The sequence below is a fragment of the Citrobacter sp. B72 genome (assembly GCF_016894305.1).
GTDB classification, from domain to species: domain Bacteria; phylum Pseudomonadota; class Gammaproteobacteria; order Enterobacterales; family Enterobacteriaceae; genus Citrobacter; species Citrobacter portucalensis.
The window spans coordinates 3,161,497-3,276,839 of the sequence record NZ_CP069801.1; the positions used below are offsets into that span (position 1 = coordinate 3,161,497).

Below are 115,343 nucleotides of genomic sequence, written 5' to 3' on the forward strand. Positions count from 1 at the left end.
CTTCATAAACAGAAAGTTCCAGCATTTTCGGGTCAATCATGATAAAGCGAACGTCTTCCGGCTGCGCTTTGTACAGCATGCTGAGGATCATGGCGTTCACCCCAACAGACTTACCGGAACCGGTTGTCCCTGCCACCAGCAGGTGCGGCATTTTAGCCAGATCGGCCACCACCGGTTCGCCCGCAATATCTTTGCCCAGCACCACAGTCAGCGGAGATGAGTTATCACGGAATTTAGCGTTATCCAGCACTTCTCGCAGATAGACGGTTTGACGTTTTTTGTTCGGTAACTCCAGTCCGACATACGGTTTGCCTGGAATAACCTCGACCACACGTACCGCCGCGGTCGACAATGAACGCGCCAGATCTCGTGACAGGTTAGAAATACGCGCCGCTTTAACCCCTGGAGCCAGATTAAGCTCAAAGCGGGTAATCACCGGGCCAGGAGAGTAGTTCACCACATCGGCTTTAATGCGGAAATCCGCCAGACGCGCTTCCACCAGACGTGCCATTTGTTCCAGTGCGAACGTATCTATCGGCTCAACTTCGCTCGGCGGCGGCGTGAGCAGATCTAACGATGGCAGCGGCGTGCTTGGACGGTGCGCCGGACGACTATCCCCATTACGCATTAGCAGCGGATGGATCAGACTATCCTGCGGCGGCGGTGTAACAGGCTGCGCTGGCTGCTGATAATGCTGCTGCGATGCAACTGGCTGCGCTGGTTGCTGATAATGCTGCTGTGGTGCAACTGGCTGTGTCGGTTGCTGATAGTGCTGCTGCGGTGCAACTGGCTGCGCCGGTTGCTGATAATGCTGCTGCGGTGCAACTGGCTGCGCCGGTTGCTGATAATGCTGCTGCGGCGCAACGGGTTCCTGGTACTGCGGCGCGGGCTCCGGCATTACGCCAGGCGTAAACAACGGCTCATGCGGCCCCTCATCCACCAGCGTTTTCATTGGCGAAAATTCAAAGTCATCGAGGGAGAACGGATTCGCTCCGACAGGCTGTTCACCGGAATAACGCTGCTGCTGAGAAGAAGCAAACTGGCGAGCCAGTTCCGCTTCTGCGGCTGAATCTTCGTCATCAGTCTGGTGGGTATCGTCCTGATACTCTTCGCCATAACGATGCTGCTGCGACTGAGCGAACTGACGTGCCAGCTCGTCCTGCTGCATTGCATCCATTTCATCGTCACTATACGCATCTGTATCAAGCTGCTCTTCGCGCGCTTTCTCTTCAGCCATACGCTGTGACGGCAGTTTTATGCCATATGAAGCCAGTTCACGACGAGTAGGCACGCGCACACGATTCGGACGCGGCAACTGCGGGCCAATGCCCTCTTTCACCTGCGGACGCGGCGTACCGCTGCCTGCAAGGCTAAAGACAGGTGCTGCGGCAGCGGCACCTGCCCCTAACGCGGCGCTTTTTACGCCAGCGGCCAGCGGTGCAACGGCAGCAACAGACTCAACGGGTGGTATGGATGCAGGCGTCGGCATAGATGGCGTAGACGGCTTAACACGCTCAGGCTCCTGAGCAGGTTCTGGAATCGGCTGATACCATGCGGCCAGTTGCTCACGCTCACGCGCACGTTTCTCTTCGACTTCTTCAAAGTAATAGAGCGGCGGACGAGTCGGTTTAACTTCTTCAACCACCGGCTCAGGTTCCACCACTGTTGGTTGTTCAACCACAGGCTGCTGGAACGTAGTGCTCTGTTGAAAAGTTGGATCCTGCTGATAAACAGGTTGCTGCACAGGCTCCGGCTGATAACCAGGCTGCTGGAATGCGGTGTTCTGTTGAGAGGTCGGATCCTGTTGATAGACAGGTTGCAGCACGGGCTCCGGCTGATAAACAGGTTCCGGCTGCGGCGCGACAGGCTGCGTATAAACAGGTTCAACGGGCTGCTGTGCGTAATATTGCGGCTGCGGACTCTGCTCCACAACCGGTTGTTGCCATGGCTCATACGGCTGCTGCACCGGAGGTTGCGCGTACTGGGCTGGCTGCGGATAACCTTCAGGCGCTGGTGCAATCGCGGCATCACCGGTTTGCGGGCCAGGCACGGGTTGCCAGGCCACAGTTGGGACCGGTTGCTCCATAACAGTGTTGGTCACGGGTGACGTTTGCAGTAACGGATCGACCGGTGCGCTCCAGGCCTGAGCGGCTGTTGTAGCTGCAGCTGCTGCAGCCACAGGCTCGGTCACCGAGTGGCCGTTAAGCAGTGGATCAAGTTCGTCATATTCAGGCAGCGTCGCGCGATTACCGGAAAACAGCACATCATTAGGATCGGCAACCACGCCACGGGCGCTGTATTCAATTTCGTCTTCATCATCCATGCGTTTGCCGGAGAACAGCGCCGCATCGGTATGACGACCAAGCGGGTTGGTAAATTTCTCCGCCAGACGTTTACGGCGCGCTAACGCACCGCGCAGGATACGAGCTCGGCGCGATTCATGGGGTTTGCCATCAGCGGCGTCGACAGACTCTTCTTCGTCTTCATACTCTTCGTCATCGACCCAGGTATCGTCGCGGCGGGTACGGTTGCTGGCAAACGTCAGGATATTGAGTAACCAGCCGCCCAGTTTTTCCGCAATGCTCACCCATGACCAACCGGTGAACAACGTTAATCCCGCTGCCCAAATGCACAACAACGTCAGCGTGCCGCCGCTGCTGTGCAGCAATGGTTGTAGCGTGGTGCTGAGCAGACTGCCGATCACGCCGCCAGAGGCGAAATACCAGATGTCATCGGCGTTAATTGCGGCCAGCCCGCAGGAAGTGAGAATCAGCGCCAGAACGCCAATAATGCGTAGCGAGACGGCAAAATAATCGACGTATTCGTCGCTGGCCTGATGTCGCCAGGCAAACCAGCAGCCACCGACAATGATGACGGGGATTGTGTAGGCCATGACGCCAAAAATAAAGAACAGCGTGTCCGCCAGCCATGCTCCAGGTATTCCACCCAGATTATGGATAGGCTCATGCCACGCGGTTTGCGACCAACTGGGATCCGAAGGGTTAAAGCTGAGTAAGGCAGCCATCAACCAGACGGCAAAAAGGGCAATAAGGATCAGTAGCGCTTCCAGAAGTCGGCGCCCGCTGCTTAACTTCGTCAATGTGACGTCTTTGTCTTCAGTGTATTCCTGGCTCAAAAACGGCTCTCCAGGTTTCGGGCTTTTCCTGCCCGATGCTAAAACGGACAACAGCACCGGGTTGCCCCGGCACTGTTGCTGTATGGATTAACAGGAGTGTAATCAAACTGCGTCGATTTTGCACCTGTTCCGTGTTAGCGCGTCTTAATTACCAGACGATTGCTCTGTTTGACTTCTTCCATTACTACATAAGTACGTGTGTCATTCACGCCAGGCAGACGCAGCAGGGTTTCCCCCAACAGCTTACGGTATGCCGACATATCCGGTACGCGTGTTTTCAGCAAATAGTCGAAATCACCGGAAACCAAATGACACTCTTGAATTTCTTCAAGTTTTTGTACTGCAGAGTTAAATTGTTCAAACACATCCGGGGCGCCACGATTCAGAGTAATCTCAACAAAAACCAGAAGTGATGCATCCAGATAATGCGGGTTTAACAGCGCTGTATAGCCCTGAATAAAACCCTGTCTTTCCAACCGACGCACACGCTCAAGGCAGGGCGTTGGTGAAAGTCCCACACGTTTAGAAAGCTCGACGTTAGAAATACGCCCATCCTTTTGCAGCTCATTAAGAATGTTACGATCGATACGGTCGAGATCTTTGCCAGGGCGCTTCTTACTATCTACCATTATTATTGTCTCTCTGTATTCCTTCCCTACTCCTGCCTGACTCTACCAACATCACTGTTCAGAGTCGCTACCCATCAAAATAAACCGCAACCCAGAGGGATTTTCGGTTCGCAATGTCTGGGTTTATGGTGAGAAGACCGTTGCCTGTCGGCGGCTATCGACATCACGAATGGCATCTGTCCACACCATGCGTAGATTTCGCTAACACGGTAAACATGGTATCTACATGCATGATTATGCAGCACATACATGACACAGTTTTTTTCTTCCTTGAATGTTTTCGCAAAACAGCAGGGGATTGTCAAAGCAAAACATCGATTTTTAGTACAACATGCCAGTTATTCATTCGCAGTGATGGAAAATCGTCATTTTATCACCTTATAACTGACCGATTTTAAGTAGAAATCGTTATAGTATTACGACTAATTCTGCCGTTCATCGGTTCCCGCTATTACACATATTGTTAACAAAATCGCCATACTCTTTTTTTACGCCTGTAAATTCCCTACAATCCTGCTCATTGCCTGCTAACAACTATGGGGATCTCATGGGCGCAACCAAACACAGTAAACTTCTTATTCTGGGCTCTGGCCCTGCGGGGTATACCGCTGCGGTCTACGCTGCACGCGCGAACCTGCAACCGGTACTGATTACCGGTATGGAAAAAGGTGGTCAGTTGACCACAACAACAGAAGTGGAGAACTGGCCTGGCGATCCGCACGATCTCACAGGCCCATTGCTGATGGAACGCATGCACGAACATGCGACCAAATTTGAAACTGAAATTATTTTTGATCATATCAGCAAAGTTGATCTGCAAAACCGCCCTTTCCGTCTGACCGGCGACAGCGGTGAATACACCTGTGACGCACTGATCATCGCCACCGGTGCGTCAGCACGCTACCTGGGTCTGCCTTCAGAAGAAGCCTTCAAAGGCCGTGGCGTTTCCGCCTGCGCGACCTGCGACGGTTTCTTCTACCGTAACCAAAAAGTTGCGGTGATCGGCGGCGGCAACACCGCTGTTGAAGAAGCGCTGTACCTGGCGAATATCGCATCTGAAGTGCATTTGATTCACCGTCGCGACAGCTTCCGCGCCGAGAAAATCCTGATCAAGCGTTTGATGGATAAAGTCGAAAACGGCAACATCGTGCTGCATACCCACCGCACACTGGAAGAAGTGACCGGCGATCAAATGGGCGTAACCGGACTGCGCCTGCGCGATACGCAAAACACTGACAACGTCGAGTCACTTGACGTTGCAGGGTTGTTTGTCGCTATCGGCCACAGCCCGAATACCGCCATTTTTGACGGTCAGCTTGAACTGGAAAATGGCTACATCAAAGTTCAGTCCGGTATTCATGGTAACGCCACCCAAACCAGCATTCCGGGTGTATTCGCCGCCGGTGATGTGATGGACCATATTTATCGCCAGGCGATCACTTCAGCAGGCACCGGTTGTATGGCTGCGCTTGACGCAGAGCGTTATCTCGACGGTCTGGCAGACGCTTGCAAATAAGTTTTACAAATCAGTAACAAAAGTAAAAAAGGCGACTATAAGTCGCCTTTATTTTTGCCTCGTTGTAACATTGTCCTGCCCAAAAATTCCAATAACTCACCTGCTAAGCGTGCAATGAATAAAACCCGTCAAAAAGAGCTGACCCGCTGGTTAAAACAGCAAAGTGTAATTTCCCAACGATGGCTGAACATTTCACGCCTGTTGGGGTTCGTGAGCGGCCTGTTAATTGTCGCTCAGGCCTGGCTCATGGCCCGAATTCTCGACCATATGATCATGGACAATATCCCCAGAGAGGCGCTTCTGCTCCCTTTCATTGTGCTGGTATTGATTTTCATCCTGCGGGCATGGGTCGTCTGGTTACGCGAACGCGTCGGGTTTCATGCTGGCCAACATATCCGCTTTGAGATTCGCCGCCAGGTGCTTGACCGTCTGCAACAAGCAGGTCCCGCCTGGATACAAGGCAAACCAGCCGGGACCTGGGCTACGCTAATCCTGGAACAGATTGATGACATGCATGATTACTATGCACGTTATCTGCCGCAAATGGCGCTGGCCGTATGCGTCCCCTTATTGATCGTGGCGGCGGTATTCCCGTCAAACTGGGTAGCCGCCCTTATTCTGCTTGGAACTGCCCCGCTGATCCCGTTGTTTATGGCGATGGTTGGTATGGGTGCAGCCGATGCTAACCGCCGCAACTTTCAGGCTCTTGCCCGCCTCAGCGGCCATTTTCTCGATCGCCTGCGGGGCATGGAGACGCTAAGAATCTTTGGCCGCGGTGAAGCCGAAACAGAAAGCATCCGCGCAGCGTCACAGGATTTCCGCCAGCGCACCATGGAAGTCCTGCGCCTGGCGTTTCTGTCATCCGGTGTCCTTGAGTTCTTTACCTCCCTGTCCATCGCACTGGTCGCGGTTTACTTCGGTTTTTCCTACCTCGGTGAACTCGATTTTGGCCACTACGGGACGGGCGTCACATTGGCGGCTGGCTTCCTGGCGCTCATTCTGGCGCCGGAATTTTTCCAGCCCCTGCGCGATCTGGGTACGTTCTATCACGCCAAAGCACAAGCCGTTGGTGCTGCAGACAGTCTGAAAACCTTCATGGAAACCCCGCTTGCACATCCTGAGCGTGGCGATATTGAGCTGACAACAAAAGACGCAGTTACAATTGAAGCAGAAGATCTGGTCATCACCTCGCCGGAAGGTAAAGTGCTTGCAGGTCCGCTCAACTTTACCCTGCCAGTGGGCCAACGCGCGGTGCTGGTTGGCCGCAGCGGCTCCGGCAAAAGTTCGTTGCTCAATGTCCTGTCCGGTTTTCTCTCTTATCAGGGTTCGCTGCGGATTAACGGCTTTGAGCTGCGCGACCTGTCGCCTGATTGCTGGCGCAAACAGCTGTCCTGGGTTGGACAAAACCCGCAGCTCCCTGCCGCCACGTTACGCGATAACGTGCTGCTCGCTCGCCCCGATGCCAGCGAAGAACAGCTGCAAGCCGCACTCGACAGCGCCTGGGTCAGTGAGTTTTTACCACTTCTGCCACAGGGTGTGGATACACCAGTAGGCGATCAGGCTGCTCGACTTTCTGTCGGACAAGCGCAACGCGTTGCCGTGGCTCGCGCCTTACTCAATCCATGTCAGTTGTTGTTGCTTGACGAGCCCGCCGCCAGCCTTGATGCACACAGCGAACAACGCGTGATGCAGGCGTTGAAAGCAGCGTCACGCCGCCAGACCACGCTGATGGTGACACACCAACTTGAAGATCTTGCCGACTGGGACGTTATCTGGGTGATGCAGGACGGACAGATCGTTGAACAAGGCACTTATGCCGAACTTAGCGCAGCCAACGGGGCGTTTGCGACATTACTGGCTCATCGTCAGGAGGACATTTAAATGCGCGCTTTGCTACCTTATCTGACGCTGTATAAACGTCACAAATGGATGTTAACCCTGGGGATCGTTCTGGCGATCGTCACACTGCTGGCAAGTATTGGTTTGCTGACGCTTTCCGGCTGGTTCCTGTCGGCTTCTGCTGTGGTGGGTGTCACCGGGATTTACAGTTTTAACTATATGCTCCCTGCTGCCGGGGTGCGCGGTGCGGCAATCACCCGAACCGCGGGCCGCTATTTCGAGCGATTGGTCAGCCACGACGCGACGTTCCGCGTGCTGCAACATTTGCGTATTTATACCTTCAGCAAACTGCTGCCGCTCTCCCCTGCTGGCCTGTCCCGTTATGGACAAGGTGAATTGCTTAACCGCGTGGTGGCGGATGTCGACACGCTCGATCATCTCTATTTGCGCGTGCTCTCCCCGCTTGTGGGCGCTTTTGTCGTCATCATGGTGGTCACGCTGGGGCTAAGCGTTCTCGATTTCACGCTGGCTATCACTCTCGGCGGTATTATGCTGCTGACCTTATTTATCCTGCCCCCACTCTTTTATCAGGCAGGTAAAAGCACCGGGCAAAGTTTGACGCATTTACGTGGGCAGTATCGTCAGCAGTTAACATCCTGGCTGCAGGGCCAGGCTGAACTGACCATCTTTGGCGCCAGTGAACGTTACCGCGCCCAAATGGAAGCCACCGAGTTGCAGTGGCATGAAGCCCAACGACGTCAGTCTGAATTAACGGCGCTATCACAGGCGGTCATGCTGTTAGTCGGCGCACTGGCAGTGGTTGTGATGTTATGGATGGCCTCCGGCGGCGTGGGTGGCAATACCCAGCCTGGCGCGCTGATCGCGCTGTTTGTCTTCTGTGCGCTGGCCGCGTTTGAAGCTTTGGCCCCCGTCACCGGGGCATTTCAGCATCTCGGACAGGTTATTGCCTCTGCGCTGCGCATCACCGAACTGACCGAACAGCAGCCAGAAGTCACCTTCCCGGATGCCGGTTCTCCAGTTTCTGAGCAGGTCACTCTCACGCTACGCGATGTTTCATTCAGCTATCCGGGGCAAACACAAAAAGCGCTCGACACCCTTTCGCTGCAGGCTCAGCCCGGTGAACACATTGCGATTCTCGGTCGCACTGGCTGCGGTAAGTCAACGTTACTACAATTGCTGACCCGCGCATGGGATCCGCAGCATGGCGAAATTCTGATTAATGAGCAGCCGATTTCAGCCCTCAGTGAAGCCGCGCTGCGCCAGAGCATCAGCGTCGTGCCACAGCGCGTGCACCTGTTCAGCGCGACGCTTCGCGATAACCTGCTGCTGGCAGCACCGCACACCAGTGATGACACATTATCCGCAATGCTGTGCCGCGTCGGTCTGGACAAACTGCTAGAGGGTGATGGACTCAATGCCTGGTTAGGCGAAGGCGGTCGTCAGCTTTCTGGCGGCGAACTCCGTCGTCTGGCTATCGCTCGCGCCTTATTGCACGATGCCCCACTGATGCTGCTGGATGAACCGACCGAAGGGCTTGATGCCACAACAGAAAGCCAAATGCTTGAATTAATTGGCGATGTCATGCGCGATAAAACCGTACTGATGGTGACACATCGTCTGCGCGGCTTGTCACGTTTTGATCAAATAATAGTGATGGACAACGGACACATTATTGAGCAAGGTAATCACGCAGATTTGTTAGCCCGGCAGGGGCGTTATTACCAGTTTAAGCAACGTCTGTAAGCTATTATTGAACGATCAAACTCGCGTAGTGGAGTTTCGCTGTCATGCGCCTGGTGCAATTGTCCCGCCATTCTATAGCCTTCCCTTCACCGGAAGGCGCTTTACGCGAGCCTAACGGTTTGTTGGCGCTTGGCGGCGATCTCAGTCCAGCCCGACTGTTAATGGCCTACCAGCGCGGAATTTTCCCGTGGTTTTCACCTGGCGACCCCATCCTTTGGTGGTCGCCCGATCCACGCGCCATTCTTTGGCCCGAGAAATTTCATCTCAGCCGCAGCATGAAACGTTTTCATAAAACCTCGCCTTATCGCGTGACGCTCAATTACGCGTTCGGTCAGGTGATTGAAGGCTGCGCCAATGACCGGGAAGAAGGCACCTGGATAACGCATGATGTAGTGGACGCCTACCATCGCCTGCACGAGCTGGGCCATGCGCACTCCATTGAAGTATGGCGACAAAATGAATTAGTGGGCGGTATGTATGGCGTGGCGCAAGGTACGCTATTTTGTGGCGAATCAATGTTCAGCCGTCAGGAAAATGCGTCCAAAACCGCACTGCTTGTTTTTTGCGCTGAATTTATCCGTCAGGGCGGAAAATTAATCGATTGCCAGGTATTAAATAGCCACACAGCTTCGCTGGGCGCCGTCGAAACCCCACGTCGGGAGTACCTTGAACACCTGAGCAGACTGCGCCAGCAGCGGCTACCGAGCCATTTCTGGGTTCCCAGGACGTTATTTTCGCCTCAGGGGTGAATGTTTTCGGCACATTTTTTGTCGGGGTGTTATAATTGTCGCGCAGAGTTGGTTTAGCCCATTACCCCGCCGCCGTTAAGGAACAGTTCGCGTCAGGCAACGCCTATCGTTTATCTCCTCGTTCCCTTACACGTTGCGCTTTAAGTGCGGCTTTGCCGTGTGTGGTTAGAGTAATGCGCCAAACCCGATTTGCTGTGTTTTAAACGCACAAATCTTTACTTATTAAAAGAACTTCGGCATTATCTTGCCGGTTCAAATTACGGTAGTGATACCCCAGAGGATTAGATGGCCAAAGAAGACAATATTGAAATGCAGGGTACCGTTCTCGATACGTTACCTAATACCATGTTCCGCGTAGAGTTAGAAAACGGTCACGTGGTTACTGCACACATCTCCGGTAAAATGCGTAAAAACTATATCCGCATCCTGACGGGCGACAAAGTGACTGTTGAGCTGACCCCGTACGACCTGAGCAAAGGCCGCATTGTCTTCCGTAGTCGCTGATTGTTTTTAACGCCCGAATGGCGTCCAGATAATAAAAGGTCGGTTTAACCGGCCTTTTTTGTGGGCCAAGGTCAGGTATTTAATCCTCAATCATCCGCGCATATTCTTCCGTTAAGAAATCCACTAATGTGCGTACTGACGGCAATAATCCCCTGCGTGATGGAAAGACTGCGTGAATTATTTCTCGCTTCGGTTCCCAGCCGTCGAGCAATGCCACCAGTTCACCCGCGGCTACTTGATCTTTTACCATCAGCTGTGGAAGTTGAACTACCCCAACACCGGCAACTGCGGCTTCACGTAACGCCAGCATATCGGTGGTGATCATACGCGGCGTGAAATGCACCTCCGCACGTGCGCCCTGCGGCCCGAATAACTCCCAACGATGCACATGTTTACCCGTCGCCAGACTCAGGCCCGGCCAACGCGTCAACTCCGCCGGAGAATGTAGCGTTCCCATTTGCTCTATTAACTGCGGGCTGGCATACAAACGATGTCCCCTGTCCGCCAGCACACGCATCACCAGGTCGCTATCCTCAAATGGTCGGGGCCTGACGCGAATCGCCACGTCCAGGCCCTCTCCAACAACGTCCACGCGGCGGTTAGTGGCCTCCAGTTGCACTGATACGTCAGGATAACGCGCCATAAAACGGGCAAGCATTGGCCCGATATGCACATGCAGCAGCGTGACCGGACACGTCAACTTCACCACGCCACGCGGTTCAACCTGTAACGCGGCAATCGCATCCTGCGCTGCCTGCGCTTCCACCAGCATCGCCTTACAGTGCTCGTAAAAGGTTTGCCCAACTTCCGTCACGTTAAACTGGCGGGTGGTTCGCTGAATCAGTCGAACTCCCAGCGTCTCTTCCAGTTGCGCTATCCGTCGGCTTAGTTTTGATTTCGGTTCATCAAGCGCCCGACCCGCCGCCGCGAATCCCCCTTCCTCTACAACATGTACAAACCATGCAAAATCATTGAGATCCGGCTTTGTCATCTAATTGTCCTATTTATGAGACAGTGAGAACTATTTTAGCTACTACTCAGCTCGCTGTCATGAATATAAGCTTATTCACATCAAGATAACGCCACAGAGGAGACACATATGAAACAAGTAACAGGCGTCTACACCGCACCTCGCCCACACTGGGTTGGCGATGGATTTCCGGTTCGCTCGATGTTTTCTTACCAGTCTCATGCTGAGCAACTAAGTCCGTTCCTGCTGCTGGATTACGCCGGCCCACATACGTTTACGCCGGGTAACGAAAAACGCGGCGTAGGCGAACACCCTCACCGTGGTTTTGAGACGGTGACCATCGTTTACAGCGGCGAAGTTGAACACCGTGATTCAACCGGTCGCGGCGGCATTATCGGCCCCGGCGACGTGCAGTGGATGACCGCAGGAGCAGGAATATTACACGAAGAGTTCCATTCACCTGAATTTACCCGTCAGGGTGGCGAACTGGAAATGGTACAGCTGTGGGTCAATCTGCCAGCAAAAGACAAAATGGCCGTTCCGGGTTACCAGGGCATCAGCAGCGATGTGATCCCCACTGTCGCCCTGCCTGATGAAGCAGGGAGCGTTCGTGTGATTGCGGGCAGCTATCAGGATACAAAAGGCCCGGCACATACCTTCTCGCCGCTGAACGTCTGGGATATGCGTTTGCAACGTAATCATCAGCTCACGTTGTCCCAGCCGGAAGGATGGAGTACTGCCCTGGTGGTATTGAAAGGGAATATCACCGTAAACGGCACTACGTCTGCCAGCGAAGCGCAACTGGTGGTGCTGAGCCAGCAGGGGAAAACGCTGCATATTGAAGCCTCCAGCGACGCCAGCGTGCTGCTGCTTTCTGGAGAACCGTTGAACGAGCCGATTGTAGGTTACGGTCCGTTTGTAATGAACACGAAACAAGAAATCGCTGAAGCCGTACGCGATTTTAACTCCGGCCGCTTTGGCCAAATCTGAATCGAAGGAGAAGAATATGTCCAGTCCTGCAAACTTTAATGGTTCACGTCCGGTCATCGATGTGAATGATTCCGTCATGCTGCTTATCGATCATCAGAGCGGGCTGTTCCAGACCGTCGGTGACATGCCAATGCCAGAACTGCGTGCGCGTGCCGCCGCGCTGGCTAAAATGGCGACTCTGGCGAAGATGCCGGTGATTACCACGGCATCCGTACCGCAGGGACCTAACGGCCCGCTGATCCCTGAGATCCACGCCAATGCGCCGCATGCCCAATACGTGGCGCGTAAAGGCGAAATCAACGCCTGGGATAACGAAGATTTCGTGAAAGCGGTCAAAGCAACGGGTCGTAAAACGCTGATTATCGCCGGTACGATTACCAGCGTGTGCATGGCTTTCCCGGCTATCAGCGCGGTTGCGGAAGGCTATAAGGTTTTCGCTGTGATCGACGCTTCCGGCACTTACAGCAAAATGGCGCAGGAAATCACCCTGGCTCGTGTTGTTCAGGCTGGCGTCGTGCCGATGGATACCGCCGCAGTCGCTTCTGAAATTCAGGGCACTTGGAACCGTGAAGACGCCGCCGAATGGGCGGAAGTGTATACCAAAGTCTTCCCGGCTTATCAGTTGCTGATCGAAAGCTACAGCAAAGCTCAGGAAGTCGTGACCAGCGGCGAAAAACTGGACTCTCAGCGCTAATCCTTTCCTCCGCGCCTGCCTGGGCGGAGGAATATGTATATTGCGTAACCAAACGAGAGTTAACACGTAAATTCTGCTTGACCGTTTTAGCGCAACTCCCTATAGTAGCGCCCCGTTGCCCCCCAAGCGGTCAGGCAGCAATACAATATGGTGAGGTGTCCGAGTGGCTGAAGGAGCACGCCTGGAAAGTGTGTATACGGCAACGTATCGGGGGTTCGAATCCCCCCCTCACCGCCATATTTTAAGAAGAGCTCGTGCGAAAGTACGGGCTTTTTTTTCGCATGTTGCAGATCTGCGGGGGGATGAGAAGCCCCGACCGGGGTTCGACTACTGGCGCAGCCAGTTGGACAGACCGGGAGCGCAGCGAACGGGCTGCCCCGCAGGGGCGAGCAAAGCGAGTCAATCCCCCCCTCACCGCCATATTTTAAGAAGAGCTCGTACGCAAGTACGGGCTTTATTTTCGCATGTTGCACGCCAGTGGGGGATGTAAATCCCCCACTGTGTGATGAACGCTTTCAGATATACACGGAGTACTTTTATTACGTACTTAGCTTATTTTAATATCATCCCAATCGATATCTTCCTCTTCTTGATCATTATTTATAATTACATCCCGAGGAACATCTTTTTTGATAACGGCATAGACAGTAGCCGTGACAAATATATTAACTATCAATGCCATAATACCGGCCATTGGATGTGACATTGTAGGAATCATCAAAACACCACCAAAAGGTACTGTTGCATCTGCGCCATAAACCATGGTGATTGCACCACCACAAGCACCGCCGATTGCTGCAGCAGCAATACCACGAACGATATCATTCATAACTATGGGTATAGATCCTTCAACAATATTCACCACCCCCATAGGAACAGCCGATTTTAACATTTCGATTTCTTCGTTATTATAAATATTTTTGCGAAGAAGTTTGGCAATAAAGAATGCAAGCCCAAAACCGATAGGTGTTGCCGTGTTAACTAACTGCAGGGCCGTAATTGGTTCATTTATACCCTGCGCCTGGAGTGTTAAGACAAATGCAAAACACGTTTTATTTATCGGACCGCCAAAGTCAACGATACACAACGCTCCTATAACAGCACCTAATAGTAAATTAGATGAAGTTCCCATACTTCTCAGGAACGATGTAAGAGCGTCTGTAAAAATACCAATAGGCGTACCGATGATATAAACCATAATCAGGGCACTGAGAACGGATGCAAAAAATGGCACAACCAATGTGGGCATTAACCCCCTAGCCCAGTCAGGCACCTTCATATTTTTAATAATAACAAGAGCAATATACCCAGAAATGTAGCCGCCGATCATGCCACCAATGAAGCCCGCACCAATAGCATTAGCCGCCAGACCAACGACAAAACCAGGGGCTATACCGGGCTTACCTGCGATAGAACCGGAAATCCCGATAGCTATAACGACGGGTAATAGTCCAAGCGCCTTGGCCCCCATAGTAGCGAAGGCCTGCCACAGATCAAATTGACCCGGTACTAAAGTGTCCTGAACCGTCCCCCCAAGACCCATACCAATTGCAATAATAAATCCAGCACCACAAACAATGGGAATCAAGAATGAGATGGCAGTAAGCAGATGACCCTTAGGGTTTGCTGCTTTCCATACTTCTTTAATATTCATAAATTACGCCCTTTAATTTATATAGGATACGCATAGGTAAAAGTTATGAATTTACTAATTCACTGAGTTTTTCAATAAGCTTATTGGGAGATTTAACTGCCATTTCAGTTGGCACTCTGACTACTTTCTTTCCAGCGAACCTTTCTTCACCAGAAACCTTAACATCGGCGGCTAACAGTACAATGTCGGCTTGTATGATCTCATCAGCGGTTAAGGCATTCTCGATACCTATAGTGCCTTGTGTTTCAATTTTGACATTATGCCCTGCTTTTTTCGCAGCTATTTCAATTTTCTTTTGCGCAATATATGTATGTGCAATACCTACAGTACAGGCTGTAACGCCAACAATATTCATAACTATTCTCCAGGATTTAATTATTTGCTATGCTATGGCAGAGGTGTTGATTAAATTAAGCGTTAATGCCTTCATCTTCAGGGATCAAAAGTTCGATGATTTTCTGAGGATCATTTTCTTTCAGCAATTTTTCTATTATTTCTTCATCTGCTAATGAGCCAGAGACTTGTGATAGTAAACGGATATGAGTTGCATTTTGATCCACTAGACAAACAGCAAATAAAATAATACAACGAACATCACTACCATCCATTGTTTCCCAGGGTATTTGATGCTGGGTTCGTCCAATAGCCAATGCAGTACGGGCCACGCCTGAGGATTTCCCATGTGGGATCGCAACATGATTCTCGAACCCAGTGGAGCCTTGTTCCTCGCGTAGCCAGACATCTTTTAGAAAATCATTTTTACTGATGACAACTCCATCAAGCACTAATAAGTCGGTTAATTCTTCAATGGCTTCTTCTTTTGTTTTAGCCATCATATTTAGCTTAATGTTCTTTGCATTAAGCACATCCGAAATATTCATAACTCACCTTCATTAATATAATAGGGTTACAGCGCCCTCAACCGAATAAATCAAGAGCGAGAGTAAAGAGACAGATCGGTTAAATAGACTCTTTACCCTAAGTAATGGCTTAATACGGTTGAGTACGCTGTAATTTTAGGCAGCGACTTCGCGCTGATAGATATCGACCATTTTATCCCAGGCATCACTGACATTATCCGCCAGGGAGAACAGGCCCGAGGTTCCCACAATAAAGACGTCAACGCCGGACCGGGAGATCACATTAAAGGTTTTCTCGTTGCAGGATCCATCAATCTCGGTCAAGTAGTGGTAGCCTTTATTTTCACGCATCGCAATCAGTTCTTTGATTTTGGTGAGTGATTCCGGAATAAACTTCTGCCCTGCGTAGCCGGGGTCAACCGACATAACGGTCACTTTATCCAGCAGATGTGCGTACTCTTTAATAGCATCCGCTGGAGTTGCCGGATTCAACACCACGCCACACCGGCGACCAGCATCTTTAATCTGGTTCAGCAGGCGGAATATTTTGTTATTCGCCGTTTCCGGATGGAAACTGATAATATCGGCTCCCGCATCAATACACATTGGGTAATGACTCCAACTTATTGATAGTGTTTTATGTTCAGATAATGCCCGATGACTTTGTCATGCAGCTCCACCGATTTTGAGAACGACAGCGACTTCCGTCCCAGCCGTGCCAGGTGCTGCCTCAGATTCAGGTTATGCCGCTCAATTCGCTGCGTATATCGCTTGCTGATTACGTGCAGCTTTCCCTTCAGGCGGGATTCATACAGCGGCCAGCCATCCGTCATCCATATCACCACGTCAAAGGGTGACAGCAGGCTCATAAGACGCCCCAGCGTCGCCATAGTGCGTTCACCGAATACGTGCGCAACAACCGTCTTCCGGAGCCTGTCATACGCGTAAAACAGCCAGCGCTGGCGCGATTTAGCCCCGACGTATCCCCACTGTTCGTCCATTTCCGCGCAGACGATGACGTCACTGCCCGGCTGTATGCGCGAGGTTACCGACTGCGGCCTGAGTTTTTTAAATGGCGGAAAATCGTGTTGAGGCCAACGCCCATAATGCGGGCGGTTGCCCGGCATCCAACGCCATTCATGGCCATATCAATGATTTTCTGGTGCGTACCGGGTTGAGAAGCGGTGTAAGTGAACTGCAGTTGCCATGTTTTACGGCAGTGAGAGCAGAGATAGCGCTGATGTCCGGCGGTGCTTTTGCCGTTACGCACCACCCCGTCAGTAGCTGAACAGGAGGGACAGCTGATAGAAACAGAAGCCACTGGAGCACCTCAAAAACACCATCATACACTAAATCAGTAAGTTGGCAGCATCACCTACACATTGGAATAATATCTTCCGGGTGATTCACCATCAAATGCACATCAATTGGTACATCGGTAATTTTCTTCAGGTTTTCGGTAATGACTCCAACTTATTGATAGTGTTTTATGTTCAGATAATGCCCGATGACTTTGTCATGCAGCTCCACCGATTTTGAGAACGACAGCGACTTCCGTCCCAGCCGTGCCAGGTGCTGCCTCAGATTCAGGTTATGCCGCTCAATTCGCTGCGTATATCGCTTGCTGATTACGTGCAGCTTTCCCTTCAGGCGGGATTCATACAGCGGCCAGCCATCCGTCATCCATATCACCACGTCAAAGGGTGACAGCAGGCTCATAAGACGCCCCAGCGTCGCCATAGTGCGTTCACCGAATACGTGCGCAACAACCGTCTTCCGGAGCCTGTCATACGCGTAAAACAGCCAGCGCTGGCGCGATTTAGCCCCGACGTATCCCCACTGTTCGTCCATTTCCGCGCAGACGATGACGTCACTGCCCGGCTGTATGCGCGAGGTTACCGACTGCGGCCTGAGTTTTTTAAATGGCGGAAAATCGTGTTGAGGCCAACGCCCATAATGCGGGCGGTTGCCCGGCATCCAACGCCATTCATGGCCATATCAATGATTTTCTGGTGCGTACCGGGTTGAGAAGCGGTGTAAGTGAACTGCAGTTGCCATGTTTTACGGCAGTGAGAGCAGAGATAGCGCTGATGTCCGGCGGTGCTTTTGCCGTTACGCACCACCCCGTCAGTAGCTGAACAGGAGGGACAGCTGATAGAAACAGAAGCCACTGGAGCACCTCAAAAACACCATCATACACTAAATCAGTAAGTTGGCAGCATCACCCAGGTTTTCGATAAAGAATGGTGACAGCGTAATGTTCTTCACATAGCTACCGTCCATAATATCGACGTGATAAAAATCAGCTCGGCCGTTCATTGCCGTAATTTGTTCTCTGAACCGCGTTAAATCCATACACATTAACGACGGCGAAAATTTAGCTGCCATACCTTACCTCCATAAGAATCAACTAGTTAAATAATGAAACGACATGCCCAAGTATGATGCCAACAACGCCGAAGTCCGCATCACCAAAGGTGGTGGATGCAAAACCAAGGTCGCCCATTAGAGGCAGCAAGATTGCAGGCAAAAACGAAATCAGCAGACCGTGAGCGAAGGCCCCCACCACCGCACCTCGGCGACCGCCGCAGATGTTGCCGTAGACGCCCGCCGTCGCGCCGCAGAAGAAGTGCGGTACCAAACCCGGAACAATGACGCTTAAATCAAACAGAGGGCATAGGAACATGCTCACCAGACCCGCGGCAAAACTTGATAGAAAACCGACGATTACGGCATTCGGGGCGAACGGAAAGACGGTTGGGCAGTCGAGCGCCGGTTTGGCGTCTTTCACCAACTTGTCGGCGATACCTTTAAAGGCTGGAACAATTTCGGCAATAATCATGCGTACACCCGCAAGGATGATCCACACGCCTGCCGCAAAGGTCAGCGACTGGATAACGGCGAAGATGATAAAGTTCTGACCACCACTGACGCTGCTCTCAACAAATTCCTTACCTGCAACCAGCGCCAGAATTACAAACAGGATCATCATCGTCAGAGAGATAGCAACCGAGGAGTCCCGCAGGAAATTCAGTGATTTCGGTACCTGCATTTCTTCAATTGACGGGCTACCTTTACCGACCGCTTTTCCCACCAGCGCCGACAGCAGATAGCCAGTTGAACCAAAATGACCTAGTGCCAGATCATCAGTACCGGTTATTTTGCGAGTGAACGGCTGCAGAATGGCCGGAGAGACCACCATCATGATGCCGAGGATCACCGCCCCGACCAGTATCACCCAAAATGGTGACAGGCCGCCGACGGAGAGAATGACAGCCAGCATCGCCGCCATATACAGCGTGTGGTGCCCCGTCAGAAAGATGTATTTCAGCGGTGTAATGCGGGCAAGAACAATGTTAAACAGCATCCCCAGCACCATGATCATTGCCGTCGCGGTACCGTAGTTTTTCTGCGCCAACGCCGCCATGGCGTCAGTATTTGGCACAACACCCTGAATATGGAATGAGTACTCAAACAACTGGCTAAACGTTGTTAACGTAGTGGCAACAATCGCCGCACCGGATGTTAGTATTACAAAACCCATTATAGTTTTAAGAGTTCCGGAAATAACCTCGGAGACTGCTTTTTTTTGCAATAATAAACCGATCATGGAAAACAGACCGACCAGTATTGCTGGTGTACCCAATACATCATGAATAATAAACTGCAGCATAGAATGACTCCGTAGGGCCGCAAAAAATTAGTCAGAGATTCTCGGAAAGAATTTCTTTGATTTTATTGTTATCCAGTAAATTAGATAAGCCAAAGACCTGTGCAGCATGGCTGGATAGATGTTCAGCAATATCTTTAGCACTAAGAATAATATCTGCAGTTTCACTTTTTGCCGACGCCAGATCAGTATGAGAAACAATTGCTTCTTTATTTAGCTCTTTAATAATTTTTTTCACGTTCATTTCAACGATAAAACTGCTGCCTAAACCGTTACCACACACAATCAGAATTTTTTTCATCTTTACCTCACTATCCGTTGATAACGGATTGAATTTTCTCCAATGAGGATGCTTTTAACAATGCTGAAAGTCTTTCATCATCGCTAAAAATATCCGCAAGGGATGTGATCATATTAATGTGTTCATCTCCCGAAATCGCACATAACATAATCACCACATAAATAGGATCATTGTCTTCCGAGTCAAAAGAAATGCCTTGTTTAATATGCAAAAGCGATAAGCCATTTTTAATCCCACCCTGTTCCGGACGAGCATGGGGCATCGCCAGACCAGGTGCTAAAATATAATAAGGACCGAGTTCCTGATGGCTATTTAAAATGGCTTTAATATAAGCCTGAGTTATCGACTCTTTATCCAATAAAGGTTGTGCCGCTAACGTAATGGCCTGTTTCCAGTCACAGACTGAATCCACAATTTGGATATTTTCCGTAGGTAACCAGGTCGTAATCATAAATACCCCGATAGCGTTGAAATTGAGCCTACTATAGAGGAATGCCTTCACGCCTTACCGTGATCTTCCTCGCAAAGTTAGCGCTAACACGATGGTGATGTTAAAATTCTTGTTACCGCTAACTTCATTAACCATACTTATTATTACTTTGCAGTTGGGCAATGCGCAAAACGCTAAACATCATTTACAATAGGAGCCCAGACAGGCTAAAGGAGGACATCAGTGCAGACGTTACAAGCGGACGATAGCGCGCGAGAAAAACGCAGGAAAAACACTGGCAAAATTACGCTCGCCGAAGTGGCAAAACTTGTCGGCGTTAGCACGATGACCGTGTCGCGCGCATTACGTATGCCTGAAAAAGTGAATCCTGAACTACGCACCCGCATCGAAGCAGCGGTGAACGAGTTGGGCTATGTGCCAAACCTGCAGGCCCGCAGCCTCGCCTCTGCTGACTCCAGTCTCGTAATGGGTGTGGTGCCTTCTTTTTCCTCCCCTGGATTTCTTGCCGTCTCCGAAACGCTACAGACGGTGATCGCGACCCAGGGCTACAGCATGATGTTTATCGAGTCCGGCCAGGGTGGACAAAGCGAAGAAAAAGCCTTTGCACAAATGCTCGCCTATAATCCGGCGGCGATTGTTCAGTTCAATATTGATAACATCAGCAGTTGTTCGCAGATGATAAGTAATACCGGCGTGCCGGTGGTTGAGATTGGTGCTATTAATCGCGATGCTAGCTGGGTCAGTATCGGCGTTGACTACGCTGCGGCCATTAAAAAGCTGGTCACCTCCCTTGCGCAGAGCGGATATAAAAATATCGGCTTGCTCTGCACCGCCTCCAATAACATTATGTTTCGCCAGGTGCTGAGCGGCTGGAACAGCGCCATGCTCTCGGTTAACCACTCCCCACATCGCGTGGTGACCTCTCACCTACCAGCAGGCATAACGACCGGTTTAAACCTGCTGGGAGATATTCGTATCACCTGGCCAGAGCTGGATGCGCTGATTTGTACATCTGATGAAATTGCCTGCGGCTGCATTATGGCCTGCCATGGTGCAGGACAAAAAGTGCCCAACTCCCTGGCATTGGCAAGCTTGAGTGGTGGTACTCTTGCCGCAGTTTGCTCACCTTCTCTGACTGCTGTCGAGTTCCCGTGGAGTGAAACAGGAACTCGCGCAGGAAAAACGTTACTTGATCTCCTTGCTGGCAATTCGACGGATAAATTCATTGAATTACCATCAACGTTACAAGTTCGCGCGAGCACCAGAAAAATGTAATGCGTTAATATATTTATTGATTTGTCATCCTGCCTACAGCCCTGCATATCTCTGTAGGCCTGATAAGCGAAGCGCCATCAGGCATGGCAGTTATTGTCGGCTGAGTAGCGTTAGCACTTCATAGTGCGCGGTGTGTGGGAACATATCGAAAAGTTGGACGCGTTCAATGCGATACCCGGGCAACTCACGAATATCCTTCGCCATGGTTTGCGCATTACAGCTGGAATAAACAATAAAACGCGGTGCCATGCGGGAAAGAAAATCGCACAACGGTTTTCCAATCCCGCGACGCGGCGGATTCACCAGCACCAGGTCAGGTACTTCGCCCTGAGCGGTAGCAAACTGGGTTGAATCCAGCGCCTGAAAATGCAGATTCTGCAACCCAAGCTCCTGCGCTGACTGCTTCGCGCAGGTAATCGCCTCTGGCGCGATTTCAATCCCTGTCAGTTTCATTTGCGGTGTAGCACAGTGCAGACCAAAGCCCCCTACGCCGCAAAACAGATCCCACATATGATTAACCGGAAGCTGACGCACCCAGTCACGCGCCGTGGCATATAACTGCCCCGCCACTACCGGATTGGTCTGGAAGAAGCTCTGCGGGCGGATCCACAACGGCACATCGTTAAAGCGTTCCGCCAGCGCCTGTTGTTCCGTCAGGAAGATTTCTGTCTCCCCTTCCATAATCGCCATATGCACCGGCTGAATATTGGCAGTGATCACTTTTAACTGTGGGAGTTGTGCCTGCAACCAGGGTAGCGCCGCGCGCAGCTGTGCCAGTTTTGCGTCAGAACGCAGGACAAAACGCAGCATCATACCGCCGTCGTATCGGCTTTCCGTTAACAGCAGATATTTCAGCTCCCCACGTTTGCGCGCCACGTTATAGGGCGTCAGCCCCGCCCGAGCGATAAACGGCTTAAGCGCGGCAAATACGGGTGCAAAAGACTCAGGATAGAGCGGACAGTCGCACAAGTCCTCAGGCGTACCGTCACGATGCAGCATTCCCAGCAGCGGTTTTTCCACGCTGCCGCTGACTACCATTTTGGCTTTATTACGAAACGCGCTTTCCGGACCACTGACCGGCGCGCACCATTCTCCGACCGGATACTCGGCCAGCAGATTCTGCAGATCGGCTGTTTTTTCGAAGAGTTGATCGGCGACAGGCTGTGTTATCCACTGACAGGAGCGACAGCGTTCGGCGTCATATAGTGCGCACTGCATACAAAGACCTACAAATTAACCGGGGGCCAAGATTATACACGTTATTGCAAACGGAAGAACCGCCTGCTGGACGCAGGAACAAACAGCAGCAGCAATACCAGCATATCCGGTAGTTTTTGCATCACCAGCGTATGCAGGATTTCGCGTCTGGACTCCCCCGCAATGCTGAACAGTTCTGGATATCCGTAGCCCAACGAAGCAGCCCACAGATAGACGCTGGCGATAATCTGGGTCAACAGATAGATCCAGCGTGCCCAGTTCCGTCCTTTTACCAGCGAAAATGCGCAGTAAATTTCGATAAATAGCAGCACCAGACTGCCCAGAAACACCAGCGTCAAATTCCAGGTCTGCACACTGCGATGAATAAACTCACTGGTTCCACGAAACCCAAGCGTATTAAAAATCATCAACAGATCGAGACAGCGGATCATGATAATAGCCAGCGCCGCCACCTGCACCAAAGCAGGGACGTTTAAGCGAGCATGTGATGTGGATGATTTCTTAAAAAATCCCAACGCGTCGTCTTCCATGAAAACGGCGCAGCCACCACAGCTGCGCCGTATAGACAGGTTGGCAGATTTTAGTTTTTTCAGCCGCGTCTTGCACGTTGGATATCGCGGATCCGTTGTTTTTCTGTTCGCGCCATCAGATACCACGCGATAAATCCGATAATTCCTACCACACCAAGGATCAGCGTTGCCAGGGCGTTGATCTCCGGGTTCACCCCCATACGTACGCTGGAGAACACCAACATCGGTAACGTTGTGGCGCCAGGACCAGAGACAAAGCTGGCAATAACCAGATCATCGAGTGACAGCGTAAAGGCTAATAACCAACCGGAAATCACGGCCGGCATAATCATCGGCAGGGTGATGACGAAAAAGACCTTCAGCGGCGTGGCGCCGAGATCCATCGCCGCTTCCTCAATGGAGTGATCCAGTTCGCGCAAACGTGAAGAAATCACCACCGCCACATATGCCGTACAGAAAGTGACGTGCGCCAGCCATATGGTCAACATACCGCGATCCGCTGGCCAGCCGATGGCGTGAGCCAACGCTACAAACAGCAGCAGCAGCGACAAACCGGTAATGACATCTGGCATAACCAGCGGCGCGGTGATCATAAAAGCGAAACCATTCGAACCACGAAAACGACCAAAGCGCACCATTACCACGGCGGCGATGGTGCCAAGGATTGCCGCCATCGTCGCAGCACCCGCAGCAATCGTTAAACTCATGCCGACGGCGCTTATCATCGCGCTATCGTGAAAAAGCTCGCCATACCAACGTGTTGACCACCCCGCCCAGACCGTCACCAGTTTCGAGCTGTTAAACGAATAGATAACCAACATCAGCATCGGCGCGTACAGGAAGGTAAAGCCCACTACCAGGATAAAAATACGCCACGGCGAGCGAACGACCGGTAAGTTATTCATCCGTGTTCCCCCACGCTTTTTTGCTGATATTTGTGGAACCACATGATCGGCACAATCAGTAGCAGCAGCATAATAATGGCGACAGCAGAAGCCACCGGCCAGTCGCGGTTATTGAAAAATTCCTGCCACAGCACGCGACCAATCATGATGCTATCCGGGCCACCCAACAGTTCCGGGATCACAAACTCGCCAACAGCCGGAATAAATACCAGCATTGACCCGGCGATAATCCCACCCTTGGTCAACGGCACAATCACGCTAAAGAAGGTCTTAAGCGGCCGGGCACCTAAATCCAGCGCCGCTTCCACCAGCGAGTAATCGATACGGGTCAGCGCGGTATAAATCGGCAGCACCATAAAGGGCAAATAGGCGTAAACAATACCGATGTAGACCGCCAGATTGGTGTGCAAAATCGTCAACGGTTGGTCGATGACGCCCAACCACATCAGGAAGTTGTTCAGCACGCCGTTGTTTTTTAGGATCCCCATCCAGGCATATACGCGAATTAAAAACGAGGTCCAGGACGGCAGGATCACCAGCAACAGCAGAATATTACGCGTTGAGGGTTTACTGTGCGCGACGGCCCATGCCAGCGGGTATCCCAGCAGCAGGCAACAGATTGTCGAAATTCCCGCCACCTGTAACGATTGCAGGTAGGCATCGAAATAGAGCGGATCGTCCGTTAACTGCAGGAAGTTGGCTAAGTTGAGCGTGATGGATAGCTGATCGTCAGCCCATGAAACGAGGTCCGTATAGGGAGGAATAGCGCGCGCCATTTCAGCCAAACTGATTTTGAAGACGATCAGAAAAGGCAGCAGAAACAGGAGCAGCAGCCACACATACGGCAGCGCGATCACCAGCTTGCGCCCGTGCTTCATTTGCAGCCGCGACATAAACAGCGTGAATCGCCCTGCTTTATCCACGCGTGCCGGAGGTTCAAGTGTACTCATCTTCGCTCCTTAAACCGTCAACACCACACAGCTGTCCGCATCCCAACATAAACGGACTTCGTCACCCCAGGTTGGTAATCCCTTGCGATAACGATGCTCATTTTGTAGCTGGGCGCTCAACATCTGGCCGCTTTTCAAACGTACGTGGTACACCGACAAATCGCCCAAATAGGCAATGTGTACCACTTCGCCTACCGCGAAGTTATAACCCTCTGGCGGAGGGGCTTCGCAGAGCATGATTTTCTCCGGGCGCAGCGCAACGTATACCGGGACGTTATCGACAATAGACGCATCGGCGTCCACTTTCAGCGGATGCACCAGTCCAGGAGACTCAATCACCAGACCATCTTCCTGGCGTTCTTTTAGCAGTCCCTCAAAAACGTTTACCGAACCGATAAACTCTGCGCTGTAGCGCGTAGTCGGATGCTCGTAGATCTCTTCCGGCTCGCCGATCTGGACAAATTTGCCACGGTTCATGATCGCGATACGGCCCGCCATCGTCATGGCTTCTTCCTGATCGTGTGTCACCATCACGCAGGTAACCCCGACGCGTTCAAGGATATCCACCACTTCCAGTTGCATGCGGTCTCGGAGTTTTTTATCCAGCGCTCCCATCGGCTCATCCAGCAGCAGCAGTTTTGGCCGTTTCGCCAGACTACGCGCCAGTGCCACACGCTGACGCTGACCGCCGGAAAGCTGGTGCGGTTTGCGTTTGGCGAACTCCTGCATATGCACGAGTCCCAGCATCTCATTCACCCGACTGGCGATTTCAGCCTTCGGCAGCTTGTCCTGCTTGAGGCCAAAGGCAATGTTCTGCTCCACCGTCATGTGCGGAAACAGGGCATAGGACTGAAACATCATATTAATCGGACGCAGATAAGGCGGGACATGCGCTAAATCGACGCCATCCAGCATGATTTGCCCGGTAGTCGGCAGTTCAAATCCCGCCAGCATCCGTAGCAGAGTCGATTTGCCACAGCCGGACGCGCCGAGCAGAGCAAATATTTCACCTTTGTAGATAGTAAGATTGACGTCATCAACGGCGTGCTGACCGTCAAATGACTTGGTCAGATTGCGAATTTCAAGCAGCGGGGTCAGCGCCTTGCGGATTTTCGCTTGTGGGCGTGGGGTTGCATCATTCACTCAGGTGCTCTCCGGCATAAAACAAAGAAACGGTGCAAATAACGCACCATAACGGTGCGTATTGCCGGGTTATATGTGTCCGGGTTCAACGCTGCCCGGCAGGCAAAAATCCTGCCGGGTCATGTCCCAAACATCGGTTTATTTCCCGCTTTTTACCTTCGTCCATGCGCGGGTACGTACACGATCGATCTTCGGATCCTGTACTTTCAGTGTGAACAGCTTGGCGCGAACATCTGCAGGCGGGTAGATACCCGGGTTGTCACGAACTTCAGGGCTGACCAGAGCCGTCGCTTCTTTGTTGGCATTGGCATAAAACACGTGGTCGGAGATATGCGCAATCACATCAGGGCGCAGCAGGTAATTGAGGAACTGATAGGCTTCATCTTTGTTTTTCGCATCGGCAGGCATCGCGAATACGTCAAAGAACGCCATTGCACCTTCTTTAGGAATTGAGAAGGAGATATTGACGCCATTTTTCGCTTCTTTCGCACGGTTTGCCGCTTGCCATACGTCCCCTGCCCAGCCAATCGCGACGCAGGTATCACCGTTTGCCAGGTCGTTAATATATTGCGAGGAGTGGAAGTAGCGAATATTTGGGCGCAGCTTCAACAGCAGGTCAGTTGCCGGTCCGGTGTAATCATCCGCTTTGGTACTGTTTGGGTCTTTACCCAAATAGTTCAGCACCGTGGCAAACACCTCTTCGGGCGCATCGAGGAAAGAGACGCCGCAGCTTTTGAGTTTTTCCAGATTTTCCGGTTTGAGGATCAAATCCCAGCTGTTAACCGGCGCATCCGGCCCCAGCACCGCTTTGACTTTATCCACGTTATAGCCAATACCGGTCGTAGCCCACATATACGGCATCGCGAACTTGTTGTCCGGATCGTGTTTACCCACCAGCTTCAGCAGTTCAGGATCAAGATTTTTCCAGCCCGGCAATTTGCTCTTATCCAGCGGCTGGAATACGCCCGCAGTCAGTTGACGCTCAAGGAAGCTGGCAGAAGGAACGACAAGATCAAAGCCGGTGCTGCCAGCCATGAGCTTACCTTCCAGTACTTCATTGGAATCAAATACGTCATAGATAACTTTAATTCCGGTCTCTTTTTCAAAATTAGCCACCGTGTCCGGGGCGATATAATCAGACCAGTTATATATATGCAGCGTTTTTTGTTCAGCAGCGAGCGTGCCGGCAGAGATGGCCATCAGAGCACCCGCAACCAGGCCTGATAACCATTTTTTATTTAAGGCGGTCATAATCTCTTTCCTTCTGAAAGTTCGTTAACAAACGAACAAAAATGTCACACTCTAATGATATGCAAGAAACGTGCATATTCTTTCATGCGGCACCGATGAAAAGAGAGACCTCTCCTCATGCCGCTGTTGCTCGCTGGCATCCGCCGATGCATTCAACACACATTGTGGCCACAGGTCAGGTCACAAGGGGTTGTTTAAATGATGACGTTGGTAAGCTTCGCAAGAATAACTTTAGCCAGGAATTGTGGATATAGCCCAGATTAAAAAACGTCTTTTATCAATTTTTTATGCAGGAATTGTCTATGACATAAAGCGGAAGGCGCTGAATCGAGGTGAATAATTCTTTAATGAAAGGTTAAATGCAGAATAAAAACAGGCAATACGCAACCGCTCTGGCAGCGGCTGCGCAATATATGTCCAGATTCAGGAAGAATTAATGGAGGAAATGAATTTCAGCGGTGCTGTTTTGCGCATCTTCTTCAGCATTAAATAACAGCTGATGCGCTCCGGCTTCGAGGATCACCATCGATATTTGCTCTTCGCTCTGGCGAACAAAACATTCAAACTGCTCAAACGTTACGCCCGGCGTAACGGATAAAGACTGGCAAACCACCAGCTTTGGCAGATTATCATCCTGCATATCCAGAAAAGCTTTCACAGTCAGTGAACTGGCATTGATCGCAGACAGATCGGCTGCCAGTGGCAGCAATGCAGAAGGTCTGACTTCCGCCATCGCAGAAAACAGAATGACGTTATCGACCAAATCAACTTTTGCATCAAAGATGCCGTCAAAATTCTGCATGTGTGGCAAGTGCAGCGCCTGACAGGTATCGCATTCAAAAAAACTCATGCCCAGGTCGTCGAGCCATTGACGCAACGTATCCAGAGTGGGAACGACCAGTGATGTCATAATAATGTGCGACCTCTATTGATGAAAAAAATACCGGCACAGCTTACGCAAAAAGAGCGTGTCATACCACGATCGCAATCGATATTGTGTTTAGCCGCCGATTTTAAGACAAAATTCAGGCGTAGCATGGCGCTCGATCCACTGGATCATCTTGCCGGCAATGTCTATCCCGGTGGTTTTCTCGACCCCTTCCAGACCCGGAGAAGCGTTAACCTCCATGACCAGCGGCCCACGTTCTGCACGCAGAATATCAACACCTGCAACATCCAGCCCCATGGTCTGAGCGGCTTTGAGCGCAATTTTTCTTTCGCGCGGCGTGATATTCGCAATAGTCGCCACCCCGCCGCGATGGAGATTAGATCGAAAATCGCCCTCTTTAGCCCGTCGTTCAATGGCGGCCACTACTTCATCGCCCACCACGAAACAGCGGATATCCCGCCCTTGCGCTTCTTTGATATATTCCTGAACCAGGATATGGGCATTCACCCCACGAAAGGCATCTACCACGCTTTCTGCAGCCTGCCGCGTTTCCGCCAGCACCACGCCGATCCCCTGGGTGCCTTCAACCAGTTTCACCACCAACGGCGCACCGCCAACCATGTCAATCATGTCGCTGGTATCGTCCGGAGAGTGAGCAATTCCGGTGATGGGTAAATCAATTCCCTGACGCGCCAGCAGTTGTAGCGAACGCAGCTTATCGCGCGCTCGCGTAATCGCTACCGATTCATTCAACGGATAGCTACCCAGCATCTCAAACTGGCGCAGCGCCGCCGTCCCATAAAAGGTAATCGCGGAACCAATCCGCGGGATCACCGCGTCGAAATGGGGAAGCTGACGGCCCTTGTAATGAATAGAGGATGCCGCCGGGCTGATGTTCATATAGCAAGAAAGGGGATCGATAACTTCAACCAGGTGACCGCGCTGCATCGCCGCTTCACGCAGGCGTTTACAAGAATAGAGCGTTCCGTCCCGGGACAAAATGGCAATTTTCACCCTGCACCTCTCTGAATGACCTGGTAAAAGCTGGCGTATCATACACTGGGTTAAAATCTTTAGCGCGTGGCCCATCCCTGTTTATGCAAATATTCCAGGATAAAGGGGCGACTTTCTTTAATGATGGTACGGCGAATATGATCGCTCCAGGTGTCGCGACGGGTATTGCTTCCTCGGGTCAGATAGTACTGCGCGAGCTGCTCATCATATTGCGCCAAAACATCGCTGTTGAGTGGCTGGTATTGGTTTTCATGCACCACAAGCGACGCGGGCAGCCGCGGCTTGATATCCGGGTTATCCGCAGGCCAGCCGAGGCACAATCCAAAGAGCGGCAGAACATGTTGCGGAAGCTTCAGCAGTTCGGTGACCGGCTCAATATTGTTACGCAAACCGCCAATAAACACGCCGCCAAGTCCCAGCGACTCTGCCGCCGTCAATGCATTTTGCGCCATCATTGCAGTATCAACCACGCCCAGCAGCAGCTGTTCCGCCAGCCCAAGTTGCGCGTCAGGGCAAATCTGCAAATGACGGTTAAAATCAGCGCAAAACACCCAGAACTCAGCGGCCTGAGCCACATGCTTTTGGCCGCCAGATAAGGTAGCCAGTGATTCACGCAGGGATTTATCCGTTATGCGAACGATCGTCGTGCACTGTAGAAAACTGGAGCTTGACGTTCCCTGAGCGGCGGCAATAATCGCCTCACGCTGTGCATCCGAAATGGCATCATCAGTAAAATGGCGAATGGAACGGTGGCTGCGAAGTAAATCAATGGTTGGAGTCATCTCTTTTGTCTCTGTCTGAATCAGTTGAATCACCGGGTGCGCGAGACATCAGTTGCGGTGCCAGCAATTGAGCAACACGCCACATCAACGCCACCGCAGCAGGGAGCATCAGCAGTATGCCCAGAAATATCATCACCACGCAGGCTAACGGGCTGTTAAGCGGTGCGGGCAAGGTGAGGTAATCGTTAAGCGATAGCAGCGCCAGCGATAACAAAACCATCCCAATTATTTCCAGCATCAATACGCTTTTGGGTAATACACCAATTGTGCGCATACGCGGCCTCCCGGTGAAATGGCTTCCATTATAAAACGTTCCGGCTTGCCGTGTTTAACAGATATAGCTTGAGGATATCAAAGCAACAGGCTGAACCTGCTTTCCATCCGTCACAAATCGCGGCATCATAACAAGTATTGCCATCCGGCCTGATAAGTTCGAGGAGAAAGAGATGTTTGCCGTTATTTTTGGTCGCCCAGGGTGCCCGTATTGCGTGCGCGCAAAAGAATTAGCAGAAAAATTAAGCAGTGAGCATGAAGATTTTAACTTCCGCTACATTGATATCCATGCTGAAGGAATTACCAAAGCAGATCTGGAAAAGACGGTAGGTAAGCCAGTTGAAACCGTTCCGCAGATTTTTGTCGATCAAAAACACATCGGCGGCTGCACGGATTTTGAAGCTTGGGCAAAAGAGAACATGAATCTGTTCGCCTGATAGCGGTTTCTACGCCCTCACCTTGAGGGCGTCATCAGTTCTTTTTCCGCCGTTGATGCTGATTGAATAAGCTACTGATAAATAAAAAACATAATGCGCCAAGTGCGCACCAAAACACCGCACTAAACAACCACGCCAGCTCTTGCCACAATGAACGCGTCGGCATAAAAACGAACCGCATCAGTAACAGGCAGCACGGCGCCGCCAATATTGCACCAAGCAGGGGTTTGAGCACTTCCCGACGATGGGAAAAAAAGCTTGCTGCAGCACCAGGTAAGATAAAAAACAACAATCCGACCTCAGGATGCCCTGCCGCTCTGAATGCCCCTTTCACGTTCAGCGTTAATGAAAGACACACCACAATAAAGAGCACAAAGCAGCAGACCGCACTCGCCCAACTTTGCTTATGTTTCAATCGTTCCTCCTGACACATTCTCTATCGAACACTCTTTTCGCCCGCAGGCGTCCAGTCAGATAAAGTAACTCGGCATTCCATGCCAAAAACACACCCACACGATTCTTATAGCCGTTGATACGTAATGAGATTAAACTAACCGCATATATTGTTATGCTGCATTATTCGGGGCTGTGTACGATGCTATCGCCCCTTAATTTCTGGCAAAAACATTAGCGTAAATTGCCATTTCTTTCAATAGCTTACTAGTAAACAAGAAGTTAGTCTCCGTGAATATAAACGTCGCAGATTTGTTAAATGGGAATTACATCCTGTTATTATTTGTGGTCCTGGCTCTGGGCCTGTGTCTGGGCAAATTACGTCTGGGTTCAGTCCAACTCGGTAATTCCATTGGCGTTTTAGTGGTCTCCCTATTATTAGGTCAGCAGCACTTTAGTATTAACACCGATGCATTAAATCTCGGCTTTATGCTGTTTATTTTTTGCGTCGGCGTCGAAGCCGGTCCCAACTTTTTTTCGATTTTTTTTCGCGATGGGAAAAATTATCTAATGCTTGCCCTGGTGATGGTCGGTAGCGCAATGCTGATCGCGTTGGGGCTGGGTAAGCTATTTGGCTGGGACATCGGCCTGACGGCGGGTATGCTGGCTGGCTCGATGACCTCAACGCCGGTGCTGGTCGGCGCGGGTGATACCTTGCGCCATTCAGGAATGACAGGGACACAACTTTCAAGTGCTCTCGATAACCTGAGCCTGGGTTACGCCCTCACCTATTTGATTGGTCTGGTCAGCCTGATTGTTGGTGCGCGCTATTTGCCGAAACTGCAGCATCAGGATCTGCAAACCAGCGCCCAACAAATCGCGCGTGAACGAGGTCTGGACACCGACGCCAATCGTAAAGTGTACCTCCCGGTGATCCGCGCCTATCGCGTTGGCCCTGAGCTAGTGGCATGGGCTGATGGTAAAAATCTGCGCGAACTGGGTATTTATCGCCAGACCGGTTGTTACATTGAACGCATCCGTCGCAACGGCATTCTGGCCAACCCGGATGGTGATGCGGTGTTGCAAATGGGCGATGAGATAGCCCTGGTGGGTTATCCGGACGCCCATGCTCGCCTCGATCCCAGCTTCCGTAACGGTAAAGAGGTGTTCGATCGCGATCTGCTCGATATGCGCATCGTCACTGAAGAAATTGTGGTGAAAAACCACAATGCCGTTGGTCGTCGCCTGGCCCAGTTGAAACTGACCGACCATGGTTGTTTCCTGAACCGCGTGATCCGTAGCCAGATTGAAATGCCTATTGATGACAACGTCGTACTCAATAAAGGCGACGTGTTGCAGGTCAGCGGTGATGCTCGTCGCGTGAAAACCATTGCCGATCGTATCGGCTTCATTTCCATTCACAGTCAGGTGACCGATCTGCTGGCCTTCTGCGCCTTCTTTATCATCGGTCTGATGATCGGGATGATCACCTTCCAGTTCAGTAATTTCAGCTTCGGCATCGGGAATGCGGCTGGACTGCTGTTCGCTGGGATCATGCTGGGCTTCCTGCGAGCCAACCACCCCACATTTGGCTATATCCCACAGGGTGCGCTGAATATGGTGAAAGAGTTTGGCCTGATGGTATTCATGGCAGGCGTCGGTTTAAGCGCAGGCAGTGGCATTGGTAATGGCCTGGGTGCCGTCGGTGGTCAAATGTTGATTGCCGGTCTGGTAGTCAGCCTGGTTCCGGTTGTCATCTGTTTCTTGTTTGGTGCTTACGTATTGCGCATGAACCGTGCCCTGCTGTTTGGTGCCATGATGGGCGCACGTACCTGTGCTCCAGCAATGGAAATCATCAGCGACACCGCACGCAGCAACATCCCTGCGTTAGGCTATGCCGGGACTTACGCGATTGCTAACGTTCTTCTGACATTAGCGGGGACACTCATCGTCATTGTCTGGCCTGGCCTTGGTTAGCGCTGAAATTTTCCCTTAATTGAAAAATTTTTGCAGGTAAGCAGAACTTTTCTTCAAGGCGTCAGTCATAACTATTGCCACTGCTTTTCTTTGATGTCCCCAATTTGTGGAGCCCATCAACCCCGCCATTTTGGTTCAAGGTTGATGGGTTTTTTGTTGCCTGAAATTTGCGTTCATCGCCTTCCACCTCTGAAACGCCCCTCTAATTTGCAGCATGCCGGTTATGGCACATACTTTAAAACGGTGCTTTATCGGGGATGGGGGTTAGTCATGTTGCTTACTGGCAAAGTCGCAGTAATTTTTGGTGGCAGCGGGGCTATTGGTAGCGCGGTTGCGCAGGCCATGGCGCGCGAAGGAGCCCATGTGTGTCTGGGTGCTCGCAGCCAGGAAAAACTTGATCGGACGGCCAGTATTATCCGAACGGCAGGTGGTACAGTCGAAACCTTTATCACCGATGTACTCGACGAGCACAACGCATCGAAGGAAGTTACCCGCCTTGCGCAGCAAACTGGTGGAATAGATGTGGTGGTTAACGCAACGGGATTTATGCACGAACAGGGCAAACGCATTAACACATTATCCCTCTCTGAGTTTATGAGCGGCATCACCCCTTTCCTCTCGGCGCAGTTCAATATCGCTAAAGCCGTAACGCCGCACATGGGCGGCAATCGTGCGGGCGTCATTCTCAGCGTTGTTGCCCCCGCGGCCCCGATGGCGATGCCTGGTCATCTGGGTCATATTGTTGGTTGTGCAGGAACAGAGGCTTTTATTAAAGCGTTCGCCAGCGAGGTAGGACCGGCAAATATCCGGGTCGTCGGCGTGCGCTCGCATGCGATTGTGGATGCTGTTGCAGCTGGCTCCTATACCGGAGAAATTTTCTCCGCCAAAGCACAGTCAATGGGTTTAACCGTCGATCAATGGTTAGGGGGTGCGGCGCAAAGTACCATGCTCGCGCGCCTGCCTACGCTTGCACAAATCGCTGAGGTCATGACCTTTCTTGCTTCAGACCATGCCAGCGCCATGACCGCGACGGTGGTGAATATTACCGGAGGCGCTACGCACAGCTGACTGTCGCGGGTATCCCTGCAATACGCTCCACCATCAGCAAGATATCTTCTCGCTGCAGCGGTTTTTTGTCCGTGACAAAATGCAGCGTCATTCCTTCAATAAACGCATCCAGCGCCCGCGCAGTAACCGGGTCAAACCACTGCTCCAGCGTTTGTTGGCTGCGTAGCATCCAGTTCTGCATCACCGTTTTCAACGCTGGTTTACGGCTGGCAAAAGCATACAGCTGATACATGAGCTCCATATTATCAGGCGTTGTGACCTGAGAGCCGTAAATCATATCGGTAATGGCATGGCAAGCCTGCGACGCATCCTTAACGTCGGCAAAAAAGTCCTGATACTGCAACAGCATCCTGTCAGTAAAACGGCCAAATGCCTCCATCAAAAGCTCATCAATTCCCGAAAAGTAATAGGTCATAGAACCCAGTGGCACCTCGGCAATCATAGCGATTTTACGATGTGTAACCCCATGAATACCATGGGCTATTACTGCATCCAGAGTCGCCTGAACTATTTTTTCCCGCCGCTGCGGATCGTTTGCACGTCGCACTACATTTCCTCTTCTTGCATTTGTGTACAAATGTACACAGTCTTGCTAATGTTGTCTCCTTCCCTCTTTTCTTTGGCTCGAATTCATGACTGGCATCTCATCACGCAAAGCCTTAAGACGTCGCACCTGGGCGCTGTTCACGTTCTTCTTTTTACCAGGATTATTAATGGCCTCCTGGGCAACGCGTACCCCTGCCATCAGAGATATCCTCTCCATCTCCACTGCCGAAATGGGCGCGGTGTTGTTTGGGCTCTCTATTGGTTCGATGAGTGGCATACTTTGTTCGGCCTGGCTGGTGAAACGATTTGGCACGCGTAAGGTGATTCGCACCACCATGTCTTGTGCCGTCCTCGGAATGGCGATCCTCAGCGTAGCGCTCTGGCTGCATTCCGCATGGCTTTTCGCGTTTGGCCTGGGCGTATTTGGCGCCAGCTTTGGTGCGGCAGAAGTTGCCATCAACGTCGAAGGTGCAGCCGTTGAGCGCGAAATGAACAAAACCGTGCTGCCGATGATGCACGGTTTTTACAGCCTGGGAACGTTGGCAGGGGCTGGAGTTGGAATGATGCTTACCGCCTTCAGCGTCCCGGCTACCGCGCATATCATTTTGGCTGCAATGGTTGCTATCACACCTATTTTCATCGCCATCAAAGCTATTCCTGACGGCACGGGCAAAAATGCCGCTGACGGTTCTCACTCCGGTGAAAAAGGACTGCCTTTTTATCGTGATATCCAGCTATTGCTGATCGGCGTTGTAGTGCTGGCGATGGCATTTGCTGAAGGTTCCGCCAACGACTGGCTTCCACTGTTAATGGTGGACGGACATGGATTTAGCCCGACATCAGGCTCGCTGATTTATGCCGGTTTTACGCTGGGTATGACCGTTGGGCGATTTACCGGTGGCTGGTTCATCGACCGTTACAGCCGCGTTGCGGTGGTGCGCGCCAGTGCGCTGATGGGCGCTCTCGGGATTAGCCTGATTATTTTTGTCGACAGCTCCTGGGTGGCCGGTGTGTCCGTTATTCTGTGGGGACTCGGCGCATCGCTCGGTTTCCCGCTGACCATTTCAGCCGCCAGCGACACCGGCCCCGATGCACCGACCCGCGTCAGCGTCGTGGCGACCACCGGTTACCTGGCGTTCCTTGTTGGACCACCGCTGCTAGGCTATCTGGGTGAACACTATGGCCTGCGCAGCGCTATGTTGGTGGTGCTGGCGCTGGTGCTTGTCGCCGCCGTCGTCGCGAAAGCGGTAGCGAAACCGGATCTCAAAAATACTACGGTGATGGAGAACAGCTAATGAGTATCAAATTAATTGCGGTCGACATGGACGGCACATTTTTAAGCGACCAAAAAACCTATAACCGTGAGCGCTTTATGGCGCAATACCGCCAGATGAAAGAACAAGGGATCCGCTTTGTGGTCGCCAGCGGCAACCAATATTATCAGTTGATTTCCTTTTTCCCCGAACTGGCCAATGAGATCTCATTTGTCGCCGAAAACGGCGGTTGGGTGGTCAGTGAAGGAGAAGATGTCTTTAACGGCGAACTGGCTAAAGACGATTTCCATGCCATCGTAGATCATCTGCTGACCCGCGCCGATATCGACATTATTGCCTGTGGTAAAAACAGCGCCTATACGTTGAAACAGTACAGCGATGAGCATAAGAACGTTTCCGCCATGTACTATCATCGTCTCGAATTTGTAGATAATTTTGACAATCTTAACGACGTTTTCTTCAAGTTCGGGCTGAATATTTCCGACGACCGAATTCCACAGGTACAGGCCGATCTCCACGAGGCGATTGGCGATATTATGGTACCGGTGCATACCGGCTACGGCAGCATCGACTTAATAATACCCGGCGTGCATAAGGCTAACGGTCTGCGCCTGCTGCAACAACGCTGGAATATTAACGACGACGAGGTTGTTGTGTTTGGCGATGGCGGAAATGATATTGAGATGCTGCGTCAGGCGGGATTTAGTTTCGCAATGGCCAACGCTCACGAACCGGTTGTCCAGGCGGCAAAATATCGTGCAGGCTCGAACAACAAAGAGGGCGTGCTGGATGTTATCGACCGCGTGTTAAAGAATGAAGCACCGTTTACGCATTAACGGCTCAGCACAGACGGCAACAAAATGATGGCATGATCTATTCATAATCCGCCTCAAATTAACCCGCTGGATTATTACTTCCAGTGAATATTTCAGGCGAGCGGATCATGAAGAAAAGTGTACTGATGGCGACATTGTTGCTGGGCTTTGCGGGGACAACATTTGCACAGAGCGTTACCGTTGATGTCCCCAGCGGTTATAAAGTGGTGGTAGTGCCCTCTTCCGTCAGCGTCCCGCAGGCGGTCAGCGTAACGACCGCACCACAAACGGTATATGTTGCTCCAGCGCCTGCTCCGGCCCCTGTCTATCGCGCACATCCTTATGCGCGACATGTGGCAAGCGTCGGTGAAGGGATGGTTATCGAACATCAGATTGACGACCACCACTAAGTTGTCGCCAGGCCCAGACAACCGTAATACTGGTCAGTTAAGATCTTTGGTGAGCGGTAGGCCGGATAAGGCGTTTACGCCGCCATCCGGCAATTTGCTACAGGCCGCCGGATAGCGCTTCGCTTATCCGGCCTACAGGGTGATTCTATTATCAACATAATGATGAATTTATCGGCGTCATTATGCTTATCTGCGCTGGATTGCGGACAACCGGGCCTTAACCTTCCCGGGAATTCCCTACCCGTTTATCTTTCAGGAAGATAACCATCAAAATCAGCCACAGTACGCCGCTTGCCAGATTGAACAAGCTGAACAAGCCGTTCCCTCCAAGCAGATACGCGTGTTTACTCAGCTCAATACCGACGGTAAAAATCAGCATCTGCAACATACCCATTGCGGCAGAAACAGTACCTTTACTCATTTCGCTGGCAAACAGCGTCAGGCGCACCAGCCCCGCATTCGCCACGCCAATGCCAAACGCATAGATACTCAAACCTGCCGTCATCCATAGATATGCATGAGATGACACTACCGTGGCCGCAGCAGCAATAATCAGGCCAACGGCGATTGGCCAGCCGCCCATGATAATTAGCGAACGCACGGTTTTTCGCGAAGTCAGACGCGCCAGCACCAGGTTACCAGCAATCAACGCGCCAAAAATCGGCACCTGCAACAGACCATATTCGTAGCTGCTGAGATGTTCACCACTGATGATAATAATCGGGGACTGCGCAATCCACGCCAGTAACGGCAGGCTGACAAAACCCAACGCCAGTGCGCCTGCAACGAAGCGCACGTTCCTAAGCACCAGCTTATAATCCTTGCCCAACTCTTTAATGGACAGTTTTTCACCAAGCCGGGTTGCCGTTTCCGGCATCGCGCGTTGCAGACCAAAAAAGGAGATGGCCGCCAGAGCAGCAAACAGGATAAACATCCCTTCCCACGGCAGAACATGTACCCAGGCTGCGCCTACCAACGGACCCAGCAGTGGCGCAATCAGCGCCACGTTTGCCATCAGCGCGGTAATTTTTATGCAGACCGCTTCTTCAAAGGATTCCTGAATGGCGGCGTAACCCACCGCACCAATAAAGCACAGGCTTATCCCCTGTAAAAAACGCAGGAAGGTAAATTGCTCAATATTCTGTGCAAGCAGGGTTGCAAGGCAGGTAACGATGAACCAGATCACACCGGTTAACATTACCGGGCGACGACCAATACGGTCCGACAACGGTCCTAACAACCACTGCAAAAACATGCCGCCTGCCAGATAGGCGGTCATGGACGTAGGTACCCAATCTAATCCGGCGTTATATTGCGCCACCACCGCCAACATTCCGGGCTGGATCATATCGTTGCCGATATAAGTGGAGAATTCGTAAAGCACCAGACAGAGCGGGAAAAGTAATGCCTGACGCCCTAAACGAACGCCTGAAGATAAACGGTTCTGCATGCAATCTCTTAACTATAGAAAAATCGCGCAAAGTGTAATAAATGCGCCGTACTGGTGATAGTGAATTATGTGATTTGAAAGCAAAATGCGCACATTTTTACACTCATTTGCTCAAGAACATTTTGCTTTAAGGTTAATTTAAGTTGAGACCGCTATCATGTTCAATAAGTCTCATTAATTGTCTTAAAAATCGTCATTTAACAGGCAAATAAGACAAGACCGCTTTTTATCCCGTGAAAGCAATTTTATGCTCTCCCCAAATGGGTCTATTTAACGATTACACTGAGTCTGGACGTTATGCTGGAAAATCTGAACAATTCGCTTTTTTACTTGATCAATGCAACACCCGACTCTGCGCAATGGGCAATTTCGCTCGCCATTTTCATTGCCAAAGATCTGATCAGCATTGTGCCGCTGTTAGCCGTTGTGCTCTGGCTTTGGGGACCTCGTGGTCAGGTTACGCTCCAGCGCCAGTTGGTCATCAAAATGGGCATTGCGTTGGTAGTCGGTCTGACGATTTCTTGGCTGATGGGGCATCTTTTCCCCCACGATCGTCCGTTCGTTAACCACATCGGCTATAACTTCCTGCACCATGCGGCGGATGACTCTTTCCCGAGCGACCACGGTACGGTTATCTTTACCTTTGCTCTGGCCTTCCTGTTCTGGCATCGCTTGTGGACGGGTGCTCTGCTGATGGTTGTCGCCGTGGCGATTGCCTGGTCACGAGTTTACCTTGGCGTTCACTGGCCGCTGGATATGCTGGGCGGATTACTGGCCGGGTTGATCGGCTGTCTGAGCGCCCAGATGATCTGGCAACGGTTCGGCACAACCTTGTACCTCGGCCTGCAGACGTGCTATCGCACCTGCTTCGCTCTCCCCATCCGTAAAGGTTGGGTACGTGACTAACCCGCGGTAAAAAGAGTAGTATTAAGCGCGAAACTGAGCACTTATTCTATTCTCCAGGGGAACTATGGAAACTCGACGCGACGAGCGTATTGGTCAATTACTGCAGGCGCTGAAACGCAGCGATAAATTACACCTCAAAGAAGCCGCGACGTTGCTGGGCGTATCTGAGATGACCATTCGTCGCGACCTGAATAATCATGATGCTCCCGTCGTGCTGCTCGGGGGCTATATTGTTCTGGAACCCCGCAGCGCTAACCACTATTTAATCAGCGATCAAAAATCCCGTCTGGTTGATGAAAAGCGTCGCGCTGCCCAGCAGGCGGCGAGTCTCGTGCAGGCGCATCAGACCATCTTTTTCGATTGCGGTACGACCACGCCGTGGATCATTGAAGCGATCGACAATGAACTGCCCTTCACCGCAATCTGCTACTCGTTGAATACGTTTCTGGTGCTGCAGGAAAAACCGCAGTGCCGCGTCATTCTGTGTGGTGGTGAATTCCATGCCAGTAACGCGATTTTTAAACCACTCGATTTCCAGGAAACGCTGAACAACCTCTGTCCGGATATCGCCTTTTATTCTGCGGCAGGTGTTCATATCGAGAAAGGCGCGACCTGTTTTAATCTGGAAGAACTGCCGGTGAAGCACTGGGCGATGTCGATGGCGCAGCATCATGTTTTGGTGGTCGATCACAGCAAGTTTGGCAAGGTGCGACCTGCGAGAATGGGGGAATTGAAACGCTTTGATACCATCATCAGTGATAACCGCCCTGACGATGAGTTTGTTGAGTACGCTAAAGCACAACGTATCACGCTGAAGTACTAACAGATACTGCCGGACGGCGATTGCGCCATCCGGCAATAAATAAGATTACGAGAACCAACCACCAAACCACTGGTGGAATTTCATCATCACAAAGTCCCACATGCGGCTAAAGAAACCACCCTCTTCCACATCTTCCATCACCATCAACGGACGCTGCTCAATGGATTTTCCGTTCAACTGGAAGTCGATAGTGCCCACAACCTGACCTTTCTTCAGCGGTGCAGTTAGCTGTGGTTCAGTCAGGGTAAAGCTGGCCTTCAGGTTTTTGAGCTGGCCACGCGGAATGGTCACAGAACCCCCTTCTCCGGCGCCCAAATTCACTTCACTCTTATCGCCAAACCAGACGCGCTGGGTGACGAAAGTCGCATCCGGCTTGATCGGCGTAACGGTTTCAAAGAAACGGAAGCCCCAGGTCAGCAGTTTTTCTGACTCATTGAAACGAATGCGGTCGGTTTTTGCTCCCAGCACCACGGAGATCAGGCGCATATCGCCCTGGGTCGCGGAGGCCACCAGGTTGTATCCCGCCCCGGCAGTGGTCCCGGTTTTCATACCGTCCACGTTCAGGTTGGTGCTCCACAACAGACGGTTGCGGTTCGGCTGGCGGATTTTATTGAAGGTAAATTCTTTCTCTTTGTGAATAGCGTACTCTTCCGGCACATCGTGGATTAACGCCTTCCCGAGCAACGCCATATCACGTGCGGTACTGAACTGTCCTGCCGCATCCAGGCCGTGTACCGTCTGGAAAGTCGTGTTGGTCAGCCCCAGTTTTTTCGCATAGCCGTTCATCAGACCAATAAAGGATTCCTGACTGCCGGCAACGTAATCAGCGAGTGCAATACAGGCATCGTTACCTGACTGAATGATAACGCCTTTATTCAGATCGGACACCGCAACCTGATCGCCGGGCTTGAGGAACATGACCGACGAACCGCGCAGGGCTGGATTACCGGTCGCCCAGGCGTCTTTGCCCACGGTGACCATGTCGTTGAGGTTAATTTTTCCGGCCTTCAGCGCCTGCCCAACCACATAGCTGGTCATTATTTTGGTCAGACTGGCAGGATCCAGTTTCTCATCAGCATTACCTTCCGCCAGCACCTTACCACTGGCGTAATCCATCAGAATCCACGCGCGCGCGTCCACGCTCGGCGGGGCCGTCGGTTGCTCCGCCGCCTGTACGGTCGGCGCCAAAAGGATTAAGAGTGCAGAACCTGCAGCAAAGCTGCGAAGTGAAGAGAAGTATTGCGTCATAAATGCCACCCGAGTATCCATTCCAAAAAACCACGTCATACCACACCGTGTTTACACAAAACCGGCCAAGCGACCTCGACCAACCCATGCAGAAAAAGTCTGATGGATGACGTGTAAAATAAGTGCGGTGAGTAATAACGCACTAACGAGCTTAAAGAAACCGTAAGTTGGTAAAGTTTTTAAAGTTTATGCAATAACGCCGCGGTGCGCTGCTCCTGGCACGATTTTTTTAGACTTTGTTGCGTAAATATTAGGTTTACCCCACCATGTGAGCTAGTCAGATGGCATCTGCAGCCATAAAGCTGCTCAATTAATTTGCGGGGTTACTATGATTACACTGTGGGGTCGCAATAACTCGACCAACGTAAAAAAAGTATTGTGGACGCTCGAGGAACTGGAACTGCCGTATAACCAAATTCTGGCGGGCGGACAGCATGGCGGTAACCGCGATGCCGACTATCTGGCACTGAACCCGAACGGACTGGTCCCGCTGCTACGCGATGATGAAACAGACGTTGTTCTGTGGGAATCCAATACCATTGTCCGCTATCTGGCCGCTCAGTACGGACAAAAACGTTTGTGGATTGACGCCCCGGCCGCGCGCGCAGTCGGTGAAAAATGGATGGACTGGGCAAATCAGACTCTAAGCCCTGCGCATCGGGTTATCTTATTTGGTCTGGTCAGAACACCTGCCGATCAGCGCGATATGGCGGCCATTGAGGCAAGTAAGCAAGTTTGCGAGAACCTGTTTGCCATTCTGGATAACGCGCTGGCAGACCAGCCATGGTTCTCCGGCGCTGAATTTGGCACCGCGGATATCGCTGTGGCACCGTTCATCTATAACCTGTTCAACGTTGGTCTGAGCTGGACCCCGCGCCCGCATCTGGAACGCTGGTATCAACAACTGACCGAGCGCCCGGCGTTTCAAAAAATCGTGATGATCCCGGTCAGCTAACCAAATCAGGGACTCACTTTCAGTAATTCCCCGTCGGACTCGTCGGTTAACACGTACAAATAACCGTCTGGTCCGACGCGCACATCACGGATCCGCTGCCCCCTTTCCTGCAACAGACGACCATCCTCAGTGACCGTATTCCCTTTAACGCTCAGCACGATCACTTCTTTATCTTTCAACGCGCCGATGAACAACTTTTGCCGCCACTGCGGGAAGGTATCACTATTGTAAAAAGCCATTCCACTAACCGCCGGCGACTTTTCCCAATAAAAGATGGGTTGTTCCGTGCCAGCAACAATTTGACCTTTTGCTTCGGGAATTTTCAAACCACTGTAGTTAACACCCCAGGTCGCGATAGGCCAGCCGTAGTTGTTCCCTTTCTCGGGGATATTGATTTCATCGCCTCCGCGTGGACCATGCTCATTGAGCCACAACACATCACTCCACGGATTCATCGCCATACCCTGCGGGTTGCGGATGCCATACGACCAAATCTCTGCCCGCGCTCCTGCCATGTTCACAAACGGATTATCCGGCGGAATTTTTCCCTCGTCGGTCAGTCGGACTAATTTACCCTGCAATTTATCCAGGTCCTGGGCGGTAGCGCGTTGATTATTCTCCCCCAGGCCAATAAACAGATAACCGTTACCATCAAATACCAGACGTCCACCAAAATGGTTTCCGGTGGAAAGCTTTGGCTGTTGGCGAAAAACGGTCTGAAATCCTTGCAGATGTTTGAGATCGTCACTCAATCGCCCGTAGCCTACCGCAGTGCCCGCTTTGCCTTCGCGGTCGGCTTCAGCGAAGCTTAGCCATACCCGGCGAGATTGTGCAAAATCCGGTGCTAACGCCACATCAAGCAGTCCTCCCTGACCATTTGCCCAAACTTTGGGTACGCCGGTCAGCGGGTCGGAAAGCCCTTTATCAGGCTGCCAGAGTCGAAGCTGTCCACCTTTGAGCGTAATGAGCATACCGCGGTTATCGGGTAAAAAAGCCAGTGACCATGGGTGATCGAGTTTAGTTTGCAGCACTTCCACTTTTACCGCGGCGGCATAAGTTGAAAATAGCGCAAGTGGAATAGCACAGAGAAAGAGTCGACGCATAACACCTCCTTAATGGCTCTGCATAAAGCGTAGCCAGCAAGGGGAATTATCCCGCTACATTTACATAATCTTGACGAAAAGGGGGAGCGCCCTCCCCCTGATTCAGACGTGTTCCAGCGTTGGGTAAGATTGCAAACTCTGGATACTTAGCGTCAGCGTTGTCAGGCAGTTTTCCAGTTTCTCTGCGTTAACGGCGATAAACGTTGGACAATCGTGATGTCCACTCATAAGACAAACAGCGGCGGCGGCTAACGCCCCTTCAGCACGATGAAGGGCATTCCACTCTTCCTGATCAAGATGCATACCGTGAAGCTGTGATTGCTCGTGCAATTCGCGATTCAGTGCAAAAAAAACATCACGCAGGCGATCGCTCTCGCTAACTGACATGTAGCCTTTCGCTTTTCTCAACTGCAGATAAGCGGCAAGTTCGATACGGGCGTTTATCAATTTGTTGAGAAGATCGGTTCTCAGTCTGTCAACAACCATACTTTGTTCCTCCTCTTTCCAACTATGGTGCAACTTAATAGTATGGTTGTTTTTTGAACAAATAGATGTCCTACATCAATAAAGCCCAATTGATTAACATAATTTACAATGTTACAACTTCATCCGGTACGCTTATCGAAAGCGCCCAGTGTCTGACTCGCCTGACTTTTTTTGCTATACCTGATGTGGTTACTGCCATGGTGTTGATGATGAGGGGTCTATGTCGAAAGCAAATGATGCAGAAAAGATACGCACACTATCAAAAATAGATCTCAATCTGCTGACCATTTTCTGTTTGATCTATAGCGTGGGTAGCATTTCCAGAGTCGCTGACATGCTGAACATCTCACCTTCCGCCGTCAGCCAGTCATTAAGAAAACTGCGCGAAATGATGGGGGATAATCTGTTTGTCCGTAGCGGGAATGCACTGTTACCGACGGTCTATTCTGATGAACTGTATGATAATACAATCCCAATTATCGATAAGCTGTCAACGCTGATGCCGCTTTCCACGCCTGCCACCAAAAAAAGGTTAACGCTTTATACGGAATCTTTTATTTCCCCTATCGTTATTCCAGATGTCACCGCCAGAATAATCGAGACTGACGCCGATATCAGCCTCCTGCACCTTACCGCCGACCTGAATGAACAGAGTATTATTGAACTGCTGAATATGCGTCAGGCAGATGCCGTTTTTTCTACCTTTTCTGTAGAGTCAGCAAGTCTTTCATGCCAGAAAATATGCGATATGCGCCTGGTGCTGGCGGCCTCGCAGAATAATTCTTTATATGGTAACACCATCAGTGAAGCGCAATTCAGAAACGCTAACCTGGTCGGTTACAATACTAAGAATGAGAAAATCATTTATCATCGCAGTATTGTAGATAAAAAATTTAGAACCGGAGAACGCTGCCTGCTTACCTCATCGTTTACGGCGATTCTGACGATTGTGTCCAATACACATTGTTTAGGGGTAATCCCGGAAAAGGTATTTGAAACACACGCTCACCTGTATGGACTAAAAAAAATAAACACTCCGTTTCCCTTGCCGCAATTTAGCGTGTTTGCCTCATCGCGCAAAGAAAGTAATACCCACAAAATCCTCTCACCTATTCTGGCTGATTTGCAAACAGCCTCCCTGTTATGAAAACCAGAGAGGCTGAGCGTTAGAAATACTGGCTACACGCGTATTTTTGCTATGCGCCAGATATGGTCAGCATATTCCTGAACCGTTCTGTCCGACGAGAAATACCCCATGTTAGCAATATTATGCATGGTTTTTGTCGTCCACTCCCGGGGAGTACGATACAACTCGTCCACCGCATCCTGACAATCTACATAGCTGCGGTAATCTGCCAACACCTGATAGTAGTCGCCGAAGTTAATCAATGAATCCAACACCTCCCTATAACGCCCTGGCTCCTGCGGACTAAACATCCCCGTACCGATTTGCGTCAGCACCTGATGAAGTTCCTCATCCTTTTCAAAGATGTACCTCGGGTCATAGCCATCACGTCGCAGAGTTTCAACCTGATTCGCCGTATTGCCAAAGATAAAGATGTTATCTTCCCCAACGTATTCGCGCATTTCGATATTCGCACCGTCGAGCGTACCGATAGTGAGCGCACCATTCATACCGAATTTCATATTGCTGGTCCCGGAGGCTTCCGTCCCGGCCAGGGAAATTTGCTCTGACAGATCGGCTGCCGGAATAATTAGCTGAGCGAGACTGACGCTGTAATCCGGGATAAACACTACTTTCAGTTTGCCGCCAATCTGCGGATCGTTATTGACTAACTGCGCCACATCGTTAATCAAGCGAATAATTTGTTTTGCCATGTGATAAGAGGAGGCTGCTTTTCCGGCAAAGATATTCACTCGCGGTACCCAGTTGGCATCCGGCGCGGCTTTAATTCGGTTATAGCGTGTAATAACGTGGAGCACATTCATGAGTTGCCGCTTGTACTCGTGGATGCGTTTCACCTGCACATCAAACAGCGCATCAGGATTCACCACCACGCCATAGTGGGTGGCAATATGGTGCGCCAGTCGCTGCTTATTTTTACGTTTCGCACGATGCACAGCCTCATTCACCGACGGATAATCTATAAACTGCTTCAGCTCGCCCAACTGCATTAATTTAGTCCGCCAGCTGTCACCGATATTTTCGTCCAGCACTTTGGCAAGCGGTGGATTCGCCAGCGCCAGCCAACGACGCGCAGTCACACCATTGGTTACGTTGGTGAAACGCAGGGGAAAAATATTCGCAAAATCTGCAAACAGTGATTCGGTCATCAGTTTTGAATGCAATGCCGACACGCCGTTTACCTTATGACTGACAACTACCGCCAGCCAGGCCATACGCACCACACGACCATTGGACTCATCAATTAACGACACACGTTTTAGCAGATCGCTGTCATTACGATAACGTTCCTGTAAGGTCTTCAGAAAACGATCGTTAATCTCAAAAATAATCTGCAAATGGCGCGGCAAAATTCGACTTAGCATTTCTACTGGCCAGGTCTCAAGCGCCTCACTCATCAACGTATGGTTGGTATAAGAAAAAATCTGACAAGTCACGTCAAACGCGTTATCCCAACTAAACTGATGATGATCAATCAATAAACGCATCAACTCAGGGATCGCCAGTACCGGATGCGTATCATTAAGGTGAATCGCAATTTTATCGGCCAGATTGTCGAAAGTTTTGTGCAACTGATAATGACGACTCAGAATATCCTGAATCGTCGCCGAGGCCAGGAAATAGGCCTGGCGTAAACGCAATTCACGCCCCGCATCGGTGGAATCATCCGGGTACAAAACCCGCGAGATACGATCGAAGTGGTATTTGTTTTCCACTTCAGTAGCAAAGTCGTCCTGCTGATTCAGTTTGCCCGCATTAACTTCGCTATTCACCTGCACGTTCCACAAGCGCAACGTATTAGTCGTGTCCGTCGCATAACCTGGAATAATTTGATCATGCGCCACGGCCAGAATATCCTCGGTTTCAAGCCAGCGGGTTTTATTCCCCTCCTGTTGAACACGCCCGCCAAAACGTACTTTATAATGCGTATTATGACGTTTAAACTCCCAGGGATTACCGTATTCCAGCCAATAATCGAGCGACTCTTTTTGTACACCGTTAACGATATTTTGTTTGAACATACCGTAGTTATAACGAATACCGTATCCACATCCCGGCAACCCAAGCGTCGCCAGTGAATCAAGGAAGCAGGCCGCCAGACGACCGAGACCACCATTACCTAACCCGGGATCGTTTTCTTCATCAATCAGTTCTTCCAGTTCAAGCCCCATTGCCTCCAGCGCGCTTCTGACTTCGTCATAAATACCTAAAGAGAGCAATGCATTGGATAGCGTACGACCAATTAAAAATTCCATCGACAGATAATATACCTGGCGCGCATCCTGAGAGAATTGCGCCCGATTAGAACGGTGCCAGCGCTCGACCATCCGATCGCGTACCGCATATAATGTCGCATTAAGCCACTCCCGTTTCGTGGCGATTGCGGGATCTTTGCCAATTATGAATAAAAGTTTATTAGCAATATCATCTCTAAGTTTATCAACATCAGAGTCCGTGACGACCGGAAGTGGCGAAATATACATATTAACGTTACCTTTCAAATTTTGCAGGATGGTAATAGACAGGTGAATTATTTAAAGTTTGGGTACGTGAGCGTTAGCTTTTTGTCGAATATTTTCATGACTGGCTATAAACGTTAATTCTGTCATTAATACACGCCAACTTAAGCCTGTGGCAAGCGAGATATAATATAAACTCACACCATTAGCATAAAGAGTTTTAGCCATTTCAAGTTTCGACTTCAAAACAATATCTTTCAAATTTAACCTCATTAGTAACGCTCGACGAGATAAAATTTACGATAATGAGTGCCTATAGCCAAGAAGCGGCACTTAAAGCCGGAATTAGACTCACTAAACACCTTTCACTGACCGATCTACTCTTTATAGGTATCGCTCTTTATTCTCTCCGTCTTATGCCGATCAGATATAGATGTACCGTGAAGGCATCTGTATAATCCCCCGATTACGAGCAATGTACAGTATAAGAAAATGGCAAAAATTGGTTTTATATCACTAGGTTGTCCGAAAAACCTCGTCGATTCTGAGCGCATCCTGACCGAACTTCGTACCGAAGGCTATGATGTTGTGCCAAGCTACGACGACGCGGATATGGTTATCGTTAATACCTGCGGCTTTATCGACAGTGCGGTTCAGGAGTCCCTGGAAGCAATTGGCGAAGCGCTGAACGAGAACGGTAAGGTGATCGTCACCGGCTGTCTGGGCGCGAAAGTCGATCAGATCCGTGAAGTCCACCCGAAGGTGCTGGAAATCACCGGGCCGCATAGCTATGAACAGGTTCTGGAGCACGTTCACCACTATGTGCCAAAACCAAAACACAACCCGTTCCAGAGTCTGGTTCCTGAGCAGGGCGTTAAGCTGACTCCTCGCCATTACGCCTATCTGAAGATTTCCGAGGGCTGTAACCACCGCTGCACGTTCTGCATTATTCCATCCATGCGCGGTGATCTGGTGAGCCGTCCGATTGGCGACGTCCTCAGCGAAGCCAAGCGTCTGGTCGATGCGGGCGTGAAAGAGATTCTGGTAATCTCTCAGGATACCTCAGCGTACGGTGTAGATGTGAAGCATCGTACCGGTTTCCATAACGGCGAGCCGGTCAAAACCAGCATGGTTGATCTGTGCGAACAGTTATCAAAACTGGGGATCTGGACGCGCCTGCATTACGTCTACCCTTACCCGCACGTTGATGATGTGATCCCGCTGATGGCGGAAGGCAAAATCCTGCCGTATCTGGACATCCCGTTACAGCATGCCAGCCCGCGTATTCTTAAACTGATGAAACGCCCGGGCTCCGTGGACAGACAGCTGGCGCGCATCAAGCAGTGGCGTGAAATCTGCCCTGAACTGACGTTGCGATCCACTTTCATTGTTGGTTTCCCGGGTGAAACGGAAGAAGACTTCCAGATGTTGCTCGACTTCCTGAAGGAAGCGCGTCTGGATCGCGTGGGCTGCTTTAAATACAGCCCGGTAGAAGGCGCTGGCGCTAATGACCTGCCGGATCAAATCCCGGAAGAGGTGAAAGAAGAACGCTGGAACCGCTTTATGCAATTGCAGCAGCAGATCTCTGCTGAACGTTTGCAAGAGAAAGTGGGCCGCGAGATTCTGGTTATCGTTGATGAAGTTGACGAAGAAGGCGCAATTGGTCGTAGCATGGCTGATGCTCCAGAAATCGACGGCGCGGTATACCTGAATGGTGAAACCAAGGTGAAACCTGGCGATATCATCCGCGTGAAGGTCGAAAACGCAGATGAATACGATCTGTGGGGCACCCGCGTTTAATTAGCGTAACCCAACGTAGGCCGGATAAGGCATTTATGCCGCATCCGGCAATGCCTGATGGCGACGCTGAAGCGTCTTATCAGGCCTACGGTTTACCCTTTTATCTTCGGGTCCAGCGCGTCACGCAGACCATCTCCCAGTAAGTTAAACGCCAGCACAGTCAGGAATATCGCTACCGCCGGGAAAATCGCCACGTGCGGTGCGATCACCATATCAGCGCGCGCTTCATTAAGCATTGCCCCCCACTCCGGCGTCGGCGGCTGTGCGCCTAATCCCAGAAATGACAGGCTCGCGGCAGAGATGATCGACGTGCCAATTCGCATGGTAAAAAAGACCACGATCGATGAGACCGTTCCAGGCAGAATATGGTTGAAGATGATGGTCGCATCGCTGGCACCAATACTACGCGCAGACTCAATAAACGTCTGTTGCTTCAGCACCAGCGTATTCCCACGCACCAGGCGCGCGAAGGCTGGAATGGAGAAAATGGCCACGGCAATGATCACGTTAGCAATACCGCTGCCCAGCACAGCGACCACGGCTATCGCCAGCAATATTCCCGGAAAGGCGAACAGCACATCGCAGATTCGCATGATCAGTCGATCCCACCAGCCTTCGTAGTACCCCGCCAGCAGACCCAGAACCGTACCAATCGCCGCGCCAATAAATACGGCAAAGACCCCTGCCGCCAGCGAGATTTGCGCCCCAACCAGCACGCGGCTAAAGATATCCCGTCCCAGTGAGTCAACGCCAAACCAGTGCAGCATCGATGGCCCGTCATTCAGACGGTCATAATCGAAGTAATTCTCGGCATCAAATGGCGTCAGCCAGCGGGCAAAAATCGCTACCACGATCAGGAGCAATACAAACAGCCCAGCGACCATCGCCATGTGCTGTCGACGGAACCGACGCCAGAACTCATGCCACGGTGTGCGTATCTGCTCTGGCTTAACAAGGGGCATCGCATTTAAAATCGCCTGTCGGCGCCAGTTAAAAAATCGCATCCTTACTTGTACCTGATAGCCGGATTAATGGCAGCGTAGAGCACATCCACCACTAAGTTAATAAGAATAAATTCCAGAGAAAACAACAGCACCTCGGCCTGAATCACCGGGTAGTCGCGCATTTCGACGGAGTCCACCAACAGCCGCCCAAGCCCGGGCCAATTGAACACCTTCTCAACCACGATTGAACCACCAAGCAAAAAGCCAAACTGTAGTCCCATCATGGTGACCACCGGGATCATCGCATTACGCAGACCATGTTTTAACACTACCCAAGTTTCACTCACCCCTTTAGCCCGCGCGGTGCGCATATAATCTTCGCTGAGCACATCAACAAACGAGGCGCGAGTAAATCGGGCTAACACCGCAGCCACCGCCGCGCCCAGCGTAATAGACGGGAGGATGTAGTGAAGCCAGGTGTCTGCGCCCACGGTAGGCAACCAACCGAGTTCAACGGAGAATATCTGCATCAGCAGCATGCCAAGCGCAAACGCCGGGAACGAGATCCCGGTGACCGCCAGCGTCATGCTTAATCTGTCCGGCCAGCGATTGCGCCATACGGCAGCAATGATCCCCGCCGTCATACCAAACAATACCGCCCACGCCATACTGGCAATAGTCAGCCATAGTGATGGCATAAAACGACTGGCTATCTCTTCAGAAACCGGGCGACGAGAAACCATCGAGGTGCCAAAATCGCCTTGCAACACATTGGTCATGTAATGCCAGAACTGAACGTGCAGCGGCTGGTCCAGACCCAGCTGCTTGCGCACCAGTTCAATAACCTCGGCGTCAGCTTCCGGTCCGGCAATCAGCCGGGCCGGATCGCCGGGTAGCAGGTGAACAAATAAAAATACCAGCACCGCAACAATCAACAGAGTTGGAATCAACCCCAGCAGGCGCTTGAAAACATAGTTAAGCATCAGGCTCCCTTCGTCGGCCCCTGTGCTAAGGGGCCGAATGCATAGCTTATTTTAAATCCGCATCATCAAAACTAAATCCGGTATCCGGCATAATCCAGAACCCGGTCAACCGGGTACTGTGTGCCGAAATCAGTTTTTCCACCACCAGCGGGATCCACGGCGACTCTTTCCAGATAATATCCTGCGCGTCTTTGTACAGCTTCGCTTTCTGCGCCGGATCGTTAGTTTGCAACGCTGCCGCTAAATCACTGTCCACCTGCTTATTGCTGTAGAACGCCGTATTAAACAAAGTTGGCGGCCAGTTTTGTGATGCAAACAGCGGTGACAGCGCCCAGTCAGCTTCGCCCGTAGACGCCGACCAGCCGGTGTAGAACATCCGTACCCCGCTCTCTTTCTGCGCTTTCCCTTCAACTTCCGCCGCGCGCTGGCCGGCATCCATCGCTGTTACCTGAGCCTTAATGCCCACCTGCGCCAGCTGCTGCTGGGTAAATTGCAGCACTTTCTGCGCGGTACTGTGGTTATGCGAAGACCATAGCGTAGTGGTAAAACCGTTCGGATAACCTGCTTCTTTCAGCAGTTCGCGCGCTTTCGCCGGGTCGTAGGGCCACGGCGTATAGCTTTGCGCATAGGCTATCGACGGGGGGAGAACGCCGGTTGCCGGCGTCGCGTAACCAGCAAAAGCCACTTTCACCAGCGCCTGGCGGTTGATGGCATAATTCAGCGCTTCACGCACCTTCGGGTTGTCGAACGGTTTTTGCGTGACGTTCATGCTGATGTAACGCTGCATAATAGACGGACTGGCCACCAGTTCCAGGTTTTTGTTCTTCGCCAACAGCGACGCCTGCTCGTATGGGATCGGGAAGGCAAACTGCGCTTCCCCAGTTTGCAGCATGGCCGCACGCGTGTTGTTGTCGGTCACCGGACGCCAGGTAATCGTATCCAGCTTTGGCAGCCCTTGCTGCCAGTAGCCCGCGAACTTCTTAACCTTCACAAAATCCGTCTGATTCCAGGTATCAAGCTGGTACGGCCCGGTCCCTACAGGATGGAAACCGATCTCCTTACCGTATTTTTCCAGCGCGGCGGGAGAAATCATCGCCGTTGCCGGGTGCGCCAGAATATTGATAAAGGCAGAGAACGGCTGTTTCAGCGTAATCTTCACCGTCGACGGATCGACGACTTCGGTTTTATCGATATTCTTATACAGGTTGTAACGTTTCAGATGGTTTTCCGGGTTACTGGCCCGATCGAGGTTAGCTTTTACCGCATCGGCATTGAAGTCAGTTCCATCCTGAAACTTCACGCCCTGGCGCAGCTTAAGGGTATAGGTCAGCCCATCATCAGAAACCGTATAACTCTCCGCGAGCACATTTTTCAGTTTCATCTCTTTATCAAGACCAAACAGCCCCTGATAAAACGACTTCGCTACCGCCTGTGACAACGTGTCATTCGCGTCATAGGGATCGAGCGTCGTGAAATTGGATCCCACGGCCACCACTACATCTTTGGCGGCCCAGCCAGGCGATGCGGCCAGTGCAGAGGCCACTCCCACAGCAACCAGCCATTTTCGAGCAACAATTTTTGTCATGTTATTCTCCTTAAACCCTGCCTGCCTGTTATAAACGCGAAAGCGCATTTTCTGGTAGCGGACGCGCAACATAATGCCCCGGACCAACTAACTGGAGTGATACGGGGGAAATCTCTTCGCCACGTTTACGAATATTGCTGGGGATATCGTCCGACAACAGCACGCGCTGGGGACGGTGATGGGATGGATCGGCGACCGGAACTGCTGCCATCAGCTTGCGAGTGTACGGATGTTGCGGATTTTCAAACACCGCCCGTCGGGTGCCTATCTCAACGATCTGCCCCAGATACATTACCGCCACACGATGACTGATCCGTTCCACTACCGCCATATCGTGGGAAATAAACAGGTATGCGATACCCAATTCTCGCTGCAGATCGAGCATCAGATTGATGATTTGCCCGCGAATTGAAACATCCAGCGCCGAGACAGATTCATCGGCAATAATCACTTTGGGATTGAGCGCCAATGCCCGTGCAATACAGATACGTTGACGCTGACCGCCGGAAAACTCGTGCGGATAGCGCCAGGCATGCTCAGGTAGCAAGCCTACACGTTCCAACAACCATGCAACCCGTTTTGATCCCGCATCGCCCTGCAATAACCCATGTACCCGTAGCGGCTCCAGAATGGAATATCCCACGGTCTGGCGCGGATCGAGCGAGGCATACGGATCCTGGAAGATAAACTGAATATCCCGACGCAGCGGCTGCAACTTGCTGGCAGCAAGGGTATCAATACGCTGTCCGTTGAAAATGATTTCCCCACGCTGAGACTCAACCAGGCGCAGCAGCGCCCGCCCGGTGGTGGATTTCCCGCAGCCCGACTCCCCCACCAGTGAGAGCGTTTCTCCAGGCCACAGGTCAAAGCTGACGTTTTCCACTGCATGCACCTCGCGAGTCACGCGATTTAGAATGCCGCTGCGCAGAGGAAAACGCGTCACCAAATTACGTACCCGCAGAATAGGCTCGCCTTCAACCACGGTGTCCTGCTCGGTCTGCGGTTCTACATGACTGGGATCGTGCAATGAAATGAGCGGGAAACGGCGCGGAAGCTCATGCCCGTTCATCGCCCCAAGCTGCGGCACGGCTGCCAACAGCGCTTTGGTATAGGGATGCTGGGGAGCGTGAAAAATCTGTTCAACGCTGCCGGTTTCTACCGCCTCGCCCTGATACATCACCAGCACGCGGTCAGCAATATCCGCCACAACGCCCATATCGTGGGTAATGAAGATCACTCCCATCGACATATCCTGCTGCAACACTTTTATCAGTTGCAGGATCTGCGCCTGAATGGTGACATCCAGCGCGGTCGTCGGCTCATCGGCAATTAAAACCGCAGGGCGACACGACAGTGCCATGGCGATCATCACCCGCTGGCGCATACCGCCGGAAAGCTGGTGTGGATAACGCGATAAAATCGCCTTCGCCTCGGGGATACGCACCTGATCGAGCATCCGCTTCGCTTCTACCATCGCCTCTTCATGACTGGCGCCCTGGTGCAAGCGTATAGACTCGGCAATCTGCTCGCCCACGGTAAACACCGGATTGAGCGATGTCATAGGCTCCTGGAAGATCATCGCGATATCCGCACCGCGCACGTGACGCATTTGTGATGCGCTCTGTTCACCCAGCTCAATAACCTGCCGGTTGCGGCGTCGCAGCAGCATTTCATCGCAGCTTACCTCGCCGCCTGCTTGTTCAATCAGACGCATCAGCGACAAGGCCGTCACCGACTTTCCTGAACCGGACTCACCAACAATCGCCAGCGTTTCGCCACGCTTCAGGCGAAATGACAGATTACGCACTGCGCTGACACGCTGCTGCTCCTGTTCAAAGGCAATATTCAGATTTCTGACTGCCAGCACGTCGCTGGCATCAAGCTCATCACTGTGTGGCAACGCTATCTCCTTTTTCCCGATAAATACCGGTGGTTGGCGTATCGCCTGCGTATCCCCAGGCGCGGTACATGCCTTCGCTATTAAACGGCAAGGCCACGTTGCCCTCATGATCGATAGCAATTAAACCGCCACTGCCGCCAAGCGCCGGTAATTTTTCCATCACTACGCGTTCACACGCTTCGGATAAACTCAGGCCGCCATAGTCCATCAACGCCGCAATGTCATAGGCCGCCAGCGCACGAATAAAGACTTCCCCGGTTCCGGTGCAGGAGACTGCCACACTTGCGTTATTGGCATAACAGCCTGCGCCGACCAACGGACTGTCACCCACCCGCCCCGGTAATTTGTTGGTCATTCCACCGGTCGATGTTGCGGCCGCCAGATTGCCAAACATATCTAACGCGACCGCCCCCACGGTACCCATTTTGTTGTTTTCATCCAGCGGACTCGCGCTATGGTCCAGCACCGTTTCACCCACTGTTCGCGCCGCCAGTAGTTGAGCGTAGCGTTCTGGCGTCGAGAAAATATCCGCTGATACGCGCTCCATACCCTGCGCAATGGCAAAGTTTTCAGCCCCTTCACCTATCATCATGACGTGTGGGCTGTATTCCATTACCAGGCGCGCCGCGAGAATCGGATTGCGTAAATGGCTGACTCCGGCGACGGCTCCCGCATTCAGCGTGTTACCGTCCATCACGCAGGCATCCAGTTCATGGGTTTCATCACGGGTATACACCGCGCCAATTCCGGCATTAAACAACGGACACTCTTCCAGCAGGCGCACGGCTTCGGTAACGACATCCAGTGCGTTACGACCGTCCTCAAGCATCCGCTGACCGGTTTCAACGATATCCGACAGCGCCTGAATATAACGCAACTCTTGCTCCTGACTCAGCTGCGAACGGGTGATAGCCCCTGCGCCGCCGTGAATTGCAATGACTGCTTTACCCATTTTTTTCGTCCATTAGGTGGCAGGTACCGGGGTTATAAATATCAGAATTTCTGTGACTTATTGATTCGATTTTTGAATATAGAAAGATGCAGACGTCATGTAAAGGTAAAGGCCCGTACCTCACGCCCCATCCCATCAGGTTATTTAGATGAGTTAAACAGAAAGAGTATCTTCCAACATCGTTGAATATATTATTCAAGCCGATCGGCAATCTGTTTTTTTGCATAAAACACAAAGCGTTCAACAGATGGCATAGACGCAGCCCAGTTCTTTTTGGTTAACCCCAGGTATTCCGCACGTGCGGCTTGCAGCGTATCAGCATACTCATCGGGTAATTGCGGTATAAGCCAGGAAGCGGCTTCATCTTTAGCGACAATATTGCCCGTAACTACGCTGTACCAAATACGCGCCAGAGTAAGGATGATATTTCGCTCGTCACCCTCTAAATCGCCCGGTTTCTGCCACATATCAAGGATATGCCGAAACGTTTGCAAGACATCGCTAAAAGGGATGACGTTGAATAACGTCTCAGCGGGTTCACCGAACAACGCTACGCTGACGCGCCGGGCCTGGGTCAGCAGGATGGAAAGATCAGGATCCACCTGTCTCGGCTCAATAATTCCCGCGCGAATATCGTCACGCAACCATTCGCCAAATTGCATTTCTCTTGACGGTGGGAATTGCCACGGCACAAGTTGTGAATAGACCACGATGGTCACTTCCAGCGCCCGATAGCTATCAACGCTGCCAGGCGGTGCTGATATTTCCAGAAACCCCTGCATCAGATCTTTTATTTGCCGGGTATTCAGTGGCTGCCTAATGGTAACCAGTAAATCGATATCGCTTTGGGGCTTTAAGCCACCTTCAACAGCAGAGCCATACAAATGAACAGCAACCAGGTCGCCCTCGATAATCCGCGCAATCAGTGCACTGGCGGCATTCACCTGTTGTCGAATTGAATTCGGGATAGTCGCAGCCATTTAGCCTCCTGGAAAAAAGCAGAAATAATGAGTCTATACTGCATTTTTCCTGTAGTGCTATTCTCTGGCAGAAAACCTGTCTCAGATCGGATCCTAAGCCTGAGGTAGCATACTGTCTGCGTCCATTTTCTGACATAATGAGCGGATTCGATTTTGCCCCGCAGGAGTCTTCTCATGGAATTTACCGCCGGACTGATGCCGCTTGAAACGGCTCTCTCTCAGATGCTTTCGCGTATTACCCCACTCACCGCCGTCGAAACGCTGCCGTTGGTTCAATGCTTTGGCCGCATTCTGGCCACCGACGTCATCTCCCCGATTAATGTGCCGGGATTCGATAACTCGGCAATGGATGGCTATGCGGTGCGATTAGCCGATTTACAATCAGACCAGCCTCTTGCGGTGGCTGGCAAAGCCTTTGCTGGTCAACCATTCCACGGCGAGTGGCCTGCGGGAACCTGCATCCGCATTATGACCGGTGCCCCGGTGCCTGCCGGTTGTGAAGCGGTGGTGATGCAGGAGCAAACGGAACAAACTGACGACGGTGTGCGTTTTACCGCCGACGTCCGCAGCGGACAAAATATTCGTCTGCGCGGTGAAGATATCGCAAACGGCGCGGTGGTATTCCCCACCGGAACTCGTCTGACAACCGCCGAGCTTCCGGTTCTGGCCTCGCTCGGCATTGCCGAAGTACCGGTCGTTCGCAAAGTTCGCGTGGCGTTGTTTTCCACCGGTGATGAGCTGCAACTGCCGGGTCAACCGCTGGGCGACGGGCAGATTTATGATACAAACCGTCTGACCGTTCACCTGATGCTGCAGCAACTGGGCTGCGAAGTGATCAACTTAGGAATTATTCGCGACGATCCCAACGCGCTGCGGGCCGCGTTTATCGAAGCCGACAGCCAGGCCGATGTCGTCATCAGCTCTGGTGGCGTTTCGGTAGGCGAAGCGGATTACACCAAAACCATTCTGGAAGAGCTGGGAGAAATTGCCTTCTGGAAGCTGGCCATCAAACCCGGTAAACCGTTCGCGTTTGGTAAACTGAGCAACAGCTGGTTTTGCGGCCTGCCGGGTAATCCGGTTTCTGCGGCCCTCACCTTTTATCAACTGGTGCAACCGCTGCTGGCTAAACTCAGCGGAAACACCGCCTGTGGGTTACCTCCGCGCCAGCGCGTGCGCACCGCCTCACGCCTGAAGAAAACGCCAGGGCGTCTGGATTTTCAACGTGGTGTATTGCAGCGTACCGCGGAAGGCGAACTGGAAGTCACCACCACCGGACACCAGGGCTCGCATATTTTTAGCTCCTTTAGCCAGGGCAACTGCTTTATCGTGCTGGAGCGCGATCGCGGTAACGTTGAGGCCGGAGAATGGGTTGAGGTAGAGCCGTTTAACGCACTGTTTGGAGGCCTGTAATGGCAGAACTCAGCGACCAGGAGATGATGCGCTATAACCGGCAAATCATTCTGCGCGGCTTCGATTTCGAAGGTCAGGAAGCGCTCAAAGATGCGCGGGTACTGGTCGTTGGTCTGGGGGGACTGGGATGCGCAGCAACCCAGTACCTTGCGGGCGCTGGCGTCGGGCATTTAACCCTGCTCGACTTTGACACGGTCTCCGTGTCAAACCTCCAACGCCAGACGCTGCACAGCGATGCAACAGTCGGGCAACCCAAAGTGCTATCCGCCCGTGACGCGCTAGCGCGGATTAACCCTTATATCGCCATTACGCCGGTGAATGCGCTGCTTGACGATAGCGAGATTCACGCGCTTATTACCGAACACGATTTGGTGCTGGACTGTACGGATAACGTCAGCATCCGCAATCAGCTGAATGCCGGATGTTTTGCCGCCAGAGTCCCGCTGGTTTCCGGTGCAGCTATTCGCATGGAAGGACAAATTACCGTATTTACCTACCAGGACGGTGAGCCCTGCTACCGTTGCCTGAGTCGTCTGTTCGGTGAAAATGCCCTGACCTGCGTAGAAGCCGGAGTGATGGCCCCGCTGATCGGCGTGATCGGATCGTTACAGGCGATGGAAGCCATTAAGCTACTGGCAAACTACGGTAAACCGGCATCCGGAAAAATCGTCATGTACGATGCCATGACCTGCCAGTTTCGCGAAATGAAGCTGATGCGCAACCCGGGATGTGAGGTTTGTAGTCGGTAAAAAAGTCGGGTGACGGCTTCGCCTTACCCGACCTACAACGGCTCGAACGTAGGCCGGGTAAGCGTTAGCACCACCCGGCAACAGCATCAGATCGACGTGCGACCGAATGCGCTCTGCCAGTCGTGCTCAAACTTCGCGACGGCAGCATCAACCGCCGGAGAGCTAATCATCTGCTGAGCAACGTCCAGCGGTAGCGTGATGGACTCGCAGCCCGCCAGCAGACAATCCAGCGCCTGACGCGGTGTTTTAAAACTGGCCGCCAGTACTTTGGCGTGCGGGGCATGCATTTTCAGTAACGTCTGCAGGTCGGTCACCGTCTGAATGCCATCCCCTCCTTGCGCATCCACGCGGTTAACGTAAGGCGCAACGTATTCCGCACCCGCCAGAGCAGCCAATAACCCTTGAGCAGCACCGTATACCGCGGTACCCAGCGTCGGGATCCCTTCTTCTTTTAGAAGCTTAATCGCCGCCAGACCTTCTGCCGTCACTGGTACTTTGACCACGATATCCGCAATGATTGTCCGCAGTTTACGCGCATCGCTGACCATCCCTTCGGCGGTCGTCGCCATCACCTGAGCAAACAGACGGCCTTGTCCCCCCATCGCTTCCTGCAGTTGCGGCAGTAGTACTTCCAGCGTCTGGTTCCCTGCCGCCACAATGCTCGGGTTAGTGGTCACCCCTGCCAACGGAAAAATACGCGCCAGAGCTTTTACCGCATCAACATCAGACGTATCTAAATAGAGTTCCATAACCTTTCCTCAAACGAATAATTAGCATGAATAAAAGGTAGCACGGCGAAACCTCACTGTTAGTTGACGCACGTCAATATAACTTTCATTCGAAAGTAATTTAATCTTTATACGAAAGAAGAGAGGTCGCTTATGATTTTTAATATCCAGCGCTACTCCACGCATGATGGTCCCGGTATTCGTACGGTGGTGTTCCTTAAGGGATGCTCCCTGGGCTGTCGGTGGTGCCAGAATCCGGAAAGCCGCGCCCGCACGCAGGACCTGCTTTATGACGCGCGTTTGTGCCTCGACGGTTGCGATCTCTGTGCTCAGGCTGCACCCGCGGTGATTGAACGGGCGCTGGGCGGATTACTTATTCATCGCGAAAAACTGACCGATGACGCTCTCACCGTACTGACCGACTGCTGTCCGACTCAGGCGTTAACCGTCTGCGGAGAGGTAAAAAGCGTGGACGATATCATGGCGACCGTATTGCGAGATAAACCGTTTTACGACCGCAGTGGCGGAGGCCTCACCCTGTCCGGCGGTGAACCGTTTATGCAGCCAGAGCTGGCAGCTGCTTTGCTCAAAGCCAGCCACGACGCAGGCATTCATACCGCGGTGGAAACCTGTCTGCATGTCCCGTGGAAGTATATTGAACCATCATTAGCTGACGTCGATTTGTTTCTCGCCGATCTAAAACACGTGGCGGATGCGCCGTTTAAACAATGGACCGATGGGCGTGCCTCTCGCGTACTGGAAAATCTAAAAAAACTGGCTGCCGCCGGTAAAAAAATGATTATCCGCGTACCGCTGATTCAGGGATTCAACGCAGACGAAGCCGCTATTCAGGCCATTACCGATTTTGCCGCCGATGAGCTTCACGTCGGTGAGATCCATTTTTTGCCCTACCACACCCTTGGCATCAACAAATACCACTTACTCAGTCAACCCTACAACGCACCGGATAAACCGCTTGATGCGCCAGCACTGCTCGAATTTGCCCAGCAGTACGCCAGCCTTAAAGGTTTAACCGCGACCCTACGAGGATAATCGCCATGACCACTCTGAAACTGGACACACTCAGCGACCGTATCAAAGCGCATAAAACGGCCCTGATCCACATCGTGAAACCACCGGTTTGTACCGAGCGCGCCCAGCACTATACCGAGATGTATCAGCAACACCTGGATAAGCCTATCCCGGTACGTCGTGCACTGGCACTAGCTCATCATCTGGCGGAACGCACCATCTGGATCAAACATGACGAACTGATCATTGGTAACCAGGCAAGCGAAGTGCGTGCCGCGCCTATTTTCCCGGAATACACCGTCTCCTGGATTGAAAAAGAGATCGACGACCTCGCCGACAGACCGGGCGCAGGCTTTGCGGTAAGCGAAGAGAACAAACGTGTATTGCATGAGGTGTGCCCATGGTGGCGTGGTCAGACCGTGCAGGATCGCTGCTACGGGATGTTCACTGATGAGCAGAAAGGGCTGCTGGAAACCGGCATTATCAAAGCCGAAGGTAACATGACCTCCGGCGACGCACACCTGGCGGTAAACTTCCCGCTGCTGCTGGAAAAAGGTCTCGACGGCCTGCGTCACAAAGTCGATGAACGTCGCTCCCGCATCAATCTGACATGTCTGGAAGACCTCCATGGCGATCAGTTCCTGAAAGCGATTGATATCGTGCTGGAAGCCGTCAGTCTTCACATTGAGCGCTTTGCCGCGCTGGCACGCAAAATGGCATCTACGGAGACCCGCGCCAGCCGTCGCGAGGAACTGCTGACCATGGCGGAAAACTGTGATGTGATTGCTCATGAACCGCCTAAAACGTTCTGGCAGGCGCTGCAGTTGTGCTACTTCATCCAGTTGATCCTGCAAATTGAGTCGAACGGCCATTCAGTGTCGTTTGGTCGCATGGATCAGTATCTCTATCCTTTCTACCGTCGTGATGTGGAGCTGAATCAGTCGCTGGATCGCGAGCACGCCATTGAACTGTTGCACAGCTGCTGGCTGAAACTGCTGGAAGTGAACAAAATCCGTTCCGGCTCCCATTCGAAAGCCTCGGCGGGCAGTCCGCTGTATCAGAACGTGACCATTGGTGGTCAAAACCTGGTCAACGGCCAGCCGATGGATGCCGTCAACCCGCTCTCCTACGCGATTCTGGAGTCCTGTGGCCGTCTGCGTTCTACGCAGCCAAACCTGAGCGTGCGTTATCACGCGGGGATGAGTAATGACTTCCTTGATGCCTGCGTGCAGGTGATCCGCTGCGGTTTCGGGATGCCAGCCTTTAACAACGATGAAATCGTCATAGCGGAATTCATTAAGTTGGGCATTGAACCGCAGGATGCCTATGACTATGCGGCCATTGGGTGTATCGAAACCGCCGTTGGCGGCAAATGGGGCTACCGTTGCACCGGCATGAGCTTTATTAACTTTGCCCGCGTGATGCTGGCGGCACTGGAAGGTGGGCGTGATGCCACCAGTGGCAAAGTCTTTCTGCCACAGGAAAAAGCGCTCTCGGCTGGTAACTTCAACAATTTCGACGAAGTGATGGATGCCTGGGATACGCAAATCCGCTACTACACGCGTAAATCCATAGAAATTGAGTATGTCGTCGACACCATGCTGGAAGAGAACGTGCACGATATTCTGTGTTCCGCGCTGGTAGACGACTGCATTGAACGGGCGAAAAGCATTAAGCAAGGCGGCGCGAAGTATGACTGGGTATCGGGTTTGCAGGTGGGTATTGCCAACCTCGGTAATAGCCTGGCAGCAGTGAAGAAACTGGTCTTTGAACAGGGCGCTATTGGTCAACAACAACTGGCCGCCGCGCTGGCCGATGATTTTGACGGTCTGACCCATGAGCAGTTACGCCAACGACTGATCAACGGCGCGCCGAAATATGGCAACGATGACGATAGCGTTGATACGCTGCTGGCCCGCGCTTATCAGACCTATATCGATGAACTGAAACAGTATCATAATCCGCGTTACGGACGTGGCCCGGTTGGCGGCAATTACTACGCCGGGACCTCATCTATTTCGGCAAACGTGCCGTTTGGCGCAGCAACGATGGCAACGCCGGATGGCCGTAAAGCACACACTCCGCTGGCAGAAGGCGCAAGCCCGGCCTCCGGTACGGACCATCTCGGCCCAACGGCGGTAATTGGTTCGGTGGGTAAACTGCCGACCGGTTCGATTCTCGGCGGCGTGCTGTTAAATCAGAAGCTCAACCCGGCCACGCTGGAAAATGAATCCGATAAGCAAAAGCTGATGATCCTGCTGCGTACCTTCTTCGAAGAGCACAAAGGCTGGCATATTCAGTACAACATTGTCTCCCGTGAAACGCTGCTGGAAGCCAAAAAACACCCGGATCAATATCGTGACCTGGTGGTCCGTGTAGCAGGTTATTCCGCCTTTTTCACTGCGCTTTCTCCGGATGCGCAAGACGACATCATCGCGCGTACTGAACATATGCTGTAAACAATATTGTCGGCCGGATGAGATTCCACACCGCCATCCGGCACGCCACCCTCCCCATTGCCGGATACGCTGACGCTTATCCGGCCTACAACGACTCTCCCCGTAGCCGGGTAAGGCAAAGCTACCATCCGGCTTTTTACTTTCATTCGAAATTAAATTTGTGCTACAGGTCACATTGTTATTAGAATGTTTCTGGTTGCAGTAATCGCCAGGAGCCTATCTTTATGACCATCAAAGTTATCGTCACCGATATGGACGGAACTTTTCTCGACGACGCCAAGAAATACGATCGTGCACGTTTTATGGCGCAGTATCTGGAACTGAAAAAACGAAATATCGAATTTGTCGTGGCCAGCGGTAACCAGTATTACCAGCTGATCTCCTTTTTCCCGGAGCTCAAAGAGGAAATTTCTTTTGTCGCTGAGAACGGGGCTTTGGTCTTTGAACATGGCAAACAGCTGTTTCACGGCGAGCTTACCCGCCACGAATCCCGTATTGTCATTGGTGAACTACTAAAAGATAAGCAGCTCAACTTTGTGGCTTGTGGGCTGCAAAGCGCTTACGTTAGCGAAAATGCGCCGGAGTCCTTTGTCGCATTGATGTCAAAACACTACCATCGCCTGAAACCCGTAAAGGATTATCAGGATATCGATGATGTGCTGTTCAAGTTCTCGCTAAATTTACCGGACCAACAAATCCCATTGGTTATCGATCACCTGCATGCTGCGCTGGACGGCATTATGAAGCCCGTCACCAGCGGCTTCGGGTTTATCGATCTGATCATTCCGGGTCTACATAAAGCCAACGGGATCAGCCGCCTGCTTAAACGCTGGAACCTGTCACCGCAAAACGTAGTCGCCATTGGCGATAGCGGAAACGACGCGGAAATGCTGAAAATGGCGCACTACTCTTTCGCCATGGCCAACGCGGCAGAGAATATCAAAGCGATTGCTCGCTATCAGACCGACGACAATAACCATCAGGGCGCGCTGAACGTAATTCAGGCTGTGCTGGATAACACCTCCCCTTTTAACGTCTAATCCTGCCAACCGGGGTATCCCTCATCCCGGTTTTCACTCTTTTTCTATTTTGCTCACTCCATCAAGCTTTAAACTTGCGTTAACTAAATTTTAACTTATATTATCATCTGTAAGTTAGTTAAGTTTCGAATGAAAGTTAATGCGAGGTGGATATGGCTTTTACTTTTACCAGCGACACGCTGCCTGCCGATCACAAAGCGGCAATCCGGCAGATGAAACAGCAACTGCGGGCACAGCTTGGGGATGTTCAGTTAATCTTCAATCAGTTGAGCGATGCTATCGCCACCCGGGTGGCGGAAATCAACGCCCTCAAAGCGCAAGGTGCCCCGGTGTGGCCAGTGATATCTTATGCAGATATCAAAGCAGGCCACGTAAGTGCAGAGCAGCGTGAAGAAATTAAGCGTCGCGGATGCGCAGTCATTAAAGGTCATTTCCCTCGCGAACAGGCTCTCGGATGGGACAGCTCAATGCTGGACTATCTGGACCGCAACCACTTTGACGACGTCTATAAAGGACCCGGCGATAATTTCTTCGGTACTCTGAGCGCATCACGGCCTGAAATCTACCCCATCTACTGGTCCCAGGCGCAGATGCAGGCCCGCCAGAGTGAAGAAATGGCCAATGCACAGTCGTTCCTCAATCGTTTGTGGACCTTTACAAGCGAATGTAAACAATGGTTTAACCCGGATATCAGCGTTATTTACCCTGACCGTATTCGCCGTCGCCCCCCGGGAACCACGTCCAAAGGGCTGGGCGCGCATACGGATTCCGGCGCGCTGGAACGCTGGCTTCTTCCGGCATATCAGCAGGTCTTTGCTCATGTTTTCAATGGCAAGCTGGAAGATTACGATCCGTGGCAGGCGGCGCATCGCACTGAGGTAGAAGAGTACACGGTGGATAACACCACCAAATGTTCGGTATTCCGTACCTTCCAGGGCTGGACTGCACTGTCCGATATGCTGCCAGGTCAGGGATTGTTGCATGTGGTCCCGATCCCTGAAGCGATGGCGTATGTGCTGTTACGCCCATTGCTTGACGATGTGCCGGAAGATGAACTTTGCGGCGTCGCGCCCGGCCGGGTGCTGCCGATTTCCACGCAATGGCATCCTCTGCTGATTGAAGCGTTAACCAGCATTCCACAACTGGACGCCGGAGACTCCGTCTGGTGGCATTGTGATGTGATTCACTCCGTCGCACCGGTGGAAAATCAGCAGGGTTGGGGTAACGTGATGTACATTCCTGCCGCACCGATGTGCGAAAAGAATCTGGCCTACGCCCACAAAGTGAAGGCCGCGCTGGAAAAAGGTGCATCACCGGGTGATTTTCCACGGGAGGATTATGAAACTAACTGGGAAGGACGCTTCACGCTGGAGGATTTGAATATCCACGGTAAACGCGCGCTGGGGATTGTTTAATTTTATATCCCCTTATCCCTAAGTATCTCGTGTTACAGGTGCAACCATCACACCTGTAACACGAGAACGACGGGAGACTTATTCGACGCCTTTACTACGCAGGTAATCTTCGTAGTTACCGGTGAAGTCGATTACGCGTTCCGGCGTAATTTCAATCACGCGGGTTGCCAGCGAGCTGACGAACTCACGGTCATGAGAAACGAAGATCAGCGTGCCCTGGTACATTTCCAGCGCCATGTTCAGCGACTCGATAGATTCCATATCCAGGTGGTTGGTCGGTTCATCCATAACCAGGATATTCGGTTTCTGCATCATCAGCTTACCGAACAGCATGCGTCCTTTTTCACCACCGGAGAGCACTTTTGCAGGTTTCTTGATATCGTCCTGGCTGAACAGCAGACGACCAAGGAAGCTGCGTACTACCTGCTCATCATCGCCTTCCTGCTTCCACTGACTCATCCATTCGAAAACAGTCAGATCGTTTTCGAACTCGTATTCATGATCCTGCGCGTAGTAACCGACCTGGGCGTTTTCAGACCACTTAACGGTACCGTTGTCCGGCTGTAAGTCGCCAACCAACGTTTTCAGCATGGTGGATTTACCCACGCCGTTGGCACCAATGATGGCAACCTTCTCCCCTACTTCCAGCAGCAGGTTGAAGTTTTTAAACAGCGGGCCTTCATCAAAACCTTTCGCCAGCGCTTCCACTTCCAGCGCGTTACGGAACAGTTTCTTATCCTGTTCGAAGCGGATGAACGGGTTCTGACGGCTGGACGCTTTCACTTCGTCGAGCTTAATCTTATCAATCTGACGCGCACGAGAAGTCGCCTGTCGAGATTTAGACGCGTTGGCGCTAAAGCGGCTGACGAAGGATTGCAGATCGGCAATCTGTGCTTTCTTCTTGGCGTTATCGGCCAGCAGACGTTCACGCGCCTGGGTTGCCGCCGTCATGTATTCGTCGTAGTTACCCGGATAAACCCGCAGTTCGCCGTAGTCCAGATCCGCCATGTGCGTACAGACCATGTTCAGGAAGTGACGGTCGTGTGAAATGATGATCATGGTGCTGTCACGCTCGTTCAGCGTCTGCTCCAGCCAACGGATGGTGTCGATATCCAGGTTGTTCGTTGGTTCGTCGAGCAGGAGAATGTCCGGGTTAGAGAACAGCGCCTGCGCCAGAAGCACACGCAGCTTCCAGCCGGGTGCGACTTCGCTCATCGGGCCGTAATGCTGTTCTACCGGAATACCTACGCCCAGCAGCAGTTCACCCGCACGCGCTTCCGCAGAGTAGCCGTCCATTTCGCCATACTGAACTTCGAGGTCAGCAACTTTATAGCCGTCTTCTTCGCTCATCTCGGCCAGAGCGTAAATGCGATCGCGCTCCTGCTTCACTTCCCACAGTTCAGCGTGACCCATGATCACGGTGTCAAGCACGGTGAACTCTTCAAAGGCGAACTGATCCTGGCGCAGCTTACCAATACGCTCGTTAGGATCGAGGGAAACGTTGCCCAGCGTCGGTTCGAGATCGCCGCCGAGAATTTTCATAAAAGTGGATTTACCGCTACCGTTCGCGCCAATCAGGCCGTAACGGTTGCCGCCGCCAAATTTGACGGAAATATTTTCAAACAGCGGCTTACTGCCGAACTGCATGGTGACGTTGCTGGAAACTAACACTGGCGTATCCTGAAAGAGAAAGAAATATGTGACAAACCGCTTATTATGCCATAAGTCTGCAAGAAGATCGCGTCTTCATGCGGAAGGGAAAAAGTGAAACCAAAAGGAAAAAAATGTGATTTAGTACACATCCGAATTCCTTGTTGCTCAGATTGCACATATAATGCGTGCCCAACACTACATAAATCTCAACCCACTAGCCTGCCTGGCACTGAATCTCGCATACATGAATATGAATATGAAATTAACAACGCTTTTCGCGGCGGCACTCGCAATAGTTGGTTTTTGTAATACCGCTTCAGCCGTCACGTACCCGCTGCCGACTGATGGTAGCCGTTTGATTGGCCAAAACCAGGTCATTACTATTCCTGAAGGCAACACCCAACCGCTGGAGTATTTTGCGGCAGAGTATCAGATGGGTCTGTCTAACATGCTGGAAGCCAACCCGGGCGTGGATACCTTCCTGCCGAAAGGCGGCACCGTGCTGAACATTCCTCAGCAGTTGATCCTGCCGGATACCGTGCATGAAGGTATTGTTATCAACAGCGCTGAAATGCGTCTGTACTACTACCCGAAAGGCACCAACACCGTAATTGTTCTGCCGATCGGTATCGGCCAGCTGGGCAAAGACACGCCAATCAACTGGACAACCAAAGTAGAACGTAAAAAAGCGGGCCCAACCTGGACGCCAACGGCGAAAATGCATGCGGAATACCGCGCTGCGGGCGAGCCGCTGCCAGCCGTTGTTCCGGCAGGTCCGGATAACCCGATGGGACTGTACGCGCTGTATATCGGTCGCCTGTATGCCATCCACGGCACCAATGCTAACTTCGGCGTAGGCTTACGCGTCAGCCACGGTTGCGTGCGTCTGCGTAACGACGACATCAAATTCCTGTTTGAAAATGTGCCAGTCGGCACCCGTGTACAGTTTATTGATGAGCCGGTAAAAGCCACTACCGAACCAGACGGCAGCCGTTACATCGAAGTACATAACCCACTGTCTACGACTGAAGCACAGTTCGAAGGCGGAGAAATCGTACCGATTACCCTGACCAAGAGCATTACCAGCATCACCGGCCAGTCTGACGTCGATCAAGCCGTCGTTGAGCAGGCGGTACAGAACCGTTCAGGTATGCCGGTTCGTTTGAACTAATCTGCTATATATGCCCGATGGCGCTACGCTTATCGGGCCTACCAACGCAGTAGGCCGGATTAGGCGCCAGCCGCCATCCGGCACATCACATCAATTACATCAACAGCAGCAAACCATACCCCACCAGCGCCGCCCATATCAGCATCGGTACCGAATACCAATGAAAACGCCACCAGATCCGTCGGTCGTTTGCCATCCGTAACGCAATGAGATTCGCCAGCGATCCCGGCAACAGACCAAAGCCGCCCACATTAACCGCCCAGGCCAGCAGCAGCGTCGGCGGGACATAGTTCAGCAGCAAAATCGTACTGGGCACATTACTGATAAACTGCGACAGGCCAATAGCCGTTAACCAAAGTCCCGGTGCTGAGAGCGTGCCAATCTGGTGGGAAATCCCCTGCAAGGCCGGGAGCTGCGTCAGCAAATGCACATCAATGAACATCGCCATAAATACTAACAGCAACGTCCAGTCCACGCTGAGGATCACGCGACGCGCCAGTACCATGAACCCTGCCGCCACAATAGCCAGCCCCCACAGCTCTTGCTTTAACTCCAGCGCCGCCAGGAAGATGATATACAGCGCCAGACAGCTCCATACCAGGCGTGGTTGCCAGTCAGACGCGCGCGTACCGGTATGATAGTGCAACGCTTTATGCGGGAAACTGAACCAGCACAACACCACCAGCGTCAGCATCATGGCCCCCGCAAGCGGCGCCATTTGCCAGGTAAACGCGGTAAACGATAAGCCTGAGCGTCCCCACATCAGAATGTTTTGCGGATTACCTATTGGCGTGAGCAACGATCCGGCGTTTACCGCCAGCGCCTCAAAGATAATCAGGCGATTCACCGGAATGGCACATAATTTTTTCAGGGTGATGGTCAGCGGAACAACAATAAACAATGCAACGTCGTTGGTCAGAAACGTCGACAACAACGCCGCCGCCAGCACCATAAATATCGCCAGCTGGCGCTCTGTTTTGAAGCGGCGGGTCATCTTGCGACCTAACACATCGAAATAACCGCTTAGCTCCACGCCTTTAGTCAGTAACATCAGGCCGCTAAGCGTGATTATCGTGTGCCAGTCAATCGCCCCTGGCCAGGACCGGGGCGTAAATGGCGTAAACAGACTCAGTACAACCCCAACGATGATTAACAGCTGGAAAAAACGATCGCGCTGTAAGGCTCGTAATAAAGGAAAACTCATTCAGAGCCAGTTCCTTGCTGTTGCGTAAACCGGCTAAAAGCCTCCAGCGTTTCCTTACTGACGTGATGCTCCATCCCCTCCGCGTCGCGACGGGCAATTTCCGGGCTGATGCCTAACATCAACAGGAAATTTTCCACAATCTGATGACGTTCCCGGCTCTCCTGGGCCAGTCGTTCACCTTCTGCAGTTAAGAACACCCCACGCCACGGGATCATTTCAATCAATCCGACTGAAGCAAGGCGCTTAAGCATTTTAGCAACCGTCGGCTGGGAAACCCCAAGTCGCGCTGCCATATCCACCTGGCGCGCTTCACCTACCTCAATAATGAGATCGGAAATCAGCTCTACGTAGTCATCAATCAGCTCGCGGCGATGCGCCTCCCGGACCTGACGAAATCCTTCAACGTGTTCTTCGACATTCACCAATTGCGTCACTTTTTTTGTTGTTGGCATACCTGCGCGACGACTCATTCTGCTTCCTCGTTACTGTGACGCGTTAACGGCATCTGATTAGAGAGCGCTCATTGTAAACCAGAGTTGCGTGGGCACAAAAAATTAACGTTTTAGCAATAGCTATATAATATAGCCTGTGCTATATCTGTATATAATAAAGACATCCCTCAAGGACTGATGGGATCGTGAAGTCAGGAGGTTTACATGAATGAATTTAAGAGGTGTATACGCGTGTTTAGCCACTCTCCCTTTAAAGTACGGTTAATGCTGATCTCTATGCTGTGTGACATGATTAACAGCAAACCAGAGCAGGATAAACCTTCAGAAAAATAATGCGGCGTCGCGGTACGCCGCTTCATTTTCCTGCCGTCATTCGGGTACGGTGGTGGTTTTCGTCTCAATAACCCTTCTTTTTGTCAGTTTTGCCACGTCCCTCGCAAAACAATTTCTTTGTAGTAGTTGACCTTCTCTTGCGCACACTCTATCTTTTCGCAGCCCTGCGTATATTGCGGCTCGCGGATGCGGACCCTATCCCTCTTCTCGCTCTCTCAGGCAGGCAATGACCCTTAGCGCCAGGGTAAGCACATGGCGTTTTTGTAACAGTGGCATATGAATTTAACCCTCAAAGATTCAATCATTGCTCGTAGCCGAGCGATTAGTCCGTGGACTGGCCTCTATTTCTTACAGTCTTTGCTGATCAACCTTGCACTGGGCTATCCGCTTAGCCTGCTCTATAGCGTTGCTTTCACCTGCATATTGATGCTGCTGTGGCGTAGCGCGCCGCGCGCGCAGAAAGCACTGATTGGCATTTGCTCACTCATTGCAGCAATGTACTTTCCGTTCGGCCAGGCTTATGGTTCACCGAACTTCAATACCTTGCTGGCGCTGCACTCAACCAATATGGAAGAGTCAACCGAGATCCTGACCATCTTCCCCTGGTACAGTTATCTGGTAGGAGTGTTTATTTTTGCCCTTGGCGTTATCGCCGTACGCCGTAAAAAAGATGTGCAGCAGCGCAGCTGGAATAAGTTCGACAGCATTTGTTTGCTGTTTAGCGTTGTCGCATTCTTTGTTACCCCGGTACAAAACCTGGCCTGGGGCGGCGTGTTCAAGCTGAAAGACACTGGCTATCCGGTTTTCCGTTTCGCCAAGGACGTTATAGTCAATAACAACGAAGTGCTCGACGAACAAGAGCGTATGGCGAAACTGTCGAGCGTAAAAGACAGCTGGACGGTAACCGCCGTTAAACCGAAGTATCACACCTACGTCGTGGTGATCGGCGAAAGCGCCCGCCGCGATGCGTTAGGGGCGTTTGGCGGCCACTGGGATAACACCCCGTTTGCCAGCTCCGTTAACGGCTATATCTTCGCGGATTACATTGCGGCCAGCGGTTCAACGCAAAAATCGCTCGGCTTAACGCTTAATCGGGTAGTGGATAATAAACCCCAGTTCCAGGATAACTTTGTCACCCTGGCTAACCGCGCGGGCTTTCAGACATGGTGGTTTTCCAATCAGGGACAGATTGGTGAATACGATACGGCCATCGCCAGCATTGCGAAGCGCGCTGATGAGGTTCAGTTCCTCAAAAGCGGTGACTTCGAAGCGGATAAAAACACCCGTGACGAAGCGCTGTTGAAGATGACTGCCCAGGTGCTGGCAACCGAGCGCACCCAGCCACAGCTCATCGTGCTGCATTTAATGGGCTCGCATCCGCAGGCCTGTGACCGAACGCAGGGTAAATACGAGACTTTCGTCCAGTCAAAAGAGACATCTTGTTATCTGTACACCATGACGCAGACAGATGACCTACTGCGCCAGCTTTACGAGCAGTTACGTAACAGCGGTAATAGCTTCTCGATGGTCTATTTCTCCGATCATGGCCTCGCGTTTAAAGAGCGGGGAAAAGAGGTGCAGTACCTGGCGCATGACGATCAGTTCCAGCAGAATTTCCAGGTGCCTTTTATGGTGCTGTCGAGCGATGATAAAGCGCATCGGGTGATTAAAGCCCGTCGCTCCGCCAATGATTTCCTCAGCTTTTTCTCGCAGTGGACGGGGATAAGCGCAAAAGAAATCACCAACAGCTACCGCTTTATCTCAGAGAAAAAAGCCGGGCCGGTGTACATCACCAACTTCAAACTGCAGAAGGTGGACTACAACCATCTGGGTACCGATATTTTCTCAACCAAATAATACGTTGTCGGCCGGATAAGGCATTTTGCTACCGATGCCTGATGCGCTGCGCTTATCAGGCCTACAACGACATTCCTTCCTGCATTACACGCAAAAAAAATCCGCCCCAAGAGGCGGATTTTTCATATCACCGAAGTGATTAGAAGCGGTAACCCACGCCAGCAATCCAGGTGCCAACGTCAACGCTACGAATACGGCTCTGCTCGTAGGAGAAGTCCAGAGCAACGTTTTCGATCGGGTTGAACTGCAGACCAGCACCGTAAGAGAAACCGTAGTCGCTGGTGCTGTGGTTGTCAGCCGGAGATGCTGCGTTCTGGAATTTACCGTAACCAACACCCACTACACCGTAGATGCTTGCCCAGTCGTTCAGACGGTAAGCCGGACCAGCAGTGATGCCGTAGTATTGGGTTTTGTTGTAGTCGCCAGAAGCATCGGTACGATCTTTTTCAGTGTAAGTGAAGGAACCGATAACACCCAGCGGGTTGTTGTCCTGCTCGTAGCGATACTTCAGGTTGAAACCGTTCATTTTGTTCGCTGCGCCCTGAGCATCGCTCTGAGCGTAACCACCGGTAACGGTAGAAGTAGCAGCTACAGCAGTACCTGCGGAGAAAGCCAGAACAGCGGCCAGTGCTGAAAGACATGCAATTTTTTTCATAACCACCTCAAATGTGCTTCAAGTAAATCTTAAGTTTTAAATATACCAAAAATTGATGGGAAACTCTTTGCGATTCGCGATGTCTAACGGGGTCTTTCATGTAACAGAACATTTCAAAAACCCGCTATCTCTTTCAATTAACATCACTTTTTCAACTGAAAATACCATTATTGCGCGCACAATATGGCACATTCATCCAGAACATTCCTAATCACACAGATTATTAATCCATCATTTTCATGCCATTGTACGGAACTGAGCAATTTTTTTTTCAACGAATACTCAACCAGTTGAGCGTAATTCCATTACACTCGCTGTTTTACTTTTCTATACATAAAGTCATCTGCGTCGTAACAATGCTGAAGCGTGGCACAGATGGAGACGTGTAATCATCATTTGACAGGAGAAAGGATGCCGGGGTTGTCACGTAAAGCGCCAGTCTGGTTGCCTATTTTGGTTTTGCTTATTGCTATGTCCTCCATTCAAAGCGGAGCATCACTGGCAAAATCGTTGTTCCCACTCGTCGGTGCGCCGGGCGTTACCGCGCTGCGCCTTGCGCTGGGTACGCTCATTCTTATCGCTTTCTTTAAGCCCTGGCGTTTACGATTCACCAAAGAACAACGCCTGCCGCTACTGTTTTATGGCCTATCTCTGGGCGGGATGAACTACCTTTTCTACCTGTCAATCCAAACCGTCCCACTGGGAATCGCCGTGGCGCTGGAATTTACCGGCCCGCTCGCGGTAGCGCTGTTTTCATCCCGACGCCCGGTGGATTTCATTTGGGTTGCGTTGGCAGTGCTCGGGCTTTGGTTCCTGCTGCCTCTGGGTCAGGACGTTTCTCACGTAGATTTAACCGGCGCAGCGCTGGCGCTGGGGGCTGGCGCCTGCTGGGCCATCTATATTCTTACCGGGCAGCGAGCCGGGGCGGAACACGGTCCGGCAACCGTCGCGGTAGGGTCATTCATTGCAGCACTGGTATTTGTTCCAATCGGCGCACTCCAGGCCGGAGATGCCCTGTGGCACTGGTCCATTCTGCCGTTAGGTCTGGCCATTGCAGTCCTCTCTACTGCGCTTCCCTATTCGCTGGAGATGATTGCTTTGACGCGCCTGCCTACACGTACTTTCGGTACATTGATGAGCATGGAACCCGCGCTGGCAGCGGTTTCCGGAATGATCTTCCTCGGTGAAACACTGACGCTTATCCAGACGCTTGCTCTGGGCGCCATTATTGTCGCATCAATGGGCTCTACGCTTACTATTCGTAAAGAGCCACAAATAAAACAAGTCGACGTGAATTAACCACGTATTATTCTGCATGGTTTGCATAATCATGCAGAATATCCAATTGTAAATCTGCGTGATAATAATTCTAATAAATATAATTTTCTCATCCGCATATTTCATTTAATCTTAAAATTAACATAAAAATAACACAACGCAAGTAACAATACACTCATCACATTGATTTTATTTGATATTTTATATTTACCCTCTTCTTCGCTATTAAAGTGATAGGCAACACCGGAAACAAAAATCCAAATTTAGCGCTATACTTAATTCCGTTGAAGAGTTGGGACATAAATATCAAGAGGATATGAAAATATGAGTACCGCGAAACTGGTAAAAACAAAAGCATCCGCCCTCCTTTATACCCGCAACGATGTATCTGATAGCGAAAAGAAAGCGACCGTAGAACTGCTGAATCAGCAAGTAATCCAGTTCATTGACCTGTCATTGATCACCAAACAGGCTCACTGGAACATGCGCGGTGCAAACTTCATTGCAGTACATGAAATGCTGGATGGCTTCCGTACAGCTCTGACCGATCACCTCGATACCATGGCTGAACGCGCCGTACAGTTGGGCGGTGTGGCACTGGGCACAACTCAGGTTATTAACAGCAAAACGCCTCTGAAAAGTTACCCGCTGGATATCCATAGCGTACAGGACCACTTAAAAGAGCTGGCCGAACGTTATGCCGTAGTTGCAAACAGCGTACGTAAAGCTATCAGCGAAGCAAAAGACGAAGATACCGCGGATATCTTTACCGCAGCTTCTCGCGACCTCGATAAATTCCTGTGGTTTATCGAAGCCAACATTGAGTAACAGCAGACATAAGAATTACCTATATAACCCTCGCTTCGGCGGGGGTTTTGCACATCTATGGTGCATAACATTGATCATTCGTCACTCCAAAGTAAATTATTTGTAATAATCACTTCACACAATCGTTAACGAAAGATTGTTTTATCAACAATTTTTACGCTAAATAGTCATACCGTTTGCACCGTGACTGGTTCGCACCAAATGAGTGCCCCAAAACAGTGCAGATTATTCGCTATGCCCTACTTATTGTGCAGAGAAACGAGACACCCTCTTGTTAAAACAATGAGTTGCAAAATTGGCACGATTTTTTCATTAAGCCATATGTTCTCGCAGGGGATCGCCCCGTGGATATAAAAGGAAATCCTATGAAGTCTGTATTAAAAGTTTCACTGGCTGCACTTACCCTGGCTTTTGCGGTGTCTTCCCATGCCGCAGACAAGAAACTGGTTGTCGCAACCGACACCGCGTTTGTACCGTTTGAATTCAAACAGGGTGACAAATACGTTGGTTTTGATGTGGATCTGTGGGCTGCCGTGGCCAAAGAACTGAAACTGGATTATGAACTGAAACCGATGGATTTCAGCGGCATCATCCCGGCTCTGCAAACCAAAAATATCGACCTGGCACTGGCAGGTATCACCATCACCGATGAGCGTAAAAAAGCGATCGACTTCTCCGACGGCTACTACAAAAGCGGTCTGTTAGTGATGGTGAAAGCGAATAACAACGACGTCAAAAGCGTAAAAGATCTGGACGGTAAAGTCGTTGCAGTTAAGAGCGGCACCGGTTCCGTTGATTACGCGAAAGCGAATATCAAAACCAAAGACCTGCGTCAGTTCCCGAATATCGATAACGCATATATGGAACTGGGCACCAACCGCGCAGACGCTGTACTGCACGACACACCAAACATTCTTTACTTCATCAAAACAGCTGGCAATGGTCAGTTCAAAGCTGTAGGCGAATCGCTGGAAGCCCAGCAGTACGGTATCGCCTTCCCGAAAGGCAGCGACGACCTGCGTGAAAAAGTGAACGGCGCGCTGAAAACGCTGAAAGAGAACGGTACTTACAACGAAATCTACAAAAAATGGTTCGGTACTGAACCTAAATAATAACCGGCAGCGTTGCCCGGTGGCGTGATGCTTACCGGGCCTACGCCTGGATTTTTGAGACCTGTAGGCCGGATAAGCACAGCACATCCGGCAAAACGGGCATTTGAATATTTACACCACGGTAACAGGAACGACATATGCAGTTTGACTGGAGTGCCATCTGGCCCGCCATCCCGCTTTTGATTGAAGGCGCCAAAATGACCCTGTGGATCTCGGTCCTCGGTCTGGCTGGCGGTCTGATAATCGGACTTGCAGCAGGGTTTGCGCGCACTTTCGGCGGTTGGATCGCCAACCACGTAGCGCTGGTGTTTATCGAAGTCATTCGCGGTACGCCAATCGTTGTGCAGGTAATGTTTATTTACTTCGCTCTGCCAATGGCATTTAACGATTTACGCATTGACCCCTTTAGCGCCGCCGTTGTCACCATCATGATCAACTCCGGGGCCTATATTGCGGAAATCACCCGCGGTGCGGTGCTCTCAATCCATAAAGGATTCAGCGAAGCCGGACTGGCGCTTGGACTTTCACGCACAGAAACAATCCGCCACGTAATTTTACCCCTCGCACTGCGTCGTATGCTGCCGCCGCTGGGTAACCAGTGGATCATCAGCATAAAAGATACCTCGCTGTTTATTGTCATTGGCGTCGCTGAACTGACCCGTCAGGGCCAGGAAATCATTGCCGGTAACTTCCGCGCACTGGAAATCTGGAGCGCCGTTGCGGTGTTCTATCTGATCATTACGCTGGTGCTGAGCTTCATTCTGCGTCGTCTGGAAAGAAGGATGAAAATCCTGTGATTGAATTTAAAAACGTTTCTAAGCACTTTGGTCCAACCCAGGTGCTGCACAATATTGACCTGAACATTCAGCAGGGCGAAGTGGTGGTGATTATCGGTCCGTCCGGGTCCGGTAAATCTACCCTGCTGCGCTGTATTAACAAACTGGAAGAAATCACCTCCGGCGATTTGATCGTCGATGGTCTGAAAGTAAACGATCCGAAGGTAGACGAGCGGTTAATCCGCCAGGAAGCCGGGATGGTGTTTCAGCAGTTCTATCTGTTCCCGCATCTGACGGCGCTGGAAAACGTCATGTTCGGACCGCAGCGCGTACGCGGGGCGAATAAAGAGCAGGCTGAGAAACTGGCTAAAGAGCTGCTAGCGAAAGTGGGTCTGGCTGAGCGTGCGCATCACTACCCTTCTGAACTGTCCGGTGGTCAACAACAGCGTGTGGCTATCGCCCGTGCGCTGGCGGTGAAGCCGAAAATGATGCTGTTTGATGAGCCAACCTCAGCACTCGACCCGGAACTGCGTCATGAAGTTCTGAAAGTGATGCAGGATTTGGCGGAAGAAGGGATGACCATGGTGATTGTGACCCACGAAATTGGCTTTGCCGAAAAAGTGGCTTCACGCCTGATTTTCATTGATAAGGGACGAATTGCCGAAGACGGTAATCCGCAGGCCCTGATTGAAAATCCCCCCAGCCAACGCTTACAGGAATTCTTGCAGCACGTTTCCTGATAGCTCAACCTCCCTTCGCCCGAAGGGAGGTTTTTCACCAGAATCCTCTCATTTCAATTCCCTCCCGCTCTGACATCTATACTTATCCTTTTGAATTTATTTTCTCATGGGAGGAGTCATGCGCTGGATCCTGTTCATCTTTGTTTGTCTGTTGAGTCTTCCGACTCAGGCAGTGACGATACCAGGCGTCACCACGCCAACGTCAACCAACGCACAAACCGCCCCGGCAAAGGAGCCGGATGTTGAACAGAAGAAAGCGGCCTACGGCGCACTGGCTGATGTGCTGGAAAATGACACCTCACGTCAGGAACTGATCGTTCAGTTACGCAAAGTGGCAACTGCCCCCCCTGCCGAGCCGGTGCCAACCATTGTTCCACCCACATTAACAGAAGAAAAAACGGTGCTGGAAAACGTCACGGATGTCACACGGCACTACGGTGAGGCGCTCTCCAGCCGCTTTGCCCAACTTTATCGCAATATTACCGATGCACCGCACAAGACCTTTAACCCGCAAACGTTCACCAATGCCCTGACTCATTTTTTAATGCTGGCGGCGTCAGTGTTCGGGTTTTACTGGCTGATCCGCCTGTGCGCGCTGCCGCTGTATCGCAAAATGGGGCAATGGGCGCGGCGGAAAAACCGCGAACGCAGCAACTGGCTGCAGCTTCCAGCAATGATCGTTGGCGCATTCATTATTGATTTGCTTCTGCTGGCGCTGACATTGTTTGTCGGGCAGATACTGAGCGACAGAATGAACGCCGGCAGTCGCACCATCGCCTTTCAGCAAAGCCTGTTTCTCAATGCCTTTGCCCTGATTGAGTTCTTCAAAGCCATTCTGCGTCTGATATTTTGCCCAACAGTGGCCGAACTGCGTCCGTTTAACATTCAGGATGCCGGTGCGCGCTACTGGAATCGGCGTTTGAGTTCATTAAGCAGTTTGATTGGTTACGGGCTTATAGTTGCCGTTCCCATTATCTCCAATCAGGTCAATGTGCAGGTCGGCGCGATGGCCAACGTCATCATCATGCTGTGTATCACGCTATGGGCGCTGTACCTGATTTTCAGAAACAAGAAAGAGATAACGCTGCATTTACAGAATCTGGCAGAAAGATCGTTAGCTTTTTTCAGCCTGTTTATCCGCGCCTTTGCGTTGGTATGGCACTGGCTGGCCAGCGCCTACTTCATTGTGCTGTTTTTCTTTTCACTGTTTGATCCGGGCAACAGCCTGAAATTCATGATGGGCGCTACGCTGCGCAGCCTGGTAATCATTGGAATTGCCGCCTTTGTTTCCGGCATGTTTTCCCGCTGGATAGCCAAAACTATTACCCTTTCGCCACACACCCAGCGCAACTATCCGGAACTCCAAAAGCGGCTGAATGGCTGGCTGTCGACGGCGTTAAGCGTGGCCAGGATCCTGACGGTGTGCGTTGCGGTCATGCTGCTATTGAATGCCTGGGGACTGTTCGACTTCTGGAACTGGCTGCATTACGGCGCAGGAGAAAAAACGGTGGATATTCTGATCCGTATCGCGCTGATTTTATTCTTCTCCGCCATCGGCTGGACGATCCTCGCCAGCCTGATTGAAAATCGCCTGGCTTCCGATATTCATGGCCGCCCGCTACCCAGCGCTCGTACCCGAACCCTGTTGACGCTGTTTCGCAACGCGCTGGCGGTGATCATCAGCACGATCACCATCATGATTGTGCTGTCGGAAATTGGCGTTAATATCGCCCCATTGCTGGCCGGGGCCGGGGCGCTGGGGCTGGCAATCTCTTTCGGCTCGCAAACGCTGGTAAAAGATATTATTACCGGGATTTTTATTCAGTTTGAAAATGGCATGAACACCGGCGACCTAGTGACCATCGGTCCACTCACCGGTACGGTTGAACGAATGTCCATTCGTTCTGTGGGCGTGCGTCAGGACACCGGGGCGTACCATATTATTCCCTGGTCATCGATAACGACCTTCGCCAACTTTGTGCGTGGAATTGGATCGGTCGTCGCCAATTACGACGTAGACCGCCATGAGGATGCGGATAAAGCGAATCAGGCGTTGAAAGACGCGGTTGCTGCGGTGATGGAAAAAGATGATATTCGCGGGCTGATTATCGGCGAACCGTCGTTTGCCGGGATTGTAGGATTAACCAATACGGCATTCACGCTACGGGTCTCGTTTACCACCTTACCGCTGAAGCAGTGGACGGTACGTTTTGCGCTCGACAGCCAGGTGAAGAAATACTTCGATCTGGCCAAAATACGCGCCCCGGTACAGACGTATCAAGTGTTACCTGCACCAGGGAATGGTCCTGCGTCGGCGGCAAGCGAACCACTACCGCCAACCGAGCCAACGCTTTAGCGTTTACGCGCCATAAAACGACGACGCTGATCGTTATCCATAAAGGTCCAGGCAATAAAGCGACTCTGCTTTTGTCCCTGGGCCATCTCTTTCTTGACCACTTTCACCGCGCCCGCATCCGTTAATGCGTGGTACAGCGGAGGCAAGTTCTCGCCGCGAGAAACCAGTGTAGTAAACCACATCACCTGGCGACCAAAGGCCTGGCTTTCAGCAATCATTTTCTTGATGAACGCCACTTCACCGCCTTCACACCACAGCTCCTGCTGCTGTCCGCCAAAGTTCAGTGCATCGTCTTTGTCCTGTCCCAGATTACGGCGTTTGCGCTCGCTTCCGGCACGGGCTGAGGCCGCAGAATCATGGAATGGCGGGTTACACAATGTGGCTTCATACTGCTCATTTTTGTGAATGATGCCGTTGAAGATTGCCGTTGCATCTTTCTGGCGACGCAGACGAATAGCACGGGTTAATCCCGGATTGGCGTTGACGATCGCCTGAGCGCTGTTAAACGCTTCGCTACTGGTTTCACTACCCGTGAATCGCCAGCCATATTCATGCACGCCGATCAGTGGATAAATACAGTTTGCCCCCACTCCCACGTCCAGCACGCTCGCATTTGCCGGAATGGTTCCGCTGGTTTCACCCAACAGGTCGGCCAAATGGTGTATGTAGTCAGCACGACCAGGCACCGGCGGGCACAGAAAACCATCTGGAATATCCCAGTTTTTCACCGCATAAAAATGCGCCAGCAGTGCTTTATTGAGCGCCTTTACTGCCTGCGGATTCGCGAAATCAACACTCTGCTCGCCGCCGGGCGTGAGGGTGAGAAATTGCGTCAGCTCGGGCGTAACCTGGCATAAAGTCGCAAGATCATAACGGCCATTGTGGCGGTTGCGTGGGTGTATTCCCGGTTTCTGGGGGGACATAGCATTCTCCTTTTAACAGCGGCGTAAGATACCCGCATAACGCCACGCGGTAAACACACTCATCAAGGAAATTTGATTTTTTATGCCTGTTTCATGGCAAATAAATCGTTCAAAAAACAGACGACTGATCATCGATTTTTTGCGGTAAATATCATCCGCAGGCGGCCTAAACTTATCAGGCACCACCTGTTGTTTCTCAGAGGATATCACCATGAAGAAATGCCTCACATTACTTGCCGCTACCGTACTTACCGGCATGACATTTGCCTCCTTTGCTGCACAGCCATACACCAGCCCAGCTACCGGTCAGCTACAAGCTTCCGGCACCGTATCCGCTACCGGCGCCTCTAATCTGAGCGACCTGGAAGACAAGCTGGCAGAGAAAGCGAAAGAGCAAGGGGCAAAAGGCTTTGTCGTTAATTCTGCAGGCGGTAAAAATCAGATGTACGGCACCGCAACTATCTATAAGTAACCCCCTTCCATAGCCCAACTGCATTCGTCCCGGATGCAGTTTTCTGCGCGCTGTTCACTTCATTGCAGTTCAATTTGTAATCAATATGTTGGCATTTTGAATCCAATGTAAATAAATGTATTTATTTTTGAATTAATGAATGCTAAAACGTCGCACTGATTAGTAATGCTTATCAAAATCATTATCAATTACACATTCATTTCCGCGAGGCCTGCAGGGTATAACATCCATAGAGATGTCCCTTCGCGCGAGTGAAACCGTCCACTCAAAAAATAATAAGTCGCTCATTAACATGGATAAAAATCGCAACTTGCCGTCCAGTAGCTTTCACTCACTGACTTTTTTTGCCGGTCTGTGCATTGGCCTGTCCCCTATAGCTCAGGCTGTCGCTGCGGACGACCAGGATAAAAAACAAGAAGACACTCTGATCGTTGAAGCGGCCAAACCTTCGCTGTACGCCCCAACACAGTCTGCCGACCCTAAATTCTCCCGTCCGGTGGCGGATACAACCCGCACCATGACGGTGATTTCTGAGCAGGTGATTAAGGATCAAGGCGCAACAAATCTGACCGACGCGCTGAAAAACGTCCCGGGCGTTGGCGCATTTTTCGCCGGTGAGAACGGTAACTCCAGCACCGGTGACGCGGTTTACATGCGTGGTGCGGATACCTCGAACAGTATTTATATCGACGGTATCCGTGATATTGGCAGCGTCACGCGCGACACCTTCAATACCGAACAGGTGGAAGTAATCAAAGGTCCTTCCGGTACCGACTATGGACGTAGCGCACCGACTGGCTCTATCAATATGATCAGCAAGCAGCCACGCACTGACTCAGGAATCGATGCATCGGCCAGCGTCGGTAGCGCCTGGTTCCGCCGTGGTACGCTGGACATTAACCAGGTCATCGGCGAGACCACCGCCGCACGTTTAAACCTGATGGGTGAAAAAACGCATGATGCTGGTCGCGATAATGTTAAGAATGAACGTTACGGTGTGGCCCCCTCTCTCGCTTTTGGCTTAGGGACTGAGAACCGACTGTACCTGAACTATCTGCATGTCACCCAACACAACACACCGGATGGCGGCATCCCTACCATTGGCCTGCCGGGATACTCCGCACCTTCTGCGGGGACTTCTGCACTGAATCATTCAGGCAAAGTGGACACGCATAATTTCTACGGTACAAACTCGGATTACGACGATTCGACAACCGATACCGCGACGATACGTTTTGAACATGACCTGAACGACAGCACCACTATTCGCAACACCACCCGCTGGTCGCGCATTAAACAGGATTATCTGATGACGGCGGTGATGGGCGGCGCGTCTAACATCACCCAACCCACCAGCAGCGTCGACAGCTGGACCTGGTCACGCCTGGCAAATACCAAGGATGTCAGCAATAAGATCTTGACCAACCAGACCAACCTGACCTCAACGTTCTACACGGGATCCATCGGTCATGACATCAGCACCGGCGTGGAGCTGACGCGCGAAACACAAACCAACTATGGCGTGGTGCCGATCACCCCACCACCGGTGAATATCTATCACCCCGACAGCAACGTGAATATCGGCGGATTGTCTCGTAACGGCGCCAACGCTAACGGGCAAACAGACACCTTCGGTGTATATGCTTTCGATACGCTACAAATTACCCGTGAGTTCGAGCTGAACGGTGGTATTCGCCTCGACAATTACCGCACTGAATATGACAGTGCCACCGCTTGTGGCGCTTCCGGTCGCGGCGCAGTCGCGTGCCCGACAGGTGTGGCCAAAGGTTCCCCGGTCACCACTGTGGATACTGCCAAATCAGGCAATCTGGTGAACTGGAAAGCGGGCGCGCTGTATCATCTGACCGATAACGGTAACGTTTACATCAACTATGCCGTTTCTCAGCAACCGCCGGGCGGCAGCAACTTTGCTCTTGCTCAGGGCGGCAGCGGTAACAGTGCGAACCGTACCGATTTCAAACCGCAGAAAGCGAAAACCAGCGAGATCGGCACCAAATGGGAGGTGCTGGATAAGCGCCTGCTGTTAACCGCTGCAATTTTCCGCACGGATATTGAGAATGAAGTTGAGCAGAACGACGACGGTACCTATTCCCAGTATGGGGAAAAACGTGTTGAAGGCTACGAGCTCTCGGTAGCAGGCAACATCACCCCCGCATGGCAGGTTATTGGTGGCTACACCCAGCAACGCGCGACCATCCACAGCGGTAAAAATGTTGCTCAAGATGGATCCTCTTCCCTGCCATATACACCGGAACATGCATTCACGCTGTGGAACCAGTATCAGGCTACCGATGATATCTCCGTTGGCGCAGGCGCTCGCTACGTGGGCAGTATGCATCGCGGTTCCGACGGTGCGGTGGGTACGCCATCCTACACTGAAGGTTACTGGGTCGCTGACGCCAAACTGGGCTATCGCGTGAATCGCAATCTCGATTTCCAGCTAAACGTCTATAACCTGTTCGACACCGATTATGTATCTTCCATAAACAAGAGTGGATACCGCTATCATCCGGGCGAGCCAAGAACTTTCCTGCTCACCGCCAATATGCATTTCTAATCCATCGCGTGGGGCGTAAGCCCCACTTTCAGGAGAAACACTGATGATGTACCACATTCCCGGCGTTCTGTCGGCGCAGGATGTAGCCTGGTTTCGCGAACAACTGGACGCTGCCGACTGGGTTGATGGCCGCGCAACCACCGGCGCTCAGGGGGCGCAGGTTAAAAACAACCAGCAGGTGAATACGCAAAGTGAACGCTACGGCGTTTTACAACAGGCGGTACAGACTGCGGTAAATAACAGCGCGCTTTTCTTCGCCGCAGCACTACCGAAAACGCTCTCCACACCGCTGTTTAATCGCTACCAGGACAACGAGACCTACGGTTTTCACGTTGACGGTGCGGTGCGTAGCCATCCGCAAAACGGCTGGATGCGCACGGACCTTTCCGCAACTTTATTCCTGAGTAACCCGAATGATTATGAAGGGGGAGAACTGCTGGTCAATGATACTTACGGCCAGCATGCGGTGAAGCTTCCGGCAGGCGATCTGGTGCTTTACCCTTCCAGCAGCCTACATTGCGTCACGCCAGTGACCCATGGCGTTCGTGTAGCGTCTTTTATGTGGATACAGTCGATGGTCCGTGACGACAAAAATCGCGCCATGCTTTTTGAACTGGATAAAAACATTCAATCCCTGAAGGCTCGCCATGGGGAGAGCAGCCAGATCCTGTCATTACTCAATCTCTACCATAACCTGCTGCGCGAATGGTCTGAAATCTGATACTGCTGGCGCGTGGTCGTTTTTCAGCCATCACCTTCGCTATACTTAGTCTGTAGACATCAGCAGGAGATACACATGGCATCCGGATGGGCAAATGACGACGCGGTTAACGAACAGATCAACAATACTATTGAAGATGCTGTTGCCCGCGCTCGCGGTGAGTTACCGACGGGGGAAAGTCTGTATGAATGCGAAGAATGCGGCAATCCTATCCCTCAGGCCAGACGTGAGGCCGTGCCAGGGGTACGCTTGTGCATCACCTGCCAACAGGATAAAGATTCACATAGCGCATCATTTTCAGGATATAATCGCAGAGGTTCGAAAGACAGCCAGCTACGTTGACTTATCTTTACCAAAAGTTTCAGCGCATACGATTTCCTTTACGAGCACGCTTTTTTGCACCCTGTGTAGCAAAATGTGCCGTTGTCGCCTTCTCTGTAAAGCGCAATGACAAGAACTGTAAATCCCTCACTCGAATTTATTAATATTCAATAAGTTATTTGTCATTCAATTTTTTTGATTGATGTCGTCAATTCTATTCGATTTTCTCTCACCAAAAAAAACGTGATACTTATCACATCGACGGAACAACGTCTTCTTAAAGAACACTGACTAACAGAACAACCCTGCGAGAGATTAATCATGAAAAATATCAAATTTGCTGTTGCTGCCATCGCCCTGTCTACCCTGTCATTTGGCGTTTTCGCTGCCGAGCCGGTTTCCTCTACTCAGGCGCAAAACATGAACAAAATTGGTGTGGTATCTGCTGACGGCGCCACTACGCTGGACGGCCTGGAAGCCAAACTGGCTGAGAAAGCGAATGCTGCTGGCGCAACTGGGTACAGCATCACTTCCGCTATCGGCAAAGACAAAATGAGCGGCACCGCGGTTATCTATAAATAACCGAAAGATTACCTGTACGACCCAATGCTCCAACCCTCATTGACCCTGTTTGTTACCCTTTGTTTGCCCGTCCGCCACTGGACGGGCTTTTTTTTGCCTATTGTTTCAGCCGCTGGCAAAATTCCCGCAACACGGCCTCTGGCATCCCAATTTGCAGTGCTGCCTCACAAATCGCTTGCCAGCTTCCGGCATCCAGCGGAATACCGTGTTCCAGCCGTTCCTCGCGAGTATTCACCTCCCACTCCCCAGGCAACAGGATCGGGGCATCTTCAGCATGCGGCGACGCTTTCACCCACTCAGCAAATGCCGCGACCTGGTTGTCGCAGTCCGGCGCGCCGAACAGTTGTGGATTCATAATGATGGTGGTCATACAGTTAATGATGGCGTCCGCGCTGGTCTGCAGGCTCTCTTCATGTGTGGTTTTACCGCCAGAAAGCGCACCGCCCATAATTTCGCACATCGCCGCCAGCGCATACCCCTTGTGCTCGGCAAAAGTCAGCAACGACCCCAGCGGAGAAACCTGCATTACCGCAGGATCGGTAGTGGGAACACCCGCCACATCAATCAGGCATCCTGGAGCCACCGGCTCGCCCTTATGCCATGCCACACGGGTTTTGCCAAACGCGATGGCGCTGGTTGCATAGTCCAGCAACAGTGGGAAGGTATTTTTACGCGGGAATACGACGCAGAAGGGATTGGTTCCAAAACGGCTATCGCGGCCATGAAACGGTGCGACCATCGGGATCCCCACCACATTCACAAAGTGTACCGAGACAAAACCTGCCGCCGCACATTGCTCCGCCCAGTAGCCAATACGGCCGATATGGTGCGAATTATGTAATGCCACGGCGGCGATTCCGTACTGACGCGCTTTTTCGATTCCAAGCGTGATTGCCTCGTGTGCCGCCACCTGACCAAACGCACAGTCGCCGTCAAGTGTAATCACCGCCCCCGCATCTTTTACCACTTTGGCATGACGGTTGATCTGCAGATGCCCCTGCGAGAATGAACGAATATAGCTTGGGATCATACCGATGCCATGGGAGTCGTGACCGGCGAGGTTAGAGGCTATCAGATGGTCGGCCACCAGCCGCGCCTCCTGATCATTGCTTCCCATCTGATGAAAAACGGCCTGGATAAAGGCGTGCAGCGTTGGCACATGGAAGCGATGTCCACTGTTCATTGTTATCTCCTGTTGTGTCGCGTGTTTGTTGTGTTTCTTATTTTTCAACAAACTATGCTGCGCCACGGTGCGCTGGAGGTCAATAAACGTGCAGAAATTTCACATTGCCGAAAAGAGAGAACCGACAGGCCAGGCAACAGGCCCGTCGGGATAACAAATGGTTTAGAAACTTTGCTCGACGCGGGCAAGTCCTTCAGCCAGTGAGGCGGACTCACCGGTTGCCACCAGGCAGCAGGCCATCTGGATTTTCAACGATGCCGGAACAGGCTCACTGCCAGCCAGACAACGCTCAATCCAGCGCGCGGTGGTTTCCGGGTCTTTTGCTACCGGTAGCGGTACCGGCTCGTCAGGCATCTCGCTCTGTCGGTCTTGTAGCACTCGCACACCGGATGAATCTATCAGGCTTATCTGCGGGCAGCGCTGCGGGTTGGCATACACTTCGCCCTCGGTACCATGCATCAACAGGCCGCGCCCACCGATATCGCCGAAGAACTTCGCCACGCGCGAAACATATTCCGGGTGGGACACGCTGGAAAGACGCAGCGCGGCATCTTCAGCAAACGGCGTGGCTAATTTAGCCAGCGTATGTGCACTGTTACGCACACCCATGCGCCAGCGCATCGCCAGCTGTTTCTCCAGCGGAGGACACAGCGCGCTCACCGGGATAAACACCGGCTCATGACCATCCAGCTTTGCCTGTGCCTGTCCCGCATGCAGCGTTGGCGTAATGCCCATCAGTTCGAAAATGGTTTCTGTCAGCACGCGGGTTGGATCTTCACTGACGCCGTGCACCACTACTGGAAAACCCAGCTTGTGCAGTAAAATTGCCAGCAACGGAGTCAGATTCGCCTGCTTGCGTGCGCCATTATAGCTGGGAATGACAATCGGCATGGGTTTGGTTACCGGCGGAGTCAGGCGAATGGTGTGGTTTTGCATCGCTTCGTAAAAGCCCAGCATCTCCGCTTCACCTTCGCCCTTGATACGTAGCGCAATCAGTACCCCGCCCATCTCAAGGTCAGGTACGTCGCCGTTCATCATATGGGTATACAGTCCGCGAGCAGTATCCTTATCCAGGTCACGCGCGTGATTTTTTCCTCGCCCAATCTCTTTAATGATTTTGCGGTAATCCATCGATAACTCCTTGCCTGTTGCTCGCATCGTTAACGCCGACGGCGGCGCGTGGGTTTCGCTTTTTCTTTTGGTTTTACTATAACGTCTGGCACAGCAGGTTGCTCTATCGGAAATATGGGTAACGCGTTCAGTAAACGCTTGCCATAGCTTTTGGTCAATAAACGCTTGTCATAAATAACCACTTCTCCCCAGCAGCCATGGCTACGGATGAGTCGCCCAACCTGCTGGATCAAATTGAACGACGCCGCAGGCAGGCTCTGCACCTCGAAGGGGTAGCGGTTCAGACTTTTCAACCACTCACCCTCGGTGATCACCACCGGGCTGTCGATAGGCGGAAAAGCAATTTTGTGAATGTGCACCTGAGTCAGCAGGTCGCCTTTCAAGTCCAGACCTTCAGCAAAAGATTGCAGCCCAACCAGCACACTGCGCTCGCCGTTGGTCACCCGTTTGCGGTGCAACTCCACCAGACGATAGCGCGGCTGATCGCCCTGCACCAACAACAGCAGGCGCAGATCGGTAACGTGCTCAAGAAAACGCTGCATCGCGCGACCGCTGGCAAAGAGTACCAGCATGCCCTGATGCTTTTTACTCTCCAGCTGTTCGCGAAAATAGGCGGCCATTTCCGCGATATGCTGCTCTTCGTTATCAATTAACGGTTCGTAGCGCATCTGCGGAATGACTATTTTGCCCTGTTCAACGTGATTAAACGGTGAATCCAGCGCGACAAACCGGTCCCCTGCTTTTTCCTTCAGACCGCTCATCTCCTGCAAACGCGAGAAGCTGTTGAGCGATCGCAGCGTTGCGGAAGTGACAATAATATGCGGGACGCTACGCCACAGCAGTCGTTCGAGCTGATCGCTCACACGGATCCCCACGCAGTGGAACCAGACGTGGATCTGCCCGTCACGCACCTCGCGCGTCGCCCATTTACTCACCGGCGCGCCTGACGACTGCGCGAGCGATGCCAGCCGCCACAGTTTGCTTTGCGCCTCAAACATGCCCAGCGCCCGGTTTATCTGCAAAATAACCCGATGCAGGCGCACGATATCGTGAGTGCCGGTTTTTTCGCTGAGATCGTTGAGGAACAGTTCCGCCAGACCGCGCAGCATTTCTGTTAGCTTTGCCAGACGCTGACAAATCTCCATCACTTCCGTAGGCAATTCGCCCATCGCGAAGCGGTGTTCTGCCTCCTGGGTTGCGGGCATATACAGATTAAGAATGTTATTGAGCGATGAAATCAGCTCATACAGCTCCTCACAGTGACCGTTCAGACGCTCGGCATTTGCCAGTGGCGGCGTGGTCTTCGGGCGAAACTGCTCCAGGCAGGTAGCCACTAATTTGCAAAATAGATCCAACTGAAGTCGATACCAGGGGGCGCTGATTTCTGCGCTCATCTCCAGCGCATCGCGCGCGACATCCGGCAAATGGTGGCCTTCATCAAGTACCAGCAGTAGGTTTTTCGGCTCCGGCAAAACGGCTTCGCTTTCCATGGCAGCCATTACCAGCGCATGATTAGCCACGACCACTTCAGCTTCCTGAATCTCCCGGCGGGCGACAAAAAAAGGGCATTCACGATAGTAGTGACAGTTGCGATTCAGACAGCTGGCTTTATCGGTGCTCAGACGCTGCCAGAGTCCATCGTCGATAGCAATATCGGTGTGGTCGCGCAGCCCGTCCCACTTGTAGCTGTCGAGATCGCCTTTTAGCCTGGCACAGCGCTTTTGTTCTTCCTGGTTGTTGGGCGTCAGGTCATCGTCGAGAAAAGCCAGCAGATCCTGTTGATTGGGTTCAGTGCTGGCCAGCGCCGCTAAGTTACGCGGGCAGACATAGCGTCCGCGACCAAACGCAGCGGTAAAACGCAGGTCGGGGATAATTTTGCGCAGCAGCGGTAAATCTTTGCTGTAGATCTGGTCCTGCAAAGCGACGTTGGCGGTACTGACCACCAGCGTTTTTTGTTCTTCACGCGCGATGGCAATACCGGGAATCAGATACGACAGGGTTTTCCCCACCCCAGTCGGTGCTTCAATCGCCAGATGCCGCCCTTCTTCCCCGGAGAGCGTTTTCGCGACGTCAGCAATCATCTGCCGCTGCGGCGCACGGGGAATAAAGTCGGGGATCTGTTCCTGAAGCGCCTTGTACCAGGCGGCGATTTGCGCTTTTAGCGCAGCCGTAAGTGCCATGAGAAAACCTGAAATACTGTATAAACAGCCACTATTGTGGCACATTTCAGGCGTTGGATGTACCTTTTTCCCCCATTCTGGAAAGCGCTTCGCAGCTCTGGCTTAAATTACCGGATGGCGGCTTACTCCTTATCCGGCCTACAGTCAGGTATATTGCAGGCCGAATAAACGTGTCGGTTAATAGTATCCCAGCAGCTTCCACCACAGCATGCCCACTGCAAAAATGATAATCACATTTGCCGTTACCACACAGAGGTTAATTTTGTAAAAACGCGGTCGTTCAAAATAGCCCTGGGCAAAATAAATAGGACCAGGTCCGCCACCATACTCGGTATTCCCCCACATCAGATTACTAAAGATGCCGAAGCAAATAGCGACCATCATCGGCGGTGCACCCGCAGCGATCGCCGTGGCCGCGAAAGGAGCATACAGCGCAGCTACGTGCCCGGTCGCCGTAGCAAAGAGATAATGGACGTAAATGTAAAGGATCCCCAGCACAATAAAGGACTCGATCGCACCAAAACCCTGAATGCCACTGCCTAACTTTATTGTCATCCATTTAATAAAGCCCAGATCGGCAAGTCCGGTCGCCAGGCTAATAATGACGCTAAACCAGATAACCGTATCCCAGGCCGCATGGTCATTAAGCAGACTTTTCCAGCTAACGGCACCCGAAGCGAACAGATAAGCAGCCAGCCCCAACCCGACAGATGTAGCAGACAATCCAGTAATCAGGCTGGTGCCCCAGCCGACCAGCGCCAGCACAAAACCAAACGCGACCTTTTTCTCGTTGCAGCTCATCGAACCGAGCTCACCGAGCGCCTGTTTACCCATCGCTTTTGCCTCTGGCGTACGCTTAAGCTCAGGATCCAATAATTTATAGACCAGTAGCGGCATCAGACAGAAACAAACCATCGCAGGGACCACTGCAGAAATAAACCATCCGCCCCAGGTTATCTCTATACCCAATGACGATTTCGCCAGGCTCGCTACCAGTGGATTCGCCGCCATCCCGGTGAGAAATATCGCCCCGGTAATCGGCGTAAACTGGAAACACACCATGATTAAGAAATCGCCAATGCGCTTACCCGTTACCCCCGGCGCGGAGCCCAACACATCATTGATAGAACGAGTGATGGGAAAAATTATGCCCCCGGACCGCGCAGTTACTGACGGCATTGCCGGAGCCATAATCAGGTCGGAAACTCCCAGTGAGTAAGCGATACCCAGGCTGCTGCCGCCAAAGAGCGATAACATTTTATACGCGATACGTTTCCCCAGTCCTGACGTCACAAACCCCAGAGACAAGACGTAGGCACAGAAAATGAGCCATACCGTACCGGACGCAAACCCTGACAGCGCCTTTGCCTCTGGCAATGTTTTGGTGAAAATAACCACGCAAAGTGCAATCAACATCACCGCCCCCGAAGGGAGCGGCTGGGTAAGAATGGCGGCAATGGTCGCGGCAAATATCGCGAACATATGCCAGGCCTGAGGCGTCAGACCGTCAGGAACAGGATAAAACCAAACGATCGCGCCTATCGCCAGCGGTATCAGGAACGACAGAATGGATTTTCCCGTGACAGAATTCGTTGACATAAAAATATCCTTATTCCGTTAGCCCGAGAGCATTCATTTCCGCGACATGTATCTTGCTAATACCTGATCCACCATCGCTGGCGCCATTCCAAGGTAATTTGCCGGATCGGTCAGTTTTTCAATCAACTGTGGGTCCAGTCGTTCAGAGACGGACGGCATCGCATTCAGCACATCAGCCAATCGTCCACCTTGTTCGTTGACGATACGACAGGCGTCATACACCACGTCATGTGCATCCTGACGACCAATATACGGAGCCAACCCCATCATGACCGCTTCAGCCACAATCAATCCGTTAGTCATGCCGAGGTTACGTTTCATCGCATCTTCATCAACCACCAGCCCCGCCAGCATAAAGTTGGCCTGATGCAATGCCCCCGCACTGAGCACGAAACTTTCTGGGATAGCAATCCATTCGGCATGCCACGGCCCGGTTGCACGCTCCAGATCTTGCACCATCGCATCAAGCATCAACCCTGCCTGTTGGCGAACACCTTTGGCACAGGCCAGCATCAGCTCGCTGGAAATAGGGTTGCGTTTCTGCGGCATGGTACTGCTGGCGCCACGCCCTTTAACAAACGGCTCATACAGTTCGCCAAACTCATTTGCTGCCAGCAGCATTACGTCGTAGGCAATCTTGCCCAGCGACCCGGTAATCACCGCTAACAGGTTCGCCGCTTCGGCAAAACCATCACGCGCGACGTGCCAGGTGGATGTTGGGACATTTAGCCCAAGCTCTTCCATCATCGCTTTTTGTACCGCCAGCCCTTTATCCCCCAGCGATGCCAGCGTACCGGCCGCTCCCGCAAATTCGCCGACCAATACACGAGGACGCGCCTGGGAAAGACGTTCCGCGTGGCGTTCAAACATATCCAGCCAGATGGCCGCTTTGTAACCGAATGTCACGGGCAAAGCCTGTTGTAAATGGGTTCTCCCGGCCATCGGCGTATCACGGTAGCGGCGTGAAAGATCGGCCAGCGTGGCGCGGAGTTTGTCCATATCGGACTCAATGAGCGCAAAAGCATCACGAATTTGCAGAACCACTGCGGTGTCCATAATGTCCTGAGTGGTGGCCCCCCAGTGCACATAACCGCCGGACTCGCCTGCCTGTTTAGAAATCTGGTGCACCAGCGGTAGGATCGGATAACCCACAATTTCGGTTTCATGGCGCAATAAATCAAAATCGAGCGTGTCAGCATTACATTTTTCTGCAATTTCCTGCGCCGCAGCCTCGGGTATCACACCACAGCGTGCCTGGGCTTTGGCTAATGCCACTTCCACTTCCACGTATTTGCGCACCAGCTCGCGATCGTCAAACACAGCGCGCATCGCCGGTGTGCCGAAAGAGTCCCTGAACAGAACAGAATCAAGTACATTCGAAGCCATAAATCCCCCTGGAAAATCTGATAATGATAAGATGCGTGTTTACGGCAGTTTGTTGGATATTCAAATGCCGCCACAATGTCCAGACATAAACAAATGTCCGTACATTTAAATGTACGGACATTTATAGTATTCATAAGAAATGTAGGGAATAGTCCGTACAAATTTTCGTGATAAAGATCACTAATATTTTGATGAAACTGCGATGAAAGAATCTCTGTACAAGCGAATAGCACGTGAACTGGCGCAGCAAATTGCGGTGGGAACCTTTGCCCCCGGTTCGCTGTTTCCTACGGAAATGGAACTGTGTGAAACATGGCAGGTCAGCCGCCACACCATGCGTGAGGCGTTAAGGGAATTAACAGAACAAGGTCTGATATCACGGCGTAAAGGCGCGGGAACTCGCGTTTGCGAACCTAAGGCTAACGGCGTCAATCACCCGCTATCGCATCTTGAGGATCTGTTGCTGCTGGCCAAAAACAATCTGCGCGTCATCAAGAAAATCGATGAGATTGTGGCGGACATAGAGTTGTCCCAGATGATTGGCTGCCCGCCAGGTTCCCGTTGGCTGCACATTGCCAGCACTCGCGAAGATGCGCAAAACCCCGACGCGCCAATCTGCTGGACGGACAGCTATGCCAGCACGGATTACGCCAAACTGCGTACGTACATCCGTGACGACCCACACTCGTTAATCAGCGATTTGATCGAAACCCATTACGGTATTAAAAGCCATGAGGTGCATCAGACCATTACGGCTGTCGGCGTGCCCAAAAAGGTGGCAAAGATTCTCAATGTAGCTCCTGATTCACCAGCAATGAGAATCGTGCGTCGTTATCTGGACAGGGACGGGAAAGTATTTGAGACGACGATTTCGATTCACCCGGCAGGACGATATACCTGCTCAATCGTGCTGAAATCGCAAAGTTCGGGGGAGTGATTGACCTATCCGGCCTACACAGTGTGTAGACCGGATAGCATGTTTATACTGCCATACAGCAAGGTGAATTACTGCGCTGCAGACGGTTTGCGCGGACGGCGCGGTGGACGAGGTTTATCACTTGCCGGTTTGCCTTCGCCGCTACGCGGTTTCGCTTTTGGCGCTCCGCCATCCTGACGACGCGGCTGCTGTCCACGCCCTGCTCCGCCCTGCCCTCGACCACCGCCGCCGCCACGCTGCTGACGACCGTTCTGGATCGGCTCAGCTTTAATGGACGGGTCTGGCTCGTAGCCTGGCGTCGCAATACGCGGGATCTCTTTTTTCAGCAACTTCTCGATGTCACGCAACAGCTTGTGTTCATCGACGCACACCAGAGACAACGCTTCGCCAGTAGCGGCCGCACGACCGGTACGACCAATGCGGTGCACGTAGTCTTCCGGGACGTTTGGCAGCTCGTAGTTCACCACGTGCGGTAACTCTTCAATGTCGAGACCACGCGCGGCAATGTCGGTCGCTACCAGCACGCGAATATCACCGGATTTAAAATCAGCCAGCGCACGCGTACGCGCACCCTGAGATTTATTACCGTGGATAGCCGCACTGCGGATGCCGTCTTTATTCAGCTGCTCTGCCAGATGGTTCGCGCCATGTTTGGTACGGGTAAACACCAGCACCTGCTGCCAGTTGCCCTGACCAATCATCTGAGATAGCAGTTCGCGTTTACGTTTTTTATCAACGAAATGAACGTGCTGAGTAACCTGCTCTGACGCGGTATTACGACGCGCCACTTCAATTTCCAGCGGGTTGTGCAACAGTTTTTCGGCCAGCGATTTAATGTCATCAGAGAACGTTGCCGAGAACAGCAGGTTCTGACGTTTTGCCGGCAGTTTTGCCAGAACGCGACGAATATCGTGAATAAAGCCCATATCCAGCATGCGGTCAGCTTCATCCAGTACCAGGATCTCAACCTGATCCAGTTTCACCGCATTCTGGTGTTCCAGATCGAGCAAACGACCCGGAGTGGCGATCAGCACATCTACGCCGCCACGCAGCTTCATCATCTGCGGGTTAATGCTGACGCCGCCGAAGACCACCAGCGAGCGAATATTCAGATACTTACTGTAATCACGGACGTTTTCGCCAATCTGGGCCGCCAGTTCGCGGGTTGGCGTGAGGATCAGCGCACGAACCGGACGACGGCTTTTACCATGCGGCTGATTGGTGATCAGGTGCTGTAACAGCGGCAGGGTAAAACCTGCCGTTTTCCCCGTACCGGTCTGGGCGCTGGCCATCAGATCGCGGCCTTCCAGCACGGCAGGAATAGCCTGCTGCTGAATAGGGGTAGGTTCACGGTAACCCTGCTCGGCAACGGCACGTAAAATTTCAGGGTTTAAACCAAGGGAATCAAAAGACATAACAACTCCGAACCGCCCTGACCGTTACCGGTGTCGTTTTCAGGGAGATACATACAATAGAGATGACAAAAACCACAATGTCATGAAGGGGCGGAGTGTAGCAGTTTTTGTGATGTGCCGCATAAATTATCCCTTCACTGGAAAATAATGCTTCGGACTGGACAAGGCTGCACATCAGTCATAATCTTAATCAATCGATTGATTAAGATCAGAGTCGTGCCATGAATACACCCACCATGACAACCAAAGGTGAACAGGCGAAGAACCAGCTCATTGCCGCCGCATTGGCGCAATTCGGCGAGTATGGTCTGCACGCCACGACGCGCGATATCGCTGCACAGGCCGGGCAAAACATTGCGGCTATCACCTACTATTTTGGCTCAAAAGAGGATTTATATCTCGCCTGCGCCCAGTGGATTGCGGATTTTATCGGTGCACAGTTTCGCCCGCACGCTGAAGAGGCCGAGCGTTTATTCGCCCAACCAGAGCCGGACCGTGGCGCGATGCGCGAACTGATCCTGCGCGCCTGCAAAAATATGATCATGCTGTTAACTCAGGACGACACCGTTAACCTGAGCAAATTTATCTCGCGCGAACAGCTTTCCCCCACCGCGGCTTATCAACTGGTGCACGACCAGGTTATCAATCCGCTGCATACACATCTGACGCGCCTGATTGCCGCCTATACCGGTGGCGATGCCAACGATACCCAGATGATTCTGCATACCCACGCCATACTCGGCGAGGTGCTGGCTTTTCGTCTGGGGAAAGAAACCATTCTGTTGCGTACAGGCTGGTCACAATTTGATGAGGATAAAACCGCGCTGATTGACCAAACGATCACCTGTCACATCGATCTTATTCTGCAAGGTTTAACGCAAAGGAGTCTGGAGTCATGAAAAAACCTGTCGTTCTCGGGCTGGTTATCGCGGCCCTCGTTGCCGTGATTGCCGGTGGAACGTGGTGGTATCAGAGTCGGCAAGATAACGGCCTGACGCTATACGGCAATGTCGATATCCGTAGCGTCAACCTGAGTTTTCGTGTCGGCGGCAGGCTGGCCTCGCTGGCGGTTGACGAAGGCGATGCGATTACCGCCGGCCAGGTGCTGGGTGAACTGGACCGTGCACCGTATGAAAACGCATTGATGCAGGCAAAAGCCAATGTAGCTGCCGCACAGGCGCAATACGATCTGATGCTGGCAGGGTATCGCGAAGAAGAGATCGCGCAAACCGCGGCGGCAGTCAAACAGGCGCAGGCCGCCTATGATTACGCGCAGAACTTTTACAATCGGCAGGTCGGATTGTGGAAAAGCCGCACCATTTCAGCCAACGATCTGGAAAACGCCCGTTCATCTCGCGATCAGGCGTTAGCTTCGCTGAAATCCGCGCAGGATAAACTCACGCAATATCGCAGCGGTAATCGTGTGCAGGACATCGAGCAGGCAAAAGCCACGCTCGAACAAGCTCAGGCCGAGCTGGCACAGGCAGAGCTTAATTTGCATGACACCACGCTGACCTCGCCGTCTGACGGCACGCTTCTCACCCGTGCAGTTGAACCCGGCAGCATGCTGAACGAAGGGGGCACGGTACTGACGCTGTCGCTCACGCGTCCGGTTTGGGTTCGTGCTTACGTTGACGAACGAAATCTGAGCCAGGCGCAGCCAGGACGTGAGATCCTGCTCTATACCGATGGCCGCCCGGACAAACCGTATCACGGCAAAATCGGCTTCGTTTCTCCTACCGCCGAATTTACCCCGAAAACGGTCGAGACTCCTGACCTGCGTACCGACCTGGTTTATCGCCTGCGAATTGTCGTCACCGACGCGGACGATTCGCTGCGCCAGGGAATGCCGGTAACGATAAAGTTTGGCGATGAGGCACGGCATGAATGACGCCGTCATTACGCTTAAAGGGCTGACGAAAAACTTTGCCGGAATGGAAAAACCGGCCGTCGCCCCGCTCGACTGTACCGTCCATGCGGGCTACGTGACCGGGCTTGTCGGGCCGGACGGCGCGGGCAAAACTACGTTGATGCGAATGCTGGCGGGATTATTAAAACCTGATGCCGGAAGTGCTGCGGTGATTGGTTTTGACCCCATCAAAGACGACAGCGCACTACATGCGGTGCTGGGCTATATGCCGCAGAAATTTGGTCTGTACGAAGATTTAACCGTCATGGAGAACCTCAATCTCTATGCCGACTTACGCAGCGTCACCGGTGAAGCGCGAGAAAAAACCTTTGCCCGACTCCTGGAATTCACCTCGCTGGGACCATTTACCGGACGACTGGCTGGCAAGCTTTCTGGCGGCATGAAGCAGAAGCTCGGGCTTGCCTGTACGCTGGTTGGCGAACCCAAAGTGTTGCTGCTGGATGAGCCAGGCGTGGGTGTCGACCCTATTTCCCGTCGCGAACTGTGGCAAATGGTCCACGAGTTGGCCGGGGACGGCATGCTGATCCTCTGGAGTACGTCGTATCTGGATGAAGCAGAGCAATGCCGTGATGTGCTGCTGATGAACGAAGGTGAACTGTTATACCAGGGCGATCCTACTCAGCTTACGCAAACCATGGCAGGTCGCAGCTTCCTGATGAGCAGTCCACAGGAAAACAACCGCCGACTGCTGCAACGCGCGTTAAAGCTGCCGCTGGTCAGCGACGGAATGATTCAGGGGAAATCCGTCCGTTTAATCCTGAAAAAAGAGGCTACTGCTCAGCAGATCCAAAACGCTGACGGCATGCCGGAGCTAACCATCAACGAAACAGCCCCCCGCTTCGAAGACGCCTTTATCGATTTACTCGGCGGAGCCGGAACATCGGAGTCCCCGCTGGGCGCTATCCTGCATACCGTGGAAGGCACGCCTGGCGAAACGGTGATCGAAGCCAAAGCGCTGACCAAGAAATTTGGCGATTTTGCCGCTACCGACCACGTAGACTTTGCCGTGCAACGCGGCGAGATTTTTGGTCTGTTAGGCCCCAACGGCGCGGGCAAATCCACCACCTTTAAAATGATGTGCGGCCTGCTGGTCCCCACTTCCGGCAAAGCGCTGGTGCTGGATATGGACCTGAAAGTCAGCTCCGGCAAAGCGCGTCAGCATCTGGGCTATATGGCGCAGAAATTCTCCCTGTACGGTAACCTGACGGTTGAACAGAATCTGCGCTTTTTCTCCGGCGTCTACGGCCTGCGCGGTCGGGCGCAGAAGGAGAAAATCGATCGTATGAGCGAGGCATTTGGCCTGAAAAGTATCGCTTCCCACGCCACCGACGAACTGCCGCTGGGCTTTAAGCAGCGTCTGGCGCTGGCCTGCTCGCTGATGCATGAACCCGACATTCTGTTCCTTGATGAACCCACTTCCGGGGTCGATCCCCTCACCCGTCGTGAGTTCTGGTTGCATATCAATAGCATGGTGGAAAAAGGCGTCACGGTGATGGTGACCACCCACTTTATGGATGAGGCAGAATACTGCGATCGTATCGGGCTGGTGTATCGCGGCAAACTGATAGCCAGCGGTACGCCAGACGACCTGAAGGCTCAGGCTGCCGACAGCGACACGCCGGACCCGACCATGGAACAGGCGTTCATCACGCTAATCAATGACTGGGATAAGGAGCATACGCATGAGTAACTCCGCTCTCTCCTGGCGTCGCGTCCGCGCGCTGTGCGTGAAAGAGACGCGCCAGATCGTCCGCGATCCCAGCAGTTGGCTGATTGCTGTGGTGATCCCGCTGCTGCTGCTGTTTATCTTCGGCTATGGGATCAACCTCGACTCCAGCAAGCTGCGGGTAGGGATTTTGCTCGAACAGCAGAGTGAAGAGGCGCTGGATTTTACCCATACCATGACCGGTTCGCCGTATATTGACGCCACCATCAGCGATAATCGGCAGGAACTGATTGAGAAAATGCAGGCCGGGCGCATTCGCGGTCTGGTGGTGATCCCAGTGGATTTTGCCCAGCAGATGGCGCGACCTAACGATGTCGCCCCGATCCAGGTGATCACCGACGGCAGCGAACCGAATACCGCCAACTTTGTGCAGGGTTATGTCGAAGGCATCTGGCAAATCTGGCAGCAACAGCGGGCAGAAGATCGTGGGGAATCGTTCAAACCTTTGATCGACGTGCAAACCCGCTACTGGTTTAACCCGGCGGCCATCAGCCAGCACTTTATTATTCCCGGGGCGGTCACCATCATCATGACGGTCATTGGCGCCATCCTCACCTCATTAGTGGTGGCGCGCGAATGGGAGCGCGGCACCATGGAAGCGCTGCTGTCTACCGAAGTCACCCGCGTCGAGCTGCTGCTGTGCAAATTGATCCCGTATTACTTTCTGGGCATGCTGGCGATGCTGCTGTGTATGCTGGTGTCGGTGTTTATTCTTGGCGTGCCCTACCGTGGCTCGTTGCTGATCCTGTTTTTCATTACCAGCCTGTTTCTGCTCAGTACGCTCGGCATGGGGTTGCTTATTTCCACCATCACCCGCAACCAGTTTAACGCCGCGCAGGTCGCACTGAACGCCGCCTTCCTGCCCTCGATTATGCTGTCGGGATTTATCTTCCAGATAGACAGCATGCCCGCGATTATCCGGGCGGTAACCTACATTATTCCGGCGCGTTATTTCGTCAGCACCCTGCAAAGCCTGTTTCTGGCGGGAAATATTCCGGTGGTGCTGATTATCAACGTGCTGTTTTTAATCGCTTCGGCGGTGATGTTTATTGGCCTGACGTGGCTCAAAACCAAACGTCGGCTGGATTAAATTCGTGTATGGATAATTGTAGCCGTAGGCCGGATAAGGCGTTCACGTCGCCATCCGGCATTATGCCTGATGCGCTTAGCTTATCAGGCCTACAAACTGGACTGAGAGGACAGGCATGTTTCATCGCTTATGGACATTAATTCGCAAAGAGCTGCAATCGCTGTTACGCGAACCGCAGACGCGAGCCATTCTGATTTTACCGGTGCTGATTCAGGTTATCCTGTTCCCGTTCGCGGCAACGCTGGAAGTCACCAACGCCACTATCGCTATCTATAACGAAGACAACGGTAAACATTCGGTAGAGCTAACCCAGCGCTTCGCCCGCGCCAGCGCCTTTACGCATGTTCTGCTGTTGAAAAGCCCGCAGGAGATCCAGCCCACCATCGACACGCAAAAAGCCCTGCTACTGGTGCGTTTCCCGGCCAACTTTTCGCGTAATCTGGATACCTTCCAGCAGGCTCCCATGCAGATTATCCTCGACGGACGTAACTCCAACAGCGCGCAAATTGCCGCGAATTACCTGCAGCAAATCGTTAAGGAGTATCAGCAGGAGCTGATGGACGGCAAGCCGAAACCGAACAACAGCGAGCTGGTAGTGCGTAACTGGTATAACCCGAATCTGGATTACAAATGGTTTGTGGTTCCGTCGCTGATCGCCATGATCACCACCATCGGCGTAATGATCGTTACTTCACTCTCGGTTGCCCGCGAGCGCGAGCAAGGCACGCTGGATCAACTGCTGGTTTCCCCGCTTACCACCTGGCAGATTTTTATCGGTAAAGCTGTACCCGCGCTAATTGTGGCTACTTTTCAGGCCACCATTGTGCTGGCGATCGGTATCTGGGCTTATCACATTCCGTTTGCCGGTTCATTGGGGCTGTTCTATTTCACAATGGTGATTTACGGGCTGTCGCTGGTTGGCTTTGGTCTGCTGATTTCGTCACTGTGCGCCACCCAGCAGCAGGCGTTTATCGGGGTATTTGTGTTTATGATGCCGGCGATTTTACTCTCGGGCTATGTCTCACCGGTCGAAAACATGCCGGTCTGGTTGCAGAATCTGACGTGGATAAACCCGATCCGCCATTTTACGGACATCACGAAACAGATTTACCTGAAAGATGCGAGTCTGCAGATTGTCTGGGGAAGCTTGTGGCCGCTATTAGTGATAGCGGCCACGACCGGATCAGCGGCGTATGCGATGTTTAGACGCAAGGTGATGTAGCTTTTTGTCCTTCGCCAGCAGCGAGACCACGGCGGGTCCGGCAAGGATGACCAGCCCCGCCAGTGCCAGCAAGACGTTGTTTTGCAGCACGCGTGACAGCAGCCACAGCACGATCATGGCGGCACCGAAATACCACGTCGTGGTCAACTCTTCCAGCACATCAGCCACGTCGCGCCAGCGCTGTTCGTGGTGACGTTGCAATGCAAGCATCAATAAAACCGTAACGCCGTACACGACGCACAATCCCAGGCCGACATGCACCAGTCTGCCGCTCATCCAGCCCATTACCAGCAACGCCACTACCAGTAAATGCAACACTATCTGCCAGCAACTTAGACCCGTTGCGACACGAACACGTTGTTGCCACCTCATGGCTATTCTCCTGAAGGATTTTCGACTAATTGTTCAGAGTACCGGACTTTACGGAAAATTCCGCAACACCGCATCTTTTTGTGACGACGACTACACTATTTTAATCAGGAAAGTGACGCCAACGGGAGAATCATGGCCAGACAAACAGAACGGTTTTCATTCAATGTGCTCACCATTAATACTCATAAAGGGTTTACCGCCTTCAATCGGCGTTTTATTTTGCCGGAGCTGCGAGAAGCCGTCAGAACGGTCGGTGCGGACATTGTGTGCCTACAAGAGGTAATGGGCGCACACGAGGTGCATCCACTGCATGTGGAAAACTGGCCGGACACCACGCACTACGAATTTCTGGCGGACACGATGTGGAGCGACTTCGCCTACGGGCGTAACGCCGTGTACCCGCAAGGACATCACGGTAATGCGGTGTTGTCGCGGTATCCCATTGAGCATTATGAGAATCGTGATGTGTCAGTCGGCGCGAGTGAAAAGCGCGGAGTCCTTTACTGCCGCATCGTACCGCCAATGCTCTCCCTCCCCATTCATGTGATGTGTGTGCATCTCGGCCTACGTGAAGCTCACCGCCAGGCCCAGCTCGCTATGCTGGCAGACTGGGTCAACGCCCTGCCCGACGCGGAACCCGTGGTCATCGCAGGAGATTTTAACGACTGGCGGCAAACGGCCAATCGCCCGTTGAAAGCCAAAGCTGGCCTTGACGAGATTTTTACCCGCGCCCACGGTCGCCCGGCGCGAACGTTTCCGGTGCAGTTTCCTCTGCTGCGCCTGGACAGGATCTATGTGAAAAACGCGAATGCCAGTACCCCGACGACGCTTGCGCTGCGTCACTGGCGACATTTGTCCGATCATGCCCCTCTGAGTGCGGAGATTCATTTATGAAATATGGCTGGCGTGAAGGCAATCAAATTCAACTGCTGGAAAACGGCGATCAATTCTACCCCGCCGTATTTGACGCCATTGAGCAGGCACAGCAAAAAATTATCCTTGAGACTTTTATCTGGTTTGAAGATGCGGTAGGAAAACAGCTGCATGCCGCGTTGCTCGAAGCCGCCCGACGAGGAATCAAAGCAGAGGTGTTGCTGGATGGCTACGGCTCGCCGGATCTGAGCGACAGTTTTGTTGAAGAGCTGACCGTAGCCGGTGTTGTTTTCCGCTACTACGATCCGCGTCCGCGTCTTTTTGGAATGCGCACCAATCTCTTTCGCCGTATGCATCGAAAAATAGTGGTCATTGATGACCGTGTTGCCTTTGTCGGCGGCATCAATTACTCCGCTGAACATATGTCGGATTACGGCCCGGAGGCTAAGCAAGATTACGCCGTGCGCGTTGAAGGTCCAGTCGTTGCTGACATTCTGAACTTTGTACTGGAAAACCTGCCCGGGCAAAGCGCCGTACGGCGCTGGTGGCGACGTCATCACCGGGCAATCGACAATCATCGCCCCGGCGAAGCGCAGGCGCTGTTTGTCTGGCGCGATAACGAAGAGCATCGCGATGATATTGAACGCCACTATCTTAAAATGCTGACCCAGGCCCGACGGGAAGTGATCATTGCCAATGCCTATTTCTTTCCCGGTTATCGCCTGCTGCATGCCCTGCGTAAAGCAGCACGACGCGGCGTTCGGGTAAAACTCATTGTGCAGGGTGAACCGGATATGCCGATTGTGAAAGTGGGTGCCCGCCTACTGTACAACTATCTGGTTAAAGGTGGCGTCCATGTCTACGAATACCGCCGTAAACCTCTGCATGGCAAAGTGGCGCTGATGGACGATCACTGGGCGACGGTGGGCTCCAGCAATCTTGATCCGCTGAGCCTGTCGCTGAATCTGGAAGCGAATCTGATTATTCATGACCGCACGTTTAACCAGACCCTGCGCGACAACCTGAACCCTATTATTGCGCAGGACTGCAAGCGGGTTGATGAATCCATGCTGCCAAAACGCACCTGGTGGAACCTGACTAAGAGCGTGCTGGCCTTCCACTTTTTACGCCACTTCCCGGCGCTGGTCGGCTGGCTTCCGGCGCATACCCCGCACCTGGCCGAGGTAGAGCCGCCCGCGCAGCCCGCTCTGGAAACTCAGGACCGTATACAAACTGAGGATGCAGGAGGGAAAACCTGATGGCAAAAAATCACCGACGCTGGCGGTTAGCGAAAAAGATCCTCACATGGTTATTTTTTATTGCGGTGATCGTGTTGCTGGTCGTTTATGCCAGCAAAGTCAACTGGCAGGAAGTGTGGACGGTAATTCGCGATTACAACCGGATCGCCCTGCTCAGCGCCGTGGGGTTGGTGATCGTCAGTTATTTACTTTACGGCTGTTATGACCTGCTCGGGCGCTACTACTGTGGGCACAAGCTGGCAAAACGCCAGGTCATGCTGGTGTCGTTTATCTGTTACGCGTTCAACCTGACGTTAAGCACCTGGGTGGGCGGTATTGGGATGCGATATCGGCTATACTCGCGTCTCGGGTTGCCGGGGGGCACAATAACGCGGATTTTTTCGCTGAGCATTACCACTAACTGGCTGGGCTATATTCTGCTGGGCGGTTTTATATTTACCTTCGGCGTCGTCGAACTGCCCGCTCACTGGTATATCGATGAAGGCACATTGCGCATTTTAGGCATAGCGCTGCTGCTGATTATTGTTGTTTATCTGTGGTTTTGCACCTTCGCTAAACATCGTCACATCACCATCAAGGGCCAAAAGCTGGTGCTCCCCTCCTGGAAATTTGCCCTCGCGCAGATGGCGATATCCGGGACTAACTGGATGGTTATGGGGGCGATTATCTGGTTGTTGCTGGGTCAGAATATTAACTATTTCTTCGTGCTTGGCGTGCTGCTGGTAAGCAGTATTGCCGGGGTTATTGTGCATATTCCGGCGGGGATCGGCGTGCTGGAGGCGGTGTTTATGGCGCTGCTGGCGGGAGAGAATACGTCTCAGGGCACGATCATTGCTGCCCTGCTCGCGTATCGCGTGCTGTACTATTTTATTCCGCTACTGCTGGCGCTGATGTGTTATTTGCTGTTGGAGAGTCGGGCGAAAAAGCTACGGGCAAAGAACGAGAAGGCGATGGCGAAATGAGGATGTATATAGTGCCGGATGCGGCGTAACGCCTTATCCGGCCTACTTTTTATACCATCCGGCAACAGACAATTAACGACGATTGCCGAAAATACGCAGCAGCATCAGGAACAGGTTGATGAAGTCCAGATACAGCGTTAGGGCCCCAAGAATCGCGTATTTACGCAGATTGGAGCTGTCGCGCAAGTCGATCTGCTCACCGATATTTTTCAGCTTCTGCGTGTCATAGGCGGTCAGACCGACAAACACTATCACCCCGATATAGGTCACCGCCCACATCAGCGCTTCGCTCTTCAGCCAGAAGTTAACCAGCGAAGCCAGCACAATACCGATCAGCGCCATAAACAGCATATTGCCGAAGCCGCTCAGATCGCGCTTGGTGGTGTAGCCATACAAACTCATGATCCCGAACATCCCACCAGTGACCACGAAGGTGCTGGCGATAGACGAGTAGGTATAGACAATAAAGATGCTTGATAGCGTCAACCCGGTTAATGCCGAATAGAGCATAAACAGCGTGGTCGCCATACCCGCGCTCAGCCTTTGCACCATGCCGGACAGGACAAACACCAGTGCCAGTTGAGCGATAATCAGGCCAAAGAAGGTGATTTTGCTGGAGAAGACAAACATCATCACCGCGGGCGTATTTGCCGCATACCAGGCGATAAACGCCGTCAGCAACAGTCCGCAGGTCATCCAGCCGTACACCTGCGCCATATACGTTTGCAGGCCGGAACGGGCCTGGACAATAGAATCGGATCGTGGGAATCGGTCCATGACAATCTCCTGAATCAGTATGAGCCTACAACAATTGTACTCTACCAGCGTTTTGCTGCTAGCTTATCGCTGTCGCGGGCATCAACCCAGCGCTTACCTTCCGGCGTAGCCTCGCGTTTCCAGAACGGCGCGCGGGTTTTCAGGTAATCCATAATGAACTGCCCGGCATCAAACGCGCTGCTGCGATGCGCGCTGGTTACGCCAACAAAAACGATTTCGTCACCCGGCCACAGTTCGCCAATGCGATGAATCACCGTCACCCGACCCAGCGGCCAGCGCGAACGCGCTTCGTCGACAATCTCCGCCAGCGCTTTTTCGGTCATTCCCGGATAGTGTTCCAGCGTTAACGCCTTAACGCTGTCACCGAGATTGTGATTGCGCACTTTACCGGTGAAAGTGACTACCGCGCCGTCTTCATCGCGCTCTGCCAGCCAGGGATACTCATCCCCGACGCTGAACGGCGCATGGCCAACAACAATTCGCGTTTCAGCCATTTTAGCCTCCGGTTACCGGCGGGAAGAAAGCGACTTCATCACCCGCGTTAAGAGGATGGTCAAAACTGACCAGCGTCTGATTCACCGCCGCCAGCAGCTTGCCGTCTTCCAGCGCCAGCGCCCAGCGATCGCTTTGCGCCGCCAGATGCTTGCGCAGCGCTTCTACCGTTGCAAACTCGGCGGCAACTTCTAACGCATCGGTGTTCACCAGTTCCCGTACCTGAGCAAAGAAAAGAACCTTAATCATGTGCATCCACCTTAAAATCACCCGATTTGCCGCCGCTTTTTGCCAGCAAACGCACCGGACCAATCACCATATCCTTTTGCACCGCTTTGCACATATCGTAGATGGTCAACGCCGCCACGGAGGCTGCCGTTAACGCTTCCATTTCAACGCCGGTTTTACCGGTCAGGCGACACAGCGTTTCAATGCGCACGCGGTTGTGCTCCGGTTCGGCGTGAAGATTGACTTCGACCTTGCTCAGCATCAGTGGGTGACACAGCGGGATAAGATCCCAGGTCCGTTTGGCAGCCTGAATACCGGCAATACGCGCCGTGGCGAAAACGTCACCCTTATGGTGACTGCCGTCGATGATCATCGCCAGCGTTTCGCTACGCATGGTTACGAATGCTTCCGCACGCGCCTCGCGTACGGTTTCCGCTTTGGCGGAGACATCCACCATATGCGCTTCGCCAGCGGCGTTAATATGAGTCAGTTGCGACATACTTATTTCTTCAAATGTGGGTGGAAATTACACGGACGCGTACGGGCATCGAGCTGCGGCGCAATGATATTTTCCCAGGCAGTACGACACGCTTTGGTCGAACCCGGCATGGCAAAAATTAGCGTTTTATTCGCCACCCCGGCAATCGCGCGGGATTGCAGCGTCGCGGTGCCAATCTCTTCAAACGACAGCATACGGAATACTTCGCCAAACCCTTCGACTTCTCTGTCGAACAGCGGTTGCAGCGCTTCCGGCGCCTGGTCCCCTTCGGTTAAACCAGTGCCACCGGTAATGAGCACCACCTGTACATCGTCACTGGCAATCCAGGCAGAAACCTGGGCGCGGATGGCGTAGCGGTTCTCTTTGACAATCGCCTTATCGACAATCTGATGACCCGCTTCTTGCGCCGAGTCACGCAGATAATGGCCGGAGGTATCATCTTCTTCGCCGCGACGGTTGGAAACAGTAAGAATAGCAATGCGTGTCGGGATAAATTCAGCGCTTACCTGACTCATGAAAAACTCCTTTTAGCGATCAGCCGCCAATATAAGATAAGTTTTGCGTAATACCGGTATTGTTCTGATGCAGGAAATGGGTCTGCTTTTTCTCCAGCAGCGCGGCTGAAATACGTTCTTCCAGCGCCGGTTGCTGAGCATCGTCTTCCAGCAAATCACGCAGGCTTACGCCGCCTTCACCAAATAAACACAGATGAAGCTTGCCGACAGAGGAAACGCGCAGACGATTACAGGTGGCGCAGAAGTCTTTCTCATAAGGCATGATCAGACCAATTTCGCCAACATAATCAGGATGACAGAAAACCTGAGCCGGGCCGTCGCTACGCTGTCGGATCTGGTGGATCCAGCCGCGACGCAGCAGCTCATCGCGCAGTACCTGTCCGGAAATATGGTGTTTACGGAAGAGAGAGCTGCCCTCGCCCGTTTCCATCAGTTCAATAAAACGCAGTTGGATTGGTCGAGGTTGGATCCACGCCAGGAAGGTGTCCAGTTGATGATGGTTTACGTCGCGCATCAGCACGGTGTTGACTTTCACTTTTTCAAAACCGGCATCAAAGGCAGCATCAATGCCTGCCATCACCTGCTGAAACTTGTCCTGTCCGGTAATGGCGTGAAACTGACGGGCGTCGAGGCTGTCGACGCTGACGTTGAGCGCGGTCAGTCCGGCATCGCGCCAGGCGGCAGCATCGCGCGCCAGACGATAACCATTGGTGGTTACCGCAATCTGGCGGATGGCGTCGTTTTCGCGCACGGCGGCGATAATGTCAGTGAAGTCGCGACGCAGTGAAGGTTCGCCCCCCGTCAGACGCACTTTTTCCGTTCCCAGACTGGCGAACGCACGCGTGACACGGCGAATTTCATCAACGGTTAAAAAGCCGTTATTGGTGACACCGCCGGGCTTATAGCCATCCGGCAGGCAGTAGGTGCAACGAAAGTTACACACATCGGTAATCGACAAACGTAAGTAGTAAAACTTACGTGCGAAAGCATCGGTAAGTTGAGAGCCCATGTACACCTTTCCAAATACGGGAGACGTAGTCATTTCTTCCTGCGCCCTGGTGACAAACTTTTTCAAGTCTTGTCACGGCCAAAGCACCGTATCATTTGACCCAGGTGCAGAGGCTAGAGTGTTTATACTCATCATACTTCGAGTTGCAGATGCGTTGGCTTCCGACAACTCAAATTATTAAGAGTACTTTGTGGTTATGCCGATACTAGCGTGTAAATGGCGCTTTTGCCATGTACACTTTCGCTGTATAAATATGTATATAGCGACATGATCGTGCAATTTCGCTACAGAATAAGCAAAAATCACAGTTTTGCATTGATATACATCATCTTGCCATCAGGTGAGTGTCGTCAGAAAGGAGTAGATCGCAGAAAAAAATTACGGCAGATGCCGACTGGATAATTGCTGAAAACACGCTATTTACGTTACTGTAGCGCCGATCAATTGATATCAGGAAAATATATGCGCACTCGCACGCTGGCAGATCTGGACCGCGTTGTCGCTCTCGGCGGAGGGCATGGATTAGGACGCGTTCTCTCCTCTCTTTCCCCATTAGGTTCCCGCCTGACGGGTATCGTCACCACCACCGATAACGGCGGGTCGACAGGTCGTATTCGTCGCTCTGAAGGAGGGATTGCCTGGGGAGACATGCGTAACTGTCTGAACCAGTTAATTACCCAACCCAGCGTTGCATCCGCTATGTTTGAGTATCGTTTTGGCGGTAATGGCGAACTTTCCGGGCATAACCTCGGAAATCTAATGTTAAAGGCGCTCGATCATCTCAGCGTGCGGCCTCTGGAAGCTATCAATTTAATTCGTAGCCTGCTGAAAGTTGACGCACATTTAATTCCGATGTCGGAGCTGCCGGTGGATCTGATGGCCATTGATGACCAGGGACACGAAGTTTATGGCGAAGTGAATATCGATCAGCTCACCGTCCCACCTCAGGAACTGATGCTTTCGCCAAAAGTCCCGACTACACGGGAGGCCGTTGAGGCTATCGCTGAAGCGGATTTAATTTTGATAGGCCCCGGCAGTTTTTACACCAGCCTGATGCCGATTCTGTTACTCGATGAAATGTCACAGGCATTACGTCGCACACCGGCTCCGATGGTCTATATAGGCAATCTTGGGCGCGAATTAAGCCTGCCAGCAGCGAGCCTGACGCTTAGCGATAAGCTGGCCATTATTGAACAGTACGTCGGGAAGAAAGTGATTGATGCGGTGGTTGTGGGGCCGAAAGTGGATGCTTCCGCCGTTACCGACCGCGTTGTGATCCAGGAAGTGCTGGAAGCCAGCGATATTCCCTACCGCCATGACCGCCAGCTATTGCATAGTGCGCTGGAGAAAGCAGTGCAGGCGCTGGGCTGAACGGATTTGCCTGATGCGCTTCGCTTATCAGGCCTACAAAACGAATTGCTCCAGCATCAAACAATGCCTGATACGCTTCGCTTATCAGGCCTACAAAACGAATTGCTCCGGCATCAAACAATGCCTGATGCGCTTTGCTTATCAGGCCTACAAAACGATTTGCTCCGGCATCCGGCCTACGAATGCTATCCACCCCGCATCCGACACCGTCTTACGATGCCGCAATAAACAACTCGCGCAACTGATGCAACTGGTCACGGATTGTCGCGGCCTCTTCAAATTCGAGATTCTGCGCGTGTTGCATCATCTGCCCTTCCAGCTCGTGAATCTTCTGCTGCAGCGCTTTTGGCGTCATATCCAGTTCGACAACCTCAGACTTCGCGCCTGCGCGTGACTTCCCTTTGCCTTTCGCTTTGGTCTTCGCAATATTCTGACCCAGCGCCAGAATATCGACCACTTTCTTGTTCAGCCCCTGCGGCGTAATACCGTGTTCTTCGTTATAGAGCTGCTGTTTCTCACGACGACGTTCGGTTTCACCAATCGCTTTAGCCATAGAGGCGGTAATTTTATCACCGTAAAGAATCGCCTTACCGTTGATGTTACGCGCCGCACGACCGATGGTCTGAATAAGTGACCGTTCAGAACGCAGGAATCCTTCTTTGTCTGCGTCCAGAATCGCCACCAGGGAGACCTCAGGCATGTCCAGACCTTCACGTAACAGGTTGATACCCACCAGCACGTCAAACTCGCCCAGACGCAGGTCACGAATGATTTCCATACGTTCCACGGTATCGATGTCAGAGTGCAGATAACGCACCCGTTCGCCGTGTTCTTCTAGGTATTCTGTGAGGTCTTCCGCCATCCGTTTGGTCAGCGTGGTGACCAGCACACGTTCGTTAATCGCCGCACGGGTGCGGATCTCAGATAGCAGATCGTCAACCTGAGTCGCCACCGGGCGCACCTCAATGACCGGATCCAGCAGGCCGGTCGGTCTTACGACCTGATCGACCACATCATCACCGGATTTCTCCAGCTCATAGTTGCCCGGCGTCGCCGAAACATAGATGGTTTGCGGGGCCAGCGCTTCAAACTCTTCAAATTTAAGCGGACGGTTATCCAGCGCCGACGGCAGACGGAATCCGTATTCGACAAGGGTTTCTTTACGCGCCCGGTCACCGCGATACATGCCGCCAATTTGCGGGATAGTCACGTGAGATTCATCCACCACTAGCAGGCCATCGGCAGGCAGGTAATCAAACAGCGTCGGCGGCGGCTCGCCCGGACCACGCCCGGACAGATAGCGGGAATAGTTTTCAATCCCCGAGCAGTAACCCAGCTCGTTCATCATTTCCAGATCGAACTGGGTACGCTGACTTAAGCGCTGTTCTTCCAGCAGTTTGTTATTTGCCAACAGGACTTTTCGCCGCTCTGCCAGCTCAACCTTAATTTCTTCCATCGCCTGAACAATACGTTCGCGCGGCGTCACGTAGTGCGTTTTAGGATAGATGGTAAAGCGCGAAATAGTGGATTCGACCTGTCCGGTAAGTGGGTCAAACAGCGACAAACGTTCGACCTCTTCATCAAACAGTTCCACGCGCAACGCGATGTCGTCAGATTCCGCCGGGAATATGTCGATCACTTCACCGCGCACGCGGAAGGTCCCGCGCTGGAATGCCTGATCGTTGCGAGTATACTGCAGCTCCGCCAGACGACGCAGGATCGCGCGCTGGTCGATAATCATCCCCACCGTCAGGTGCAGCATCATTTTCAGGTACAGATCCGGGTCACCCAGACCATAAATCGCGGAAACCGACGCTACGACGACGACATCCCGTCGCTCAAGCAACGCTTTGGTTGCTGACAGACGCATCTGCTCAATGTGTTCATTAACCGAAGCATCCTTCTCGATGAAGGTGTCAGAACTTGGCACGTAGGCTTCCGGCTGATAATAGTCGTAGTAGGAGACGAAATACTCCACCGCGTTTTCCGGGAAGAACTCTTTCATCTCACCGTACAACTGCGCGGCAAGCGTCTTATTGGGGGCCAGCACCATGGTAGGGCGCTGTAGGTCTGCAATCACGTTCGCGATGGTGAATGTTTTCCCCGACCCCGTCACCCCCAGCAACGTCTGATGCGCCAGACCATCCTCCAGACCTTCTTCCAGGCGACGTATCGCCTCAGGCTGATCGCCAGAGGGTTTAAAAGCGGAATTTAGTTTGAACGGTTTACTCATGAGCAGCTACCTGAAGCAATGGGCGGGCAGGTGTGTAATTTTACTCGCAGCAGTATATTTTGCCAGTAAAATATACTGGATGAAAAAACAGTAACGCGCCAGAATATTTCTGTTACGCCAGCAAAATGGCCGTGACTACAGGCTAAAATTTGTCCGCAGGCAAGATAAAACACCAGCAAAAATGTGTTATCCCCAAACCAATGACTTTTTTAACATTTGTCAAGCTACCCGATGAAAGTTTTGTGGCAACACATGACACTTCTGCGACAGCCATTGCATTTATCTAACACACTGTAATTTAATGATTATTATCTCAAGCCGTCTTTCGCATCAATTTAGTCGCAGGCCGCGTCTTCTCTCGCTTACCTTGTGTTTTCTAACTCTAATACACAAGGTTATCCACAGGAATAGTGGATAACTGCCTCCAGCCCGTACGGACTGTAGCCTGGCAAAAACGTCCTGATGATCTTTTCTGGTGGGATAAAAAAAAATTATCGCTATTTTTTGATATTTATCAGCTAACGAAGCGACCTGGGATAGCCGAGATCTTGCTCGCATTTTCATCATTTTCCTGCCTGCACCATCACAACGCCACCAGGCACTGACAATGTGCACACTGCGGCTCTCATCCACAACAAGCCGGATACCGCAACCCGCTCAATACGCTATTCTGCTGTATTTTCCCCTAATTCCGCTTCTGGCAAGAGATTTGCAGTTTTCTCCCGACCATCAGCCCGCGAGGCGGATATCATCATGAGGGAGAAATCTATGTTGAGTCTTCGTGCAGTGAATCACTATTACGGTAATCAACACTCGCTTTGGGATGTCGATCTCGACCTGTTGCCCGGCAAATGTACCGCCGTGCTGGGTCTTCCAGGGATGGGAAAAACCACGCTGGCCAATTGCATCACAGGCAATTTACCGATTGAGAGCGGAACCATGTTCTGGCATCAGGCTGGCGCACCACCTTGCGATCTGCTTCAGATTCCGGCGGCAAAGCGCATTGCGCTGGGTATTAACTGTGTATCGCAGGAACGGCGAATTTTTTCGCAGCTGACGGTAGAGGAAAATCTGCACATTGCGCGCCAGGCGGTTGAGGAAAGCGAAGCGATGAACAGCAGCGATATTTACCGCCTGTTTCCACAGCTGTTTGTACTGCGTCAGGCCAAAGGGGTGGCATTGTCGGAGGAAAATCAGCACCAGCTTGCACTCGCCAGTGCACTGGTCACTCGCCCGCGCCTGCTGATCCTCGATGAGCCGACGCGAGGAAGTGGCCAGGCGTATATCCACAAACTGGGGAATCTGATTGTGAGGCTAAGCCAGGAGCTTGGCATCGCCATTATGCTCGCGGAGCAGAGCCTGCCGTTCATTCGTCGGGTCGCCGACTGCTATTGCTTGTTACATCGTGGACGCAACGTGGCTCAAGGGCAAATAACACAATTCAGCGACCCGCTAATCAACGACTGGTGGATGCCAGAGACAAAACGCTAAGATCGATATAACGACCAGTCGATGCTCGTTCCGGCTCTTCTGCCAGCCAGGGAATTTCCCCCAGTAGCGGAGCCGCAAGCGCACGCTTTAGCGTCGCCATATATTCAGCATGACGCTTGCCAGGTGGCATCACATCATTGGCAATCCATCCGGCGAGCGTCAGCCCGGCCTGCTGCACCGCCTGGGCGGTCAAAATGGCATGATTGATACAACCGAGCTTAACGCCAACCACCAGAATCACCGGCAGTTGTTCCGCTTTTACCCAGTCAGAAAAACTCAGCGTTGGCGACAGTGGCGTAAACCATCCGCCTGCGCCTTCCACCAATACCCAGTCAGCCTGTTCTTCAAGCAAGCGTAAACCCGCAGACATCACTGAGGCCTGAATGGGGCGCCCTTCGTCAGCACTGATGATATGCGGTGAGGTAGGTTCGGCGAAGGTATACGGATTGATGCCCGCATAATCAACTGCCACAACGCTGTTGCGCTGTAGAGCCAGCGCATCGCTGTTTCGCAGACCTTCAGCCGTCATTTCACTGCCTGACGCCACCGGCTTATAGCCGACCGTTCGCAACCCCAGTTGTCCCGCCGCCTGAAGCAACGCACAGCTGGCGATAGTTTTACCTACTTCGGTGTCCGTCCCGGTGACAAAATATGTGTTAGTCACGTTGAATTACTCCCAAAAAAAGATGATAGGTCAGCGGATATTTACCCTGCTGACAGGGCCAGGCGAGCTGTAACTGGCGCAACTGCGAGCGGGTCAACACACGCTGCTCGCGTCCATCATGCAAATGCGTCGCGCCAATGCCCTTCAGCGAGCGCATGGCGCTCAGCGCATCGTCAAACCACAGCGTGACGGCATGAGACTGGTATTCAACATCCCAGCCGCACAGAGCGTTTTCCAGTTGCTCCACGGGCAAAAAACGGTTGGCATGCTCCCGGTCATCAACTGCTCGCCACGCCTGACGAAGTTCCGGCATCGACCCTTGCGCCAGCGTACTAAACGCCACCGTCCCGCCAGGACGCACCACCCGGTATAGCTCACGTAACGCGCCGCGCAGGTCGTTGCACCACTGCACGGCCAGATTGCTCCAGGCCAGGTCGAAAGTGGCAGCGGCCTGCGGAATGGCTTCGATATCCGCCAGCAGATAGTGATGGGCGACATCTTGACGCTGCGCTTGCGTAAGCATTTGCGCCGACAAATCCAGCGCACATACCTCGCTCCCCTGCTCCCGCCAGTAGCGACTCATACGCCCAGGCCCACAGCCCGCGTCCAAAACCCGTGAGAACGCCCGGCCATCGAGTTGTGCCAGTAACGCATCGGCGCTCTGACGCTGAAGCTCCGCATGTTGCTCATAGTGCATAGCCGCGCGACCAAACGCAGCGGCAATCGCCTGCTTATTGACCTGCGCCATGCAGCACCTCCAGTAAGTTGTCGATATCCTGGACTTCATGCGCCTGGGTCAGCGTAATCCGCAGCCTGGCCGTCCCAACCGGCACCGTCGGTGGACGAATCGCCGTCACCCAGCATCCCTGTTGCCGTAACGTCTGTGCCAGTTGCAAGGCTTTATGATTGTCGCCAACGATCAGCGGTTGAATCGCGCTGTCTGAATGCGCCAGCGTCAAATCCGTAGTATTCACTCCTGCGCGAAAACGCTGGATAAGCATCGCCAGCTTTTCTCTGCGCTCATCGCCTTCGCGGCTGCGGATCACCGCCAGCGCGGCGCGCAAGGCCTGAGCCTGGGCTGGCGGCATGCTGGTGCTGTAGATCAGATGACGGGCAAACTGCAGCAGATAATCGGCCACGCTATCAGAACACAGGATCGCCGCACCGCTGACGCCGAACCCTTTGCCAAACGTCACCACCAACAGCTCAGGTTTCACCTGCTGTCGGGAGCACGAACCACGCCCTTCCTCACCGCTTACGCCAATCCCATGCGCATCATCCACCAGCAGCCACGCGCCCTGCCGTTTCGCCACCGCGTGGATTTCTGCCAGCGGCGCGCTGTCGCCATCCATGCTG

At 52.3% G+C, this 115,343-nt stretch carries 108 protein-coding genes, 1 tRNA gene, 3 pseudogenes and 1 riboswitch (2 of these 113 only partly in view); of the genes and pseudogenes, 51 read left to right on the forward strand and 61 right to left on the reverse strand.

Translation table 11 applies throughout. From position 1 onward, the window contains the following. On the reverse strand, positions 1 to 3,136 hold the 5' portion of the coding sequence (gene ftsK / locus JQN59_RS15110; protein WP_149607856.1) for a DNA translocase FtsK. 890 nt of this gene lie to the left of the window's left edge; 3,136 of the gene's 4,026 nt are visible here — the first part of the coding sequence; it begins with the start codon at positions 3,134 to 3,136; its stop codon lies off the left edge, out of view. Between the two features lie 134 nt (positions 3,137 to 3,270). After that, positions 3,271 to 3,765 (reverse strand): leucine-responsive transcriptional regulator Lrp, encoded by a 495-nt coding sequence (lrp, locus tag JQN59_RS15115; protein WP_002439523.1) that lies wholly within the window; start codon positions 3,763 to 3,765, stop codon positions 3,271 to 3,273. 547 nt (positions 3,766 to 4,312) lie between these two features. On the opposite strand from lrp, the gene trxB reads away from it, so the two are divergent. From trxB to infA, 5 genes are all read left to right on the forward strand, one after another. After that, the gene (gene trxB, locus JQN59_RS15120; protein WP_003831889.1) at positions 4,313 to 5,281 is read left to right on the forward strand and encodes a thioredoxin-disulfide reductase; all 969 of its coding nucleotides are present in this window, start codon (positions 4,313 to 4,315) and stop codon (positions 5,279 to 5,281) included. A 114-nt stretch (positions 5,282 to 5,395) separates the two neighbouring features. Further along, a complete protein-coding gene (cydD, locus tag JQN59_RS15125) occupies positions 5,396 to 7,162 on the forward strand; it encodes a heme ABC transporter permease/ATP-binding protein CydD (RefSeq protein WP_149607857.1) in 1,767 nt (588 codons plus the stop codon). Continuing rightward, on the forward strand, positions 7,163 to 8,884 hold the full coding sequence (gene cydC, locus JQN59_RS15130) for a heme ABC transporter ATP-binding protein/permease CydC (RefSeq protein ID WP_149607858.1): 1,722 nt from the start codon (positions 7,163 to 7,165) through the stop codon (positions 8,882 to 8,884). A 44-nt stretch (positions 8,885 to 8,928) separates the two neighbouring features. Further along, positions 8,929 to 9,633: a leucyl/phenylalanyl-tRNA--protein transferase gene (gene aat, locus JQN59_RS15135; RefSeq protein ID WP_048214584.1), complete on the forward strand. Its 705-nt coding sequence runs from the start codon at positions 8,929 to 8,931 to the stop codon at positions 9,631 to 9,633. A 285-nt stretch (positions 9,634 to 9,918) separates the two neighbouring features. Next, positions 9,919 to 10,137, forward strand: a complete 219-nt coding sequence (infA, locus tag JQN59_RS15145) for a translation initiation factor IF-1 (RefSeq protein ID WP_002211347.1) — start codon at positions 9,919 to 9,921, stop codon at positions 10,135 to 10,137. A gap of 79 nt (positions 10,138 to 10,216) precedes the next feature. On the opposite strand, the gene JQN59_RS15150 is transcribed toward infA, so the two are convergent. Then, complete coding sequence (locus JQN59_RS15150) at positions 10,217 to 11,128, reverse strand: LysR family transcriptional regulator (protein ID WP_003831675.1); 912 nt, start codon at positions 11,126 to 11,128, stop codon at positions 10,217 to 10,219. Positions 11,129 to 11,236: 108 nt separating this feature from the next. Between JQN59_RS15150 and JQN59_RS15155 the strand changes: the two genes are divergently transcribed. From JQN59_RS15155 to JQN59_RS15165, 3 genes are all read left to right on the forward strand, one after another. Beyond that, on the forward strand, positions 11,237 to 12,097 hold the full coding sequence (locus JQN59_RS15155; protein ID WP_003831674.1) for a pirin family protein: 861 nt from the start codon (positions 11,237 to 11,239) through the stop codon (positions 12,095 to 12,097). Between the two features lie 16 nt (positions 12,098 to 12,113). After that, positions 12,114 to 12,791: an isochorismatase family protein gene (locus JQN59_RS15160; RefSeq protein ID WP_003831673.1), complete on the forward strand. Its 678-nt coding sequence runs from the start codon at positions 12,114 to 12,116 to the stop codon at positions 12,789 to 12,791. 149 nt (positions 12,792 to 12,940) lie between these two features. After that, positions 12,941 to 13,028: transfer RNA gene (locus JQN59_RS15165), tRNA-Ser, on the forward strand. Between the two features lie 310 nt (positions 13,029 to 13,338). On the opposite strand, the gene JQN59_RS15170 is transcribed toward JQN59_RS15165, so the two are convergent. From JQN59_RS15170 to JQN59_RS15220, 11 genes and pseudogenes are all read right to left on the reverse strand, one after another. Next, a complete protein-coding gene (locus JQN59_RS15170; protein ID WP_149607859.1) occupies positions 13,339 to 14,445 on the reverse strand; it encodes a PTS fructose transporter subunit IIC in 1,107 nt (368 codons plus the stop codon). A 43-nt stretch (positions 14,446 to 14,488) separates the two neighbouring features. Further along, a complete protein-coding gene (locus JQN59_RS15175) occupies positions 14,489 to 14,800 on the reverse strand; it encodes a PTS fructose transporter subunit IIB (protein ID WP_103284954.1) in 312 nt (103 codons plus the stop codon). 55 nt (positions 14,801 to 14,855) lie between these two features. Then, positions 14,856 to 15,326, reverse strand: a complete 471-nt coding sequence (locus JQN59_RS15180) for a PTS sugar transporter subunit IIA (RefSeq protein WP_063940633.1) — start codon at positions 15,324 to 15,326, stop codon at positions 14,856 to 14,858. Positions 15,327 to 15,461: 135 nt separating this feature from the next. After that, positions 15,462 to 15,914: pseudogene (locus JQN59_RS15185) on the reverse strand (allulose-6-phosphate 3-epimerase); the annotation flags it as partial. Between the two features lie 14 nt (positions 15,915 to 15,928). Then, positions 15,929 to 16,626, reverse strand: a protein-coding gene (locus tag JQN59_RS15190; RefSeq protein ID WP_095033700.1) for an IS1-like element IS1B family transposase whose coding sequence is annotated in 2 segments (ribosomal slippage) — positions 15,929 to 16,377 and positions 16,377 to 16,626 — 699 coding nt in all. Because the reading frame shifts where the segments join, the coding sequence is not laid out codon by codon here. Positions 16,627 to 16,682: 56 nt separating this feature from the next. After that, positions 16,683 to 16,763, reverse strand: a pseudogene (locus tag JQN59_RS15195) (allulose-6-phosphate 3-epimerase); the annotation flags it as partial. 15 nt (positions 16,764 to 16,778) lie between these two features. Continuing rightward, a protein-coding gene (locus JQN59_RS15200; protein ID WP_095033700.1) for an IS1-like element IS1B family transposase occupies positions 16,779 to 17,476 on the reverse strand; the annotation gives its coding sequence in 2 pieces (ribosomal slippage) (positions 16,779 to 17,227 and positions 17,227 to 17,476; 699 coding nt in all). A gap of 55 nt (positions 17,477 to 17,531) precedes the next feature. Next, positions 17,532 to 17,693, reverse strand: a pseudogene (locus JQN59_RS15205) (allulose-6-phosphate 3-epimerase); the annotation flags it as partial. A 22-nt stretch (positions 17,694 to 17,715) separates the two neighbouring features. Next, the gene (locus JQN59_RS15210; protein WP_204528086.1) at positions 17,716 to 18,978 is read right to left on the reverse strand and encodes a PTS ascorbate transporter subunit IIC; all 1,263 of its coding nucleotides are present in this window, start codon (positions 18,976 to 18,978) and stop codon (positions 17,716 to 17,718) included. 31 nt (positions 18,979 to 19,009) lie between these two features. Beyond that, positions 19,010 to 19,276 (reverse strand): PTS sugar transporter subunit IIB, encoded by a 267-nt coding sequence (locus JQN59_RS15215; protein ID WP_204528087.1) that lies wholly within the window; start codon positions 19,274 to 19,276, stop codon positions 19,010 to 19,012. A 10-nt stretch (positions 19,277 to 19,286) separates the two neighbouring features. Continuing rightward, on the reverse strand, positions 19,287 to 19,727 hold the full coding sequence (locus tag JQN59_RS15220; RefSeq protein WP_204528088.1) for a PTS sugar transporter subunit IIA: 441 nt from the start codon (positions 19,725 to 19,727) through the stop codon (positions 19,287 to 19,289). 222 nt (positions 19,728 to 19,949) lie between these two features. Between JQN59_RS15220 and JQN59_RS15225 the strand changes: the two genes are divergently transcribed. Next, positions 19,950 to 21,002, forward strand: coding sequence for a LacI family DNA-binding transcriptional regulator (locus JQN59_RS15225; RefSeq protein ID WP_136391671.1), 1,053 nt, complete (start codon positions 19,950 to 19,952; stop codon positions 21,000 to 21,002). A 90-nt stretch (positions 21,003 to 21,092) separates the two neighbouring features. Here the strand turns inward: JQN59_RS15225 and rlmC are convergent, their stop codons facing one another. The 10 genes from rlmC to JQN59_RS15275 form a co-directional block, all read right to left on the reverse strand. Beyond that, on the reverse strand, positions 21,093 to 22,220 hold the full coding sequence (gene rlmC, locus JQN59_RS15230) for a 23S rRNA (uracil(747)-C(5))-methyltransferase RlmC (RefSeq protein ID WP_103015122.1): 1,128 nt from the start codon (positions 22,218 to 22,220) through the stop codon (positions 21,093 to 21,095). A gap of 41 nt (positions 22,221 to 22,261) precedes the next feature. Next, complete coding sequence (locus JQN59_RS15235) at positions 22,262 to 22,750, reverse strand: YbjO family protein (protein WP_003035378.1); 489 nt, start codon at positions 22,748 to 22,750, stop codon at positions 22,262 to 22,264. Between the two features lie 59 nt (positions 22,751 to 22,809). After that, positions 22,810 to 23,655, reverse strand: a complete 846-nt coding sequence (potI, locus tag JQN59_RS15240) for a putrescine ABC transporter permease PotI (RefSeq protein WP_008784246.1) — start codon at positions 23,653 to 23,655, stop codon at positions 22,810 to 22,812. Next, complete coding sequence (gene potH, locus JQN59_RS15245) at positions 23,652 to 24,605, reverse strand: putrescine ABC transporter permease PotH (protein ID WP_003831667.1); 954 nt, start codon at positions 24,603 to 24,605, stop codon at positions 23,652 to 23,654. Before potH ends, potI begins: the two co-directional genes overlap by 4 nt. A 9-nt stretch (positions 24,606 to 24,614) precedes the next feature. After that, positions 24,615 to 25,748, reverse strand: a complete 1,134-nt coding sequence (gene potG / locus JQN59_RS15250) for a putrescine ABC transporter ATP-binding subunit PotG (protein WP_008784245.1) — start codon at positions 25,746 to 25,748, stop codon at positions 24,615 to 24,617. A gap of 138 nt (positions 25,749 to 25,886) precedes the next feature. Continuing rightward, positions 25,887 to 26,999, reverse strand: coding sequence for a spermidine/putrescine ABC transporter substrate-binding protein PotF (gene potF, locus JQN59_RS15255; protein WP_003831664.1), 1,113 nt, complete (start codon positions 26,997 to 26,999; stop codon positions 25,887 to 25,889). A gap of 433 nt (positions 27,000 to 27,432) precedes the next feature. Beyond that, complete coding sequence (locus JQN59_RS15260) at positions 27,433 to 27,909, reverse strand: YbjN domain-containing protein (RefSeq protein ID WP_003831662.1); 477 nt, start codon at positions 27,907 to 27,909, stop codon at positions 27,433 to 27,435. 90 nt (positions 27,910 to 27,999) lie between these two features. After that, entirely contained in the window at positions 28,000 to 28,902 is a 903-nt protein-coding gene (gene rimK / locus JQN59_RS15265) for a 30S ribosomal protein S6--L-glutamate ligase (protein ID WP_048214587.1), read from the reverse strand. A gap of 59 nt (positions 28,903 to 28,961) precedes the next feature. Beyond that, entirely contained in the window at positions 28,962 to 29,684 is a 723-nt protein-coding gene (gene nfsA / locus JQN59_RS15270; RefSeq protein WP_008784243.1) for a nitroreductase NfsA, read from the reverse strand. After that, a complete protein-coding gene (locus tag JQN59_RS15275; protein WP_048214588.1) occupies positions 29,668 to 29,958 on the reverse strand; it encodes a DUF1418 family protein in 291 nt (96 codons plus the stop codon). Before JQN59_RS15275 ends, nfsA begins: the two co-directional genes overlap by 17 nt. 172 nt (positions 29,959 to 30,130) lie before the next feature. On the opposite strand from JQN59_RS15275, the gene JQN59_RS15280 reads away from it, so the two are divergent. Next, complete coding sequence (locus JQN59_RS15280) at positions 30,131 to 30,394, forward strand: GrxA family glutaredoxin (protein ID WP_008784241.1); 264 nt, start codon at positions 30,131 to 30,133, stop codon at positions 30,392 to 30,394. A gap of 34 nt (positions 30,395 to 30,428) precedes the next feature. On the opposite strand, the gene JQN59_RS15285 is transcribed toward JQN59_RS15280, so the two are convergent. Beyond that, positions 30,429 to 30,809 carry an inner membrane protein YbjM gene (locus tag JQN59_RS15285; protein ID WP_048214589.1) on the reverse strand — a complete coding sequence of 127 codons (381 nt, stop codon included), beginning with the start codon at positions 30,807 to 30,809 and terminating at the stop codon, positions 30,429 to 30,431. A 269-nt stretch (positions 30,810 to 31,078) separates the two neighbouring features. Between JQN59_RS15285 and JQN59_RS15290 the strand changes: the two genes are divergently transcribed. Both JQN59_RS15290 and JQN59_RS15295 read left to right on the forward strand, forming a co-directional pair. Continuing rightward, positions 31,079 to 32,764, forward strand: a complete 1,686-nt coding sequence (locus tag JQN59_RS15290; RefSeq protein ID WP_003831652.1) for an aspartate:alanine antiporter — start codon at positions 31,079 to 31,081, stop codon at positions 32,762 to 32,764. A gap of 270 nt (positions 32,765 to 33,034) precedes the next feature. Continuing rightward, positions 33,035 to 33,832, forward strand: coding sequence for an SDR family NAD(P)-dependent oxidoreductase (locus JQN59_RS15295; protein WP_149607138.1), 798 nt, complete (start codon positions 33,035 to 33,037; stop codon positions 33,830 to 33,832). Here the strand turns inward: JQN59_RS15295 and JQN59_RS15300 are convergent. Next, positions 33,819 to 34,379 (reverse strand): TetR/AcrR family transcriptional regulator, encoded by a 561-nt coding sequence (locus JQN59_RS15300; RefSeq protein ID WP_103015124.1) that lies wholly within the window; start codon positions 34,377 to 34,379, stop codon positions 33,819 to 33,821. The genes JQN59_RS15295 and JQN59_RS15300 overlap by 14 nt on opposite strands. Positions 34,380 to 34,464: 85 nt before the next feature. On the opposite strand from JQN59_RS15300, the gene JQN59_RS15305 reads away from it, so the two are divergent. The 3 genes from JQN59_RS15305 (at position 34,465) to JQN59_RS15315 (ending at position 36,877) form a co-directional block, all read left to right on the forward strand. Next, complete coding sequence (locus JQN59_RS15305; RefSeq protein WP_103015125.1) at positions 34,465 to 35,673, forward strand: MFS transporter; 1,209 nt, start codon at positions 34,465 to 34,467, stop codon at positions 35,671 to 35,673. Further along, entirely contained in the window at positions 35,673 to 36,488 is an 816-nt protein-coding gene (locus JQN59_RS15310) for a Cof-type HAD-IIB family hydrolase (protein WP_149607137.1), read from the forward strand. The genes JQN59_RS15305 and JQN59_RS15310 overlap by 1 nt, the downstream gene beginning before the upstream one ends. A 107-nt stretch (positions 36,489 to 36,595) precedes the next feature. Continuing rightward, positions 36,596 to 36,877, forward strand: coding sequence for a hypothetical protein (locus tag JQN59_RS15315; RefSeq protein WP_003831642.1), 282 nt, complete (start codon positions 36,596 to 36,598; stop codon positions 36,875 to 36,877). Between the two features lie 217 nt (positions 36,878 to 37,094). Here JQN59_RS15315 and JQN59_RS15320 read toward each other — a convergent pair whose 3' ends face one another. Beyond that, positions 37,095 to 38,327, reverse strand: coding sequence for an MFS transporter (locus JQN59_RS15320; protein ID WP_008784235.1), 1,233 nt, complete (start codon positions 38,325 to 38,327; stop codon positions 37,095 to 37,097). 297 nt (positions 38,328 to 38,624) lie between these two features. On the opposite strand from JQN59_RS15320, the gene ybjG reads away from it, so the two are divergent. Both ybjG and deoR read left to right on the forward strand, forming a co-directional pair. After that, positions 38,625 to 39,233, forward strand: a complete 609-nt coding sequence (ybjG, locus tag JQN59_RS15325; protein WP_103015126.1) for an undecaprenyl-diphosphate phosphatase — start codon at positions 38,625 to 38,627, stop codon at positions 39,231 to 39,233. A gap of 64 nt (positions 39,234 to 39,297) precedes the next feature. Beyond that, positions 39,298 to 40,056, forward strand: coding sequence for a DNA-binding transcriptional repressor DeoR (gene deoR / locus JQN59_RS15330; protein ID WP_048214595.1), 759 nt, complete (start codon positions 39,298 to 39,300; stop codon positions 40,054 to 40,056). Between the two features lie 45 nt (positions 40,057 to 40,101). On the opposite strand, the gene dacC is transcribed toward deoR, so the two are convergent. Beyond that, the gene (gene dacC, locus JQN59_RS15335; RefSeq protein ID WP_020996521.1) at positions 40,102 to 41,304 is read right to left on the reverse strand and encodes a serine-type D-Ala-D-Ala carboxypeptidase; all 1,203 of its coding nucleotides are present in this window, start codon (positions 41,302 to 41,304) and stop codon (positions 40,102 to 40,104) included. A 328-nt stretch (positions 41,305 to 41,632) separates the two neighbouring features. Between dacC and JQN59_RS15340 the strand changes: the two genes are divergently transcribed. After that, complete coding sequence (locus JQN59_RS15340) at positions 41,633 to 42,259, forward strand: glutathione S-transferase family protein (protein ID WP_032942804.1); 627 nt, start codon at positions 41,633 to 41,635, stop codon at positions 42,257 to 42,259. Positions 42,260 to 42,264: 5 nt separating this feature from the next. On the opposite strand, the gene JQN59_RS15345 is transcribed toward JQN59_RS15340, so the two are convergent. Both JQN59_RS15345 and bssR read right to left on the reverse strand, forming a co-directional pair. After that, complete coding sequence (locus tag JQN59_RS15345; protein WP_149607136.1) at positions 42,265 to 43,362, reverse strand: PQQ-dependent sugar dehydrogenase; 1,098 nt, start codon at positions 43,360 to 43,362, stop codon at positions 42,265 to 42,267. Between the two features lie 102 nt (positions 43,363 to 43,464). Then, positions 43,465 to 43,848 carry a biofilm formation regulator BssR gene (bssR, locus tag JQN59_RS15350; protein ID WP_008784229.1) on the reverse strand — a complete coding sequence of 128 codons (384 nt, stop codon included), beginning with the start codon at positions 43,846 to 43,848 and terminating at the stop codon, positions 43,465 to 43,467. Between the two features lie 220 nt (positions 43,849 to 44,068). On the opposite strand from bssR, the gene JQN59_RS15355 reads away from it, so the two are divergent. Then, entirely contained in the window at positions 44,069 to 44,995 is a 927-nt protein-coding gene (locus JQN59_RS15355; protein WP_048214596.1) for a LysR family transcriptional regulator, read from the forward strand. Positions 44,996 to 45,027: 32 nt separating this feature from the next. Here JQN59_RS15355 and glgP read toward each other — a convergent pair whose 3' ends face one another. Together glgP and JQN59_RS15365 are read right to left on the reverse strand one after the other, a co-directional pair. Continuing rightward, a complete protein-coding gene (gene glgP / locus JQN59_RS15360; RefSeq protein ID WP_149607135.1) occupies positions 45,028 to 47,478 on the reverse strand; it encodes a glycogen phosphorylase in 2,451 nt (816 codons plus the stop codon). Positions 47,479 to 47,529: 51 nt separating this feature from the next. Continuing rightward, complete coding sequence (locus JQN59_RS15365; RefSeq protein WP_223240755.1) at positions 47,530 to 47,715, reverse strand: glycine cleavage system protein T; 186 nt, start codon at positions 47,713 to 47,715, stop codon at positions 47,530 to 47,532. 231 nt (positions 47,716 to 47,946) lie between these two features. On the opposite strand from JQN59_RS15365, the gene rimO reads away from it, so the two are divergent. Next, positions 47,947 to 49,254, forward strand: a complete 1,308-nt coding sequence (gene rimO, locus JQN59_RS15370; RefSeq protein ID WP_003831616.1) for a 30S ribosomal protein S12 methylthiotransferase RimO — start codon at positions 47,947 to 47,949, stop codon at positions 49,252 to 49,254. Between the two features lie 92 nt (positions 49,255 to 49,346). Here rimO and gsiD read toward each other — a convergent pair whose 3' ends face one another. From gsiD to JQN59_RS15400, 6 genes are all read right to left on the reverse strand, one after another. Next, on the reverse strand, positions 49,347 to 50,258 hold the full coding sequence (gene gsiD, locus JQN59_RS15375; protein WP_032942798.1) for a glutathione ABC transporter permease GsiD: 912 nt from the start codon (positions 50,256 to 50,258) through the stop codon (positions 49,347 to 49,349). Positions 50,259 to 50,260: 2 nt separating this feature from the next. Continuing rightward, the gene (gene gsiC / locus JQN59_RS15380; protein WP_032942797.1) at positions 50,261 to 51,181 is read right to left on the reverse strand and encodes a glutathione ABC transporter permease GsiC; all 921 of its coding nucleotides are present in this window, start codon (positions 51,179 to 51,181) and stop codon (positions 50,261 to 50,263) included. A gap of 46 nt (positions 51,182 to 51,227) precedes the next feature. Continuing rightward, positions 51,228 to 52,766, reverse strand: a complete 1,539-nt coding sequence (gene gsiB / locus JQN59_RS15385; RefSeq protein WP_060682494.1) for a glutathione ABC transporter substrate-binding protein GsiB — start codon at positions 52,764 to 52,766, stop codon at positions 51,228 to 51,230. Between the two features lie 28 nt (positions 52,767 to 52,794). Continuing rightward, positions 52,795 to 54,666 (reverse strand): glutathione ABC transporter ATP-binding protein GsiA, encoded by a 1,872-nt coding sequence (gene gsiA / locus JQN59_RS15390; RefSeq protein WP_079934655.1) that lies wholly within the window; start codon positions 54,664 to 54,666, stop codon positions 52,795 to 52,797. Beyond that, positions 54,653 to 55,618 carry a beta-aspartyl-peptidase gene (iaaA, locus tag JQN59_RS15395; RefSeq protein ID WP_149607134.1) on the reverse strand — a complete coding sequence of 322 codons (966 nt, stop codon included), beginning with the start codon at positions 55,616 to 55,618 and terminating at the stop codon, positions 54,653 to 54,655. Before iaaA ends, gsiA begins: the two co-directional genes overlap by 14 nt. 191 nt (positions 55,619 to 55,809) lie before the next feature. Then, on the reverse strand, positions 55,810 to 56,598 hold the full coding sequence (locus JQN59_RS15400; RefSeq protein WP_149607133.1) for an aminoglycoside adenylyltransferase family protein: 789 nt from the start codon (positions 56,596 to 56,598) through the stop codon (positions 55,810 to 55,812). A 174-nt stretch (positions 56,599 to 56,772) separates the two neighbouring features. Between JQN59_RS15400 and moeA the strand changes: the two genes are divergently transcribed. Then, positions 56,773 to 58,008, forward strand: a complete 1,236-nt coding sequence (gene moeA / locus JQN59_RS15405; RefSeq protein ID WP_149607132.1) for a molybdopterin molybdotransferase MoeA — start codon at positions 56,773 to 56,775, stop codon at positions 58,006 to 58,008. Then, complete coding sequence (gene moeB, locus JQN59_RS15410) at positions 58,008 to 58,757, forward strand: molybdopterin-synthase adenylyltransferase MoeB (protein ID WP_048225992.1); 750 nt, start codon at positions 58,008 to 58,010, stop codon at positions 58,755 to 58,757. Before moeA ends, moeB begins: the two co-directional genes overlap by 1 nt. An 86-nt stretch (positions 58,758 to 58,843) precedes the next feature. Here the strand turns inward: moeB and fsa are convergent, their stop codons facing one another. Beyond that, entirely contained in the window at positions 58,844 to 59,506 is a 663-nt protein-coding gene (gene fsa / locus JQN59_RS15415; protein WP_048235765.1) for a fructose-6-phosphate aldolase, read from the reverse strand. A gap of 132 nt (positions 59,507 to 59,638) precedes the next feature. On the opposite strand from fsa, the gene JQN59_RS15420 reads away from it, so the two are divergent. The 4 genes from JQN59_RS15420 to JQN59_RS15435 all read left to right on the forward strand — a co-directional run bounded on the left by JQN59_RS15420 (position 59,639) and on the right by JQN59_RS15435 (position 65,431). After that, complete coding sequence (locus tag JQN59_RS15420) at positions 59,639 to 60,538, forward strand: glycyl-radical enzyme activating protein (protein WP_079934654.1); 900 nt, start codon at positions 59,639 to 59,641, stop codon at positions 60,536 to 60,538. Between the two features lie 5 nt (positions 60,539 to 60,543). Further along, positions 60,544 to 62,976 (forward strand): glycyl radical protein, encoded by a 2,433-nt coding sequence (locus JQN59_RS15425; protein WP_149607131.1) that lies wholly within the window; start codon positions 60,544 to 60,546, stop codon positions 62,974 to 62,976. 224 nt (positions 62,977 to 63,200) lie between these two features. Continuing rightward, complete coding sequence (locus JQN59_RS15430) at positions 63,201 to 64,016, forward strand: Cof-type HAD-IIB family hydrolase (protein WP_032942782.1); 816 nt, start codon at positions 63,201 to 63,203, stop codon at positions 64,014 to 64,016. 152 nt (positions 64,017 to 64,168) lie between these two features. Then, on the forward strand, positions 64,169 to 65,431 hold the full coding sequence (locus JQN59_RS15435; protein WP_048214606.1) for a DUF1479 domain-containing protein: 1,263 nt from the start codon (positions 64,169 to 64,171) through the stop codon (positions 65,429 to 65,431). Between the two features lie 78 nt (positions 65,432 to 65,509). On the opposite strand, the gene JQN59_RS15440 is transcribed toward JQN59_RS15435, so the two are convergent. Continuing rightward, positions 65,510 to 67,102 carry an ABC-F family ATPase gene (locus JQN59_RS15440; protein ID WP_008784214.1) on the reverse strand — a complete coding sequence of 531 codons (1,593 nt, stop codon included), beginning with the start codon at positions 67,100 to 67,102 and terminating at the stop codon, positions 65,510 to 65,512. Between the two features lie 232 nt (positions 67,103 to 67,334). On the opposite strand from JQN59_RS15440, the gene ldtB reads away from it, so the two are divergent. Then, a complete protein-coding gene (ldtB, locus tag JQN59_RS15445) occupies positions 67,335 to 68,255 on the forward strand; it encodes a L,D-transpeptidase (protein WP_008784213.1) in 921 nt (306 codons plus the stop codon). A gap of 94 nt (positions 68,256 to 68,349) precedes the next feature. Here ldtB and JQN59_RS15450 read toward each other — a convergent pair whose 3' ends face one another. Beyond that, complete coding sequence (locus JQN59_RS15450; RefSeq protein WP_032942779.1) at positions 68,350 to 69,459, reverse strand: anion transporter; 1,110 nt, start codon at positions 69,457 to 69,459, stop codon at positions 68,350 to 68,352. After that, the gene (gene mntR / locus JQN59_RS15455) at positions 69,456 to 69,929 is read right to left on the reverse strand and encodes a manganese-binding transcriptional regulator MntR (RefSeq protein ID WP_003831586.1); all 474 of its coding nucleotides are present in this window, start codon (positions 69,927 to 69,929) and stop codon (positions 69,456 to 69,458) included. The genes JQN59_RS15450 and mntR overlap by 4 nt, the downstream gene beginning before the upstream one ends. Positions 69,930 to 70,115: 186 nt before the next feature. Here mntR and mntS point away from each other — a divergent pair, with 186 nt between their 5' ends. Continuing rightward, complete coding sequence (mntS, locus tag JQN59_RS15460) at positions 70,116 to 70,244, forward strand: manganase accumulation protein MntS (protein WP_003831584.1); 129 nt, start codon at positions 70,116 to 70,118, stop codon at positions 70,242 to 70,244. A 276-nt stretch (positions 70,245 to 70,520) separates the two neighbouring features. Continuing rightward, the gene (locus JQN59_RS15465; protein WP_048214618.1) at positions 70,521 to 72,101 is read left to right on the forward strand and encodes a phosphoethanolamine transferase; all 1,581 of its coding nucleotides are present in this window, start codon (positions 70,521 to 70,523) and stop codon (positions 72,099 to 72,101) included. Between the two features lie 139 nt (positions 72,102 to 72,240). Here JQN59_RS15465 and ompX read toward each other — a convergent pair whose 3' ends face one another. Then, positions 72,241 to 72,756 carry an outer membrane protein OmpX gene (gene ompX / locus JQN59_RS15470; protein ID WP_048214619.1) on the reverse strand — a complete coding sequence of 172 codons (516 nt, stop codon included), beginning with the start codon at positions 72,754 to 72,756 and terminating at the stop codon, positions 72,241 to 72,243. A gap of 411 nt (positions 72,757 to 73,167) precedes the next feature. On the opposite strand from ompX, the gene rhtA reads away from it, so the two are divergent. The 6 genes from rhtA to ybiO all read left to right on the forward strand — a co-directional run bounded on the left by rhtA (position 73,168) and on the right by ybiO (position 79,846). Further along, complete coding sequence (gene rhtA, locus JQN59_RS15475) at positions 73,168 to 74,055, forward strand: threonine/homoserine exporter RhtA (RefSeq protein ID WP_149607130.1); 888 nt, start codon at positions 73,168 to 73,170, stop codon at positions 74,053 to 74,055. Positions 74,056 to 74,358: 303 nt separating this feature from the next. Next, on the forward strand, positions 74,359 to 74,862 hold the full coding sequence (gene dps / locus JQN59_RS15480) for a DNA starvation/stationary phase protection protein Dps (protein ID WP_003035253.1): 504 nt from the start codon (positions 74,359 to 74,361) through the stop codon (positions 74,860 to 74,862). Between the two features lie 365 nt (positions 74,863 to 75,227). Continuing rightward, positions 75,228 to 75,974, forward strand: a complete 747-nt coding sequence (glnH, locus tag JQN59_RS15485) for a glutamine ABC transporter substrate-binding protein GlnH (protein WP_003035251.1) — start codon at positions 75,228 to 75,230, stop codon at positions 75,972 to 75,974. A 137-nt stretch (positions 75,975 to 76,111) separates the two neighbouring features. Beyond that, the gene (gene glnP / locus JQN59_RS15490) at positions 76,112 to 76,771 is read left to right on the forward strand and encodes a glutamine ABC transporter permease GlnP (RefSeq protein WP_003035248.1); all 660 of its coding nucleotides are present in this window, start codon (positions 76,112 to 76,114) and stop codon (positions 76,769 to 76,771) included. Beyond that, the gene (gene glnQ / locus JQN59_RS15495; RefSeq protein ID WP_003035246.1) at positions 76,768 to 77,490 is read left to right on the forward strand and encodes a glutamine ABC transporter ATP-binding protein GlnQ; all 723 of its coding nucleotides are present in this window, start codon (positions 76,768 to 76,770) and stop codon (positions 77,488 to 77,490) included. Before glnP ends, glnQ begins: the two co-directional genes overlap by 4 nt. Before the next feature lie 118 nt (positions 77,491 to 77,608). Beyond that, positions 77,609 to 79,846 (forward strand): mechanosensitive channel protein, encoded by a 2,238-nt coding sequence (gene ybiO, locus JQN59_RS15500; RefSeq protein ID WP_149607129.1) that lies wholly within the window; start codon positions 77,609 to 77,611, stop codon positions 79,844 to 79,846. Here the strand turns inward: ybiO and rlmF are convergent. Beyond that, complete coding sequence (gene rlmF, locus JQN59_RS15505) at positions 79,843 to 80,769, reverse strand: 23S rRNA (adenine(1618)-N(6))-methyltransferase RlmF (RefSeq protein WP_103015137.1); 927 nt, start codon at positions 80,767 to 80,769, stop codon at positions 79,843 to 79,845. The genes ybiO and rlmF overlap by 4 nt on opposite strands. A 211-nt stretch (positions 80,770 to 80,980) precedes the next feature. Between rlmF and mcbA the strand changes: the two genes are divergently transcribed. The 5 genes from mcbA to ybiJ all read left to right on the forward strand — a co-directional run bounded on the left by mcbA (position 80,981) and on the right by ybiJ (position 85,443). Beyond that, positions 80,981 to 81,241, forward strand: a complete 261-nt coding sequence (gene mcbA / locus JQN59_RS15510; protein ID WP_003035239.1) for a DUF1471 family periplasmic protein McbA — start codon at positions 80,981 to 80,983, stop codon at positions 81,239 to 81,241. 292 nt (positions 81,242 to 81,533) lie between these two features. Next, positions 81,534 to 83,819: a catecholate siderophore receptor Fiu gene (locus JQN59_RS15515; RefSeq protein WP_149607128.1), complete on the forward strand. Its 2,286-nt coding sequence runs from the start codon at positions 81,534 to 81,536 to the stop codon at positions 83,817 to 83,819. A gap of 43 nt (positions 83,820 to 83,862) precedes the next feature. Beyond that, positions 83,863 to 84,540 carry a PKHD-type hydroxylase YbiX gene (gene ybiX / locus JQN59_RS15520; RefSeq protein ID WP_149607127.1) on the forward strand — a complete coding sequence of 226 codons (678 nt, stop codon included), beginning with the start codon at positions 83,863 to 83,865 and terminating at the stop codon, positions 84,538 to 84,540. Between the two features lie 75 nt (positions 84,541 to 84,615). Continuing rightward, positions 84,616 to 84,882 carry a DksA/TraR family C4-type zinc finger protein gene (locus tag JQN59_RS15525; RefSeq protein ID WP_008784204.1) on the forward strand — a complete coding sequence of 89 codons (267 nt, stop codon included), beginning with the start codon at positions 84,616 to 84,618 and terminating at the stop codon, positions 84,880 to 84,882. A 300-nt stretch (positions 84,883 to 85,182) separates the two neighbouring features. Then, entirely contained in the window at positions 85,183 to 85,443 is a 261-nt protein-coding gene (gene ybiJ, locus JQN59_RS15530; protein WP_003831561.1) for a DUF1471 family protein YbiJ, read from the forward strand. Positions 85,444 to 85,540: 97 nt separating this feature from the next. On the opposite strand, the gene JQN59_RS15535 is transcribed toward ybiJ, so the two are convergent. The 5 genes from JQN59_RS15535 to pcaB all read right to left on the reverse strand — a co-directional run bounded on the left by JQN59_RS15535 (position 85,541) and on the right by pcaB (position 92,922). Next, the gene (locus tag JQN59_RS15535) at positions 85,541 to 86,626 is read right to left on the reverse strand and encodes a malate/lactate/ureidoglycolate dehydrogenase (protein WP_149607126.1); all 1,086 of its coding nucleotides are present in this window, start codon (positions 86,624 to 86,626) and stop codon (positions 85,541 to 85,543) included. Between the two features lie 162 nt (positions 86,627 to 86,788). Then, positions 86,789 to 87,757, reverse strand: coding sequence for a DNA-binding protein YbiB (gene ybiB / locus JQN59_RS15540; RefSeq protein ID WP_048214626.1), 969 nt, complete (start codon positions 87,755 to 87,757; stop codon positions 86,789 to 86,791). Positions 87,758 to 87,786: 29 nt separating this feature from the next. Next, complete coding sequence (dinG, locus tag JQN59_RS15545) at positions 87,787 to 89,937, reverse strand: ATP-dependent DNA helicase DinG (protein ID WP_149607125.1); 2,151 nt, start codon at positions 89,935 to 89,937, stop codon at positions 87,787 to 87,789. Between the two features lie 177 nt (positions 89,938 to 90,114). Then, positions 90,115 to 91,536, reverse strand: a complete 1,422-nt coding sequence (locus JQN59_RS15550; RefSeq protein WP_149607124.1) for a DASS family sodium-coupled anion symporter — start codon at positions 91,534 to 91,536, stop codon at positions 90,115 to 90,117. Between the two features lie 33 nt (positions 91,537 to 91,569). Continuing rightward, entirely contained in the window at positions 91,570 to 92,922 is a 1,353-nt protein-coding gene (pcaB, locus tag JQN59_RS15555; RefSeq protein ID WP_149607123.1) for a 3-carboxy-cis,cis-muconate cycloisomerase, read from the reverse strand. 202 nt (positions 92,923 to 93,124) lie between these two features. On the opposite strand from pcaB, the gene JQN59_RS15560 reads away from it, so the two are divergent. Continuing rightward, complete coding sequence (locus tag JQN59_RS15560) at positions 93,125 to 93,859, forward strand: GntR family transcriptional regulator (RefSeq protein WP_003831553.1); 735 nt, start codon at positions 93,125 to 93,127, stop codon at positions 93,857 to 93,859. 68 nt (positions 93,860 to 93,927) lie between these two features. Here the strand turns inward: JQN59_RS15560 and rhlE are convergent, their stop codons facing one another. After that, positions 93,928 to 95,274, reverse strand: coding sequence for an ATP-dependent RNA helicase RhlE (gene rhlE / locus JQN59_RS15565; RefSeq protein WP_149607122.1), 1,347 nt, complete (start codon positions 95,272 to 95,274; stop codon positions 93,928 to 93,930). Between the two features lie 221 nt (positions 95,275 to 95,495). Here rhlE and cecR point away from each other — a divergent pair, with 221 nt between their 5' ends. From cecR to JQN59_RS15590, 5 genes are all read left to right on the forward strand, one after another. Further along, positions 95,496 to 96,173 carry a transcriptional regulator CecR gene (gene cecR, locus JQN59_RS15570; protein ID WP_003831550.1) on the forward strand — a complete coding sequence of 226 codons (678 nt, stop codon included), beginning with the start codon at positions 95,496 to 95,498 and terminating at the stop codon, positions 96,171 to 96,173. Then, positions 96,170 to 97,165, forward strand: coding sequence for a secretion protein HlyD (gene hlyD, locus JQN59_RS15575; RefSeq protein ID WP_003831548.1), 996 nt, complete (start codon positions 96,170 to 96,172; stop codon positions 97,163 to 97,165). Before cecR ends, hlyD begins: the two co-directional genes overlap by 4 nt. Continuing rightward, positions 97,158 to 98,894, forward strand: a complete 1,737-nt coding sequence (locus JQN59_RS15580; RefSeq protein ID WP_149607121.1) for an ATP-binding cassette domain-containing protein — start codon at positions 97,158 to 97,160, stop codon at positions 98,892 to 98,894. Before hlyD ends, JQN59_RS15580 begins: the two co-directional genes overlap by 8 nt. Further along, positions 98,887 to 100,020: an ABC transporter permease gene (locus tag JQN59_RS15585; RefSeq protein ID WP_003831545.1), complete on the forward strand. Its 1,134-nt coding sequence runs from the start codon at positions 98,887 to 98,889 to the stop codon at positions 100,018 to 100,020. The genes JQN59_RS15580 and JQN59_RS15585 overlap by 8 nt, the downstream gene beginning before the upstream one ends. Before the next feature lie 115 nt (positions 100,021 to 100,135). Beyond that, positions 100,136 to 101,242: an ABC transporter permease gene (locus JQN59_RS15590; RefSeq protein ID WP_008784194.1), complete on the forward strand. Its 1,107-nt coding sequence runs from the start codon at positions 100,136 to 100,138 to the stop codon at positions 101,240 to 101,242. Here JQN59_RS15590 and JQN59_RS15595 read toward each other — a convergent pair. Further along, a complete protein-coding gene (locus JQN59_RS15595) occupies positions 101,204 to 101,614 on the reverse strand; it encodes a YbhQ family protein (RefSeq protein WP_003831542.1) in 411 nt (136 codons plus the stop codon). The two genes, JQN59_RS15590 and JQN59_RS15595, sit on opposite strands and share 39 nt — an antisense overlap. Positions 101,615 to 101,746: 132 nt before the next feature. On the opposite strand from JQN59_RS15595, the gene JQN59_RS15600 reads away from it, so the two are divergent. The 3 genes from JQN59_RS15600 to JQN59_RS15610 are packed head-to-tail and all read left to right on the forward strand — an operon-like array spanning position 101,747 to position 104,708. Then, entirely contained in the window at positions 101,747 to 102,508 is a 762-nt protein-coding gene (locus JQN59_RS15600; RefSeq protein ID WP_048226026.1) for an endonuclease/exonuclease/phosphatase family protein, read from the forward strand. After that, entirely contained in the window at positions 102,505 to 103,746 is a 1,242-nt protein-coding gene (gene clsB / locus JQN59_RS15605) for a cardiolipin synthase ClsB (protein WP_032942766.1), read from the forward strand. Before JQN59_RS15600 ends, clsB begins: the two co-directional genes overlap by 4 nt. Next, positions 103,746 to 104,708 carry a lysylphosphatidylglycerol synthase domain-containing protein gene (locus JQN59_RS15610; protein WP_079934641.1) on the forward strand — a complete coding sequence of 321 codons (963 nt, stop codon included), beginning with the start codon at positions 103,746 to 103,748 and terminating at the stop codon, positions 104,706 to 104,708. The genes clsB and JQN59_RS15610 overlap by 1 nt, the downstream gene beginning before the upstream one ends. 72 nt (positions 104,709 to 104,780) lie before the next feature. Here JQN59_RS15610 and JQN59_RS15615 read toward each other — a convergent pair whose 3' ends face one another. The 6 genes from JQN59_RS15615 to moaA all read right to left on the reverse strand — a co-directional run bounded on the left by JQN59_RS15615 (position 104,781) and on the right by moaA (position 108,228). Next, on the reverse strand, positions 104,781 to 105,485 hold the full coding sequence (locus tag JQN59_RS15615; RefSeq protein WP_003831536.1) for a Bax inhibitor-1/YccA family protein: 705 nt from the start codon (positions 105,483 to 105,485) through the stop codon (positions 104,781 to 104,783). Between the two features lie 41 nt (positions 105,486 to 105,526). Beyond that, a complete protein-coding gene (gene moaE, locus JQN59_RS15620; protein ID WP_149607120.1) occupies positions 105,527 to 105,979 on the reverse strand; it encodes a molybdopterin synthase catalytic subunit MoaE in 453 nt (150 codons plus the stop codon). A 1-nt stretch (position 105,980) separates the two neighbouring features. Continuing rightward, positions 105,981 to 106,226, reverse strand: a complete 246-nt coding sequence (moaD, locus tag JQN59_RS15625; RefSeq protein WP_003831530.1) for a molybdopterin synthase sulfur carrier subunit — start codon at positions 106,224 to 106,226, stop codon at positions 105,981 to 105,983. Next, on the reverse strand, positions 106,219 to 106,704 hold the full coding sequence (gene moaC, locus JQN59_RS15630) for a cyclic pyranopterin monophosphate synthase MoaC (RefSeq protein ID WP_003035188.1): 486 nt from the start codon (positions 106,702 to 106,704) through the stop codon (positions 106,219 to 106,221). Before moaC ends, moaD begins: the two co-directional genes overlap by 8 nt. A 2-nt stretch (positions 106,705 to 106,706) precedes the next feature. Beyond that, positions 106,707 to 107,219, reverse strand: a complete 513-nt coding sequence (gene moaB, locus JQN59_RS15635) for a molybdenum cofactor biosynthesis protein B (protein ID WP_003035187.1) — start codon at positions 107,217 to 107,219, stop codon at positions 106,707 to 106,709. Between the two features lie 19 nt (positions 107,220 to 107,238). Next, positions 107,239 to 108,228, reverse strand: a complete 990-nt coding sequence (gene moaA / locus JQN59_RS15640) for a GTP 3',8-cyclase MoaA (RefSeq protein WP_032934386.1) — start codon at positions 108,226 to 108,228, stop codon at positions 107,239 to 107,241. Beyond that, positions 108,216 to 108,361: riboswitch (molybdenum cofactor riboswitch) on the reverse strand. It overlaps the preceding gene by 13 nt. A 329-nt stretch (positions 108,362 to 108,690) precedes the next feature. Between moaA and yvcK the strand changes: the two genes are divergently transcribed. Further along, positions 108,691 to 109,599 (forward strand): uridine diphosphate-N-acetylglucosamine-binding protein YvcK, encoded by a 909-nt coding sequence (gene yvcK, locus JQN59_RS15645; RefSeq protein WP_003831525.1) that lies wholly within the window; start codon positions 108,691 to 108,693, stop codon positions 109,597 to 109,599. Positions 109,600 to 109,810: 211 nt separating this feature from the next. On the opposite strand, the gene uvrB is transcribed toward yvcK, so the two are convergent. Then, entirely contained in the window at positions 109,811 to 111,832 is a 2,022-nt protein-coding gene (gene uvrB / locus JQN59_RS15650; protein WP_149607119.1) for an excinuclease ABC subunit UvrB, read from the reverse strand. Positions 111,833 to 112,600: 768 nt separating this feature from the next. Here uvrB and JQN59_RS15655 point away from each other — a divergent pair. After that, complete coding sequence (locus tag JQN59_RS15655; protein WP_048214632.1) at positions 112,601 to 113,323, forward strand: ABC transporter ATP-binding protein; 723 nt, start codon at positions 112,601 to 112,603, stop codon at positions 113,321 to 113,323. On the opposite strand, the gene bioD is transcribed toward JQN59_RS15655, so the two are convergent. The 3 genes in view from bioD to bioF are tightly spaced (each overlapping or abutting the next) and all read right to left on the reverse strand, a layout consistent with a single transcriptional unit that may run on beyond the window. Beyond that, a complete protein-coding gene (gene bioD, locus JQN59_RS15660; RefSeq protein ID WP_149607118.1) occupies positions 113,289 to 113,987 on the reverse strand; it encodes a dethiobiotin synthase in 699 nt (232 codons plus the stop codon). The genes JQN59_RS15655 and bioD overlap by 35 nt on opposite strands. Then, positions 113,980 to 114,735 carry a malonyl-ACP O-methyltransferase BioC gene (gene bioC, locus JQN59_RS15665; protein WP_149607117.1) on the reverse strand — a complete coding sequence of 252 codons (756 nt, stop codon included), beginning with the start codon at positions 114,733 to 114,735 and terminating at the stop codon, positions 113,980 to 113,982. The genes bioD and bioC overlap by 8 nt, the downstream gene beginning before the upstream one ends. Next, positions 114,719 to 115,343, reverse strand: the 3' portion of a protein-coding gene (gene bioF, locus JQN59_RS15670; protein WP_048214635.1) for an 8-amino-7-oxononanoate synthase. The gene runs 533 nt beyond the window's last position; 625 of the gene's 1,158 nt are visible here — the last part of the coding sequence; its start codon lies off the right edge, out of view; the stop codon is at positions 114,719 to 114,721. The genes bioC and bioF overlap by 17 nt, the downstream gene beginning before the upstream one ends.

Coding starts and splice junctions, on each gene's coding strand:
- lrp (WP_002439523.1), bottom strand. CDS start 3,765: ATGGTAGATAGTAAGAAGCGCCCTGGCAAAGATCTCGACCGTATCGAT.
- trxB (WP_003831889.1), top strand. CDS start 4,313: ATGGGCGCAACCAAACACAGTAAACTTCTTATTCTGGGCTCTGGCCCT.
- cydD (WP_149607857.1), top strand. CDS start 5,396: ATGAATAAAACCCGTCAAAAAGAGCTGACCCGCTGGTTAAAACAGCAA.
- cydC (WP_149607858.1), top strand. CDS start 7,163: ATGCGCGCTTTGCTACCTTATCTGACGCTGTATAAACGTCACAAATGG.
- aat (WP_048214584.1), top strand. CDS start 8,929: ATGCGCCTGGTGCAATTGTCCCGCCATTCTATAGCCTTCCCTTCACCG.
- infA (WP_002211347.1), top strand. CDS start 9,919: ATGGCCAAAGAAGACAATATTGAAATGCAGGGTACCGTTCTCGATACG.
- JQN59_RS15150 (WP_003831675.1), bottom strand. CDS start 11,128: ATGACAAAGCCGGATCTCAATGATTTTGCATGGTTTGTACATGTTGTA.
- JQN59_RS15155 (WP_003831674.1), top strand. CDS start 11,237: ATGAAACAAGTAACAGGCGTCTACACCGCACCTCGCCCACACTGGGTT.
- JQN59_RS15160 (WP_003831673.1), top strand. CDS start 12,114: ATGTCCAGTCCTGCAAACTTTAATGGTTCACGTCCGGTCATCGATGTG.
- JQN59_RS15170 (WP_149607859.1), bottom strand. CDS start 14,445: ATGAATATTAAAGAAGTATGGAAAGCAGCAAACCCTAAGGGTCATCTG.
- JQN59_RS15175 (WP_103284954.1), bottom strand. CDS start 14,800: ATGAATATTGTTGGCGTTACAGCCTGTACTGTAGGTATTGCACATACA.
- JQN59_RS15180 (WP_063940633.1), bottom strand. CDS start 15,326: ATGAATATTTCGGATGTGCTTAATGCAAAGAACATTAAGCTAAATATG.
- JQN59_RS15210 (WP_204528086.1), bottom strand. CDS start 18,978: ATGCTGCAGTTTATTATTCATGATGTATTGGGTACACCAGCAATACTG.
- JQN59_RS15215 (WP_204528087.1), bottom strand. CDS start 19,276: ATGAAAAAAATTCTGATTGTGTGTGGTAACGGTTTAGGCAGCAGTTTT.
- JQN59_RS15220 (WP_204528088.1), bottom strand. CDS start 19,727: ATGATTACGACCTGGTTACCTACGGAAAATATCCAAATTGTGGATTCA.
- rlmC (WP_103015122.1), bottom strand. CDS start 22,220: ATGCAGTGCGCACTATATGACGCCGAACGCTGTCGCTCCTGTCAGTGG.
- JQN59_RS15235 (WP_003035378.1), bottom strand. CDS start 22,750: ATGGAAGACGACGCGTTGGGATTTTTTAAGAAATCATCCACATCACAT.
- potI (WP_008784246.1), bottom strand. CDS start 23,655: ATGAATAACTTACCGGTCGTTCGCTCGCCGTGGCGTATTTTTATCCTG.
- potH (WP_003831667.1), bottom strand. CDS start 24,605: ATGAGTACACTTGAACCTCCGGCACGCGTGGATAAAGCAGGGCGATTC.
- potF (WP_003831664.1), bottom strand. CDS start 26,999: ATGACCGCCTTAAATAAAAAATGGTTATCAGGCCTGGTTGCGGGTGCT.
- JQN59_RS15260 (WP_003831662.1), bottom strand. CDS start 27,909: ATGACATCACTGGTCGTTCCCACTCTGGATACGTTGCGTCAATGGCTC.
- nfsA (WP_008784243.1), bottom strand. CDS start 29,684: ATGACTCCAACCATTGATTTACTTCGCAGCCACCGTTCCATTCGCCAT.
- JQN59_RS15275 (WP_048214588.1), bottom strand. CDS start 29,958: ATGCGCACAATTGGTGTATTACCCAAAAGCGTATTGATGCTGGAAATA.
- JQN59_RS15280 (WP_008784241.1), top strand. CDS start 30,131: ATGTTTGCCGTTATTTTTGGTCGCCCAGGGTGCCCGTATTGCGTGCGC.
- JQN59_RS15295 (WP_149607138.1), top strand. CDS start 33,035: ATGTTGCTTACTGGCAAAGTCGCAGTAATTTTTGGTGGCAGCGGGGCT.
- JQN59_RS15305 (WP_103015125.1), top strand. CDS start 34,465: ATGACTGGCATCTCATCACGCAAAGCCTTAAGACGTCGCACCTGGGCG.
- JQN59_RS15310 (WP_149607137.1), top strand. CDS start 35,673: ATGAGTATCAAATTAATTGCGGTCGACATGGACGGCACATTTTTAAGC.
- JQN59_RS15315 (WP_003831642.1), top strand. CDS start 36,596: ATGAAGAAAAGTGTACTGATGGCGACATTGTTGCTGGGCTTTGCGGGG.
- JQN59_RS15320 (WP_008784235.1), bottom strand. CDS start 38,327: ATGCAGAACCGTTTATCTTCAGGCGTTCGTTTAGGGCGTCAGGCATTA.
- ybjG (WP_103015126.1), top strand. CDS start 38,625: ATGCTGGAAAATCTGAACAATTCGCTTTTTTACTTGATCAATGCAACA.
- deoR (WP_048214595.1), top strand. CDS start 39,298: ATGGAAACTCGACGCGACGAGCGTATTGGTCAATTACTGCAGGCGCTG.
- dacC (WP_020996521.1), bottom strand. CDS start 41,304: ATGACGCAATACTTCTCTTCACTTCGCAGCTTTGCTGCAGGTTCTGCA.
- JQN59_RS15340 (WP_032942804.1), top strand. CDS start 41,633: ATGATTACACTGTGGGGTCGCAATAACTCGACCAACGTAAAAAAAGTA.
- JQN59_RS15345 (WP_149607136.1), bottom strand. CDS start 43,362: ATGCGTCGACTCTTTCTCTGTGCTATTCCACTTGCGCTATTTTCAACT.
- bssR (WP_008784229.1), bottom strand. CDS start 43,848: ATGGTTGTTGACAGACTGAGAACCGATCTTCTCAACAAATTGATAAAC.
- JQN59_RS15355 (WP_048214596.1), top strand. CDS start 44,069: ATGTCGAAAGCAAATGATGCAGAAAAGATACGCACACTATCAAAAATA.
- glgP (WP_149607135.1), bottom strand. CDS start 47,478: ATGTATATTTCGCCACTTCCGGTCGTCACGGACTCTGATGTTGATAAA.
- rimO (WP_003831616.1), top strand. CDS start 47,947: ATGGCAAAAATTGGTTTTATATCACTAGGTTGTCCGAAAAACCTCGTC.
- gsiD (WP_032942798.1), bottom strand. CDS start 50,258: ATGCGATTTTTTAACTGGCGCCGACAGGCGATTTTAAATGCGATGCCC.
- gsiC (WP_032942797.1), bottom strand. CDS start 51,181: ATGCTTAACTATGTTTTCAAGCGCCTGCTGGGGTTGATTCCAACTCTG.
- gsiB (WP_060682494.1), bottom strand. CDS start 52,766: ATGACAAAAATTGTTGCTCGAAAATGGCTGGTTGCTGTGGGAGTGGCC.
- iaaA (WP_149607134.1), bottom strand. CDS start 55,618: ATGGGTAAAGCAGTCATTGCAATTCACGGCGGCGCAGGGGCTATCACC.
- JQN59_RS15400 (WP_149607133.1), bottom strand. CDS start 56,598: ATGGCTGCGACTATCCCGAATTCAATTCGACAACAGGTGAATGCCGCC.
- moeA (WP_149607132.1), top strand. CDS start 56,773: ATGGAATTTACCGCCGGACTGATGCCGCTTGAAACGGCTCTCTCTCAG.
- moeB (WP_048225992.1), top strand. CDS start 58,008: ATGGCAGAACTCAGCGACCAGGAGATGATGCGCTATAACCGGCAAATC.
- fsa (WP_048235765.1), bottom strand. CDS start 59,506: ATGGAACTCTATTTAGATACGTCTGATGTTGATGCGGTAAAAGCTCTG.
- JQN59_RS15420 (WP_079934654.1), top strand. CDS start 59,639: ATGATTTTTAATATCCAGCGCTACTCCACGCATGATGGTCCCGGTATT.
- JQN59_RS15425 (WP_149607131.1), top strand. CDS start 60,544: ATGACCACTCTGAAACTGGACACACTCAGCGACCGTATCAAAGCGCAT.
- JQN59_RS15430 (WP_032942782.1), top strand. CDS start 63,201: ATGACCATCAAAGTTATCGTCACCGATATGGACGGAACTTTTCTCGAC.
- JQN59_RS15435 (WP_048214606.1), top strand. CDS start 64,169: ATGGCTTTTACTTTTACCAGCGACACGCTGCCTGCCGATCACAAAGCG.
- ldtB (WP_008784213.1), top strand. CDS start 67,335: ATGAATATGAAATTAACAACGCTTTTCGCGGCGGCACTCGCAATAGTT.
- JQN59_RS15450 (WP_032942779.1), bottom strand. CDS start 69,459: ATGAGTTTTCCTTTATTACGAGCCTTACAGCGCGATCGTTTTTTCCAG.
- mntR (WP_003831586.1), bottom strand. CDS start 69,929: ATGAGTCGTCGCGCAGGTATGCCAACAACAAAAAAAGTGACGCAATTG.
- mntS (WP_003831584.1), top strand. CDS start 70,116: ATGAATGAATTTAAGAGGTGTATACGCGTGTTTAGCCACTCTCCCTTT.
- JQN59_RS15465 (WP_048214618.1), top strand. CDS start 70,521: ATGAATTTAACCCTCAAAGATTCAATCATTGCTCGTAGCCGAGCGATT.
- ompX (WP_048214619.1), bottom strand. CDS start 72,756: ATGAAAAAAATTGCATGTCTTTCAGCACTGGCCGCTGTTCTGGCTTTC.
- rhtA (WP_149607130.1), top strand. CDS start 73,168: ATGCCGGGGTTGTCACGTAAAGCGCCAGTCTGGTTGCCTATTTTGGTT.
- dps (WP_003035253.1), top strand. CDS start 74,359: ATGAGTACCGCGAAACTGGTAAAAACAAAAGCATCCGCCCTCCTTTAT.
- glnH (WP_003035251.1), top strand. CDS start 75,228: ATGAAGTCTGTATTAAAAGTTTCACTGGCTGCACTTACCCTGGCTTTT.
- glnP (WP_003035248.1), top strand. CDS start 76,112: ATGCAGTTTGACTGGAGTGCCATCTGGCCCGCCATCCCGCTTTTGATT.
- ybiO (WP_149607129.1), top strand. CDS start 77,609: ATGCGCTGGATCCTGTTCATCTTTGTTTGTCTGTTGAGTCTTCCGACT.
- rlmF (WP_103015137.1), bottom strand. CDS start 80,769: ATGTCCCCCCAGAAACCGGGAATACACCCACGCAACCGCCACAATGGC.
- mcbA (WP_003035239.1), top strand. CDS start 80,981: ATGAAGAAATGCCTCACATTACTTGCCGCTACCGTACTTACCGGCATG.
- JQN59_RS15515 (WP_149607128.1), top strand. CDS start 81,534: ATGGATAAAAATCGCAACTTGCCGTCCAGTAGCTTTCACTCACTGACT.
- ybiX (WP_149607127.1), top strand. CDS start 83,863: ATGATGTACCACATTCCCGGCGTTCTGTCGGCGCAGGATGTAGCCTGG.
- JQN59_RS15525 (WP_008784204.1), top strand. CDS start 84,616: ATGGCATCCGGATGGGCAAATGACGACGCGGTTAACGAACAGATCAAC.
- ybiJ (WP_003831561.1), top strand. CDS start 85,183: ATGAAAAATATCAAATTTGCTGTTGCTGCCATCGCCCTGTCTACCCTG.
- JQN59_RS15535 (WP_149607126.1), bottom strand. CDS start 86,626: ATGAACAGTGGACATCGCTTCCATGTGCCAACGCTGCACGCCTTTATC.
- ybiB (WP_048214626.1), bottom strand. CDS start 87,757: ATGGATTACCGCAAAATCATTAAAGAGATTGGGCGAGGAAAAAATCAC.
- dinG (WP_149607125.1), bottom strand. CDS start 89,937: ATGGCACTTACGGCTGCGCTAAAAGCGCAAATCGCCGCCTGGTACAAG.
- JQN59_RS15550 (WP_149607124.1), bottom strand. CDS start 91,536: ATGTCAACGAATTCTGTCACGGGAAAATCCATTCTGTCGTTCCTGATA.
- pcaB (WP_149607123.1), bottom strand. CDS start 92,922: ATGGCTTCGAATGTACTTGATTCTGTTCTGTTCAGGGACTCTTTCGGC.
- JQN59_RS15560 (WP_003831553.1), top strand. CDS start 93,125: ATGAAAGAATCTCTGTACAAGCGAATAGCACGTGAACTGGCGCAGCAA.
- rhlE (WP_149607122.1), bottom strand. CDS start 95,274: ATGTCTTTTGATTCCCTTGGTTTAAACCCTGAAATTTTACGTGCCGTT.
- cecR (WP_003831550.1), top strand. CDS start 95,496: ATGAATACACCCACCATGACAACCAAAGGTGAACAGGCGAAGAACCAG.
- hlyD (WP_003831548.1), top strand. CDS start 96,170: ATGAAAAAACCTGTCGTTCTCGGGCTGGTTATCGCGGCCCTCGTTGCC.
- JQN59_RS15580 (WP_149607121.1), top strand. CDS start 97,158: ATGAATGACGCCGTCATTACGCTTAAAGGGCTGACGAAAAACTTTGCC.
- JQN59_RS15585 (WP_003831545.1), top strand. CDS start 98,887: ATGAGTAACTCCGCTCTCTCCTGGCGTCGCGTCCGCGCGCTGTGCGTG.
- JQN59_RS15590 (WP_008784194.1), top strand. CDS start 100,136: ATGTTTCATCGCTTATGGACATTAATTCGCAAAGAGCTGCAATCGCTG.
- JQN59_RS15595 (WP_003831542.1), bottom strand. CDS start 101,614: ATGAGGTGGCAACAACGTGTTCGTGTCGCAACGGGTCTAAGTTGCTGG.
- JQN59_RS15600 (WP_048226026.1), top strand. CDS start 101,747: ATGGCCAGACAAACAGAACGGTTTTCATTCAATGTGCTCACCATTAAT.
- clsB (WP_032942766.1), top strand. CDS start 102,505: ATGAAATATGGCTGGCGTGAAGGCAATCAAATTCAACTGCTGGAAAAC.
- JQN59_RS15610 (WP_079934641.1), top strand. CDS start 103,746: ATGGCAAAAAATCACCGACGCTGGCGGTTAGCGAAAAAGATCCTCACA.
- JQN59_RS15615 (WP_003831536.1), bottom strand. CDS start 105,485: ATGGACCGATTCCCACGATCCGATTCTATTGTCCAGGCCCGTTCCGGC.
- moaE (WP_149607120.1), bottom strand. CDS start 105,979: ATGGCTGAAACGCGAATTGTTGTTGGCCATGCGCCGTTCAGCGTCGGG.
- moaD (WP_003831530.1), bottom strand. CDS start 106,226: ATGATTAAGGTTCTTTTCTTTGCTCAGGTACGGGAACTGGTGAACACC.
- moaC (WP_003035188.1), bottom strand. CDS start 106,704: ATGTCGCAACTGACTCATATTAACGCCGCTGGCGAAGCGCATATGGTG.
- moaB (WP_003035187.1), bottom strand. CDS start 107,219: ATGAGTCAGGTAAGCGCTGAATTTATCCCGACACGCATTGCTATTCTT.
- moaA (WP_032934386.1), bottom strand. CDS start 108,228: ATGGGCTCTCAACTTACCGATGCTTTCGCACGTAAGTTTTACTACTTA.
- yvcK (WP_003831525.1), top strand. CDS start 108,691: ATGCGCACTCGCACGCTGGCAGATCTGGACCGCGTTGTCGCTCTCGGC.
- uvrB (WP_149607119.1), bottom strand. CDS start 111,832: ATGAGTAAACCGTTCAAACTAAATTCCGCTTTTAAACCCTCTGGCGAT.
- JQN59_RS15655 (WP_048214632.1), top strand. CDS start 112,601: ATGTTGAGTCTTCGTGCAGTGAATCACTATTACGGTAATCAACACTCG.
- bioC (WP_149607117.1), bottom strand. CDS start 114,735: ATGGCGCAGGTCAATAAGCAGGCGATTGCCGCTGCGTTTGGTCGCGCG.